The 115,343-nt window shown below is 47.8% G+C and carries 90 protein-coding genes (2 of these 90 only partly in view); 51 read left to right on the top strand and 39 right to left on the bottom strand.

The genetic code is table 11. The features are described from left to right. Positions 1-936, top strand: the 3' portion of a protein-coding gene (locus B5M13_RS01160; RefSeq protein ID WP_080053918.1) for a 4-hydroxy-3-methylbut-2-enyl diphosphate reductase. The gene continues 294 nt to the left of window position 1, outside the view; only the last 936 of its 1,230 coding nucleotides appear in the window; its start codon lies beyond the left edge, outside the window; it ends in the stop codon at positions 934-936. A gap of 22 nt (positions 937-958) precedes the next feature. Here the strand turns inward: B5M13_RS01160 and B5M13_RS01155 are convergent, their stop codons facing one another. Continuing rightward, positions 959-2,653, bottom strand: a complete 1,695-nt coding sequence (locus tag B5M13_RS01155) for a glycoside hydrolase family 10 protein (RefSeq protein WP_080053917.1) — start codon at positions 2,651-2,653, stop codon at positions 959-961. 346 nt (positions 2,654-2,999) lie between these two features. Here B5M13_RS01155 and B5M13_RS01150 point away from each other — a divergent pair, with 346 nt between their 5' ends. Then, positions 3,000-3,470, top strand: coding sequence for an Lrp/AsnC family transcriptional regulator (locus B5M13_RS01150; RefSeq protein WP_080053916.1), 471 nt, complete (start codon positions 3,000-3,002; stop codon positions 3,468-3,470). A 71-nt stretch (positions 3,471-3,541) separates the two neighbouring features. Here the strand turns inward: B5M13_RS01150 and B5M13_RS01145 are convergent, their stop codons facing one another. Next, on the bottom strand, positions 3,542-4,756 hold the full coding sequence (locus B5M13_RS01145) for a tetratricopeptide repeat protein (RefSeq protein WP_080053915.1): 1,215 nt from the start codon (positions 4,754-4,756) through the stop codon (positions 3,542-3,544). A gap of 232 nt (positions 4,757-4,988) precedes the next feature. On the opposite strand from B5M13_RS01145, the gene hpt reads away from it, so the two are divergent. Further along, the gene (gene hpt / locus B5M13_RS01140) at positions 4,989-5,513 is read left to right on the top strand and encodes a hypoxanthine phosphoribosyltransferase (RefSeq protein WP_080059749.1); all 525 of its coding nucleotides are present in this window, start codon (positions 4,989-4,991) and stop codon (positions 5,511-5,513) included. A 95-nt stretch (positions 5,514-5,608) separates the two neighbouring features. Here the strand turns inward: hpt and B5M13_RS01135 are convergent, their stop codons facing one another. Then, a complete protein-coding gene (locus B5M13_RS01135) occupies positions 5,609-6,829 on the bottom strand; it encodes an NADH-quinone oxidoreductase subunit D (protein WP_080053914.1) in 1,221 nt (406 codons plus the stop codon). Positions 6,830-7,076: 247 nt separating this feature from the next. Between B5M13_RS01135 and rpmG the strand changes: the two genes are divergently transcribed. From rpmG to B5M13_RS01075, 12 genes are all read left to right on the top strand, one after another. After that, positions 7,077-7,262 carry a 50S ribosomal protein L33 gene (rpmG, locus tag B5M13_RS01130; RefSeq protein WP_012929817.1) on the top strand — a complete coding sequence of 62 codons (186 nt, stop codon included), beginning with the start codon at positions 7,077-7,079 and terminating at the stop codon, positions 7,260-7,262. 102 nt (positions 7,263-7,364) lie between these two features. Beyond that, positions 7,365-7,520 carry a DUF4295 domain-containing protein gene (locus tag B5M13_RS01125; protein ID WP_080053913.1) on the top strand — a complete coding sequence of 52 codons (156 nt, stop codon included), beginning with the start codon at positions 7,365-7,367 and terminating at the stop codon, positions 7,518-7,520. Between the two features lie 214 nt (positions 7,521-7,734). Then, on the top strand, positions 7,735-8,691 hold the full coding sequence (gene ftsY, locus B5M13_RS01120; RefSeq protein WP_080053912.1) for a signal recognition particle-docking protein FtsY: 957 nt from the start codon (positions 7,735-7,737) through the stop codon (positions 8,689-8,691). Further along, positions 8,688-8,894: a prevent-host-death family protein gene (locus B5M13_RS01115; RefSeq protein ID WP_080053911.1), complete on the top strand. Its 207-nt coding sequence runs from the start codon at positions 8,688-8,690 to the stop codon at positions 8,892-8,894. The genes ftsY and B5M13_RS01115 overlap by 4 nt, the downstream gene beginning before the upstream one ends. Next, a complete protein-coding gene (locus B5M13_RS01110) occupies positions 8,891-9,382 on the top strand; it encodes a hypothetical protein (protein WP_245859660.1) in 492 nt (163 codons plus the stop codon). The genes B5M13_RS01115 and B5M13_RS01110 overlap by 4 nt, the downstream gene beginning before the upstream one ends. Positions 9,383-9,464: 82 nt before the next feature. Then, positions 9,465-10,628: a serine hydrolase domain-containing protein gene (locus B5M13_RS01105; protein ID WP_080053910.1), complete on the top strand. Its 1,164-nt coding sequence runs from the start codon at positions 9,465-9,467 to the stop codon at positions 10,626-10,628. A gap of 157 nt (positions 10,629-10,785) precedes the next feature. Continuing rightward, on the top strand, positions 10,786-12,093 hold the full coding sequence (gene rimO / locus B5M13_RS01100; RefSeq protein WP_080053909.1) for a 30S ribosomal protein S12 methylthiotransferase RimO: 1,308 nt from the start codon (positions 10,786-10,788) through the stop codon (positions 12,091-12,093). Positions 12,094-12,259: 166 nt separating this feature from the next. Then, on the top strand, positions 12,260-13,807 hold the full coding sequence (gene bshC, locus B5M13_RS01095; protein ID WP_080053908.1) for a bacillithiol biosynthesis cysteine-adding enzyme BshC: 1,548 nt from the start codon (positions 12,260-12,262) through the stop codon (positions 13,805-13,807). Positions 13,808-13,811: 4 nt separating this feature from the next. Further along, entirely contained in the window at positions 13,812-14,399 is a 588-nt protein-coding gene (locus B5M13_RS01090) for a 5-formyltetrahydrofolate cyclo-ligase (protein WP_080053907.1), read from the top strand. A gap of 114 nt (positions 14,400-14,513) precedes the next feature. Then, a complete protein-coding gene (locus tag B5M13_RS01085; protein WP_080053906.1) occupies positions 14,514-15,527 on the top strand; it encodes an aspartate-semialdehyde dehydrogenase in 1,014 nt (337 codons plus the stop codon). Between the two features lie 90 nt (positions 15,528-15,617). Continuing rightward, positions 15,618-16,394 carry an ABC transporter ATP-binding protein gene (locus B5M13_RS01080; RefSeq protein WP_080053905.1) on the top strand — a complete coding sequence of 259 codons (777 nt, stop codon included), beginning with the start codon at positions 15,618-15,620 and terminating at the stop codon, positions 16,392-16,394. 5 nt (positions 16,395-16,399) lie between these two features. Next, positions 16,400-18,064 (top strand): hypothetical protein, encoded by a 1,665-nt coding sequence (locus tag B5M13_RS01075; RefSeq protein ID WP_080053904.1) that lies wholly within the window; start codon positions 16,400-16,402, stop codon positions 18,062-18,064. 65 nt (positions 18,065-18,129) lie between these two features. Here the strand turns inward: B5M13_RS01075 and B5M13_RS01070 are convergent, their stop codons facing one another. The 11 genes from B5M13_RS01070 to B5M13_RS01025 all read right to left on the bottom strand — a co-directional run bounded on the left by B5M13_RS01070 (position 18,130) and on the right by B5M13_RS01025 (position 31,558). Continuing rightward, positions 18,130-18,648 carry a hypothetical protein gene (locus B5M13_RS01070; protein WP_080053903.1) on the bottom strand — a complete coding sequence of 173 codons (519 nt, stop codon included), beginning with the start codon at positions 18,646-18,648 and terminating at the stop codon, positions 18,130-18,132. 29 nt (positions 18,649-18,677) lie between these two features. Next, positions 18,678-20,141 carry a SusD/RagB family nutrient-binding outer membrane lipoprotein gene (locus B5M13_RS01065; RefSeq protein ID WP_080053902.1) on the bottom strand — a complete coding sequence of 488 codons (1,464 nt, stop codon included), beginning with the start codon at positions 20,139-20,141 and terminating at the stop codon, positions 18,678-18,680. 24 nt (positions 20,142-20,165) lie between these two features. Beyond that, a complete protein-coding gene (locus B5M13_RS01060; RefSeq protein ID WP_080053901.1) occupies positions 20,166-23,369 on the bottom strand; it encodes a SusC/RagA family TonB-linked outer membrane protein in 3,204 nt (1,067 codons plus the stop codon). 588 nt (positions 23,370-23,957) lie between these two features. Beyond that, on the bottom strand, positions 23,958-24,722 hold the full coding sequence (locus B5M13_RS01055) for a CRISPR-associated endonuclease Cas6 (protein ID WP_080053900.1): 765 nt from the start codon (positions 24,720-24,722) through the stop codon (positions 23,958-23,960). An 11-nt stretch (positions 24,723-24,733) separates the two neighbouring features. After that, positions 24,734-25,450: a CRISPR-associated protein Cas5 gene (cas5, locus tag B5M13_RS01050; protein ID WP_080053899.1), complete on the bottom strand. Its 717-nt coding sequence runs from the start codon at positions 25,448-25,450 to the stop codon at positions 24,734-24,736. Further along, on the bottom strand, positions 25,447-26,415 hold the full coding sequence (locus tag B5M13_RS01045; RefSeq protein WP_080053898.1) for a type I CRISPR-associated protein Cas7: 969 nt from the start codon (positions 26,413-26,415) through the stop codon (positions 25,447-25,449). Before B5M13_RS01045 ends, cas5 begins: the two co-directional genes overlap by 4 nt. A gap of 3 nt (positions 26,416-26,418) precedes the next feature. After that, entirely contained in the window at positions 26,419-28,281 is a 1,863-nt protein-coding gene (locus B5M13_RS01040; RefSeq protein WP_080053897.1) for a TM1802 family CRISPR-associated protein, read from the bottom strand. A gap of 158 nt (positions 28,282-28,439) precedes the next feature. Next, on the bottom strand, positions 28,440-29,606 hold the full coding sequence (locus B5M13_RS01035; protein WP_080053896.1) for a helix-turn-helix domain-containing protein: 1,167 nt from the start codon (positions 29,604-29,606) through the stop codon (positions 28,440-28,442). 153 nt (positions 29,607-29,759) lie between these two features. After that, a complete protein-coding gene (locus B5M13_RS01030; protein ID WP_080053895.1) occupies positions 29,760-30,158 on the bottom strand; it encodes a hypothetical protein in 399 nt (132 codons plus the stop codon). Between the two features lie 224 nt (positions 30,159-30,382). Beyond that, positions 30,383-30,538: a hypothetical protein gene (locus B5M13_RS33215; protein WP_179950476.1), complete on the bottom strand. Its 156-nt coding sequence runs from the start codon at positions 30,536-30,538 to the stop codon at positions 30,383-30,385. Between the two features lie 288 nt (positions 30,539-30,826). Beyond that, the gene (locus B5M13_RS01025) at positions 30,827-31,558 is read right to left on the bottom strand and encodes an NUDIX hydrolase (protein ID WP_080053894.1); all 732 of its coding nucleotides are present in this window, start codon (positions 31,556-31,558) and stop codon (positions 30,827-30,829) included. Between the two features lie 138 nt (positions 31,559-31,696). Here B5M13_RS01025 and B5M13_RS01020 point away from each other — a divergent pair, with 138 nt between their 5' ends. The 5 genes from B5M13_RS01020 to B5M13_RS01000 all read left to right on the top strand — a co-directional run bounded on the left by B5M13_RS01020 (position 31,697) and on the right by B5M13_RS01000 (position 37,738). Continuing rightward, positions 31,697-32,572 (top strand): alpha/beta hydrolase, encoded by an 876-nt coding sequence (locus B5M13_RS01020; RefSeq protein ID WP_245859651.1) that lies wholly within the window; start codon positions 31,697-31,699, stop codon positions 32,570-32,572. A gap of 15 nt (positions 32,573-32,587) precedes the next feature. Next, positions 32,588-33,457 carry an alpha/beta hydrolase gene (locus B5M13_RS01015; RefSeq protein ID WP_080053892.1) on the top strand — a complete coding sequence of 290 codons (870 nt, stop codon included), beginning with the start codon at positions 32,588-32,590 and terminating at the stop codon, positions 33,455-33,457. An 11-nt stretch (positions 33,458-33,468) separates the two neighbouring features. Continuing rightward, on the top strand, positions 33,469-34,353 hold the full coding sequence (locus B5M13_RS01010; RefSeq protein ID WP_080053891.1) for an alpha/beta hydrolase: 885 nt from the start codon (positions 33,469-33,471) through the stop codon (positions 34,351-34,353). A 19-nt stretch (positions 34,354-34,372) separates the two neighbouring features. Beyond that, complete coding sequence (locus tag B5M13_RS01005; protein WP_080053890.1) at positions 34,373-35,914, top strand: carboxylesterase/lipase family protein; 1,542 nt, start codon at positions 34,373-34,375, stop codon at positions 35,912-35,914. 198 nt (positions 35,915-36,112) lie between these two features. Then, positions 36,113-37,738 carry a carboxylesterase/lipase family protein gene (locus B5M13_RS01000; protein ID WP_080053889.1) on the top strand — a complete coding sequence of 542 codons (1,626 nt, stop codon included), beginning with the start codon at positions 36,113-36,115 and terminating at the stop codon, positions 37,736-37,738. A 139-nt stretch (positions 37,739-37,877) separates the two neighbouring features. Here the strand turns inward: B5M13_RS01000 and B5M13_RS00995 are convergent, their stop codons facing one another. Beyond that, entirely contained in the window at positions 37,878-38,762 is an 885-nt protein-coding gene (locus tag B5M13_RS00995; protein WP_080053888.1) for a DUF808 domain-containing protein, read from the bottom strand. A gap of 164 nt (positions 38,763-38,926) precedes the next feature. Between B5M13_RS00995 and B5M13_RS00990 the strand changes: the two genes are divergently transcribed. From B5M13_RS00990 to B5M13_RS00980, 3 genes are all read left to right on the top strand, one after another. Then, positions 38,927-39,691, top strand: coding sequence for a hypothetical protein (locus B5M13_RS00990; protein ID WP_080053887.1), 765 nt, complete (start codon positions 38,927-38,929; stop codon positions 39,689-39,691). A 96-nt stretch (positions 39,692-39,787) separates the two neighbouring features. Next, a complete protein-coding gene (locus B5M13_RS00985) occupies positions 39,788-40,075 on the top strand; it encodes a TIGR03643 family protein (RefSeq protein WP_080053886.1) in 288 nt (95 codons plus the stop codon). 249 nt (positions 40,076-40,324) lie between these two features. Continuing rightward, a complete protein-coding gene (locus tag B5M13_RS00980; RefSeq protein ID WP_080053885.1) occupies positions 40,325-43,747 on the top strand; it encodes a HEAT repeat domain-containing protein in 3,423 nt (1,140 codons plus the stop codon). Positions 43,748-43,837: 90 nt separating this feature from the next. Here B5M13_RS00980 and B5M13_RS00975 read toward each other — a convergent pair whose 3' ends face one another. Further along, positions 43,838-44,722: a DUF4249 domain-containing protein gene (locus B5M13_RS00975; protein WP_080053884.1), complete on the bottom strand. Its 885-nt coding sequence runs from the start codon at positions 44,720-44,722 to the stop codon at positions 43,838-43,840. Positions 44,723-44,758: 36 nt separating this feature from the next. After that, positions 44,759-47,176, bottom strand: coding sequence for a TonB-dependent receptor (locus B5M13_RS00970; protein WP_080053883.1), 2,418 nt, complete (start codon positions 47,174-47,176; stop codon positions 44,759-44,761). A 432-nt stretch (positions 47,177-47,608) separates the two neighbouring features. Here B5M13_RS00970 and B5M13_RS00965 point away from each other — a divergent pair, with 432 nt between their 5' ends. From B5M13_RS00965 to B5M13_RS00955, 3 genes are all read left to right on the top strand, one after another. After that, entirely contained in the window at positions 47,609-47,923 is a 315-nt protein-coding gene (locus B5M13_RS00965; protein WP_245859650.1) for a hypothetical protein, read from the top strand. Positions 47,924-48,122: 199 nt separating this feature from the next. Further along, a complete protein-coding gene (locus tag B5M13_RS00960) occupies positions 48,123-49,016 on the top strand; it encodes a porin family protein (protein ID WP_080053882.1) in 894 nt (297 codons plus the stop codon). Positions 49,017-49,334: 318 nt separating this feature from the next. Continuing rightward, entirely contained in the window at positions 49,335-49,724 is a 390-nt protein-coding gene (locus tag B5M13_RS00955; RefSeq protein WP_155297154.1) for a hypothetical protein, read from the top strand. Between the two features lie 334 nt (positions 49,725-50,058). Here B5M13_RS00955 and B5M13_RS34500 read toward each other — a convergent pair whose 3' ends face one another. The 4 genes from B5M13_RS34500 to kaiC are packed head-to-tail and all read right to left on the bottom strand — an operon-like array spanning position 50,059 to position 53,724. After that, positions 50,059-51,375, bottom strand: coding sequence for a sensor histidine kinase (locus B5M13_RS34500; RefSeq protein ID WP_080053880.1), 1,317 nt, complete (start codon positions 51,373-51,375; stop codon positions 50,059-50,061). Beyond that, positions 51,375-51,692 carry a circadian clock KaiB family protein gene (locus B5M13_RS00945; protein ID WP_080053879.1) on the bottom strand — a complete coding sequence of 106 codons (318 nt, stop codon included), beginning with the start codon at positions 51,690-51,692 and terminating at the stop codon, positions 51,375-51,377. The genes B5M13_RS34500 and B5M13_RS00945 overlap by 1 nt, the downstream gene beginning before the upstream one ends. Before the next feature lie 7 nt (positions 51,693-51,699). Further along, entirely contained in the window at positions 51,700-51,990 is a 291-nt protein-coding gene (locus B5M13_RS00940; protein ID WP_080053878.1) for a circadian clock KaiB family protein, read from the bottom strand. 27 nt (positions 51,991-52,017) lie between these two features. Then, complete coding sequence (gene kaiC / locus B5M13_RS00935) at positions 52,018-53,724, bottom strand: circadian clock protein KaiC (RefSeq protein WP_080053877.1); 1,707 nt, start codon at positions 53,722-53,724, stop codon at positions 52,018-52,020. 549 nt (positions 53,725-54,273) lie between these two features. Between kaiC and B5M13_RS34565 the strand changes: the two genes are divergently transcribed. From B5M13_RS34565 to B5M13_RS00920, 5 genes are all read left to right on the top strand, one after another. Then, positions 54,274-54,435 (top strand): IS3 family transposase, encoded by a 162-nt coding sequence (locus B5M13_RS34565; RefSeq protein WP_394334304.1) that lies wholly within the window; start codon positions 54,274-54,276, stop codon positions 54,433-54,435. Between the two features lie 255 nt (positions 54,436-54,690). Continuing rightward, positions 54,691-54,867, top strand: coding sequence for a hypothetical protein (locus B5M13_RS33210; RefSeq protein ID WP_155297153.1), 177 nt, complete (start codon positions 54,691-54,693; stop codon positions 54,865-54,867). A gap of 76 nt (positions 54,868-54,943) precedes the next feature. Beyond that, positions 54,944-55,537 (top strand): hypothetical protein, encoded by a 594-nt coding sequence (locus B5M13_RS00930; RefSeq protein WP_080053876.1) that lies wholly within the window; start codon positions 54,944-54,946, stop codon positions 55,535-55,537. A gap of 136 nt (positions 55,538-55,673) precedes the next feature. Continuing rightward, positions 55,674-56,021, top strand: coding sequence for a DoxX family protein (locus tag B5M13_RS00925; protein WP_080059746.1), 348 nt, complete (start codon positions 55,674-55,676; stop codon positions 56,019-56,021). Between the two features lie 447 nt (positions 56,022-56,468). Next, complete coding sequence (locus tag B5M13_RS00920; protein ID WP_080053875.1) at positions 56,469-57,161, top strand: TetR/AcrR family transcriptional regulator; 693 nt, start codon at positions 56,469-56,471, stop codon at positions 57,159-57,161. A gap of 95 nt (positions 57,162-57,256) precedes the next feature. Here B5M13_RS00920 and B5M13_RS00915 read toward each other — a convergent pair whose 3' ends face one another. The 7 genes from B5M13_RS00915 to B5M13_RS00885 all read right to left on the bottom strand — a co-directional run bounded on the left by B5M13_RS00915 (position 57,257) and on the right by B5M13_RS00885 (position 73,432). Further along, positions 57,257-59,302 carry a glycosyl hydrolase family 95 catalytic domain-containing protein gene (locus tag B5M13_RS00915; RefSeq protein WP_080053874.1) on the bottom strand — a complete coding sequence of 682 codons (2,046 nt, stop codon included), beginning with the start codon at positions 59,300-59,302 and terminating at the stop codon, positions 57,257-57,259. A gap of 71 nt (positions 59,303-59,373) precedes the next feature. Then, a complete protein-coding gene (locus B5M13_RS00910; RefSeq protein WP_080053873.1) occupies positions 59,374-60,030 on the bottom strand; it encodes a hypothetical protein in 657 nt (218 codons plus the stop codon). A 98-nt stretch (positions 60,031-60,128) separates the two neighbouring features. Then, a complete protein-coding gene (locus tag B5M13_RS00905; protein ID WP_080053872.1) occupies positions 60,129-61,484 on the bottom strand; it encodes a vanadium-dependent haloperoxidase in 1,356 nt (451 codons plus the stop codon). A gap of 103 nt (positions 61,485-61,587) precedes the next feature. Further along, on the bottom strand, positions 61,588-64,971 hold the full coding sequence (locus B5M13_RS00900) for a VCBS repeat-containing protein (protein WP_080053871.1): 3,384 nt from the start codon (positions 64,969-64,971) through the stop codon (positions 61,588-61,590). A gap of 94 nt (positions 64,972-65,065) precedes the next feature. Continuing rightward, positions 65,066-68,476, bottom strand: a complete 3,411-nt coding sequence (locus B5M13_RS00895; protein ID WP_080053870.1) for a VCBS repeat-containing protein — start codon at positions 68,474-68,476, stop codon at positions 65,066-65,068. A 230-nt stretch (positions 68,477-68,706) separates the two neighbouring features. Beyond that, positions 68,707-70,182 (bottom strand): RagB/SusD family nutrient uptake outer membrane protein, encoded by a 1,476-nt coding sequence (locus tag B5M13_RS00890; RefSeq protein WP_080053869.1) that lies wholly within the window; start codon positions 70,180-70,182, stop codon positions 68,707-68,709. A gap of 127 nt (positions 70,183-70,309) precedes the next feature. Then, complete coding sequence (locus tag B5M13_RS00885) at positions 70,310-73,432, bottom strand: SusC/RagA family TonB-linked outer membrane protein (protein ID WP_080053868.1); 3,123 nt, start codon at positions 73,430-73,432, stop codon at positions 70,310-70,312. Between the two features lie 480 nt (positions 73,433-73,912). On the opposite strand from B5M13_RS00885, the gene B5M13_RS00880 reads away from it, so the two are divergent. After that, complete coding sequence (locus B5M13_RS00880) at positions 73,913-76,918, top strand: FAD-binding and (Fe-S)-binding domain-containing protein (protein ID WP_080053867.1); 3,006 nt, start codon at positions 73,913-73,915, stop codon at positions 76,916-76,918. An 89-nt stretch (positions 76,919-77,007) separates the two neighbouring features. Here the strand turns inward: B5M13_RS00880 and B5M13_RS34385 are convergent, their stop codons facing one another. From B5M13_RS34385 to B5M13_RS00870, 3 genes are all read right to left on the bottom strand, one after another. Further along, positions 77,008-77,787 carry an APC family permease gene (locus tag B5M13_RS34385; protein WP_262508063.1) on the bottom strand — a complete coding sequence of 260 codons (780 nt, stop codon included), beginning with the start codon at positions 77,785-77,787 and terminating at the stop codon, positions 77,008-77,010. 38 nt (positions 77,788-77,825) lie between these two features. Then, the gene (locus B5M13_RS34380; protein WP_262508062.1) at positions 77,826-78,386 is read right to left on the bottom strand and encodes an APC family permease; all 561 of its coding nucleotides are present in this window, start codon (positions 78,384-78,386) and stop codon (positions 77,826-77,828) included. A 163-nt stretch (positions 78,387-78,549) separates the two neighbouring features. Next, positions 78,550-81,567 (bottom strand): TonB-dependent receptor, encoded by a 3,018-nt coding sequence (locus tag B5M13_RS00870; RefSeq protein WP_080053866.1) that lies wholly within the window; start codon positions 81,565-81,567, stop codon positions 78,550-78,552. Positions 81,568-81,777: 210 nt separating this feature from the next. On the opposite strand from B5M13_RS00870, the gene B5M13_RS00865 reads away from it, so the two are divergent. After that, the gene (locus B5M13_RS00865; RefSeq protein WP_080053865.1) at positions 81,778-83,145 is read left to right on the top strand and encodes a Gfo/Idh/MocA family protein; all 1,368 of its coding nucleotides are present in this window, start codon (positions 81,778-81,780) and stop codon (positions 83,143-83,145) included. Positions 83,146-83,149: 4 nt separating this feature from the next. On the opposite strand, the gene B5M13_RS00860 is transcribed toward B5M13_RS00865, so the two are convergent. From B5M13_RS00860 to B5M13_RS00850, 3 genes are read right to left on the bottom strand one after another with little or no spacing between them, the layout of a single operon-like run. Then, complete coding sequence (locus tag B5M13_RS00860; protein WP_245859648.1) at positions 83,150-84,211, bottom strand: FAD:protein FMN transferase; 1,062 nt, start codon at positions 84,209-84,211, stop codon at positions 83,150-83,152. Positions 84,212-84,264: 53 nt separating this feature from the next. After that, on the bottom strand, positions 84,265-85,344 hold the full coding sequence (gene aroC, locus B5M13_RS00855) for a chorismate synthase (RefSeq protein ID WP_080053864.1): 1,080 nt from the start codon (positions 85,342-85,344) through the stop codon (positions 84,265-84,267). 31 nt (positions 85,345-85,375) lie between these two features. After that, positions 85,376-86,845, bottom strand: coding sequence for a BatD family protein (locus B5M13_RS00850; protein WP_080053863.1), 1,470 nt, complete (start codon positions 86,843-86,845; stop codon positions 85,376-85,378). Between the two features lie 114 nt (positions 86,846-86,959). Here B5M13_RS00850 and B5M13_RS33895 point away from each other — a divergent pair, with 114 nt between their 5' ends. Then, the gene (locus B5M13_RS33895) at positions 86,960-87,172 is read left to right on the top strand and encodes a hypothetical protein (RefSeq protein WP_080053862.1); all 213 of its coding nucleotides are present in this window, start codon (positions 86,960-86,962) and stop codon (positions 87,170-87,172) included. Positions 87,173-87,244: 72 nt separating this feature from the next. Here the strand turns inward: B5M13_RS33895 and B5M13_RS00840 are convergent, their stop codons facing one another. Further along, positions 87,245-88,639 carry an MBL fold metallo-hydrolase RNA specificity domain-containing protein gene (locus B5M13_RS00840; protein ID WP_080053861.1) on the bottom strand — a complete coding sequence of 465 codons (1,395 nt, stop codon included), beginning with the start codon at positions 88,637-88,639 and terminating at the stop codon, positions 87,245-87,247. A 168-nt stretch (positions 88,640-88,807) separates the two neighbouring features. Between B5M13_RS00840 and pbpC the strand changes: the two genes are divergently transcribed. Next, positions 88,808-91,261 (top strand): penicillin-binding protein 1C, encoded by a 2,454-nt coding sequence (pbpC, locus tag B5M13_RS00835; RefSeq protein WP_080053860.1) that lies wholly within the window; start codon positions 88,808-88,810, stop codon positions 91,259-91,261. A gap of 36 nt (positions 91,262-91,297) precedes the next feature. Here the strand turns inward: pbpC and B5M13_RS00830 are convergent, their stop codons facing one another. Then, positions 91,298-91,921, bottom strand: a complete 624-nt coding sequence (locus tag B5M13_RS00830) for a hypothetical protein (protein ID WP_080053859.1) — start codon at positions 91,919-91,921, stop codon at positions 91,298-91,300. 93 nt (positions 91,922-92,014) lie between these two features. Further along, entirely contained in the window at positions 92,015-93,010 is a 996-nt protein-coding gene (locus tag B5M13_RS00825) for a YHYH protein (protein ID WP_080053858.1), read from the bottom strand. Positions 93,011-93,125: 115 nt separating this feature from the next. Between B5M13_RS00825 and B5M13_RS00820 the strand changes: the two genes are divergently transcribed. From B5M13_RS00820 to B5M13_RS00765, 12 genes are all read left to right on the top strand, one after another. Then, a complete protein-coding gene (locus B5M13_RS00820; RefSeq protein ID WP_080053857.1) occupies positions 93,126-93,563 on the top strand; it encodes a nuclear transport factor 2 family protein in 438 nt (145 codons plus the stop codon). Positions 93,564-93,662: 99 nt separating this feature from the next. Next, positions 93,663-99,152 (top strand): alpha-2-macroglobulin family protein, encoded by a 5,490-nt coding sequence (locus B5M13_RS00815; RefSeq protein ID WP_080059744.1) that lies wholly within the window; start codon positions 93,663-93,665, stop codon positions 99,150-99,152. Between the two features lie 325 nt (positions 99,153-99,477). Further along, positions 99,478-100,614 (top strand): NAD(P)/FAD-dependent oxidoreductase, encoded by a 1,137-nt coding sequence (locus B5M13_RS00810; protein WP_080053856.1) that lies wholly within the window; start codon positions 99,478-99,480, stop codon positions 100,612-100,614. A gap of 121 nt (positions 100,615-100,735) precedes the next feature. Continuing rightward, a complete protein-coding gene (locus B5M13_RS00805) occupies positions 100,736-101,455 on the top strand; it encodes a methyltransferase domain-containing protein (RefSeq protein WP_080053855.1) in 720 nt (239 codons plus the stop codon). After that, positions 101,446-102,498, top strand: a complete 1,053-nt coding sequence (locus B5M13_RS00800; protein WP_080053854.1) for a type III polyketide synthase — start codon at positions 101,446-101,448, stop codon at positions 102,496-102,498. Before B5M13_RS00805 ends, B5M13_RS00800 begins: the two co-directional genes overlap by 10 nt. Beyond that, positions 102,492-103,289, top strand: coding sequence for an SDR family oxidoreductase (locus B5M13_RS00795; protein WP_080053853.1), 798 nt, complete (start codon positions 102,492-102,494; stop codon positions 103,287-103,289). The genes B5M13_RS00800 and B5M13_RS00795 overlap by 7 nt, the downstream gene beginning before the upstream one ends. Positions 103,290-103,298: 9 nt before the next feature. Next, entirely contained in the window at positions 103,299-103,745 is a 447-nt protein-coding gene (locus tag B5M13_RS00790; RefSeq protein WP_080053852.1) for a 3-hydroxyacyl-ACP dehydratase FabZ family protein, read from the top strand. After that, complete coding sequence (locus B5M13_RS00785; protein ID WP_080053851.1) at positions 103,738-105,012, top strand: beta-ketoacyl-[acyl-carrier-protein] synthase family protein; 1,275 nt, start codon at positions 103,738-103,740, stop codon at positions 105,010-105,012. The genes B5M13_RS00790 and B5M13_RS00785 overlap by 8 nt, the downstream gene beginning before the upstream one ends. A gap of 93 nt (positions 105,013-105,105) precedes the next feature. Next, on the top strand, positions 105,106-105,363 hold the full coding sequence (locus B5M13_RS00780) for an acyl carrier protein (protein ID WP_080053850.1): 258 nt from the start codon (positions 105,106-105,108) through the stop codon (positions 105,361-105,363). Then, a complete protein-coding gene (locus B5M13_RS00775) occupies positions 105,360-105,977 on the top strand; it encodes a 4'-phosphopantetheinyl transferase family protein (RefSeq protein ID WP_080053849.1) in 618 nt (205 codons plus the stop codon). The genes B5M13_RS00780 and B5M13_RS00775 overlap by 4 nt, the downstream gene beginning before the upstream one ends. A 47-nt stretch (positions 105,978-106,024) precedes the next feature. Next, on the top strand, positions 106,025-106,537 hold the full coding sequence (locus B5M13_RS00770) for a gamma carbonic anhydrase family protein (protein WP_080053848.1): 513 nt from the start codon (positions 106,025-106,027) through the stop codon (positions 106,535-106,537). 2 nt (positions 106,538-106,539) lie between these two features. Beyond that, on the top strand, positions 106,540-107,163 hold the full coding sequence (locus B5M13_RS00765) for a HupE/UreJ family protein (RefSeq protein ID WP_080053847.1): 624 nt from the start codon (positions 106,540-106,542) through the stop codon (positions 107,161-107,163). A 6-nt stretch (positions 107,164-107,169) separates the two neighbouring features. Here the strand turns inward: B5M13_RS00765 and B5M13_RS00760 are convergent, their stop codons facing one another. Beyond that, a complete protein-coding gene (locus tag B5M13_RS00760) occupies positions 107,170-108,042 on the bottom strand; it encodes a hypothetical protein (protein WP_080053846.1) in 873 nt (290 codons plus the stop codon). After that, positions 108,042-109,451: an MBOAT family O-acyltransferase gene (locus B5M13_RS00755; protein ID WP_080053845.1), complete on the bottom strand. Its 1,410-nt coding sequence runs from the start codon at positions 109,449-109,451 to the stop codon at positions 108,042-108,044. The genes B5M13_RS00760 and B5M13_RS00755 overlap by 1 nt, the downstream gene beginning before the upstream one ends. A gap of 207 nt (positions 109,452-109,658) precedes the next feature. Between B5M13_RS00755 and B5M13_RS00750 the strand changes: the two genes are divergently transcribed. From B5M13_RS00750 to B5M13_RS00735, 4 genes are all read left to right on the top strand, one after another. Then, positions 109,659-110,861, top strand: a complete 1,203-nt coding sequence (locus B5M13_RS00750) for an FAD-dependent oxidoreductase (RefSeq protein WP_080053844.1) — start codon at positions 109,659-109,661, stop codon at positions 110,859-110,861. 10 nt (positions 110,862-110,871) lie between these two features. Continuing rightward, a complete protein-coding gene (locus B5M13_RS00745; protein WP_080053843.1) occupies positions 110,872-111,789 on the top strand; it encodes a glycosyltransferase family 2 protein in 918 nt (305 codons plus the stop codon). 114 nt (positions 111,790-111,903) lie between these two features. Continuing rightward, positions 111,904-114,291 carry a M1 family metallopeptidase gene (locus B5M13_RS00740; protein ID WP_080053842.1) on the top strand — a complete coding sequence of 796 codons (2,388 nt, stop codon included), beginning with the start codon at positions 111,904-111,906 and terminating at the stop codon, positions 114,289-114,291. Between the two features lie 25 nt (positions 114,292-114,316). Continuing rightward, positions 114,317-115,343, top strand: partial view of a M1 family metallopeptidase gene (locus tag B5M13_RS00735; RefSeq protein ID WP_080053841.1) — the 5' end (the start) only. The gene runs 1,376 nt beyond the window's last position; only the first 1,027 of its 2,403 coding nucleotides appear in the window; its start codon is at positions 114,317-114,319; its stop codon lies beyond the right edge, outside the window.

Raw genomic sequence — 115,343 nt, 5'->3', positions numbered from 1 at the left:
CTGATGGATACCAAAGGGCATCAGCTTATTCCTTTCTCGGAATTGCATCCAGACGATGTGGTCATTATCCCAGCTTTTGGCACTACTCTGGAAACCCAGCAGCAGTTGTCCTCACTTGGGCTGGACGTAGTTAAATACGACACCACCTGCCCTTTTGTCGAAAAGGTCTGGAACAAAGCCGGGCAAATTGGCCAGAAAAACTATTCGGTTATTGTTCATGGCAAACCCAGCCACGAAGAAACACGAGCCACCTTTTCGCACAGTAAAGAAATGGCCCCAACGGTTGTGGTAAAAGACATGGCTCAAACCCAGCGTCTGGCCCAGTATATTACCGGAGAACAACCTGCCGAACGCTTTTACGAAGAATTTGCCGGGCAGTATTCCCTAGGCTTCGACCCTACCCGCGATCTACAACGGATTGGCGTAGTCAACCAGACAACCATGCTGGCCTCCGATACGCAAAGTATAGCCGATTATCTGAAGCAGGTCATGATTCAGCATTACGGCTTGACGGACGACTCAGTGGACGCGCACTTCGCCAACACCCGCGACACACTCTGCTACGCCACCAATGATAATCAGGATGCTACGTATGCATTGCTGACTAATCCGGCTGATTTTGCCGTAGTAGCTGGTGGCTATAATTCGTCCAATACTTCCCACATTGTGGAGTTGTGCGAAGCCAAACTGCCAACCTACTTTATTGAATCGGAGCAAAAAATCTTATCCGACAAGCTGATTTACCATTTCGATCATCATACCAAGCAGGAGATAACCACCGAAAACTTTATCCCAGTGCATCGCCCCGTTACGGTTTTGCTAACCTGCGGAGCCTCGTGCCCGGACGCTGTTGTCGAAGGCATTTTACTGAAACTGGCTAGCTTTTTCCCAGACAGTAAATCGATTGATGAGGTACTGGAAACTATCATGCAGTAGTGAGCCATTTATCAGCCTCTGGCTACTGCACTTTTATGACCATTTCCCGGCTTTCATTCCGCAGTCGATCCAGCGCCGTAATAGCATACAAATATTTCTTCTTCGGATCGGCGGTTTTATCGACAAACCGGGTCGTGCCTTCACCAATACAATGAGCGACAATGTATCGAGGATCATCCAGCCGTAAGCGGGGTCGTCGTCCTTCAAAGCGATACACTAAGTAAGCTTCGGCTCCATCGCCATCACTGGCTTCGGGCGATTGCTCCCAAAAAAGTTCGACGCCCTCTGGCGTAATAGCTGCTTTCAGATCGCGGGGGGGCAACGGCGGAATACTATCGAGCCAAGGCATGGGCGGTACTAGAGCCAGATGCCGATAAAAGTTAGTTTGTAGTGAATCGCGAATGGCCAGCGGATTAAGCTTCAGGTTCTTGGCACTAAAGAGAACACTCCCCTGAACGGCCTTCTGCTGCCGATTGTACCGAAACTGATTCGGAAATTCGGTTGGCCGCCACCAGCCCGGATCGCGTTCTGAACCGCGCCCAACCCGATAGGCTCCGTGGCCAATATAGAGATGAACTTTGCCCGCATTCCGGCACCACCAGTCAACCAATGTTTTGTAAGGAACCCGCCCAAATTCTGAACTGAAATAGACCTGCGGCACGATGTAGTCGATCAGCCCTTCGCGCACCCATTTACGGGTGTCGGCATACTGATCATAATAGGCCTGCCCTCCGTTCGTAGCTGAACCTTCAGGATCGCTAGCCTGATTTTTCCAGATACCGAATGGACTCACGCCAAATTTTATCCAGGGCTTATTCTCCCGAATTGAATCCCGTAGCTCAACAATTAATTTGTTGACGTTATCGCGTCGCCAATCTGCTTTTGTCTGACCATTGTTATTGGCCTGATAAGTAGCATCATCGCGAATAACCTGCCCAGGTTCAGCATACGGATAAAAGTAATCGTCAAAATGAATCCCATCAACATCGTATTCACGCACCACATTGGCCACAATGCCAGCAATGTAGGTTCGAACGGCCGGTATACCCAGGTTAAACAGCTTCTTGCCGCCGTAGCTCAGGAGCCATTCGGGTTTCCGATGCATAATATTGGATGGGGCAATACTGGAGTATTTGCTGAATGACGCCCGATCAAGATTAAACCACGCATGAAATTCAAGTCCACGCTGATGCGCCTGTTCGATCATGAATTCCATGGGATCATAAAACGGGTTAGGCGCCAGGCCCTGCTGGCCCGTTAACCACTCCGACCACGGTTCTGAACTTTTAGCATAAAAGGCATCAGCCGCCGACCGTACCTGAACAATTACAGCATTTAGTCCCAGTTGCTGATACATGTCGAACATTTCCACGATCTCACGTTGCTGGTCAGCCACAGGCAGTCCTTTTTTACTGGGCCAGTCAATATTATCGACCGTTGCGATCCATACAGCTCGAAACTCCCGTTTGGGTGGGGCAGGTGTTTGGAACGTTACTTCATCATATCCGAGCGTATCGACTGGGGTCGTTATTACGGCCGTAGTTGGCTTGGGCGTCGTAGTTTTGGCAGGTACAGGTTGCTGAGCAGGTGGACGTGGCGTTGGCTGGGGCACCCGAACAGATGGCCTTCTGGTCGCCACTGGAACGGGTTTTGCCTGACGGCAACTTATCCAGACAAGAATCGCGAGGAATAGGGTTAATAAAGCAAGCGAACGCATTCGGAATAGTGGATTAACCAGCAAAAATAGCCATAGTCAACTATACTCAGACTTATAAAACAGCCTTTTTGATAAACATCTGACCTGTCATTACTACTAACGGTAAACTTTACGGAAGTCGATACATAAAGGCGTTCTTTTTTAAATACTTACCAGAAAATCACCACATAATAAAAAGGGCATTTGGCAACCAGGCCGATTCACTAAATTTTGTGCCGCTTATCAAGTCAATACACTATATTTGTTTCGCTTTTTGGAAAAATTCAGTATGTTTTAAGAATTTTCTATTGCAAAAGAGGTAGCTTTGCACCGTCTTGTCAACAAGTTTCAACAGACTACACTATTTATGTCGGCACAGAAATTAGATCAGATAGATCGTCACGTATTAGAAATACTACAAGCAAACGCTAAAATTACAAACGCACAACTCTCGAAGGAAATTGGCCTTTCGCCCGCTCCTACCCTTGAGCGCGTTAAAAAGCTGGAAACCTCAGGAATTATTCAGAGTTACCATGCCCAGTTGAATCGGGATAAGATCGGTCTTGGCGTTACCACATTCGTTATGGTTACGCTGGTTGGTCATAAAAAAGATACCACCATGTCGTTTGTTGAACGGGTCAATCAGATTCCCGAAATCATCGAATGCCATCACATCACCGGATCGGGCGACTTCCTGCTGAAAGTGATCGCCAAAGACATTTCATCGTATCAGGCTCTGATGCTCGATGTGATCAATGAAATTGACGAGGTAGCCAGCACGCAAACCATGGTTATCATGTCGACTTTCAAAGAAAGCAAGGTACTCCCTATCCCTTGATGGATGATATAGGATGTATGATGTATGAAAATCAACGATATACATCATACATCCTATATCATACCTACTACTCACCCGCGTTTTCTCCGCTCTTCTCGTCTGGCCTTTTTGGCGTCGTCCAGCGCTTTTTTCGCTTCTTTGTGTTGACTTGACTTTCGGTCGGCTTTGTCTAATACTTCTTTAAAATAAGTCTGGGCCAGGTCGTAATCTTTCTCGTCCGTGGCAATTTTGGCCAGCCCCAGTACTGACGACCAATAATAGCCCGCATTGGTTGCGTTTGTCTGCTTTGCAAAATCAATCGCCTGCTGGTAGTACTTCTTAGCCTCCGACGTATTTTTATAAAACAGGTGGTTGATATAGGCTAAAATATAGGCTGCCGTTCGTCCACCCACAGCCTCGTAACCCGACTGCGATCGGCTGATTTTCTCCAGCATATCCTTTGAAATACGTTCCGCTTCGTTCAACCGGCCCGTTACAAAAGCCGACCGCGCGTAGTAGCGTTCGAAAAAAGGATTGTCGGGATACTGCTCGTTCATGTACTTCGACAACTCGTATGCCTTATCGTACTGGTTCTCCATGCTGTAAATCTGAACCAGAAAATAGCGAGCCTCGACGCGCGTATAAAAAGCGGTATTGGCCGTTTTCTCCAACTCTTTGATCCCACTAGCCTTGTTACCCTTCGGGAAGAAGATCAGAATCGGTTTTAATAACGGATAGTTTTCAGGAATCCACTGGGCATAATAGTTATACATCCCATCGCCAAATAGGAGTTCAGGGCTAAAATCGGCATTTCCCTTACATTTTTCGAAGTATTTCAGCGCATTCTTCCCCGCAAAAGTCGCCTTTGCCCATTTCTTCCGCTCGGAATAAAGGCGACTTTTAAAGGCGTAGGATGCAGCCAGAAAAAACGCGGGTTCGAGCTTATTGTCACTCTCATCGTACAACTTCTCAGCCAGCGTAATGGTCGAATCCATATACATCAGGCAGCGATCGTCGTAGTCTGTTACATCCGTATTTGGCACAATTTTCCACCATTCGGCCAGCCCCATCAGGAAAGTTGGCATGGGGTGGTTCGGATAGCGGATACGCAACCACTTAAATTCTTTATCAGCCTCGTAGAACTTGTAGTTGTACATCTGATTGATAGCCTCTGCCGACTCAATCTGCACGCCAGGATGCTTCAACAGGCCATCATATTTTTTATCAAAAGCCGACGGATCGTAAAGCTGAGCCTGAACCAGAAGCGCCACGCTCGTCAGCCATACCGTCAACAGGAGTTTTTTCATTAGCCTTCTTTATTGTTTGGTATTGATTACCAGTCCTTAACGATCCTACCGGATTATTCTGTTGTAAGAAATCCTAAAAACGTTCATAGCATCGAAAAAGCCTGCGCATCTATTCTCCCTATATGAACGTAATCCAGGATGAGTCCGTTTGCAAACTGTTATTTTTACCTGCATTTTTTGTCTGCTACCAGCGTATGACCGTATCTTTGCGGCCCTTACAGACGCCAATGCAATGACCGTTAACGATAAAACGTTTGTCCCGTTTATCACTGCCGAATCGATTCAGAGCCGGATTCAGGAATTAGCCAGCCAGATCAATCAGGATTATGCCGACAAAAAGCCCCTTCTGGTGGTCATTCTGAACGGTGCCTTTCTGTTCGCTGCTGATCTGATGAAAAACCTGACAATACCTTGCGAAATAACGTTTCTGCGAGTATCGTCTTACAAAGGCACGTCATCGACCGGGCAACTAAAAGAAATTCTGGGCCTTACCGAGCCTATTGCCAACAGAGACCTTATTGTCATTGAAGATATTGTCGATACTGGCCGGACCCTCAATGATATTTGTGAGCAACTCCGCGCTTTGCAACCTTCGTCACTCGCCATTGCTACACTCCTCTTTAAACCAGAAGCATTACTGAAGCCAATGAAGCTGGACTATGTAGGTTTCGAAATCGAGAATCGCTTTGTATTGGGCTACGGCCTCGATTACGACGGCCTGGGCCGAAATAGCGCAGATATTTTAGTAATAGAGTAATAAGGAGCGAGGAGTTAGGACCGGGCCGCCGGTACGGTAAGAATAGCGGACGGATACTCTCTTTGGCTTTCGCCAGCATTCTCACTCCTAAATTCTTATCTATCCACTTCGCCCATCACCACATCAATCGACCCAATAATAGCGACTAAATCGGCCAGCATGGCTCCCCGACTGATTTCGCTGATAACAGAGAGGTTGTGGTAACAACACGACCTGGCCTTACAGCGAACGGGTATGTCTGATTTACCGTCCGTTCGGAAGAAAAATCCCAGTTCCCCTTTGGCACTCTCACCTCGAACGTAAAAGTCCATCGCTTTGGGGCGGATCTTCTTCGGAACCACTGCCTGTGGGTCATAATCACGAGTGCGCCGGAGATCGGAGGTTAGTTTATCAAGGCATTGCTCAATGATTCGGATGGATTCATAGCACTCCTGTACGCGAACGTAGTTGCGGTCCCAGCAGTCGCCCACCGTTCCCATTTTGCCTTCACCAGTTGGAATAGCAAAGTCTAGTTCGGGGTAGATCGAATAACCATCGACCCGACGTAGATCATAGCGAAGGCCTGAGCCACGTAGCATAGGCCCTGTACAGCCGTAATTAATAGCGACTGGCAAGGGCAAAACACCTACGTTAGCTGTCCGCTTTATAAAAATTTCATTTTCGATAACCAGTTGTTGCAGTTCTAGCAGTTTCGGTTTCAGGTAGGTCACAAATTCCCGGCAACGCTCCTCAAATCCGACGGGCAAATCGTAAAATAAGCCGCCTACCCAAATGTAGTTGTAGAGCATACGCGCCCCGCTTACCCACTCCAGCATCCGCAGAATATGCTCCCGATCGCGCATGAGCCAGAGAAAAGGCGTATAGGCCCCAATATCCAGCGCATAAGTCCCAATACCAACCATATGAGCGGCAATCCGATTCAGTTCCGCCACCAGCACCCGTATGTATTCTGTACGCTTCGGAATATCATTCTGAATACCCAGCATCCGCTCAACACCCATTACAAAAGCATGTTCGCAGTTCATAGCGGCCAGATAATCGAGTCGGTCAACGAACGGGATAGCCTGATTAAAGGGCAACGATTGGGCATGTTTCTCAAAACAACGGTGCAGATAACCCAGATGCGGTACAACATCCCTGATGATTTCGCCATCGGTTACTACTTCGAGCCGCAAAACGCCATGCGTTGATGGGTGCTGCGGTCCCATATTAAGCACCATCTCACCTTCGCCGAGCATATCTGACCGATATACATTTGGCTCAGAAGCCCGAAAATGGCCCGGTGCATACTCGTATTGAATTGTTGTTGTTATCATGTCTGGCTCAAAACACCCAAGGCGAAGCATGTAAGAACAGCTTCCTAACTAAATCTGCCATTGCCCGATTCTACATTTAGGAGGCCCGTATTTCCTCAAAGGTCGCCAGCCAACGACCGAAAGTCAAACCGGAACAAAAATTCCGACTTAATTCATTACAAATCATCTGTTTTTCTGAAAAACCTATTGGCAAAGTAAAAGTAATTCCGTACCTTTGCGCTCCTTATCGAGAAAACGAACGTTAGCAATGGCAAAGAAAGGCGCCAATAGAATCCAGGTTATTCTGGAATGCACCGAGCAGAAAGACAGCGGTGTACCCGGCATGTCCCGGTACATCACCACGAAAAACCGGAAAAATACGCCGGCTCGTATTGAGCGGAAGAAATACAATCCGTTCCTGAAAAAAGTAACGCTGCATAAAGAAATTAAATAAGTTTGACGTTTACAGTTTCAGATTATTATAGCTGACGTATGCTTCTTATCATATGTCAGCCATAGTAATCCCAAAATGGTAAACCGTAAACCATAAAAAGACATGGCAAAAAAGGTAGTTGCAACCCTGAAGACGAAGGATAACGGTAAGGCATTTGCCAAAATCATCAAAGCCGTCAAATCGCCAAAAACCGGCGCTTACACCTTCAAAGAAGAAATGGTCCCTATCGATGATGTACAGGCTGCGCTGAAAAGCTAGTTTGATACCTTCAACCGATACGGCGGAACGTTTCCAGAAAAGATGCTCGTCCCACAGCCTCTACCAGGCTCTGTGGGACTTTTTTTGTTAGAGTTTTGTTGAAAAGAGTCGTCAGTTAGTAGTCGCTAACCTTTACGTTACTTTTGTACCTATTATTACCGACTAAATGTGACGACCGCACCGGCGACCCGGCATCGACTAACGATTATTTTTTATGGCTCTATTCGGCTTATTCTCGAAAGAAAAGAAAGAAACCCTCGACAAAGGCTTAGAGAAAACGAAAGACAGCTTCTTCTCGAAACTAGGGCGGGCTGTTGTCGGGAAATCAACCGTTGACGAAGAAGTACTGGACGAATTGGAAAGTGTTTTGATCTCATCGGATGTAGGGGTTGAAACCACTGTGAAAATCATCCGCCGGATTGAAGAGCGGGTCGCTCGTGACAAATACCTGGGTACCGACGAACTCGACCGAATACTTCGCGAAGAAATTGCATCCCTGCTTTCTGACAATAGCACAGGCGAGGTTTCGGATGACTTTGAATTACCTGCCAACAAAAAACCGTATGTTATTATGGTGGTGGGCGTCAATGGTGTTGGTAAAACGACAACCATTGGCAAACTGGCCGCCCAATTTCATAAACGAGGCAAACAGGTTGTACTAGGCGCTGGCGACACGTTCCGGGCAGCTGCTGTCGACCAGCTCAAACTCTGGGGCGACCGGGTAGGTGTGCCAGTTATTTCGCATGGTATGAACACCGACCCATCGGCAGTAGCCTACGATGCCGTGAAAAAAGCAACGGATATGAACGCTGATGTCGTCATTATCGACACGGCTGGTCGGTTGCACACCAAAGTCAACCTGATGAACGAACTGACCAAAATTAAACGGGTTATGCAGAAAGTTACGCCCGATGCCCCGCATGAGGTACTGCTGGTTCTCGACGGTTCAACCGGTCAGAATGCATTTATCCAGGCTACCGAGTTTACAAAAGCCACTGAAGTTACGGCACTCGCTATTACAAAGCTGGATGGAACCGCGAAAGGTGGCGTAGTTATTGGCATCTCCGATCAATTCAAAATTCCGGTCAAATACATTGGCGTTGGCGAAAAGATAGAGGACCTGCAAACCTTCAACAAGATGGAGTTTGTCGATTCGTTTTTCAAGAAATGACTCTGAACGCTCTAATAATTCAATCAGGTGGCAAACCTGCTTTTGCAGTTCTTCCTTATGAGGAATATGAGACAATTCGGCAAAGCCTGGCTTCTTTTGATAGCCTTGAAGACTTTGTACATTATGTCCATGCTCTAAATGTAAAGAATGAAACAACTATCTGGCATTCGCTGGACACTGTTAAAAAAGAACTGCGCTTATGACATCTCTTTATTCTTTCTTGACAAACTCAGCGCTGATTCTTTTTATAGGTTTAACATTACTGGCTGCAAATCCAACTGTCGCCCAGAAAAAATGGTCGAAACATTCCGCCTTTCAGGGAATCTGTGGAATCGTTCTGATTAAAAAAGGCAATCAGATGCCAGGCCCAGGCAAGTCTACTTCTCCGGGAACACCTGTTGAACGCGAAGTCCTTATTTTTCCCTTGATCAATATGAATCAGGTTAAAATGGGCGATAATGGGTTTATTGATTCCGTGGGGAATATAAAACCAGTAAAAACGGTTCGATCAGATAAGTTAGGCAAGTTTTGTGTTAGCCTGCCTGTCGGTCACTATTCGGTAGTGATACGTGAGCCTAAGGGGCTCTACGCCAATCTGTCCGATGCTCACAATAATATTTTTCCGGTTAATGTTCGGAAGCAGAAACGTACGGATGTGAAGGTTGATATTACACATCAAGCTGTGTTTTAATGTAACATGGGCAGGATAGTAGCCAACATGTAGTGAAGCGAAATAAGTAAAGGCCAATTCCCTTTTCTTTATACTTAGACCCATGAAATACATTAAACTTATTTCAATAGCACTGATATTAACAATACTAACTGCCTATCTTTGCAACAATCAACTATTCAAAATATTAATATATAAAAAACCTACTACACAAACTTTCAAAGACTTTCCCATTAGAAAAACAGCAGCAAGTAAGCAACCTATTCATTTTCCCCAAAGTCCGAAAAACCTAAAGAATCTTGATACACTAAAAGTTGATTATAAAGATCAAGGTTCTATACCTTTTTCAGAGTATTTTGACAAAGGAAAACTACTAGCCTTTATCGTGATTCGGGATGACTCAATAGTTTATCAAAAATATAAGGGAGGGTTTCAAGAATCTACTATTAGTAATACCTTTTCGGTAGGTAAAACAATAATATCAATTTTATTAGGGAAAGCACTGGAAGATGGGTATATAAAAACTATAAATCAAAAAATTACGGATTTCATACCAGAGCTAAAAGAAAAAGAAAATTTTAAAAACATATCCATTAAAAACTTATTAGAAATGAAATCTGGCTTTCGGTTCAAACGAACTGGAGACGGGATATTATCTGACTTATTCAGTGATGAAGCAAAATTTTATTATTCTGATGATTTGAAACGGGATTTAGCAAACGTTATACCAGATACTGTTAATGGCACGAAATGGCATTACAGCAATGTTGATGTGCTGCTTCTAACTTGGGTAATTGAAAGGGCTTCAAAAAAATATGTCTCCGACTATTTTGGAGAAGAAATCTGGGAAAAAATTGGCGCGCAATACCCATGTAGTTGGGGTGTTGACAAGATTGGAGGCTTAGAAAATTCACCTAGTAGTTTTCAATGTACAGCAATTGATTTGGCAAAAGTCGGAAGGCTCTATCTAATGAAAGGAAAAAGAGATACCGTTTCAATAGTGCCTGAGAAGTGGATAAATGAAAGCCTACTTGTTTCACCGTCAAATAAAAACAATACAGCTAAAGGTTGGCAAAAAGCTACTCATCAAAACTACTGGTGGATCCCACAAGATAGCGCTAAAGAAGGCGATTATTATGCCGATGGTCTAAGAGGGCAACGGCTTTATATAAACCCTAAAACAAATACGATTATTGTTCAGTTGGCAGAAGCTGGATATGGCGGATTCCCATACAGAAAAATAAGTCATTATTTTTCTGGTTTTTAATAGAATTGTCAATTTACCAACCAAAAGGATTCTTAAAAAGAATTTAGCAACGATAAAGAAACGAGTTAAATATCTACTAAATTTTTCACTAGGGTTGATTAGATGTATTTCAAACTACTCTATTGTTGCAAAATCTTTATTGATTTCCGCGTTACAAATGAAAACCAAAGGATCACGTACCAATAAAATCAATATCGTCACGCTGGGTTGCTCGAAGAATCTTGTGGATTCGGAAGTGCTGTTTACGCAACTGAAGGGCAACGGCATGGACGTAACCCACGAATCGAAAAAAGACGACGCCAACATCGTCGTCATCAACACCTGTGGGTTTATCGATAATGCAAAAGAAGAATCTGTTAATACTATTCTTCGCTACGTCGATGCGAAAGATGCAGGCATGGTCGATAAAGTGTATGTAACGGGCTGCCTGTCGCATCGATATAAAGACGAGCTTGAAGTCGAAATTCCCGATGTCGATGCCTGGTTTGGTACCAACGAGATGCCCCGGTTGCTGAAAACCCTCCGCGCCGATTATAAACATGAACTCGTTGGTGAACGACTGCTGACCACACCAGCTCATTTTGCCTATCTGAAAATTGCCGAAGGCTGCGACCGCCCCTGCTCGTTCTGCGCTATCCCGCTCATGCGTGGCGGACACGTATCCCGCTCGATAGATGAACTGGTGACCGAAGCCCGTTCATTGGCTCGACGGGGCACAAAAGAACTGGTTCTGATTGCTCAGGACTTAACCTATTATGGGCTGGACCTATACAAAAAGCGCAATCTGGCTGACCTGATCAACCGACTGGCAGATGTAGAAGGCATAGACTGGTTACGACTGCAATATGCCTATCCATCGGGTTTTCCACTCGAAGTGCTTGATGTGATGCGTGACCGGCCGAACGTCTGCAATTACCTCGATATGCCATTGCAAACCGGCTCAACCGAGTTGCTGAAATTGATGCGTCGGGGTATTACCCGTGAAAAAACCGAAGCTCTGATTGAAACCATCCGGGCCAAAGTTCCCGACATTACCCTTCGGACTACGCTGATTGTGGGGCATCCGGGCGAAACGGAGGCTATGTTTGCCGAGACCTATGATTTCGTAGAACGGATGCGCTTCGACCGAATGGGCGTGTTTACCTATTCACATGAAGAAAATACGCATTCCTACTCTATGCCCGACGATGTTCCGGCCGAGATAAAGCAAGAGCGTGCCGACGAGCTGATGGAACTTCAGCAGGGCATTTCGCAGGAGTTGAACCAGCAAAAAGTAGGAAAAACATATAAAGTATTATTCGACCGGAAAGAGGGTGGCTATTTCATTGGCCGTACCGAAGCCGACTCCCCAGAGGTGGATAACGAAGTATTAGTTCCGGCGAGCCAATATGTCCGTATCGGCGACTTTGCCAGCGTCCGTATCGACCGGGCCGAAGATTTTGATTTATACGGTACGGTAATATAAGATACTACAAAATGGCTCCGTTTTTGTCATTCCGACAAAGGAGGAATCTCGAACTTTCGCAGTAATCAAATCTGCGATTCCTCTTTTGTCGGAATGCCACAAGCATTCAGTCGAACCTTGCGGGGCCTTCTGTTGTTGAGCCGATAAAATCCCAACCCTGCTCCGAATGGACTGTCAGTACCTGCCGCTTAGCTCTACCGGCCAGTTTTCGTCACTATTTCTCGATTACATTACTAAAACTGCTACTCTAGCCCCTTTTTATAATCGCTTTCCGGAACTGGATGCCTTTAGCGATCAGCTTAACGAGAAATCGTTCGATGAAGAAAAACGACGGGTTCTGGTCGATGCACTGGAACGGCAGTACAGCTCACTTGCTCACAAGCCTGACTTTTCGGTACTGCTTCAGCCGAATACCTACACAGTAACGACTGGCCACCAGCTAAACATTTTTACGGGTCCACTGTACATTATCTATAAGCTAATCACGACCATTAATCTGGCCCGAAAGCTTAAGGAGACCTATCCTGATTACAACTTCGTGCCGGTGTACTGGATGGCTACCGAAGACCACGACTTTGCCGAAATCAACCATTTTTCGATGTTTGGGCGAAGTTATACCTGGCAAACCGAACAGCGTGGTGCCGTTGGGCGGATGAATCCCCAGGAATTAGCGACCCTTTTCAAACAAATCCCCGAAAAACTAGCGCTGTTTGAAGAAGCCTATCTGAAGCACGATACGCTTGCCAATGCTGCTCGCTATTATGTCAACGAACTGTTTGGGGCCGAAGGGTTAATTTGCTTGGATGCCGACGACGCTGCACTCAAACGCATTTTTGCTCCTATCATGCGGGACGAACTGCTGCATCAGCACTCCGGCGAACTGGTACAGCAACGCACTGAGCAACTGGAAGAATTAGGCTATAAAACGGTTATTGCCCCCCGCGACATTAATCTGTTCTATCTGGACGATCAACTTCGCGAACGCATCGAGCGCAAAGAAGATGGCAGCTATCGGGTTGTCCATACCAAACTAAGTTTTTCGGAAACCGAACTTCTTAGCCTATTGGACGAGCACCCGGAGCAGTTCAGTCCAAATGTGGTGTTGCGACCACTGTATCAGGAAACCATTCTACCTAACCTGGCTTATATCGGCGGCCCGTCCGAAGTACCTTACTGGTTGCAGCTTAAAGGAGTTTTCGATCACTTCCAGACGACTTTCCCGATTCTGATGCCCCGGAATTTTGCGCTGTATGTTCCATCCGTGGCAAACAAACGCATTTGTAAACTGGGCCTGACTCCTGAAGAATTATTTCAGGACACGCTGAAACTCAAGCACGAGTATATCGAACACCACGCCCGGCATACCCTTAAGTTCGACAACGAAAACAAAGTCGTCAATAAAGCGCTGGATGCTATTCTGCACAAAGCACAGATGGTTGATCCTACGCTTGAAAAAGCCGTTCTGGCCGAAACCAAGCGGTTCGCCAACGCCATTGCCCGGCTGGAAAAGAAAATGCGACGGGCCGAAGAACGAAATCAGGAAACGGGCGTTCGGCAGCTATTGGCTGTCAAAGCAGAATTATTTCCTAATGATGGGCTACAGGAAAGGAGTGAAAACTTCCTGACATTCTACCTGAACGACAAATCGTTTTTACGGAAAATGCTCTCCGTTTTCGATCCATTCGATTATCGGATGCAGCTTTGTATGGAATAGCCGAATGACCAAAGCCGAGCTACGTCGCCAGTATCTGGCCGAACGAAAGAGCCTGACTGCGGATGAAGTTAATCATCGGAGTCAGGCCATAGCCCGGCTATTTCTCGACTTTCTATCGCAACTCGAAGAAACACCTTCCTCCATTCATTGCTTTCTTCCAATTCAGCGCCAGAATGAAGTGGATACCTGGCTGATTCTTCAACGGATTTGGGCGTTGTATCCAGCTATTGAATTGGCTGCTTCTGTGACAGACGTAGCCACTCATCAACTTCGGCATTATCCCTTATGGCCAACGACACCGTTGCAGCAAAATCGCTGGGGGATTCCAGAACCCATTGGTTCCGATCAGTCAGCCATCGAGAGCAACCGATTCGACCTGGTGTTGGTGCCATTACTGGCCTTTGATCGGAATGGCAACCGAATAGGCTACGGAAAAGGATTTTATGATCGTTTTCTGGCCAACTGTCGACCCGATTGTCAGAAAGTTGGCCTGTCCTTGTTCGAAAGCCTGGAACAGATTGATGATGTAGAACGAACCGACGTTCCACTGAACGCTTGCATCACCCCGTCGGGTATCTGTTTTTTTTCGTAATAATTCTCCTGTGCGTCAAAGTTTTGGCGTAATTTTGCACTCCAAATTTGTAATGCGGGTGGAAGCCCGCTTTTGTTAACTAATCAACTGCGGGTTTCCACCCGCATTACTACAATGAAAATCGCAGTCGTTGGAGCTACTGGCTTAGTCGGTAGCGAAATCCTGAAAGTGCTGGAAGAACGTAACTTCCCTGTGTCTGAACTTATTCCCGTTGCCTCCGAGCGCTCGGTTGGTAAACAGGTTGAGTTTAAGGGTAAACCCTACACGGTGGTTAGTTTCGAAGATGCCATCGCTGCCAAACCTGCCATTGCGATTTTCTCGGCGGGTGGCGGTACGTCGCTGGCCCTAGCTCCCAAATTTGCTGAAGCGGGTATTGTTGTTGTCGACAACTCGTCAGCCTGGCGGATGGACCCTACCAAAAAACTGGTTGTTCCAGAAGTCAACGCCGATGTACTGACCCCAGAAGATAAAATCATTGCCAATCCAAACTGTTCGACCATCCAGATGGTCGTAGCATTGAAACCCCTGCATGATCGTTATAAAATCAAACGGGTGGTCGTTTCAACCTATCAATCGGTAACGGGAACGGGCAAAGCGGCTGTCGATCAGTTGTTTGCCGAGCGTAAAGGTGACCACGAATCACCCAAAGTATACCCGCATCCGATTGACCTGAACGTACTCCCGCACATCGATGTGTTCCTCGACAATGGCTATACCAAAGAGGAAATGAAGATGGTGAACGAAACCAAGAAAATCATGGGTGACGATTCTATCAAGGTGACGGCTACCACCGTTCGAATCCCAACGATTGGCGGCCACTCCGAAGCGGTCAACATCGAATTTGAAAACGAATTCGAGGTAAGCGATGTAGTTGATATTCTGAGCAATACCGAAGGGGTTATCGTTCAGGACGATCCACAAAACAAAGTGTACCCAATGCCGCTGACGGCACATGGTAAAGATGAAGTGTTCGTAGGTCGGATTCGTCGCGACGAAAGCCAGCCTAAAACGCTGAATATGTGGATTGTAGCCGATAACCTCCGTAAAGGGGCGGCTACCAACGCTGTACAGATTGCCGAGTATCTGGTAAAACACAACCTGGTTGAAGCCGAAGCAACTGTGGCGTAACCGTTTTTTAGTGATTAATGTAATAAATCCCGTTCGGCTTGTAGCTGGGCGGGATTTTCTGTACTTTCGGATACACCGAATCCTTTTTTCGTGAATCCAACGCCAGTTATCCAGCTACAGAACCTGCAAAAGTCGTATGGTTCGTCCCTCGTTCTCAAAGGCATCAACCTCAGCGTATCGGCTGGTCAGGTAGTCGGCTATATTGGCCCCAACGGAGCCGGGAAGTCAACCACCATTAAAATTCTGATGGGTATGCTACCCGATTATTCGGGTGAAGCGACTGTATTGGATATGGATGTCAAAACCAATTCGCTCGCTATCAAACGGCGGGTTGGCTACGTGCCTGAAAACGCGGCACTGTATGATACGCTGACACCCATGGAATATTTGCAGTTCATCGGCCAGCTTTATGAACTAGAACCTACCCATATTGAACGTAAAGCCCTCGATCTGCTCCGACTCTTTCAACTGAGTGACCACACCAACGCCCGCATGACGACTTTTTCTAAGGGAATGCGTCAGAAAGTACTACTCATTTCGGGGCTGCTGCATAACCCGGATGTTATTTTTCTGGATGAACCGCTGTCGGGTCTGGATGCGAATGCCGTGGTACTGGTGAAGGAAATTATTCGGCAATTGGCCAACGATGGCAAAACGATTTTCTACAGTTCGCACCTGATGGATGTGGTTGAAAAGATTTCGGATCGCATCATTATCATTAATCAGGGACAGGTGATTGCCGACGGTACGTTTGCCGAGCTTCAGCACCAACGCCCTGAATCGCTGGAGCAGCTCTTTTCTCAGTTGACAGGCAATGAAGGACAAACGAGCGTGGCTGAGGAGTTTATTCATACCCTGAAAAACTAATCGGCATGGTTACCATTATAGTGTGGATTCTCGACCGGCTGAAACCGCTTTTCAAAGCATTGGATGCCGACTACGGCCAATTACGAGCCATTGTACAGGTCAAACTTACAATGGACAGCCGACGAAGCTTCGTCAGTTTGGGGCGTTACGGAAAGCAATCGGGTGAAAGCAATAGTAATTTCATCCGGATTCTAGCCATTTATGCCTTGATCGGCGGGCTAATTAGCTTCGCTATGCTGGGTATTGCGCCCAAAGAAAATCTGTTTCTTCCGTTAACCTTACAGTTTAGCTACATCATGGCCCTTTGCGCCATGACGCTCATCTCCGATTTTTCATCGGTTATTCTCGACTCATCCGACAATCAGATTATTCTGCCCCGGCCTGTCAGTAGCCGAACTCTATGGCTGGCTCGTGTGGTGCATATCACCAGCTATTTGTTTGCCATTACGCTATCGCTAACGGTGGTCAGCATTTTCATTCTGGCAAGTCGATTTGGCGCGGCTTCGGGCCTGTTGTTTCTAGTACTGAGTCTGCTTTCGGCCATCCTGATGGTGTTTCTGACGAACATTTTCTATCTGGTGCTGATGAAATTTACCAGTGAGGAAAAGCTTCGGGAAGTGATCAATTACTTTCAGATCGTGATGGCGATTCTGTTTTACGGAAGCTACCAGGTTTTGCCCCGGCTCATCGGTTCCGAACGAATGTTACAGGAGCCACTGGCCCATCAAAGCTGGCATTACCTGGTACCACCGATGTGGATGGCGGGAGCGACTGAAAGTTTTATTCAACCTGTATTCGACCAAACGCATCTGATTTTTCTGGCGCTGGCACTGCTTACCCCATTTACCGGTTTGTGGTTTATGAATCGGTTTTTAACTACCGATTTTACCCAGAAAATCAGTAGTATCGATCAGGACGGGCGAACAACACCCGTTCCAGTTGCAACTACATCGACCCATCGGCAAAGCTGGATGGAGCAAGTAGCTGATTGGTTTACCAGCAACTCACTTGAACGGGCGGCTTTTGCTTTCACCTGGCGAATAACCAGCCGGGATCGAAAATTCAAGCTCAAAACCTATCCTCAGTTGGGCTTTGGGTTAGCCTATGTCATCGCCATATCGTTTCAGAGCGGGAGCTTTAGTTCGGGAAGTTTCTTTTATCTGTTCGCGCTTTATTTCGGCGGTATATATGTGATGGTTGCCCAATACCAGCTCCGCGTTTCAGACAATTATCGGGCGTCATGGGTATATGGCAGTGCGCCTATTCAGGAGCCAGGTAGGATCTTGTCGGGGTCACTGAAAGCCATTATTATAAAACTGCTGGTACCTTTTTACACGTTGCTATCGTCCTATGTCCTGTTCCGATACGGACTTGACAAAATCAGCGATGTCCTGCTGGCATTCAGTAATTCGCTGGTCATGCTCTTGAGTGCGGCCCTGCTTTCGACACGCTCTATGCCCTTTTCAATTGAGCAGGATGCCATGAAGCAAAACAATACGGCTCGTGGACTACTCATCAGCCTGGTGCTGGCACTGGTTGGTTTTTCACATTACGGTCTGACACGCATTCCGTTCGGCGTCTGGATAGCCCTACCGTTTTCGATAATCCTTTGCTGGTACCTGCTCCAACAATATAAAAAGACCGGTTGGGAGTCGGTTGACATGAGCTAGAAAAGCGAAAGCCTACTCACAACAGCAAGCAGGCTTTCTTTACGTTAGTTGTCAGGCATTATTAATCAATTTACGATCCGAACGCGAACAGGTTCGGGAATAATCTGTGTGCCATCGTCCAGCGTTATCAGAAACAGAAATTGTATCTCGGTGTAGTTAGGCAACGCAACCGGAGCGGTAGCTACACTCGGATATTTCTTCTTAAAATCGGCGATTGTCGTCGTAAATACGGCTGTAGTCCCACTGCCTGCAATTGGGGCCGAGTTCAGCAGGGTAGTCGCGTACGTTCCTGAATTCAGGTTGCCGATAGTGATGCCCGTACCACCACCCAGTACCTTGGTGATCTCCTTGATGGTACGACCACTGCTGGCCGGAATCGACAAGGTAAATTGAATGGGCCCACCCGCTGCCAGCGAACTGATGATGAAGGGATTAAAACCATAGGTGGTCGTTCCTGGAAACGTTACGGGAATGGCCGGACGATTGTCCCGCACCAGATCGCTGTAGACCAGATCGTCTTTGCAGGAGAAGCTGCCACCAGCCACTACGGCCAGCAACAACAGGTTTAAAAGTATCTTTTTCATGAAAATGCGTATGTCAGTTCAGTTAACCATTAATCCACATCCCACCACACCCGTACGTTCGACTGGGGAGCGGGGTTCGGGAAATTAGGATTCCGTTGAATTTCGGTATTGATATACACGGCCCGAACGGGTCGGGTACCATCGATACCGGCCGCATTCTGGGAAGGTTGCAGAACGGGGTATCCAGTCCGACGGTAATCATTCCAGGCTTCGAGTCCATTTCCGGTCCAGGCGATGTACTTCTGGGTGATGATCTGGGCGATTTTCTGTTCGTTGGTACCCGAAAGAGTCGCTACAGTTGGGTTGGCAGCCAAATAGGTAGTGATCTGATCGGCAGACAGGCCAGCCAACGACAAGGATGCGGTGATGCCTTCAGTATAGAGAGCCTGTGGATCGCCGGGTGTGCCTAAACGCAGGGCCGCTTCAGCCAGGATGAACGCCCGTTCAAAATTGGTGGTCATCCGTACGGGGCCTTCACCCGAATTGCCCGTAATGAACTTATTATATCGCGACCAGTTGGTTACGGGCGCGGGCAATGTCCCCCGAAACCCATTGTCGATGGTTACGTAGTCGGCACCGGGCTTGGTGAAGAAGATCGGCAACCGAGGGTCGTTCAGGCTTTTCAGCAGGTTCAGGTACCGCGTACTGAGAATAATATCGTCTTTAAACGTGCTGACATTGGTGTAGCTGTAACGCGGGTCCTGGCTACCGACTGTCGATCCAAACGTAAAGTTCATGTCGTTGGCGTTGGTCGTAATGTAGTTATTACCCGCCAGTACCTCGTTAATGACGCTGGTGGCTAGTGCCGGTTCTTTACGGCTGATTACGGTCGCAAACTTGAGGAGTAGGTTATTGCCAGCCCGCTTCCACTTTGCCAGATCACCTCCATAAATCAAATCTTCACCACCGGGTTTTAACGCCGAAGGCGCATCCAGGTCTTTGATGCCTTCGCGTACCAAATCGAACAGGCTCTGAATACCCTGCGATGAGTTCCCTTTATAGATATCCTCCTGCTTATCGATACGGGGAGCCGTGAACGCTTCGCCCTGTAGTGCCTGCGAATATGGGACATCACCCCACATATTTGTCGCAATCGAGAAGGTATACGCCTTCATGATTTTGGCAATACCCGTATAAGCCTTTGAGTTAGTCGCATCGCCCAGTTCGATCAGCTTCTGGAAATTGATAAGGCCACCGTTATAAATTTCAAAACGCCACTGGTTTTCCATATCGGCTCCATTTGTCTGAAACACATCATAATTGGCAGGGCTATTGTTCGCTCCGGCCAGATGCTGAACCAGTGTTTCGGCAAACCGATTGATCTCGTTGGATTCCGCGAAGGCCGTACCCGCCTGCGCTCCCGGCAACAATACAGCGGGTGTTACGGCTGTTGGGTTGTTGGGCGTAACATTTATATCCAGAAAATTGCTACAGGCACCCATTCCCAGAAATAGGGGCAGCAACAGGTAGCGTCTATAATTCAGTGAGTTCATGAGCTTCTTTGTTGAATAGAATAATTAGAACGTTAGTCGGATATTGCCACCGAAATTGCGGGTGTTTGGTGGACCGTTCAGATCAAGGCCTTGAATGTTACCGGCTCCCTGCGTGTTGATTTCAGGATCGGCCGGGAAATTCGGCGCATAGAAATACAGGTTCCGACCACTGACACCCACCGAGATCGAGCCGAAGGGTGTTTTCCCTAACAAGCCTTTTGGTAAGGTGTAATTCAAGGCCACTTCACGCAGACGATATACTGTAGCATCGAAGACGGCTGCTTCGGAAGCCAGTCCACCCAATCCAGTAAAGCCCGTTCCGCCCCAGTACGCCTGTGAACTCAGCTGAATGTTGTTGGGTCGGAAAGTCCCGTCGGCATTCTGAATCACACCGGGTAAAATGCGGGGTTGATCCCGATCCTGCCCAGTCACGTACAGCGAACCATTACCCCGTAGATCGACCATCGGGAATGAGTACAGTTGGCCCCCCTGACGCGTATCGATCAGCACCGACAGTGCTATTCCCTTATACGAAAACGTGTTGGTCAGACCGGCGATGTAGTTTGGTTGCGGATTGGAAATGACCGAATTGGCAATACCGGGGGCAAACTGACCCGAGGTGCCATTGACCACATATTGACCTACGTATTGCCCGGTTGGGTCATAATACAAGCCGTTCGGATCGGTATTCTGTACACGGGCATTGGCTGTACCGACAACGACACCATACGGATAGCCTTCGTAGATAGAAGGGGTAATACCTGTAAACGCATTGGCCCCCGACCCAACCAGGTTGGTGGCTGAGCTACCCACCGACGAAGATTTAACACCCGGCGCAATCGAGATGACTTTATTGCGGATTAAGGTGTAGTTGAGCGAAAGATCCCATTTAAAACCACTGAACCGCACGGGTGTAGCATTCAGAACAACCTCAACTCCTTGATTCCGTAGCTCACCGACGTTGGTAGTACGCGTATCGAAGCCCGTTGTATTCGCAATCGCTACGTTAAAAATCTGGTTAGTACTCCGGGTATCGAAGTAGGATGCATCAATGCTAAACCGATTCTTGAATAAACCCAGATTCAGACCCACTTCATACGACGTGACAAACTCGGGCGTCAGGTTATTGTTCCCGATTCGGCCGCTTACCACAAAACCCGGAATACTCCCGTTACTGACCTGAAGCGGGAAAGTAATATTCGCTGTGTTGTTTCCATAGGCAGCTCCGGTATATACTGATGTAAGCAAATACGGATCGGCATCGCGACCTACGCGAGCGATACTAGCCCGAACTTTCGCGTAGGAGAGAATATCCGAATTGAGCTTAAACGCATCCGTTGGCACAAAGCTGAGGGCTACCGATGGATAGAAGTACGTGTTATTGGCCTGTGGTAATGTCGACGATTTATCAGCCCGGCCCGATAGTTCGAGGAAGAGGTAATTGTTATAATTCAGCGATAACTGCCCATAGTACCCTATGAGCCGACGGGCGGTACTAAACTCACCCGTGCCAGTCCCAGCCGTAAATACAGTACCGTTGCCCACATTGTAGAAACCGGGAATGGTCAGCGACGAGGCATCGACCAGTACTTCCTGCGTTTTGCGCTGGTTAACATTGTTCCCTAACAACAGATTCGCATTCAGTCCTTCCACAAACAGATTGTCTTTACGGGCCGATATCAATAGATCGCCGTTGAGTTCATTGCGGAAGAAGTTGTCCTGCTGAATTTCTCCGGCTGGCGAACGTCCGGCCCCAATGGGCAGGGTGAGTTTACGTCGGTCGGTATACGTGTCGCCCGTTACGCGGTAGGCTACATTCAGCCAGCTTGTGATGTCATAACCAATCTGAAAATTGCCAAAGAAACGGTCTACCTGACTATCCAGCTTTTCATTATTTACGCTCCATTGCGGGTTATTGTTGGTCGTAGAATAATAAATACTCCGGCCATTAGCATCCTGATAGGGCTCATTCGCCAGATCGTAACTACGTGGTATCCGGGTTATTTGCCCAAAAGCGCTGGCTCCATTCCCACCTGGAATCCCGGTCGATACCGTCTGTACATAGGTTCCGGTCCCGCTAATGCGTAGCCCGTTTTGCAGCTTTGATTCCCCACCTAGCTGCACATTGGTTCGATTAAACTTTGAATTCTGGATGATACCGTTCTGTAAAGTATTACCAATGGCAATAATGTAATTTCGGTTAGCGTCGCCCGAGGCAATGTTGACCGAATTCTGAAGGATGCTTCCCTGCCGATAAAAATCCTTTACGTTGTTGGGATATGCCTGATACGGCACTGTATTGCCCTGCGTATTGGTTACCGACGTAGGCCCACCCGCAAACGGTAGTCCCCAGGAGTTGGTCGAATTCGACACAAACAGGTTATTGGCCCCCTGACCGTACTCGTTCTGGAAACGAGGCAGGCCATATACATTCTGCACATTGAACGATGAGTTGACGGTCACCTCCGTCTTGTTATTCTGGTTTCGGCCCGATTTGGTCGTAATCACAATTGCTCCGGCCGATGCACGCGAACCGTATAGAACCGCAGCCGCCGGACCTTTCAGCACGTTGACCGACTCAATACTTTCGGGGTTAATATCGGCCAGCCGATTGGCAGGCTGCGTACCGAACAGCGTGTTCTGGGTCAGGTTAACATCGTTGCTGAAGATAATTCCATCCACAACAATGAGTGGCTGGTTGCTTCCCGTAAATGAGGTAATACCCCGAATGTTGATGTTGGTCGAGGCTCCGGGTGCGCCACTGGCTGCGGTTATGTTAACCCCCGCCAGCTTGCCCTGTAAGGCATTGAGCAGGTTTGGCTCCGATCGCTGCGCCAGAATATTACCACTAACCTCCTGAGTTGCGTATCCCAGCGAACGCTTGTCGCGCTCAATCCCCTGAGCTGTTACGACAATTTCGTCCAGGCTTTGCGCGCCAGTGACTAAAGCGATATTAATGGTCGATTGATTGCCAACGGCAACTTCCTGACTAGCATAGCCGATAAAGCTAAAAATCAGCCGACCATTGGCTGGCGCACTGATCTGATACTGACCATTGGCATCTGTGGTAGTACCTTTTGTGGTTCCTTTTACCTGAATGCTTACACCGGGCAGCGTTTGGCCATCGTCGGATGACGTAACACGACCACTGACGTTAACATCCTGCGCTGATACTGTACAACAAACGAACAGGACCAGCAACCAGCTTGTGATGAACGTGAACTTCATGTTTTGAGTAAAGATTGAAACATAGAAAAATCAATAAAATGGCGGCTATCCGAACGGGAAGCTCACGAATCCGTAGGTAAATCTCTGAACCCATGCGTCGGACAGCAGCCCTACAATCCATCCAAAGGACGCGCGTAAGCAGGTGGCCCAGGGTAATCCCGATAAAGGTTATCGCTTTTATGATTGACTGACCGTTTGTGCAAAAAACCAAGGAGGGCTATTTCCAAACCAGCCACTGCTGTTTCGAAAATAACCCTCCACCTAATTCCATTTTTCAACCCTACTTCAACGGGGATACCTCTAAAAAATCACTCTTTTTAAGAGATTAAATGGATATGCTTCAATCCTGCTTTTGAATGGATGCTGCTTTGTGGTGTCGGATGTGAGCATCTGACAACGTTAGGTTTGTCAAGTTTTAGACGTTGTTTGAGTTAGTTCAATGACAGCGTTTTGTCCAGTTAGAGTGAGGTGTGGCTAGATGCTCAAATCTGGCCTTGGTAAGGTTTCTCAAAACCGAACGGTTTGTCTGGTTCGGTTATTAGTAACCGACACCACATTCCCCTCTACCGTTCTATATCCATGTATAGTTTATGAGCGTGGTTGCCAGGATGTGTCATGCATGCGGGTGACAAGCCGATTTGGCTGATCACTATGTACATACCGTTCTACACTACCGAAGCCACGAGACACGCCTTTGCCTAAGCCAAGTCCATTGGGTAGGACAACATTGGCTAGAAAACGGCCGGAAAAGGCTACCATACGCTGGTTTTTAAATTGAGTGGCCCGCTCGTCCAGCGACAAATGCACCCTCAATCGCTCGTGGAGGGATAGCCATAACCCAAATGTCCGAAAGGTGGCCAGTATCTGACTGGTAAAGACGCGCTTTAGCTGTGCCGCCCGGCCAGCATCCGAATATCGTCGATAATCGCGGTAATTCGCCTGGTTGAGTGCCATCCACAACGTTACAAAGTTGTATTCAAGCAACTCATCGGCCATACCGATGGGAACCTGTTCGCAACGGATATGCCTGGTATGAACCGGGATAAGTTTGCCATTGATCGACAATGTAGAAACCTGAAGAAAAAGCTGGGCAAGTAACTTAGCCCCCTCCCCAAATCCAACCAGTGTCGGTATATGTCTCAACACCTTGTACTGAACCAATGGATACGCATAGCGAAACCGAATGGCATCTGTTGCTGACTCATCATCGGTCTGAAGATGATTATGCAGCAGGGGCGAATAGTCTCGAAACAGTTCCCCGAAATACCCACGCAGTTTATGGGCATCATGTGTATGGAGCGTAATTTCCGGGAAGGTGATTGTCGTTTGCGGAATCAATGTCTGGGTGGCCATAATCAGCGAAGTCAGAAAAGAATAACATTAGCTTCCTTAACCGGATAATACTCGGTAACCCGCGCCCAAATCGGCCTTCCTTTACGATCCAGCAGTATATCGTCGCGTTCGGTAACCTCCCGATCGGTATTCATTTCGATGGCAAACAAGCTCTGTTCAATGAGTTCATTCCTGCCTTCCAGCAAAGCGGTTTCCTCCAGACCCAGCAGATATTTCCGTGGAATGACTGAATGAATCGCAACGGTGTCTGCCGATCGGTGCGCCTTTACCGTGACCTCTCCTATCCATTCGAAATTGGACGGCAAATCCGCCAGACCAAGCGAAGGCGTATAGACACAAGTATGGGATTTGATTGCCTTTTTCAATGTCTGCAGAACGGTTTCGTCCTGATGCCATACGAACAACCGATAACGGGGCTTATACACATATTCGACCAGCGAAGGCTTGGCACTATCGTCGACGCGTTTGAGCGTCGATCTCAAGTTGACGCCTAACCGCTTCATCACGATTGGATTACGTACTGAAATGCCCAGCAGGCATTGCTTATTGGCAAATGTATTCAGGTAGGCGCTGTCAATTTTTGATAATCCGAGCACAGCCCCCAGATAGCCATACAGAGACGTTTTTGGCGGAATGGCATAGGAAACAGCGGAGGTAGTCGCGTAAATTTTCTTAAAATGAGCGTAATCACCCCAAATGTCAAAAATCAGGATTTGCCGACTCATCATGGTTTGGTCAGAATTGGGTCGGAGAGTTGAATACGGTCGTCCTGCAACACGGATATGCGTTCGATCCGGTCGGCATATTTTGTCAGAACGGCCACTAGCTGTGAGCTATCGACTGTAAAATCGGTAATATCACCATAGGAATCCTCCCGTTTACCGGCTTTAGGAATCAGTTGGAGTCGTTCAATAAGGTCCCCGATAAAGAAGCCGCCTTTATAATCGATCTTGACCAGCAAGCGGGGCATATGTCCTTTTTTAGAACGTGTAAGCAGACTTTTAGTGCCGTACCAGATGGCCTCGGTTAATTGAGCAACATCCTCATCTGTAGTTCCGACATATTTGGCAGCCTGTTCATTGATCACCCCATGAAAGGCAATCAGGCCATAGGTGATGATGTATTCCTCCCGAAACGTTTTCTGGATCGACTCTTCCTTGGTAGCAAACGCTCCGGTCCCTTTCATAAACGTTTCCTGAACGCGATTCAGCGACCGCCCCATACCAAACTGCACCGGGCCGGTAAAATGAAACAGTTTGTGTGCGTCGACAGGTTCTTCGGGCTCCCCGCCTTCCGGGTCGATGCCTGCTTCAGCCAGAAACACTTCCCTGACCTGCTTCCCAACTTTCGGGCTGGCCTTCGGTGCCGATACTCCGCCAAACAACCGGACATCAATGAACTTTTGCAGATATTCTTCCCGGTTACTATACGACTTTGCCCGCTCGGTCCCTGTTACCGCCTTCCCCCCCACCGACCGCACAAAAATATCACCTTTGCTGCCTGCTTCGCCATCAAAACCATGATCGAGCAGGTAATCACGAATGGTGCGTTTTAGCCGTACATCGGTCACCAGACAACAGCCCGACTCTTCGTCGATACGAGGGCGGTTAGCATCCAGCGGATCGCCGTTCGGGTTACAGCGTTTGGCATCATATAAAAACAGAATCTCACTGCGATTTTGAATTGTACTCATACCTTATGCCGTTGGCCCAGACACTGTCTTTTTCAGTCGATTACTCCGAATCTGCTCTATTGTAAATGCTTTTTGCATTGCCATACCCACCGCAAACGAATACGATATTTCGGTTTTCGACAGGCTGTTATCGGCTAGCAGAAGCGCAGGGCCAATATGTGTATCCAACTCGGCCAGCCGGGCTAGTTCGGCTGGATAGAAATGTCGCTTATCGTTTATTCCTGTATTCATATACTCCCCAATTTTAGCCGTCAGTTTGAGGTGAATTTTTCGAAGTTGGTCAACGTCCAGATTCAGTCCATTCAGATACTGGCGAAACGGCTGATTTCGGTAAAAGCTTTTTTGCTTGGCCAGCAGTAGCTCAACCTCACAACCCAGGTAAAAAGCTGCTCGCCGAAGGGGATGAGCCAGCAGATCGGGGTGTTGACGTTCGAACGTTTCGGGAATCAGCCCAACGGATTGTGGCATAGCAGGTTTCATGTTAGAAAAAGAAAAAAGATTGAGTTGATAGAAAAATTGAAGCAATACAAACGAATGCCGGATCTGTCGATTAACCAGATAAGCACTGGCATCATTGCCCTTGAAAGCTGCCCGAATCGGAGTCATAAAAGCGCGAAGAAGCTGCTCCCGGTTTAGCGGTTGGTTGTAGAAAATAGCGTCAACGACGTGAAAAAAGCCCGAGTGAAAGAGCCATTTGTCTTTTCCTTTTACCTTAACCTGTTCGGCAAAATAATCCTTGATCGAAGCCAGGGAAATCCTGAGCGGTTCAGGGTTTGCCTGCATCAGACTAACTGGCCCTGTTAAGCCTTGATAACTTAGTTCAACAGAATTTTTGACGGCAATGATCTGTCTGAAACGGGCGGGCAGAATATTCGCCACCTGCAATTTGATTGCGAACTGAGCCTGTTTCTCCTCGTAAAAGAAAATGTCATAATATACCGGCTCATTATCGACGAAACGAGTGACTGTGTGAGTATCGGCTAACTCTACCTGGTCGATAAAGGCATACATCGACTGAACGCTGGCTGTTACGGTACCTGACGACCGCAGGAAACTGGCTAAAAACTGCGATGCCTGTTCATCGGGAACGGAATCGAAAAAGCGGGGCATGATCAGATACTTCATGCCGAAAAAGGGGCGGGCCAGTCGTTCAAGTATCAGTCGTTTAGCCCCTTCCAGCCGTTTCACCGCATCGGGCGATACCGGAAACATCTTATACGAATATTCGCCATCGAATCCGTTCCGTGAAAATGCAGGTTTTTCGACCGTAAACCCCAACGTATTTACCCGCCCCCACACTTCGGAAACCGGTTCGTAGCTAACGGCACATACCTTGTTGTTAGCCCTCGACTTCCGCCAGTAGGTAGCATAGGGCATCCGGTCGTTCAAAAAAAGAGCCCGGTATTTTTCATCATCTCCAAAGTAGCGCCCGTTGAGCCGGATCGTAAATAGATATTTAACTGTATCATCGAATGGAAGCAACCGTAGCCTCTGTTCAATGTCGTCAATCTGACTTTCACGGATAAAATCGTGCTGATAGTTTTTAACAGATTGCCGGATTTTTTTTACCATCGTACGGATGCTTTCCAATTGCTTCTCCGTAGTTGGTTGCGTATGCAGGTACAAGGTCGGAACCAGGTTTGTCGCATTGGCTTTTGCTTCCCGGAACAGATACCGATCAACCCAGTCAGGATTAAACGCTTCTACCGACAATTCGGGCAGTAACTGACCATCGTGAATATCAGCAACAATCACCTGCGCGACGCCTTGCCAGGTCGGAAATGGATTGGCCCAGGGTCGAAAATAGTCTTTATAATCGTCCAACTGAGCAAGCAATTTTCCGGCTATGTACAATGATTTAATCATACTGTCTCAAGCGATAGAACGCGGATTGTTATGATCCGTATGATTGGTTAAGATCGGTGTAAACCCTATGAATCATAACAACCTATAGGCTATAAAACCTTGCTAAATCAACCGAATTATGGAGTAGTAAACGGTAACTCTGATAAACATTACCACATTTAGGCATCCTCAAGCTGGTCGTGCGGATCGCATCTAGGCTTCGCCTGCATCGTTTGTCGAAATTCGCTGGGTGTTCGGCCAGTAGCCCGTTTGAAGGCTTTGTTAAACGATACTTTATTGTTAAAACCAACCTGATAGGCCACTTCAATCACGTTCAATTCCCGTCGTGATACCTGAGCCAGCAACGTTTTTGCCTCTTCGACCCGCAACGAATTGACGTACTCAAAAAAACTCATACCCAGTTGCTCGTTGATTACCTGCGATAAATGATGGCGACTGATGGATAGTCGATCGGCCAGCGTATCCAGACGTAACTCATTCTGTTGATATAGCTTTTCGGTATGCATCAGCAATTGAAGCTGATTGGCAAAATGACGGGCCAGATGGGGCGGCAATCCAGAATGACGGTATCGGGCGTCGGGTTCTTCTTTAGGCTCTGCTTCAAAAACCGGGAATTCATTGGTCTGAAAGATATGCGGCTGCACATAGGCCAGCACAACAACCAGGGCAATAAACCCCGACATACTGAACGAGATCCCATAATCCCAGGCCCGGTTAAAGAATGGAAGTCTGACTAGTAAGAAATAAGACCAGTTCGCCAATACAAACCCCAGATAACACAAGCTTACCCACAACGCCCATCGACCCACTTTTTGTAAACTACTGAACGATTGCTGTAGTCGTAGGATAGCCATAGCATACAAACCCAGTTGAACTAAATACAACCAGGGCAGTACTTTAAAATAAGCTCCCCAGACAGGTATTCGGGCAGGGCGACCCCACAATTCCGGATACTGCATACGAGCCACCAGCACGGTCAGGTCGGCGGCTAGCCCAATGAAAAACGGCAAAAAATGAAGCATCCGCTTTCGACCTGTTATGGGCTGGTTCACCAAGTCTTTAAGATATAGGTAGAATAAAGGCCCAAACAGGAAAAAGAATAGATCAACCGTGCCGATCAGGTAGGGGAATAGACGGATATACTCACTCCAGAACAGAACGTAGTAAATCAGCATGATCGAAAACAGGACAACAATACCCACAATATACTGAACCTGACTCTTACGCTGTCCAGCCTGAATCAGTAGCAAAGGCGCTACAAACAAGCCCAGAAAAGCAATAACAGCAAACGCAGTTGTCCAATGATCAAGATTTGGTTCTTTCATTAGAAATAGTAACTGATTAACCGATGATAGACTAAACCGGAAATACGGATGAGAAGAAGACTGGCAACCATGCTGATTGCGGTATACAGGTTACATGCCTAGTATACCGCAATCAGCATGGGCTGCTTCCTGACGTTGGTTAAGCAGAGAATTTTATAAGACGGTTAACTTGCGGGCCTGAACCACAGGCTCTTTTGCGCTGATTTTAATATCCCGGACTTCCATTTCCAGCCCATTCGATATTTTTAGCTGGTACTCTCCTTCGTTCAGATCGCTCAGATCCAGGCTCAGCCGGGCTATGGTATCAACAGCTGTGAGTGTATGAGCGTAATACAGGGTTCCTTTGGCGTCGGTCAGTTTGATGGATACTTCGCCCCCCAACTGCTTATCGATGTTGACGCGAAGCTTCTGCATAACCGTAATGTACGTCCCAACCTGATAGCGAGCCAGTTTGGTAGGGTGATCTTTTTTACCGGACGTTTTGCCAGGATCGGCCAATGCAGTAGAGCTGACAAGAAACGTCAGAAGCAGGGTCTTGAGTAACGTGTTCATAGTAGTATTTGGCGTTGTAAACTGACTGGTTGAGAACCGTTTTTTAGCCAAAAGACAAGACCCTAAAGCCAAATAGTCGTCTATTCAGACGAAAGGTTATTTTTATCCATAAGCGGATAAGGGAAAATAGTATGTAACTATCAGCTACGTTAAGAAAATTATCAATTACTCACCAAATAAAAAGACAACCGTCTAACTATCAAACAGTTAAATTATCATTTAACCTAAGACTTAATCCATATGAGATTTCCGTTTGAGTCGATAAATTCCATACGCCAGCGAGACGGCATCGCCTTACGGTCGGTAAACTGCCACAGTCGTCCTGTTTTAGCCAGAATGAGCAAACCATAATCATTACCAATAGCAGAGAAATCAGGCATTGATTTACTTTTAGAAAACTGAGTCAGCCCGTACCCCCAATTGCTGGGAATAGAATTGATCTTTAGCACCTAATTGATTCGTTTCCAGTTCGAGTCGAGCAATTCTCATCGCTAACGCTATCTATATACGTTTATTGATAACTAGCTGATTCTATGTATTAAACTAAACCCTAGTCGATGACACAAAAATTACCTCAAAAAGTGGGTGAGCCATACAGGAATTGGCTGAATTGGAAAACCCGTCAATGAACCGTATAGATGAGCGCTCAGGCGTAGGAATGAATGTGGTTATACACCAGAAGGTGACAGCTTAAACCGATATAGATATGGTGCCTTATGCGGGGTTCCGGCTCGTCGTTCGGCAAGGCGTTCCAGATTGTCCTGCGCCATAATTTTCTTGTAAAAATTTCGGGCGTCCAATGAATGTCCCAGAATAGTTTCGTACAACCGTTGGAGTTCGGGAATAGTAAATGTTTCGGGCAATAGATGACCAATGGGTTGATCGCTTACATTTTTTCGTAACGACTGCAAGGCCACGTCAACAATATGGTTGTGGTCAAAAAGTAAATTCGGAATGGCCTCCAAACTCCACCAGCGGCATTCTTCGGTCAGAAAGTCGGGAGTAGGAACAACCTCAGCGTATTCAACCAGGGCATAATAGCCGATAGAGATAGTCCGTTCTGACCAGTTGATGCCCTGAACGGGTAAATTTATTTTCCGCCAGGTTTCCTCCTGATCATACCGAATCGTTTCGCCAAACACATGAAACTGTTGCAGATAAAGTGTCTGCAGACCCGTCCGTTCGCGAATGATTCGCTGAGCAGCCAGATCGACCGATTCCGCTTTCAGAATGAAGCCTCCCGGCAGGCTCCACTCATCCGTACCTTTCCAACGTAACAGCAAAACCTTGAGCTGGTTCTGGTGAAACCCAAAGATGACCCCATCGATCGACAGGTAATGAATGCATTGTTCCGATACATTCTGATAATACTGAAACGCCGGATGGTTATAATCGATCATAAAATTTTACAACAAAAATACAGTTACTCTGCTGATGTAATCCATCTTTGCGTACTTTTGACATAAAGATACTATTATTTGCGAGCCTACCTCAAAGCCTGTTCAAATTGAACCCATGTGTCCTATCAAATGATGTCCATGCGCGTAATTCATTTCTTCATTTATCTTAGTCTACTCGCCTTACCAGGGCTGGCTTTCAGCGCTAAAGTCGATACGCTGGAGGTACCAAGCACAGCTATGAATCGGGCCATGCGGGCAGCCGTTGTGCTTCCCGAATCATATGCGAAGAGTAAAACTCCGTATCCAGTTCTGTACCTATTGCATGGCGGAGGTGGGCAGTTTAGCGACTGGCTCAAGCAAACGCCCGACAAAATGCTGATCCACAAACTGGCCGATCAGTATAACCTCATTATTGTAATGCCGGAAGGTGATCGACTCAGTGGTTATCTGGACAGTCCGACCCAGAAAGACAACCTGTTTGAAACCTACCTGACCAAAGAAGTAATCGGCAAAATTGACAATACCTACCGAACCATCCGCGATAGCAAAGGACGGGTCATTTCGGGTCTGAGTATGGGCGGACATGGGGCATTGTATTTAGCTACGCGCCACCCTGAATTATATTGTGCGGCTGGTAGCATGAGTGGTGCTGTCGATCTGAATTACAAAACATGGCGCATCGATCCAACTTTCGAGAAACGGGTAGAAGAAGGATTCACCCGGATTTTAGGCCCGCTGGGGGCAACACCCGACCAGTACGCAGCCAATTCAGTCGTTTACATGACCGATAAAATCAAAGCCAATGGTCAGAAGATTATTATTGACTGTGGTGTCGATGATTTTTTGATCGAGCCAAACCGTGAACTGCACCGTCGATTGGTCTACAGCAAAGTAGAGCACGATTATACCGAGCATCCGGGCGGCCATACCTGGGAGTACTGGCAAAACTCGCTCCCTTATCATCTGCTGTTTTTTCAGAAGGTTTTGAAAGCGAATGGCACAATAGCTCAGTAAATTTCACGGAAACATATGATCAAAACGCTTCTTTTCGGCCTTAGCCTTTTTGCAACATTGTCTGCCTGGGCGGCTAAAGTCGATTCGCTGGATGTGCCGAGTGCTGTTATGCAAAAGTCCATGCGGGCGGTAGTCGTATTGCCCGAAAGCTACGCGAAAAGCAAGGCGAATTATCCAGTGCTTTACCTGCTTCATGGCGGATATGGTCATTTCAATGATTGGCTCACCAAAACGCCCGATAAGAATCTGATTCAGCGATTAGCCGATCAATATAACCTCATCATTGCGATGCCGGAAGGGGAAGTTTTCAGTTACTATCTGGATAGCCCGGTTCGAAAAGACAGCCAGTTCGAAACCTATCTGACTAAAGAGGTAATTGGCAAGATCGATAATACCTATCGAACCATCCGCGACCGCAAAGGCCGGGTCATTACGGGCCTGAGTATGGGGGGCTACGGGTCGCTTTTGCTGGCTGCCCGTCATCCAGACCTTTACTGTGCAGCCGGTAGCATGAGTGGCGCCCTCAACCCCGATATGCAAAGCTGGAAACTTCCCCCAGATATGATGAATGGTATTAAACTGGAATTCGAGAAAATACTAGGGCCTATTGAGCAGGTGCCGCAAACCTACGCGGCTTTCTCGGTCATTAACCTGGCCGACAAACTAAAAGCCAATAATCAGAAATTAATTGTTGATTGTGGTGTTGATGATTTCCTGATTGAGCCAAATCGGGAACTTCACCGAAGGCTGGTTTTCAATCAGACACCCCACGATTATAGCGAACGCCCAGGTGGCCATAGTTGGGACTACTGGCAAAATTCATTACCCAATCACGTCTTGTTTTTCAGCAATGCATTGAAAGCAAACGGATCGATAGCTCCATAAGCCAACCTATCATGTACAATAAAATTCTTATCAGCGCATTGGGTTGCCTTCTGGCTATGCAGGTTCGAGCCGCCAGGGTCGATACCTTGGATGTTCCCAGCGCCAGCATGAACCGAACTCTTCGGGCAGCCGTCGTACTACCAGAACGGTACATACACGCAAAGAAACGCGATACAACACCTTTTCCAGTACTTTACCTGCTTCATGGGGGTAAAGGCAGTTTTCGCGACTGGCTAACCAAACCGGCAGATAAAGAACTATTACAAAGGCTAGCTGACCAGTACAACCTAATCATTGTTACACCCGATGGCGACCCTGGCAGCTACTATTTCGATAGCCCACTCGTCAAAACCAGCCAGTTCGAGACCTTCATTTCCAAAGAGCTGATCGACCGGATCGACAATACCTACCGCACCATCCGCGACCGCAAAGGTCGGGTTATTGCGGGCCTAAGCATGGGTGGCCACGGAGCCATGTTCATATCCAGCCGCCACCCTGATCTGTATTCGGCTGCGGGTAGCATGAGCGGGGTCATGAACATTAATACGGCTACCTGGAAAGTTGAAGCTGATTTTGCTAAGTCTCGCTCCGAAAACTTTGCCAAGTTACTGGGCCCACCGAAGGAAGGCGACACACCTTATCCGGGCTACACGATGGTTACACTGGCTGATCAGCTCAAGAAAAATGGGTTACCACTCATTTTCGATATTGGTGTGGATGATTTTCTGATTGTGGGCAACCGGGATTTACACCGTCAACTTATGGAAAACAAAACACCACACGATTATACCGAACGGCCCGGTGCCCATACCTGGGAGTACTGGGAGAATGCCCTACCCTATCAGGTATTGTTTTTCAGTAAAGTCCTCAAAGCGAATCAGGTTGCTATTCCATGATAGAACGCAGATTTATTATATGAAAACGACTCTCTTTTTACTCTGTCTGGCTTTACCAGTCGCCTTTACTATTGCTACAAAGGATTTCGATACGGTGAAGGTAGAAGGCGGTATGATTTCCGGGACACTCAATCAGGATGGCGATATCCATATTTTTCGGGGCATTCCGTTTGCCGCACCACCCGTTGGTGACCTACGCTGGAAAGCACCCCAGCCCGTAAAACCCTGGTCGGGCGTTCGTAAGTGCGATGCCTTTGGCCCAAGTCCAATGCAGGGTACGCCCAATCCGTTTGGGCCGTGGAGTGCTGAATTCCTGATTCCGAAAGAGCCGATCAGTGAAGATTGCCTATATCTAAATGTATGGTCGGGGGCTAAATCGTCTAGCGAAAAACGGCCTGTGCTGGTCTGGATCTATGGCGGAGGATTTAACAGCGGTGGTGCTGGCTGTGCTATTTACGACGGTGAGGCCACGGCTAAAAAAGGCATCATTTTCGTCAGTGCCAACTACCGCGTTGGGCCATTTGGTTTCTTTGCCCACCCTGAACTGACGAAAGAATCTCCGCATCAGGCATCGGGCAATTATGGGCTGATGGACCAGGTAGCGGCTTTGCAGTGGGTCCGGAAAAACATCGCTCAATTTGGGGGCGATCCGAATAATGTAACCCTTGCCGGACAGTCGGCCGGGTCCATGAGTGTCAACTGCATGGTAGCCACGCCACTCGCAAAAGGGTTGTTCACAAAAGCCATTGCCGAAAGTGGAGCCAGCTTTGCAAACCCTCACCCAACGCTTCAACAGGGCGAAGAAGCTGGTCTGAAAATGGCTCAGGCATTGGGGGCATCCTCATTGGCAGAGTTGCGCGCCAAACCAGCTGAAGAAATCCTGAAAAAAGCCCAGGGTCGCGGCCCAATCATCGACGGTTATGTATTGCCAGCGTCCATTCCGGCCATTTTTGCGGCTGGTAAAGAAAACAATGTGGCCTTGCTAACAGGCTGGAACGAAGACGAAGGCATGTCGTTTGGACCGCCGAAAAATGCAGAAGCCTATCGAAAGCAGATTGAGCAACAATATGGTGATAAAGCAGAGCAGTTTCTGAAATACTATCCGGGCGGAACCGATGCGGAAGCGGCCAGTTCACAGATGAAAATCTCCAGAGACATGATTTTTGGGGCGCAGAACTACACCTGGGCCAACATTGCCAGCAAACAGGGGAAGCCCGTTTACGTTTACCGATTTATGCGAAAGATTCCGGCAACGGGCGAATATGCCCGCTATGGTGCCTTCCATACCGGAGAAGTTGCCTACATCTACGACAACTTAAAATTCATCGACCGTAAGCTCCGTCCACTAGAACCGACCGATAGTGAACTGGCCCGAAATATGTCAGGCTTTATTGCCAATTTCATCAAAACGGGCAACCCAAATGGCAAAGGGCTTCCGCAGTGGCCTTCCTATTCAATAAAAGAAAAACAGGTTATGGTCTTTGGCGATAAAACTGTGGCTGCACAACTACCCGACGGACCAGCCCTCGACTTTCTGTTTTCGACCATTAGCAAGCGATAATTCATCAATAAACAAGCTCCCGAAAGCACGAACCTCGCTGTAGATTGAGTTGTGGCATTGTCATTCCGACGATAGGAGGAATCTCAAGCCTGAGTAATAGTCACGTTTGAGATTCCTCCTATCGTCGGAATGACAATGTCAGGCCAACTCTCTATTGAAAATCAAACAATTAACCAACCTACAAGTACCCAAACTCCAATGAAAACCAACACAATTCTATTCGCGTTAGCAGCGCTGAGCCTTCCGTTGCTAACCGTAGCGCAAGCCCCAAAAGCAGCGCCCACGCCAATCATGGCTGGTAAAGACATCGCCGTGGCGCCTACGGCATCCGGTAAAGTACGTGGCTATATTCACAACGGCACATTTACGTTTAAGGGCATTCCGTATGCCAAAGCCGAGCGATTCATGGGCCCCTCTAAACCCGATTCGTGGACAGGTGTGCGCTCGTCGATGACCTACGGCCCGGTTTGCCCAATGGACCCAACCACATCTACCTACGACGAAATCGAGTTTCCATTTCACCACGACTGGGGCTACACCAACGAAAATTGCCTGAGTCTGAACGTCTGGACACCCCAACTGACCGAAGCGAAGAAACGTCCGGTAATGGTATGGTTTCACGGGGGCGGATTCACGGCGGGCTCGTCGGTTGAGCTGCCCTCCTACGATGGGGAAAATCTGTCGAAAAAGGGCGACGTGGTGGTAGTAACGATCAATCACCGGCTGAACATTCTGGGTTTCCTCGATTTGTCGGCCTATGGTGAGAAATACAAAAATTCGCCCAACGCTGGCCTGATGGATCTGGTCGCGTCGCTGCAATGGGTGAAAGAAAACATTGCCCAGTTTGGTGGCGATCCGAACAACGTAACCATTTTCGGTCAGTCGGGAGGTGGCGGCAAAGTCACAAGCCTGATGAATGCGCCTTCGGCAAAAGGGTTGTTCCACAAAGCCATTGTACAGAGTGGTAGCTACCTAACCAGCTTCACCGAAAGCGATCTGGCCCGAAAAGTCAGTGCTGCGTTGCTGGAAGAATTGCATTTTCAACCTAACCAGGTCGATTCGCTGCAAAAAATCTCCTACGAGCGCCTGAACGCTGCCGGAAAACGCGCCCTACGCAAAGTAAATGAAAGTTTGAAAGGGCAAAATCAAGGCGGTTTTGGCCTGGGCTGGGGACCGATCCACGACGGCAATTTCCTCCCCTATCAGATTTCGGAACCCGCAGCGATGGAGTTGGCTAAAAACGTCCCATTGCTGGTTGGTTCCACCAAAACCGAGTTTGGCCCTTTCAATCCGGGCAACCGCGTAACCGATATGGAAGCGGCCAAAGCAGCCATGCAGAAACGAATTGGCGACAAAACTGATGCCTACATGGCAGCCGTAAAAAAAGCCTATCCTGAAACCTCCAGCCCCGCCGATTACATCAACATCGACATCAATTTCCGGGCGGGTGTTATCCGGCAGGCAAACCAGAAAGCCGTTGCAGGTGCCGCTCCGGTATATATGTACCTCTTCACCTGGAATTCGCCCGTAAACGATGGACTATATAAATCAATGCACTGCATGGAAATTCCGTTTGCGTTCAACAACATTGCCCGTTGCGAAGAGATGACCGGCGGTGGCAAAGATGCCTACGCGCTGGCCGATAAAATGAGCAACGCCTGGATCGCCTTCGCCCGCACTGGAAATCCAAACAATAAAAGCTTACCCAACTGGCCGCAGTATAATGCCCAAAACGGCGCTACAATGCTGTTTGATAATACCTGCCAGGTGAAAAATCACCCCGACAAAGAACTGCTGGAAATTGCAAGCGGCAAGTCGATGTAGGTCTATAATTGATAACGGTGGAGCAAATTCGCGATTAAACAGCCGAGTTTGCTCCACCGCTGTATTTTATGAATAGTTCTTGCTCTGGTATGCTTAACGCAAATGCACCATACATAGTAGCCGTGTGATTTTGATCGCCCTAATGAGCTGTTTGCGTTTTAGAAGGCCGGGTAATCAACTTAAACAGGGTAAGAAGACCGACAATCAACAACCCAACAATTAGCCCAATACCAAATTCCTTTACGAACGCAGGAAGACTAGGCAACAACGTATGCAGGAAGTGTAGGTTATGCACAAATATTCCACCGGATACCAGCAAAAGGGCAATGGTACCTACCACACTTAAGAGCCTGATGACAATAGGCAGTGCTCCGACCAGCCCATGACCAAGCTTACTCAAGATTCCTTTATCATCCGACCAACTGATCAACTGGCGTCCGGCATCATCCATTCGGACGAGGAGGGCTACCAGACCATACACCCCAACCGTAGCGAGCAAGGCCACTGCCGATACCGTCATAATCTGAATTAGTGATGGCTGATCGGTTACTGATCCCAAGGCAATAATGACAATTTCAACCGACAGAATGAAGTCGGTGGTAATAGCGGCTTTTACTTTGGTTTTTTCATTATCGGCGGCCGACTGTTGCTGAGCGCCTTCCGTTGTTGCAGGATGGACACTCTTTTTCGATTTACTAATGGATTCTAGTATTTTCTCGGCTCCCTCGTAGGCCAGATAACAGCCGCCCAGCAATAGAACGATAGGAATGGCAACCGGAAAGAAGGCGTTCAGGAGTAGCGCAATCGGAACAATAATGAGCTTATTGAGTAGAGAACCTTTAGTAATGGCCCAGAGTATAGGTAACTCTCTGTCTGCCACGAATCCTGTAGCCTTTTCCGCATTGACAGCCAGATCGTCTCCCAGTATGCCCGCCGTCTTTCGCGTTGCTACTTTTGTAGCTAAAGCCATGTCGTCCATTAAAGCGGCTATATCATCTAAAACTGCAAAAATGCCAGATGCCATTGTTCTTAATTACGTTAACTGAATCGGTCTGAATGGTGATGCTGGAGAAATCGCCCAGTCGCTGACGTTTATTTACAGTAAGCCAGCTTTTTTTCGGATAGGCCGGGCACAATCTACTAAGCGTTTAGAGGAAAACCATTTGTTGGCAAGATCGTTTAGGAATAATGCAAAGAAAAATACATTTTCCTGAGGTCATTTTAATTGGGCTCTGCACCAGTCTACTATTTCTTGCAGGACACTCAACTCAGGCCCAACTACGGATCGATCTGGAATCAGGATTGGTTTTGGGAACTCCTTACAATGAAATCAGAATTCCTAATCAGGGTGGAACTTACGTCAATCTGCCTGACAACCTAACAGCAAAACCAACGGTATTCTATAGGGCCCGACTGAGTTATACAATAGCGAATCGGCATACCTTGTCGCTGTTATACGCTCCCCTGACCGTGCACTATAACGGGGAATTAAGCCAGGATGTAAATTTCAACAACCAGCTTTTTTCCGCCAACCGACCGCTACATGTTGATTATACGTTCAACTCCTACCGCCTGACGTATCGCTATGAATTTATCAATCGCGAGAAATGGCAGGCAGGCGTGGGCCTAACCGCCAAAATTCGTGATGCGAACGTCCAGTTTGCCAACGAGTCGGTCCGTACAAATTTTCCTAATCTGGGATTTGTACCCCTTATTAATGTCAACGTTGTATACAAGCCAGATGAGCATTGGCGCCTGTGGTTGGAAGGCGATGCACTAGGCTCGCGCTTTGGCCGGGCAGAAGATATTTTTTTGGGTAGCGCTTATGCCATTAATCGAACAGTTGGCATAAAGGCAGGTTATCGCGTGGTCGAAGGCGGAGCAGACGTTGATGAAGTGTATAATTTTACCTGGATCAACTATGCGTCGGTGGGCTTATTACTAACGCTTTAGGCAATTTGAGACTTCTTATCTGGCAACTGCGTTGCCAGATATACAATTGACCTGCCGGTAGAGTACTCTATCGTTTGTTAACTGAATTACACGCACATGAAACCGCAATCGCATGAACTGAGTGAAAACGACCTGGATCGATTGATTGAAATGGCCTGGGAAGATCGCACTCCTTTTGACGCAATAGAGGCCCAGTTTGGTTTACCAGAGTCAGCAGTCATCAAATTATTGCGCGAACATTTGACACCCGCTTCCTGGCGTCGGTGGCGGGCTCGCGTGCAGGGGCGGTCCACCAAACACGCGGCTTTGTCGGCAGGCGTTGGTGAACGCTTCAAGTCTGATCAACAGCGCTCTATAACGCACAATCGAATCAGTAAACGATAAGTAACCAGGCAGAATTAAACTTGAAAAACCCTGTAGCCTTCGACTTACCTCCTCAATTGGGGTACATACATCATAGGGTTGATAAATAAACCGTGACGTAAGTTTAGATATCGATAACAGCTTTCCAAAAGTTTTGCCCTTACGGAAAGTTAAAAACAAACCCAAATTCACTTTTTCAATTGGTCGTCAGGAATGCGTAAACAACCTGACTCTGGCTCATTTAATCTGCCTGACGCACCGATCCTTTGCATGAAAAATATAACCCGTTTTTCGCTCCGGCAATCGCTGCTTCCAGTGGCCGCCGTTGGGCTAACGACCTGGCTAGGTCTTACCGGATTCATGGACGATCCGATTACCCAACGCATTAAAAAGCTGGCTCCGGCCAAAGCGGCTGAAATGGCCCACGCCGTTGAAGCCCTGGTTAAGCCGCAACTGGCCGACGGGCTTACACTAAAGCTTTGGGGCGTCGACTCACTGGTATCCGATCCCATTGGTATCGACATCGACGATTTTGGGCGGCTGTATTACACCCGAACTAATCGGCAGAAAAATTCGGAATTCGATATCCGGGGGCATCAGGATTGGGAAATTGAATCGAACCGGCTCCAGACAGTTGAGGACAAACGAGCATTTCTGCATCAGGTTCTATCCCCAGCCAATAGTAAGAAAAACGAATGGCTTAAGGACGTAAACGGCGATGGTTCGCACGACTGGCGCGATATGACCGTAGAACGTGAGCAGGTGTTCCGGCTCGAAGATACCAACGGCGACGGCGTGGCCGACCTGTCGAAAATGGTTGTGAACGATTTCCACGACGAAACAACGGATGTGATGGGTGGCGTTTTGTCGGATGGCAACGATCTGTACGTAACCGTAGCCCCCGACCTCTGGCGGCTTCGTGATAAGAACGGCGATGGAATTGCCGATGAGAAAAAATCGATCTCACACGGCTATGGCGTTCATATCGGATTCAGCGGCCACGGCCTGTCGGGCGTAGAAATGGGTCCCGATGGGCGTATCTACTGGCAGATTGGCGATATTGGGTTCAATGGGGTTGGTCCCGATGGTAAAAAATGGTCGCATCCTAACAGTGGTGTCGTTGTACGATCGAACCCGGATGGCAGCGATTTTGAAGTCTTTGCTTATGGCGTTCGGAACACCCATGAGTTTGTATTCGACGAATACGGCAACCTAATTAGTGAAGACAACGATGGCGACCATCCCGGTGAAAAGGAACGGTTAGTCTACATCGTCAACGGCTCAGATACGGGCTGGCGCAGCAACTGGCAATACGGCAAATACCGCGATCCGTTGAACAATACCTACAAGGTATGGATGGACGAGCAGATGTTTAAACCCCGTTTCAACGGGCAGGCGGCTTACATCCTTCCTCCACTGGCCAACTTTGTGAGCGGTCCGGCGGGTATGCTTTATAATCCCGGCACGGCGTTGAGCCCAAAGTATAAAAACACGTTTTTCATTGCTGAATTTGTGGGCAACCCAGCGGCATCGGGTGTTCACTCGTTTACGCTCAAACCCAAAGGGGCTTCGTTCGAACTGGATAAGTCGAAGAAAATTCTGGGGAATGTACTGGCTACCGGGCTCGATTTTGGCCCGGATGGTGCCATGTACGTTGCCGACTGGATCAACGGCTGGGATACCAAAGATTACGGGCGTATCTGGAAACTCGACGATAAAGATGGTGCCAACTGGGCTGAGCGAGCGTTGACCAAACGATTACTGGCGCAGAATTTCAGCAAAACCCCGGTAAATGAATTGAGTGGCTACCTCAAAAATGCCGATATGCGTGTTCGGCAGAAAGCTCAGTTTGAACTTGTAAAGCGGGGCGAAGCCGGGGCTACAGCCTTCGGGCAAATGCTTCAGCAAAAAGACCATCAACTGGCGCGGGTACATAGCATTTGGGGCATAAGCCAACTGGCGCGTAAAGATGCCAAATATGCCCAACGACTGATGCCGTACCTGAAAGATGAGGATGCCGAAATTCGGGCGCAGGCTGCTCGCTGGCTGGGTGACATTCGCTACGCAGCCGCAGGTTCGGCACTGGTTCCAATGCTGAACGATGAGAATGCACGTACACGTTTCTTTGCCGCCGAAGCTCTAGGACGAATTGCTTATGCACCAGCCATCCAACCGTTGATTTCACTGCTCGAAGCCAACAAAGACGAAGACACCTACATCCGCCATGCGGGTAGTCTGGCGCTGGCCCGTATCGGTAAGGCCGAACCAATCATTGCTTTGTCGAGTCATCCGTCGAAAGCGGTTCGTATTGCGGCCGTCGTAGCCCTACGCCGAATGCAGAATCCGGGCATCGCCAACTTCCTGAACGACAGCGATGAATTTGTCGTAACTGAAGCCGCGCGTGGTATCAATGACGATCTATCGATTCCGCAGGCACTACCGGCATTGGGTAACGTACTGACCAAAACGAAGTTCTCCAACGAACCACTTATTCGCCGGGCTATTAACGCTAATCTGCGAGTCGGAACGGCCGATGCCATGCAGAACCTGATTGGTTATGCCAATGGCGAAGGAAACCCTGTTGCCTTACGTGCCGAAGCTATGGATGCTTTGAGCACCTGGGCAAAACCATCGCTGCTCGACCGAGTCGATGGTCGCTATAGAGGCCCAATAACCCGTGATCTGTCTGTTTTGAAGACCCAATCAGCGAGTTTATACACCGCAATGGCCACGAATTCAGCCGCTCCTATTCGTAAAAGCGCTATTCGGGCTATCAGCAAATTATCGTTAAACACGGCAAGTCCGGTGCTATTGGATCGTTTGAAAAACGACGGTGATGCTGAGATTCGCGAGGAGGCTCTTCGGGCACTGGCAGCTCTGAACGATAAACAAATCGGCACCGCTATCGAAACGGCTCTGGCCGATAAGGACAAACGGGTACGCGTTGCGGCCCTGGATCTCATTGGTAAAACGAGCATGCCTAAAGAGCAAATGGTAGCCCAATTGAAGGATGTTCTGCAAACGCACTCGACCGAAGAGAAACAGGCTGCGCTGGTAACGCTGGGCAAATTACCCGTTGCCAATACAAAACCAATTTTCGATCAACTGTTAGCGGACTTATCATCTGGCAAGCTTCCGGTCGATCTGAGTCTGGAACTGGAAGAAGCCATTGCCGAAACCAAATCGCCCCAACTCATTGCACAGCATAAAGCAATTATGGCAAAGCTATCGCCTGATGCTATTTTAGCCTCGTACCAAGGTAGTTTATACGGTGGTGAACCCGATAAAGGACGGCGGATATTCTTCCGACATCAAACGGCTCAGTGTATCCGCTGCCATTCGTACGATGATCTGGGTGGGAATGCCGGCCCCCGGCTCAATGGGGTAGCTAGTCGCCTGACGCGGGAGCAGTTACTCGAAGCGGTTGTCAATCCAAGTGCGCGGCTGGCTCCAGGCTTCGGCACGGCTACCATTGAACTGAAGGACGGCAAAACGCTCAGTGGCATTGTACAGAAAGAAACCGATTCGGAACTGGTACTGAAGAGTGGGGATGAACCTGATCTGACAATCAAGAAAGACAGGATCGCTAAAACTACCTATGCACCATCGAGCATGCCCGATATGAAATACCTGCTCACCAAGCGGGAAATCCGGGATGTCGTGAGCTTTCTGGCAACGCTAAAGACGAATTAACCTGAATACATGGAACGCTGATTTTTATGATACTTATGATTAATACAGATCATAAGTATCATAAAAATCAGCGTTCTGTTTTCTAGCTTTCTATTTAATCATGATAGATAACGCCGTCTGGCTGTAGCTACCGAAACACCCAAGTCCTCCCTGAATATTGGTTGGAATCGTAACTGGTTCAGCAAATGGATTACTATTCGCCTGTAACTGCTGATCCAGCCTTACATGATAGGCATAATAAGCCGCATCGACATGGAGTAAATTCATAGTAATCTGGGTAGAACGATACAGCTTTTTAAATGATCCATCTCCCAATGATGCAGAAGCCAGTAAGCTTGCTGCTTTAGCCGGGCATTCGACCAAACCTAAGGAATTGGTCGCCATCAGAAAGGGGATTATTTGAGGACTCTCGTACGATGCATTGACAGGAGCCCCATAGCGAATGCCCCGGAATGAACCTTTCACCCGGAAATAGGTGTCGGCCCCAGCCTGCCAGTTCCCAATTAGCCGGAAATCTTTCTGTACAGCGCCAGCCTGAAGCGATGAGTCAATCTGTATCGATTTAAGAGCTACCGCTTTGGGAACCGTTGTTGTGGCCAGTACCTGTTTGCCATCGGGTGTCGAAACCGTTAATGTATATGTTCCCCCCTCCCGGATAACCAGTTTTTGGGCTTTTATACTATAAATCCCCTGTTGTGCATTATAAACCAGTTTTACGGAGTTGCTTCCGTCCGACAGGAGAACGGTCGCATTAGAGATATCGACTGTTTTTGCCGACTGATCGTCCAGAATTGGGCGTGAGCGACTCACTTTTGCCGTTAGCAAAGAATCCTGCGGAGAAATAAAACAGTCAACAACCAATTTGGTCGACTGCGAGGATAGCTCTTGGGGCACAACCTCTTCACGCATCGAATTACAGGAAAATAAGGCAATTGACAGAAACAGCCATAGCCATTTCCTGATAAAAGAAATCATGAGTACAATGAGGTTAACTGGTTGCTGACGTGTTTATCAAAACCGGATCGTGTAGCTTAACGAGGGGATTGCCGGAAAGAGCGAATATTTATATAAAACAGTTTTTGAGGGGAGGCCTTTTTCCTGAGCTTTGCCTTCCAGCGAATACAAAAACGGATTGTGCCGATTATAGGCATTATAGACACTTATCTCCCACACCCGCTCGGTACGAGCACGTTTTTTTGTGAAACGCGCACTTAGATCAAGACGATGGTAAGCTTCGGACTGAAAACTATTCCGTTCCCCATATTCCTTTACATTCGAACCAGATCCGTACAGGGCATTTGAAGTAATCGGACTCCCAACCGCTTTCTGATCATAGTATCCTGAAAAACGGGACAAGGGCAATGTCAGCGAATTGCCGGTACCATATACCCAGCTAGCCGACAGAGTGATAGCAGGCGTTAGTTCATACATTCCTACTATAGAGGCATCGTGCCGTCGGTCATAACGCGGATGAAATGTCTTACCTCCGTTCAGTTCAGCAAATTGCCAGTCAGTCCATGAAAGTGTATAGCCAATCCAGCCTGATAGCCGGCCTGCCTGCTTCTGAAGCAGAATTTCGGCTCCATAGGATCGCCCCTGACCACTGGTTACATTATCGACCCACTTCGCAGAATTGACATTACCCTGTGCATCAGCCGACAGAAAGCTGGCCCCCTCCCGATAGCTGAGCAGGTTGCTCATTTTCTTGTAGTAGCCCTCAATCGTCAACGACAGACCCGACTGCGAAAAATCTTTCGCCATACCCAACGCGACCTGCTGCGACTGCTGCGGCTTGATCGACTTAACCGTTGGTACCCATAGATCGGTAGAAAGACCTACACCCGTACTGGATAGCAGATGCAGGTACTGATTCATCAGGGCATACGATCCTTTGATCGAGAACGAAGGCGTAACCCGGTAGGCAATCGACAACCGAGGCTCAGGGCGTATGTACACCGCAGTTGCTGACGAGTCGGGACGCGTTTTGGTTTCTGCGGTCGTACTTGAACCGCCCAAAACGGAATAAGCGCTAAGTCGAAGGCCGCTGGTAAAGCGCCACTTATTGGCCGGACTCCAGCTATGTTCAATATAGGCTCCGGCTTCCGCTGCGGTAACCATCTGGTCAGAAGTCTGATTAGGCAGCTCGTTTACATTCAGGCTCACATAAGCTTGTGGATTGAATGTATGGTGGGTAAGCTGTCCTCCAAAACGAATCTGGTGAGTCGCATTCAGATAATGCGTACGGTCATACTTAAGGCCGACATCCTGAATGGACGACTGATAATTAAGCGTATAAAAGGTGTTCTGGCTACTTTGCTCCAGCGCTTTCTGGTCCTGCACACCCATCTGGTAGCGACTGTAGATCAGCGACAGATCGGATACCGTTCCTTTGCGGCCCTGATGATTCCAGCGGATACTTCCGGCTCCATTCGTCCAGCGTAGGTTCGATTGTAAGGCCGAGCCATTTGTAAACTTATCCTGACTGGTGTAGCCACTAATATATACCTTATCGGCCGGTCCAGCATGGATGGTCAACTTGGCATTGAGATCAAAGAAAGCCGTTTTAAGCACAGGTTGATCCGCCGTATTTTGGCCTAAAAGGCCCGTAAGCAGATCTAAGTACGTACGTCGTCCAGCCACCATAAATGATGCATACTTACCGATTGGCGCACTTAGGGTCAATCTTGAGGCTACTAACCCTGCAGAAGCCTCCCCACGAAAGCGATCCGTCTGCCCGTCTTTTGTGGTTAATTCAATTACCGATGACAACCGTCCACCAAATCGTGCCGGAAACCCACCTTTGGTCATATCAACACATTTTAAAGCATCGCCATTAAAGGCCGAAAAGAAGCCGAGCAAGTGGTTTGGATTATAAATAGGTGCATTGTCTAGCAAAATCAGGTTTTGGTCAGGAGCCCCACCACGAACATAAAGTCCGGCATTCCCTTCAGAGCCTTTTTGTACACCAGGCATTAATTGCAGTAATTTCATGACGTCTTTCTCGCCAAGCAATGCTGGTACTTTTCCAAGTTGCTCCATCGAAAGACTGATGGCGCTCATCTGTGGATTATTGCTGATCGATGAACCAGAAGTAGCTTTAACAACCTGCTCAGCTAACTGCTGCCCATAGGTCAAAAATACAGTAATCTCTGCCTGTTGTTTAGGTAGGATGGTCTGGATTTTCGGCACAAAGCCAACCGACGAGAAAGTAAGGGATACAATCGACTCGGCTGCAACCGACATAGCGAAGTGGCCTTCAGAATTAGTTACAGTACCTGCCTTATTATCAGCTACATATACATTTACACCCGCCAGTGGAGTTCCCGTTTGCTGATCAAAAACGTAGCCTGATATACGTCGGTAAGCTGGCTCGGCAGTTACAGAGAGGCTGTATAGGTATACAAATAGAATTGAGATTAAACGAAACATTTAAGTACAAGTCGTCAAAAAGCAGATAAACCATATAAGTAGTTTTACTATTCTCTACTATATACCTTTGACCATGCTTTTTGCAAATTGTCACATAATTAACAGTATCTACATGAAAAATAATTGACTATTTTAATTTATACGTATTTTGAACTTTTACAATATTCGTAACTTACAATATACTTTATCAAGTAAAGGTCAACAAAAAAGTTACCTATATTGATAATTATGAACATTGCCTATTTTTCGCTTCTTTTTCAGCGCTTTGGCCAAATCACCGAAAACTCGTAAACTCAAAGCTTGGTCATACCAGCTAATTTATTCCATATGCCAGCACGTATGCGTATACTTTATTTATTACTCTTTCTAGGGGTTGTGTTCGTTCTATATTTAAGCTGGCAGCCCAATTATGACTTTAGGCATCTTTGGTTCATGCCCGCCTGGTTGACTCGCTGGACCGATGACCATGCCAATGGCAACCTGCGAACAGCCGTGCCCTTCGTTTTTATGGGCTTCACCGGCGGCATATTACCAACGTCTCATCCCCGACCTATCTACCGCTGGTTTATGATCTGGCTTATTTTGGTCGCTGTAGTAGTAATAGCCGAGGCCGGTCAGCTATTAATTCCAACACGATTCTTTAGCTTTGAAGATATTGGCTGGGGGGCCGTAGGTGCGTTTGCTGGCCTTTGTACTGGCGTTTTGACCCGACTTATCCTAGAGAAAACCCGCCTTCTGAATAAATGAGACCTTATTAACAGACTCTGCTCTTTCTTCTTCAGCTACTTAAGTGGATACTTCAACCTATTGGCTGCAAACCTCTTGCTGGTCCAATCACCTTTTTAATCAGTTGAACCAGTCAAAATACCACTTCACCTGAGACGTAAGTACGCGATCTGGGAGCATCATCTAATTTCGAATCGAAAACAACGAAAACGAATGAACGATGAAGAATCATTTCTGGATAATCGCTCTGGCTATCCTGCCCCTCAGTCTGTCAGCACAACCGAAACCAGCCGTGCGTAAGCCGGTTGCCTCCGCTTCCCGGACTACAGCTACCCGACCAAACGGTATGCATACAGTCGCACCGACGGAGAAGAAACCTATTACCGCTTCAAAAGCAACGCCTGCTCCGGCAACTACCGAAACGACAGCCCCGGTTGTTGTTCAGTCAACGTATTCAGAGCCAGTTAGACCGGCTTCTGCCCAACCTGTAACCAGTCATCAGGAAACGGCTGCGGCTGCGCCTGCACGTCCAGCTTACACTCGCCAGAGTAATTTTCATGTAGGCTTACGGTTTGGCGGCAATTCGAGCACAATAGGCGGAGCCGACCCTACAGCTGTAGGCCAGGGCGTACAGTTAGCGCGTGTTATGGGATTCCACGGCGGAGTTGTGTTCAATATTGGAGGCCCAACCTTTTCAGTGCAGCCAGAAGTGCTGTTCAGCCAGTATGGCGTCCGTTTTGCTTTAGGCTCTGATTATCTGCAATTGAAATATAATCTGGTAGAAGTACCTGTGTTATTGAAAGTAGCCTTTGGCCAACCTAACCTGCGGTTTTTTGTCAATGCAGGGCCAGTTGGTACGTATGTACTAAGCGGAGCTATATCGGTTCGGGAGGGTGGTCAGAGCGAATCGCAGGCCATTGATATGAGCGACCAGGGACGGTTCTCTTACGGCGTAGCTGGTGGTGTTGGCGTTGCAATACAGGCAGGTACTGGCAAAGTACTCCTTGAGGGACGTTATAATTATCTGATGGCCGACCATGAAGATGGTAGCACGACAAAGCCACAAAACGCGATGCTATCTGTAGGTTATTTATTCCCACTGGGTGGCCGCTAATCAATCAACCGTGTTGCTAATACCATAACAGCCAGATAGTCAATACGATAATGTTACTGATTGGTATGATTATTGTCCTTAATATTAACAATTACAAAGTTTTAACAATAGTGTAGTAAAGTAGACATATAGTTCAAAACGCTGATTCTGCTAGGGTCAGCGTTTTTTTATTCGTTCAACAAGCTAAAATTCTAATAAACAATGCATTACCTAACCATATTTAATCTTATATCTGAATAACCTTCCAAATAGATTAAGCCAATAAATATATATATATAGTATTTACATAAGATCGTTTTATACGGTTTGGCATGATTCGTGAAGTATACGTATTACAATCATGCCCATATGCTTCTGAGCCAGAATTCCATCCGAATTTACGCCTGTATCAGCCAGCCACTTATCTGCTTCTGGAATGCCAGTGCAGACCAATTAGATGAAGTTTGTAATGCTTACACCAGCCTTTGGTCGTCGGTATCGTGCGAGGCTCAGGCCCGGGATATTTATGATTCGCTGGTAGCGATTGCTCTAGCCGACGATAAACCATCTCCAACAAGTTGGCTTGCCACCGAACTCCGATTCGAAGCCTTTGCAGCAGCAACAAGCGATCGACAATGGGCCGCGTTAATGGAATTAGAGCACAACTCAACCGCCATCACCGATACCGAACTCGATTTATACAACGAACGAATCAGTCGGGAGTTGTAGGCCAGCCGGACCTTTTCAGACTTAGTGAACCGCATGCTTGTATACCTACCAACAAGCAGAGCTATTCATGCCTTATGGTGCTAACCTACTTCAGGTAGTATCAATTTTCACTGTAATTTATAATCGACGCAACTCTTTGAACTTCAATCACGTACTGTTGATTGAAAGTTACTCAAAGGTGCTTTCCGAAATGCCAACCTAACTTAGTAAGCCTCATCAACATCGGTGGGGCTTATTTGTTGATAAACCAGTCTTCGGTACAGGCTTAAAGATAGCATCATCAAACGGCAAAAGGAGTACTCAAACCATATATAGCCCTTTCTAATTTTATGGTTCAGGCTGGTAAGTACACACTAAATACCGATCCCTGCCCTACCTGGCTACTTGCCGTAATGGCTCCTCCATGATTGGTCACTACCTTTTCACAAATCGCCAATCCGATTCCAGTTCCAGAAAATTCATTTCGGCCATGCAATCGCTGGAATACCTGAAAGATGCGGTCCAGGTATTTTTCGTCAAAACCGATACCATTGTCTAAAACATCAATGCGGTAATATGCCTGAGCCACACCAGTAGGGGTTATGGAAGCGGGCAAATCGGTAGTCGCTATTCGGCTGGCCTCCAAACGGATTAAGGGCGGAACAGCCGCATCATCGGGCTGACGAAATTTTAAGGCGTTGCTCAACAAATTCATAAATAACTGCCCCAGTTGAGAAGCATCGCCCACAACCATCGGCAGCGAACCTACCTCAATCCGGGCATTGGTTTCCTGGATGCGTAACTCCAGATCAGTCAACGCCAGATTAACTACTTCGTTAAGCGAAACGGGCTGGAGGGCTTCTGGTTTGGTGGAAATACGCGAATAACTGAGCAGATCCTTAATCAGCGTCGACATTCGACTTGCCGCCAACTGCATCCGATCCAGATAATTTACCCCATCGCCTAGCTGGCTGCTATAATGCTCTTTCAACAGATCGCCAAATTGCTGCACTTTACGCAAAGGTTCCTGCAAGTCGTGGCTGGCGATGTAAGTAAACTGTTTAAGGTTCAGATTCAATCGATTCAGCGACTGGTTGGCCAACACCAGCGTTGCATTCAGATTGACCAGTTGCTGATTACTGATTTTTAGCTGAGCCTGCATTTGTTTCTGGAGCGTCAGGTCGGTCAGAATCAGGCTCAGGCAAGGACCCTCATCCAGCACCAGGGGCGTGGCAGATACGAAGCAAATAAGTTCGCTGTCACTGTCGCCCTGCTTCAAACTCATTTCCTGCTTCGTGGAATTTTGCCAGCTCTGCTCAAAAAAATCGTTGTACATGGACAGATAATCGGGAGCAATGCAGTTGATAAACGGAATCCCGATCACGCTGGAGAGCGGCTGGCCGACCATAGCCGCAAAGGTAGAATTACTATAGAGAATGAGTCCCTGCCTGTCGAGCGTTACAGCACCTTCGTGCATGGTTTCGATGAACACCCGGTATGTCTGATCAGCGGTTTTCAGCGTGTAGAGTTCATGTCCCTGACTGCCTTCCACCACCAATGCATCGATCTGCCCCGTACGAATTGCCAGAATCGTTTCCATCGCTTCTTCTAGCTGGATACGCAACAGATCATTTTCCGCAACTAATTGCTCGTATGTTTTGGGTGGATTCATCAACTGATAATACCTAATCCTTTGATTACCTTAGCTGCATCAGACAAATCACCGACGAACCGGCGTTCTGGCAAGGGAGCCTGTTTGATCAATAAAGGCAACGCAATCAATTGTACCGATTCGGCCAACTGTTTTTGCTGATAAACATCAATTATTTCCAGCGAGTATCGGCCTGTCAGGTGCGTATCGCAAATGCGTTTGATATTGGCAATGGCCCGAACGGAATGGCTCGATGCGCCAGCGACAAACAAACGTAGTTGATACGTATCATTGCGATCCTCCAACTCAAGATCAGCAGCCTCTGATGGTTCACTCATAGCCTTCTTACTTCGCCGAGCGAATATCTAAACCCACCAGCACTTTCTCTTCATTGGATAAGTCTCCAATAATCTTTCGGATAGGCTCAGGCACTTTTTTTACCAGTGTAGGTACGGCCAGAATCTGATCGCCAGCAGCTAGCTGTGGTTGCACTAACAGATCGATTACTTCAATAACATACTTCCCCGGCAAATGTTCTTCGCAGTATTTCTTCAAATTGTTCAGGGCTGTTACTGATTTAGCCGTTTTGCCGGCTACATAGAGCCGTAATTCCCAAACATCTTCTGGCTGATCCATTCATTAAGTAAGACTAAAGGATACGCTTTACTGGCCACTATGCCGATTACGGGTGAGCTGCTCCCGGTTCTGCTCCATGATTTCCTTGCGCAGTTCCTCCTCCGTAAACGATTTATTGAGTTCCTCCTGAAGCGACTCAAACTCTTCTTTCAGGCCGGCAATTTTCGATTCCAGCACCAGCCGTTTTCGTTCAATTTCCCGATCTTTTCGCGAAACCGCATGATCGCGCAGGGCAACCCCCGTAACTTCCTGCAACTGCTGCGCTTCCCGCGCCGATCCCACCAATACCCCTTCGGCACCCAGATACACATCGATCAGAGTCAGTCCCTCGTCGGTAATGACAAACTCGCGCACCTGATTTGAATGCTTCATACCCCTGGATTTCATGACATACAGCCCTCGGTTCCGCTCGCCGTTCGACTCTATATCCCGTACCAGTAACCAGGCATCTACCAGCGATGAAACTCCCTCGTCGGTCTGTTCGTTGATAACTGTGTTCAGCGAAAGCGCCGTAAAGACAACGGTAATCTGTTCGGCCTGTAAGAAATCAATCAACCGAATCAGCATAGCCCTCACTTCACGCATGGAGCCAACCGTAACCAGATTTGTGATCGGATCCAGTACAACGATCTGCGGCTTAAACCTGGTTACGAGTTTATGAATCGTTACCAGATGCATTTCCAATCCATTCAGCGTGGGACGCGATGCCTGAAAAGTCAATAGACCCGTATCAATATATCCCTGAAGATCCATTCCAATAGACCGCATATTACGGCAAATCTGCTGGGGCGACTCTTCAAAGGCCAGATAAAGCGCCCGTTCTCCACGCTGACAGGCCGCATGAACGAAGGAGGCTGCCAGGCTGGTTTTACCCGTTCCGGCCGTTCCCGAAATCAGAATGCTGCTTCCTCTGAAAAACCCTTTGCCTTCCAGCATTTGATCCAACGCTGGTATACCCGACGAAAGCCGTTCGCTGGATACCGGATGATCCAGCGTGAGGGAGGTAATGGGCAGTACCGAAATTCCATCACTATCAATCAAAAAGGGATATTCGTTGGTACCATGTACTGATCCTCGGTATTTGACGATTCGTAGTAACCGAGTCGAAATCTGATTGTCGATCCGGTGATCCAACAGAATAACGCAGTCAGAAACGTACTCCTCCAGACCATGCCGAGTTAATTTACCGTTGCCTTTTTCGGCCGTAATAATAGTAGTTACCCCCTTATCTTTCAGCCAGGTGAAGAGCCGTCGAAGTTCACTCCGCAGCACCCCTTCATTGGTCAGGTTTGAAAACAGGTTTTCGATGGTGTCCAGCACTACCCGTTTAGCCCCAATAGTATCGATGGCGTAACCTAAGCGAATGAATAAGCCGTTGAGGTCATATTCGCCGGTTTCCTCAATTTCGCTCCGGTCGATGTGTACGTGATCAATTTTAAGGAGTTGATCTGCCTGAAGCTGGCGAAGGTCGAAGCCCAGGGAAGCCACGTTAGCAGCCAGTTCCTCGGCTTTTTCTTCAAACGCCATGAATACCCCCGGCTCGTTGAATTCCAGCGCTCCCCGAGCAATAAACTCCAGTGAGAAGAGGGTTTTGCCGCAGCCTGCCTCCCCACAGATCAGGGTTGGCCTTCCTTTGGGCAGGCCACCATGGGTGATTTGATCCAGGCCAATTATACCTGTAGGTGCTTTAGGCAGAAGGGGGAGCTGATGTGTATTGAGGTTGTAGGAACTCATTCGTACGGTTGAGATACAACAAACATATCAAAAATTGACGCAAAAGTACACTAGCATATGTAGAGGTAATGATTTAATCTAACGGGCTCACAGCCAACCAAACTTCCTGGAAGTGATAGCCTTATCGGTATTAATTGCGGCTAGGCCATTTTTAGTCTACCAAGCGCAAACGCCTGCTCTGGTAGAGCCTATAAGTCAATAATATCAGCCTGCCCCCCGCTAACGCCAGAAATTATCCCTAAATAACCAAATAAATGGCTGGATGTTTTCGAGTGAGAGATCAACCTTGTGAAAAAAGATAGTGTGAGTAAACTAAGCAATGGACTTGCTACATTTGACTGGAGACGGATTTTAGGCACATTTGGGAACAACCCCAAAAGTACTCATGAAGAAAAGAACGCAACGGCGGACCGTGTGTATTTGACCAGGCATTCAAACAAATGGCCGTTGAGTTATCTCGCGCAAAAGGCTCGATCTTACTAGCCATCAAACCTAAAGGCCGAAGCGGCCGCTTGAAAGCGGAACTATTAGAAGGGGGAACGTTCTTGAATGTGGATAATGCGCGAACCGAAATCTTCGACAGAGCCGCCTGAGCGGTATATTGAAATGCACTACAATCGAGTGCGCAGGCATTCATCGCTGGGCTACCAAAGCCCTGAACAGTTTGAGCAGGAATATTACACAAAACTTGCCAGTTCAGTGTGCCGCTAAACTGGACCACCCCAAACCATCAAATCCTTGGTCTGTTTGTTTGCCAATAACCTTTGCTACATAATATGCAGAAAAAAAGGTGACAATTCCAGAAAATATGTCACCTAAATCAATGGTTTGACCAATTGAAAAGAATGGAAAATTAATATACTTAACTCAAGTGCATGAGGCAACCTTAATGTAACGAAACAAAAAAGACATAGTCGCGAGCAAATGTACTTTTGAAGTGCGAAAACAAAATAACCTGCTCTTGCTATGTCCGAAAAAGTACTGGTAATTTACTACTTTCTCGATGAGTTCTTTCTGGAAACTAACCATCCTGGCTCCTGTAAACCTCAGACCAGCCCAAAAGTACCCGATAGTATTGTGCTGACGACCGCTATCATATCGACCCGCTTCTTCGGCGGCAATCAAGCTTCAGCTATGCTCTAAATATCTGATAGTCATGATTTTATAATACTAAAAAAAGCCTGCTTTCAATCGACGGCTACATCGACTGGCTCATACCTTGAGTATACTGTTCTACTATCTGGCCGACTTGTTCAAAGCCCTGAATGTGTCGGACCAGTATGTGATTGATTCGTTGCCGGTGGCTGTTTGTGACAACATCCAGATTGGGCGTTGCCGTCTGGTAAAGGGAGAAGAGTACCGGGGCAAAATTGCCTCCAAACGGCGATTCTTTTTTGGTTTTCAGCCGGGCCACCGGGCGGTTCAGCTCATTATTACCTTCTATAAAGAACCGGTGCAATTTTTCCTGCTGCCGGGTTCGGTGGCCGATGTAACAGCTTTGCAAATGATGCATTTGGAGTTGCCCACGGGTAGCGAGGTGTTTGGTGATGCCGGCCACACGGATTATGAACAGGAAGCCTTGTATGCGGAGTGTGAGCATATCTATGTTCAAATTCAACGCAGGAGCAATAACAAGCGGGCTGATCAGCCTTGGCAAGCAGGCTACAAAAAGAGGGTTCGCCAGCGGATTGAGCAGGCGTTTAGTCAGATCACGCTGCGCATTCCTAAGAAGATTCATGCCATTACGGAAGCCGGTTTTCTAATCAAGATCGTATTGTTCCTCTTAGCGTATGCCCTCGAAACGAGCTTATGACATACAACTTAAGTTAATTAGGCCGTAGAATCAATTAAAGATAAATTTGAAATCCACTTCCAGCATTCATACGTATGTACGTATGAATGCTGGAAGTCCAGTAATACCTGATTCACTATTGCCTGCTCAAAAGCGGATGAATCACATCAGTCTTTACGCTCAGTCCCTAGTGTACATTGTTGCCGGGCTCAATCATTTTCTGAACCCCAGAACGTATCTGGCGATTATGCCTCCTTATATTCCAGCGCATCAGTTTATGGTTACTATAAGTGGTATAGCGGAGATCATTTTGGGGATCGGTTTACTCTTTAGAGCCACGCAATCGGTATCGGCATGGGGCCTTATTTTCCTATTGATTGCTATTTTTCCAGCGAATGTCTATATGGCAACATCAGCTAAGTTTATCAAATTTCCAGCTTGGCTCCGCTGGCTACGGCTCCCTTTACAGGCTGTGTTGATCTGGTGGGCATATCGATACACCTGACGTGAGGAGTGTATACGAGGGTTGTTAATTCACTGATGAACCCGTACTGGTAAATAATTTCAAACTAGTACTAATCTTATAGCCATTTTGTGCTAATTTGTTACCATATAATACAATTTATTAATCAATAATTAGTTATATTTGAAAATAGCTTCGCTTGAATAAATTTTTCAACAAGTAAGATCCTATAATAATCAGCCAAATTATATGGAAAAGGAAAAAGAAAACAAGGACTATTCCTGACTGAAAAAACCTTAAATAATTAGCTCTATATTTTTAAAGCCATACACCAAGTTATTACATAATTATAGGCTTTTAACAGTCTTAGTTTACCATTTTAGTCAGCAAAATTGAATATTTTACTAATTAATCGGCAGATATTGGTTTACTAAAGTGACTTTCGCAGTTGATTTTAGTCAAAGGGGGTGACATGTATGTGAATTACAGATGAATACTGATACTATGGAGAAAGATGAAAAAATTAGACGGAACCGCGCCAAAACAACTCAGCGCATCGTTGAAGCGTTAGAGGATGTTATCGCGGAGTACGGTTTAGAAGGCGTTGGCGTCAATCGGGTAGCCGAAAAAGCTAATGTCAGTAAGGTATTAATTTACCGGTATTTTGGTGGTATGGAAGGGCTACTTGAATATTATGTAAAGATGGGAAAACTATTTCCGGTCTTTACCCCTGCTGTATTAGACCAAATCCGTCCATTACATGAATCAGATGTTGCTCGAATCTGGTATCGTCAAGTAATTCAAACCTACCGTTACTTTCGTACCTTCAAAGCTGCTCGTGAAATTCTGAAAGCCAGCGTGATTGAGAATGACTCAATTGCCTCGACTACTACACGGGCCCAGGATGAAGAAATGACCCGACTGGTTAGTCAACTGTCTTTTGTCAAAGGCGCAGATACTCAGGCCGTTTCGGCTGTTATTCTTGGTGCTATGAACTATCTGACCATTATGGCGCAGAATGACAATACCATGATTAGTATCGATTTACGGAGCGAAGAAGGATGGCAGCGTATAGAAAATGCCGTTAAAACCATCTATATCGCTTTAAATAAAATGGCAATTGGTTCAAAAGATGTTCAGCTCGAACTGCAGTCGTCCCACCTGCCTATGGCACAGTGGTAAGCAACATGAACAATGAATAATGCAAATTGAATAATGCTATCGCTCTGACCGAGAAAATACCATTATTTAATTTGCATTATTCATTGTTCATTTTCTTACCGAACCTGTACTGTTTTTAGTTGCGGGCCAACTCCTTTAATGGTCAACGACTTCCATTTCTTCGGAAGCTTTGTCTTGAGCTGTACAATACCTGCATCCGTTATATCCAGCCCCCCAAAACCGTTTAGCACGGCCTGTAACATCCCTCCTGCCCCGGTTGCAAAATAAGGGTTCGTTCCGCCTGCCGTTTCGGACAGGACACCGAACGGAGGCACTTCGTTGGGTTTATAACTTTTCACGAACCAGTCATAGGCTTTGTCGGGTTGGCCCAGGCGAGCGTACAACGTCGACAAGACCGACCAACCCATAGCCGGCCCTTCGGGCGAGTACCGAGGTTCATAGTACGCTAAATCTTTTCGAATAGCGGCTTCGTCTTTGACAATCGTAAGCGGATAGGCCAGCAGGTTCACGTCAGCCTGTTTGATCGGCACCCCATCGTAGGTCCGATTTTCCTTTGTCGTACCATCCGGAAATTTCAGAATCGGGATATTGTCAGCTACCTGCTTCCAGTCAGGATTAGGCGTTATCCCCAAATCCTGAGCCGCTTGTATGGCAAACTGTAGCGAAGTACGGGCCATGCCGTTGGTAAAGGCGTTATCATCGATATTTTCCTGCCATTCATTAGCCCCGATCACATTGTTGATATGGTATTTACCCGGTCCTTCCCGCTCTACCCGGCTGGCCCAGAAATCTGCTACTTCTTTGAGCATAGGATACCCCCGTGTCCGAAGCCATTCCTTATCCTTCGTAACCTGATAGTATTTCCAGAACGCCCAGCCGACGCAACCCGTAATGTGATGCTGGAACGGGCCTGTTAATGCCCAGACAGGTGTAGCTTCCTGCCCATCGGCATCCGATTCCCATGGAAACATAACCCCGGCATAGCCATGACTAAAGGCATTCTGTTTGGCCATCGGTATCCGTTCGAACCGATACTCAAGGATCGACCGGGCGATTTCGGGTTTTAACTCCAGAATAGCCGGGTACATCCAGAGTTCAGTATCCCAGAACACGTGACCGTTATAACCCAGCCCGGAAAGACCCATTGGTGACAGACTATAGCCTGTTCCTTCGCGTACAAACGAATACAAATGATAAAGTGCTGACCGAACGGCTCGTTGGGCATCAGGATCGCCTTCAATAACAATATCACTTTGCCAGAGTTTTACCCACTCGGCATTATGACGCATAAGTAGCCGTTCGGTGCGTTCGAGGGCAGCAAAGAGCGTCAATCGCTCGGCTTCATTGTGCGGATCGGCGGTATGGGCTGTTGACGACACAGAGCCCACTACGCTAAATTTATAGGTTTCGCCCGCTTTCAACCGTTTCTTAAACTTGGCCAGATGCATGTTGTAATCCCAATCTTCATGAATTACGTCGGGCTCCTGACCATGAGGCTCTTCAAAGATAAAGCTGGTAGAAGCAGCTACCGTATGACGTCCGGTCGGGCTTTTGGCTACAGAAGTCAGTAATCGAATGGTAACGTGCGAGCGATCAATCTCTGAATAGAAATTTTTGACTTCTTTCAGATTTTCAGGCGTTTCGATCACACTCATCGGAATAATCTCACAATCCTTTTTAGCGGTTATCTCAACCATTGTCAATTCTGAAAACGGCAGGTGTCGTAGGGCCATCATGGTTTGCCGTACACTGACTTTATCCTTGTAATCGAAGGTGGTGGTGAGAGTGGCTTTCTGCATGTCGAGCGTCTGCCGATAATTGGCAATCTCTTTGGGTGTCAGGCGCTGCCCATCCACATCCAGATTCATGTTGGCGAAGTTGAACACTTTCAGGATGTTTGACACCCGTCCACGCCCATACGTATCAAAAGCTCCGTTCAGCACCACATCTTTCACCTTCATGGGTTCGGGCGATGACACCAGGCCGATCATACCATTACCTACTGTGATTCCGTAATAATTGGCAGGATTAATGTTCTGACCAACAAGTTGCCAGGCAGCCTGATCGGATTGAGCCTTCACAACGGGCAACAATCCGCTTGACGCCAGCAGAGCGCTAAATAGTAGTTGTTTGTTAATCATAAGTCTATCATAGGTGAAATAAGGGCTAAAAATAATACTATTTACAGAGTCAAAATAGCCCTTATCCGTTTTTATCGTCCGTGTCGGTGCGGACGCCCAACGCGCACTGGACGGCTACGGCCTCGCATAATCCCGCCTAACAAACTACCTGAGTCGGTGCGCAGTAAGCCAAATCGTAGATAAATCCCATAGAATGTTTTCGAACTGTCGGTCTGTTCGTTACTGAAGTCATAATAGCCTGTTGTAAGGCCAATGCCTACTTTAGGGGCGATCTGAGCAATAATGCTGTAGGTCAGCTCAAGCATCAGGCTACCTTGTTTGTCAAAAACCCATCCTGCCCCAATGGTCATTTCGTTGGCGAAAATGCCGTAGTTCGCTACATCCATCGTCACACGTCCTTCCAGAAACAGTGTAGTGTCGGGGCGTAACGAGTTTCTCCCGAAGGCAATACCTAAATCAATCACGTTGAACGACTTTCCAATTTCAATATTCTGTGCGATTCGATCTTTGGGGCTGCCAGCTCCCGTATAAATTGAAAAAGGAGTGGTACGGACGTAGATCGGTGCCGCCTTAAAATTGAAAATCGATCGGGTCGAATCTTCCGACGACCGACTTAGCGAATGGTAAGTTTGCAGGGGCGTAGATAGCTTTCGTGTCGTGTCAGCTTGAGCTAATGTATTTGACCTTAAGCCCAATGTGGTAACGATCAACAATAAAAATCGCAGCATGTGAATCGAAAAGATTAGGAATACGGTTACATATCACCAATTTCCAAAAAAAATCCCCACTTTTCAGAAGCGGGGATTTTTTAATAGACTTTTAACTGTCATCGGCTGGCTATGGCAGACTTACGGGTATGAATTTTTTGCATGACCCACTTCCCTACATTTTCGCCTTCGACCTGTCCATTTACTAACGCAGCGCGGTAATGGATACCTCCATACATACGACTGATTGAGGCTTCATCGGCTGCTTGCCGGATGGAAGAAAACGAACGAACACCATGGCCGTATTGAAATTCTGTTGAATCGGTAAAAGCAATGTGATCGCCCATCAGACTAGTCAAAACGGTAGCAGCTGCTGTCGAAATAACGCTGTGTCCACTCGGATATTCAGGAAATGGTGGAGTCTGAAGAAAGGGCGTCCATTTAGGGTCGATGTATTTGTTGATGACCGTCTCGGGACGAACGGTTTTGCTCCGGTACTTCTCGTCCCAGCATGAAATAAAACCGTCGCTGACGGCAAAAGAGGTCAGTGTATACGCTTCAACGGTTTGCATCATGTTCAGCTTTTTCTGCTTAGCGACCGTTTGGGCAATGGCCAGCCAGTGACCACCCGGCGTCATTTTTTTACTGGCAAACATGACATGGCCCGCTACGTTCATCACAAAGGCATTATCGTCCCAGAAGTAAGCAATATCCTGCTTCTCTTTATCCAGATTTTGACCAGTTTTATAAACCTCTTCAAGCTCTTTTTGGTAGGGGCTTCCCTTGGTCAGGTTGTATGGCAATGGACGGGGAGGCATAAATTGACTACAGGTATCCATAGCCCAACAGCGAAGTTTGTTCCACTGAGGCTCAGCCGCATCCATATAAGCCGGTGGGGTTGGGACCCAACTCCCTTCTTCATTTGTAACGGTATGCTTGAAACCCCGCGTTTGCTTGTAACTATCTTTAGCGGCATAATCCAGAACGTGCTTGGCTACGGCTTCACCATAGGCCATCGACCGTTCGTACACATCATCTGGTACACCGTCTTTTTTGTACTGCTCGTAAAAGTCCTTTTCGAATTGATCGTAGAAATCGACCGAAAACGTTAAGGCTCTCGCTACGGTCAGAAAAGCCCGCGTGCTGGCCAGTGGAAAGCAATACTCTTTTCCTGCCTCTGGCTTTGGCGGGGCCTGAAATCGCTTCAACTGACCACCCAGCGACTCATAATGCGGATCGAAGGGAACCAGCGCTTCATAACCAGCCAGATTGGCGTAGGAGTAAATTCGGCTGGCAACCGGGGGCGAAAAAATATCGTGAATAACGACTTCGGTCAACTTGTTCAACGCCGAGTTGTAATACACGACATTTGAGGCTTTGGCATTGTATTCGGCTGGCGAAGCAGGTTTTTGACAACCGGCAAATCCAACTAGTAAACATACCAGTAGGCAGCCAACGTTCAACAGAGATTTCATAGGATAAATAACAAGTTAAAAAAGCACCAGCCGCTCTTGACAGCGAATGCTTATCTACAAAATTAACAGAAAATAAGGCGAAAAATACAATACCTGATTCGTCTCATTTTAACAACAGCGATTTAAAAAGCTGTATTCCGTTACCATTTCGGGCAACGGCGATGAGTGATCCCTGCGACGTTCGGATCAAGCGAATATCCCGGATCTCGCCGTTCAACAGGAAACCGCTATCTATCGGCGACAAAGCGGCAAAATTACCTTTGCCGTCATTGCGTAATACAAGTCCATAACTGCCGTCGTAACGCCCCTGATACGTACTGACGCTATAGAAATTACCCCCTCCCAATACGTCGAGATCACCGTCCTGATCAAAATCAATTACCTGAAAAGCAAACAGCTTGGATACCTGTGCCATCATGGGCAGTTGATGAACAACAAATTTACCATTCTGATTTTCCAGATAAACTGATGCGAACTGATTTACCGTAAACTCATCGGCATCCTTCAACTCATTATCGGTAATCACTTCATGCAGCGGCTTTCCGGCAAATGATACGTAATCGGTAAATCGTTTGTTGATAATGCTGGGCATCTGCTTACCAAGCTCGTCTTTAAAGGCCAGCGGATACCAGTCTTTGCCCCGGTTGTAAGCGATGATTTGTTCAGTACTTTGGTTATTATCCACATCCTTTACCCACATACGTAGCTGTGATTCGGGCGCTTTCTGCAGTTTCGTATTGGTCCCCAGATTGCCAGCGATAAGGTCCATATCCCCATCTTTGTCGAAATCAGCCGCTACAATACGTTGATAAAAACCACTTAGCGGGGTTTCGTCGGCTGTAATTGATTTGATCTCCTCAAACTTGCCATCGGTATTGGCAAAAATACGGACAGGCATCCAGTCGCCTGCTACAATCAGGTCGGCATCTTTATCGCCATCGTAATCGGTCCAAACTGCATCGGTTATCATGCCGGCTTTACGGAGCCCGACCGATAATCGTTCGGTTTGATCGGAGAAATGGCCTTTGCCATCGTTAATGAGCAGATAGGAGTTCGGCAATTTTCCATAGCCAAATCCAACGACGCGCCCACCGACAAACAAATCCAGATCACCATCCTTGTCGATATCATAGGGCCGAACGCAGCTCTTATTATCGTACATGGGAGGTAGGGCATTTACCGAGCGACTGAAATGGCCCTGACCATCATTCAGATACAAGCGATCGAACTGTTCCGGCATTTTGTCGTAAAACTCGTTCCCACCCGACACGACGTACAGGTCCAGGTCTTTATCGCCATCGGCATCAAAGAAGGCCGCGTCTACATCTTCGTACGTTGAGTCTTTAACGAAATCAGGTTGTGCCATTGGGACGAATCGGCCGTTAGGCTGCTGAATCAATAAGCTTCCCGGCTGCCATTTGGCCCCTCCGGCATAAATATCGTCCAGCCCATCGCCATTGACATCCCCAACGGCCAGATGAGGGCCTTCGGTAGACACCTGGAACGGAATCAATGGTTCCCGGACGTAATCGAAATATTCTTTGTTTTCTTTATGCTGGTAGGGAATGGAATCGGCCGTCGTTATATCGGCAAAAAGAGGCTGTGTAGCCGACATTGTGTAGCGATAGCGAGTACCATCGAGCCGGGCATCCGACTGGTTTAGGGTTAGTAACTGATTGGTTTTTACGTTCGTTCGCACTTCCATCTGCTGGTTCGGCCAGATCACAATGAGCGAGTCGATCAAATCATGGCTGCCTACACCAAAGAGCAGTTCTGGAGCTACGGACGATTCGAAGCCACGCGTTGGCATCAGTTGCTGTACCTGGATCGTATCGCCGTGCGCTTGGCCGCCATATTTCAGAATTACCTTGCCACCAACCCCGAATGTATTTGGAGCAGTCCCCTTTAATCGAACTGTCAGATGCTTATTGTCCGGGAAAATGGTGCTCGCATCGTTGCGATAGATTCCGGCAGGATCATCAATATTATTGGTAATCAGATCCAGATCACCATCGTTATCCAGGTCGGCATAGGCGGCTCCATTCGAGTAGGTTGGTGCTTCGAACCCCCAATCTTTCGATTTATCATCGAACCGCAGCGACGACGTTCCCCGATACAGGTAGTTATGCACCTTACCGTCCGGCATCAGTTTGATAGCCCGTTCGTCCAGCGACCGCGAGGTTTCCATCGCATACCGCAGCGAATCGTCGGCGGCAAATTTTACATAATCAAGGTTATTGGGTCGGTGAACAATCCCATTACTGATGAATAGGTCTTTGATGCCATCATTATCGTAATCGGCCAGCAATGGCGACCAGCTCCAATCAGTAGCAGCAATACCAGCCATAGCCCCCACTTCCATAAACTTCCTGCCCGACAGATTGAGCTGCAAACAGTTCCGGCTGTACTGGTTCATGTAGCCATAAGCCAGTTTATAGAGGTAAATATCAATAGGGTCTTCGCCCAGAGATGATTTTTCGACGGTTTCGTCTTCGGGATACATATCGAGCGTTACCACATCGGCAAACCCATCATTGTTGACATCGCCAATGTCGTTACCCATCGAAAACCGACTGACGTGCTGAAACGACTTTTTAACGCTTTCAGTAAATGTACCGTTCTGATTGTTGATGTAGTAATAATCGTCTTCGTGAAAATCGTTGGAAACATACAGATCTTCCCATCCATCGTTGTTCATGTCGGCTACCGAAATCCCCAGCCCATAGCCCATGGCAGCGCCATAAATACCCGCCTGCTCACTTACGTTTATGAAGCGGGGTGCACCGCCAGTTTTTTGCTCCTTGCGCCGTGCGCCCTGCTCCACGCTCAAGTTTCTATACAGGTAATCACCCGACTCGTTGTGTCGGAGATTTCGAGCTGATACACGGTCGTAGCTACGGGAAGTATGTACGGCATGGTTAAGCAGGTAACAGTCCAGGTCGCCGTCGTGGTCGTAGTCAAAGAAAGCTGCCTGAGTCGAAAAACCCGTAAAATCGAGACCATAATCGGCTGCTTTCTCGGTAAACGTACCATCGCCATTGTTGATGTACAGTTCGTTTGAACCCTCCAGCCCACGGAAATTACCAACAGCACAAACGTAAATATCCAGAAACCCATCGCCGTTCACATCGGCCATCGTCGAGCCCGTCTGCCAGTCGGAAAACCCTTCTACACCTGCTTTTTCGGTAATATCCTCGAACTTCAAATTGCCCTTGTTCAGATACAGCTTATTCTTTCCCTGATTGGATACAAAATACAGATCGGTCAGACCATCGTTGTTGATATCACCTGCCGATACGCCCCCGCCATTGTAGAAGTACAGATAATCCAGAATGTTGAGCTTCTCCGTAGGAACGAGGTGATTGACAAAGTCGACGCCCGTTTGCGTAGAATCGAGGGATTGAAATAACGTCTTCTCGGATTGAAAGGAATGACAACCGGCCAGCGCTAATGCACCTGCCGTCAGAAATAAAGCTATACATTTCATCTTGTTAGGAGCGAGGAGCGAGGAGCGAGGAGTGAGCATGCGGACGCGAAAAAAGCTTGCGTCCGCATGCTCACTCCTCGCTCCTCACTTCTAATTACTTCATTAAAAATATTTGTGCCCGGTCGTTATTTTTAGCCAGGATGAGTTGGCCTTGCGTCAGTCGGGCCATATGCCGGACCTGCCCACGCACAAAAAATCCTGATTGGGCCGGATTAATAAAATCGTAGCTGATTGTCCCGTTGGCGGCTTTACCTTTATTTTTTAATACCACACCAAAGTTGGCATCATAGCGGCCGATTTCAGGGAGTACGTCCAGAAAATTGCCCGTTAGCACTAAATCGGTTCGGCCATCATGGTCATAGTCTGCAAAGACCACACCACACACAGGCGAAAACTGCGCTTCGTTTGGTAAAACCTGGGCCATAAGTTTACCTTTTCCATCATTGATCAACAACATCGTTTGGGCCGTAAATGCCTGCTTGACGAGAGCCTGTTTTAACTGGTCTTCATCCAGAATCTCAGTTATCTTTTTGCCTGCGTAATCGCCAAACTTCACAAATTTCTTTTTGATGGTAGGCATTTCTTTCTGCAAATCGCCCTTAAGCACCATTGGGTATAGCTCGCCGGTTTCGTCGGCGCAGTTGATGATTTGCTCCAGCGTTCCGTTGTGGTCGAAATCACCGACGTAAATTTCTGCCGGGGTCGTTTGTGTCGCTTTAATGCGGGAGTTTAAACCCAAATTGCCCACAACCAGATCCAGGTCGCCATCGCCATCGGCATCGCCAGCGGTGACGCAATTCCACCATCCATTCGTTTTTATCGGCTCTCCCTGCTCATTTTTGATTGCCATCTCCTGATTTTGAGCAAGTTTCCCCCGTTTGTTTTCAAAAACCCGAACCGGTTCCCAATCGCCCACAACGATCAGCTCGGGATATTTATCGCCATTTAGATCGGCCCAGGTAGCCGAGGTTACCATACCTAACCGCTCGGCATCGGGCAAAAACCGTTTTGTATAATTTTTGAAATTTCCGGTCCCATCGTTTGTGAGTAGATAGCTGGCCGGATCACGTCCATACTGGCCCGGAATTAGCCGGGAGCCGACAAACAAATCGATATCACCATCCTGATCAAAATCGGCTGCGGCTACGCAGGAACCACTGGCTTTCAGATTTGGCAATCCTGATTCGGAGCGTGTAAACCCACCTTTTCCATCATTTAGATACAAGCGATCTACTAACTCTTCGGCTTCGTTGTCAAATTCATTACTGCCCGACACTACGTATAAATCCAGATCCTTATCTCCATCGGCATCGAACAAAACAGCATCGACAGCCTCATACGTTGTATCCTGACGCATCACCGCCGGAGTTTTATCAACGAACTTACCAATAGGCTGTTGCAGAAACAATTGTGCTGAGTGTCCACTAGCCCCGCCCAAAAAAACATCATCGAGGCCATCACCGTTCACATCGCCAGTGGCTAAAGCTGGCCCCTGAGTCGACTGCTGTTGCTTTAAAAGCGCATCGCGGTTATAATCAACAAAATTGCTTTCAGTATGCACGAAATTCAGGCCTGAAGCGGCTGTATTATCTCGGAAAACAGGATTTGGCGTAATCGGTGAGGGTTTCCAGGTTTGAGAAGCCTCCTGCTGACGAAGGGTAAGTAACTGATTAACCTTTGGCTGGCGAATAACCTGCATTCGGTCATCTGGCCAAATCACTTTCACTGAGTCAATCTTGTCCTTATTCCCGAATCCAAATAGCATATTCAAATCGACCGACGACTCAAAGCCCCGGTTGGGCATCTGTTGCAGCAATTGCTCCTGTCCACCCTGATACGCATAAACTCTTGTCCCAATGGCATTTCGATTAAATCCTATACCTTCCAGTTTTACCTTCAGGTAGTTGGTTTTATGTTTTTCAATGGACAGGTTCTGGTAGATGGCAACGGGCGCATTCACATTATTGACAATCAGATCCAGATCTCCGTCATTATCCAAATCACCATAGGCAGCCCCGTTCGAAAAATCAGGCTCCGAAAGTCCCCAATCGAAGGCTTTATTAGTGAAGTGCAGATTACCGTCGTTATGGAACGCATAGTTTGGAACAGCTTCGGAGGGTGCCTTGTCCAGAAAATCTTTGAAATTGAAGGCACGTTGCCGGGCAATCTGCGCCATATTTTCGCGGTCGGCCAGGAAGTTGACGAAATCCTGATCGGTTACGTCTTTGGCTATTCCATTAGCGACAAACACATCTTTCAGGCCATCATTGTCCATGTCGAAAATCAGAGCGCCCCAGCTCCAGTCGGTGGCATGAACGCCCGCAAACCGGGCCACTTCACTGAACGTAGGCAGACCGTTGTTGGCAGATTGGTTTCCCTGATTCAGATGTAGCATGTTTTGCATGAACTGATAATGGAAATCACGGCCTACTTTTATCTGTTCCAGATCATGCCCTTCGAACGTCGATGTTTTCTTAAGCCGACGATCATTACCCGGCAGCATATCCGTAATGAAAATATCCAGCCTGCCATCGTTATTTACATCGGCAATATCGGCTCCCATTGAGGACAGGCTCGTATGGGGCATGGTTTCCTTAATCGACTCCCGAAATGTGCCGTCGTGGTTATTGATATAGAGGTAATCGCGCTCGTAAAAGTCGTTGGATATATAAATGTCCAGCCAGTTATCATCGTTTACGTCACCAATGGTAATTCCCAGCCCAAAACCAATCAAGCTACCATAAATACCCGCCTTCTCGGAAACATCGATAAAGTTGGGGGCAGTATGCAAGGTGTTAACATCATGTTCCGTGCTCCGCGCTCCCTGCTCCACCATCATATTCCTGAATAGCTTGTGCCCGCCCAACGAATCGCGCTGTGCCCGCAGGTTTGCATACGCCAGCTTCCCTACGGGCATAAAGCTGTTGTTGAGCAGGTACATATCCAGATCGCCATCGCGATCGTAGTCGAAAAAGGCCGCGTGTGTCGAAAAACCTTTATCAGCTAACCCGTACTGAACGGCTTGCTCCGTAAACGTAGGAACGCCATTCGCATCATTCCCATTGTTGATAAAGAGTTCGTTGGCCCGGTCGTCACCATCGCGGATACCCGCATTGCATACGTATAGATCCAGGCGGCCGTCGCCATTGACATCGGCAAAGGTAGCTCCTGTACTCCAGGCTCTTTTTCCGGCTACACCCGCCTTGGCCGTTACATCCTCAAATTGAATTCCCCCTGTGCTCTTGTTACCTTTATTGAGGTACAGTTTATTATCACCCATGTTCGCAATCAGGAACACGTCTGAAAAGCCATCGTTATTTATATCGCCAATCGCCACGCCCCCGCCATTGTAGAAATTGCGGTAATTGAAGATGTTAAAATCCTTGTCGTCCGTAACTGTATTGGCAAAGTTGACCTGCGTTTGGTCGGCGGTCAACTTTTGAAAGAGCGGATCTGAGGGTGTTTGCTGACCTGAACGGCAACTGGCAAACAGACCAGCTACCATGATGAATAGACTAATGCGACTTAGCACAAGCACGGAATTTAAAGAACGTATTTTTACCAAAAACAAGAAGTATGAACAACGGTAAACCTTCTCTAAAAATGGACTGCAAATGTAACGAATTATGTGCGTAGATTAAGCATAGAAGCCCAATTAAAAGGCTTTTAATCAGTCAATAAAAACAAAAAAGCAAGCCCAGAAAGCTTGCTTTTTTGTTTCAATCAAACTAGTGATTAATACCCTGGATTTTGCTTCAGATTCGGGTTCAGCGACAACTGATCTTTTGGAATCGGGAACAATTGACGGTAATCCTGCGACGCAGGTTTAAAGCGCCATGCCTTCGTAAACTGACCGAAACGAATCAGGTCCTGGCGACGGTGTTGCTCCCACGCCAATTCACGGCCACGTTCAGCCAGAATTTCGTCGAGGGTCAACGTCGTGTAGTTAGGCATGCCGGCCCGAGCACGGATGATGTTGAAATCGGCAAGCGCGTCGGCCGTTTGACCTAACCGGAATTTCGCTTCACCACGCATCATATACACGTCAGCCAGACGGTAGATAACAAAGTCATTATCCTGATCGGTGAACGTATTATTTGCCTGAATCTGGTATTTCTGGCTACGAGCACCTGCCAGACGACCATTTGCGCCTGCATCGAACACAAATGATTCAACTTCCGGACGGAATACCATGGGTAGTGCATCATCCATTAGTGGCTTACCAGCGGCATCATACTGCTGACCAACAATCCATTGCTTTTTCCGGATGTCTTTATCATCAAATGAATTATAAAACTCCGTTACCGTTGCCCAACCATTCCAGGGAGCTGTTCCCAGGTTATAGGTCAACTGATTCAGGTAGTGAAGGGTCTTCATTTGCACGTTAAATCCAGTCCGCTTCGATTTGTCAAAGGGAGTTGCCAGAATGGTTTCCGTAGAGTTTTGATTCTGGGTCACGAAGTTGCTGAAGTAATCACCAGCAATCTGGAATTTACCTGATTTGATGATGTTATCGCAACGGGTAATCGCGTCGGCCCAGCGAGCTGTACCTGTATACACTTGCGCGTTCAGATACAGTTTAGCCAGAATCATATCGGCTACCCATTTGTTCATACGGCCATAATACGAACCACGAGGCTCATCGCTCAGGGTTGGATATACAGCCAGTAACTCTTTCTCAACCCAGGCGAACACTTCAGCCCGTGTACTTTGCTTCGGTGAAGCCGATGTAACAGCATCAGAGATAATTACATTCCCAAACAAATCCATCGCCTGATAGTGGAAGAACGCCCGCAAAGCCCGTAACTCAGCCTTGGTATTAGCATCCGTAATTGTCCCCAACTGTTGGTTGATAGACGTGATGTTGTTATAACACCAGGACCAGGGTCCATTGAACTGGCCGTTATCTGTAACAGGATCCCAGGTGTGTTGATATAACCGTTTCCAGTTGTCACCGTCTTTCCAGTCGCCACCCCGGGTTGGAACAATCTGCTCGTCTGTGGTCGTGTTCAGGTTCGACATGTTCCCATAATAGTCACCCAGACCATTATAGAGTGGCCCAATAAGCGCGGCCTGTTGAGCGGCCGTGCTTCCAAAGCTTCCACTGGTTGGGATAACATCATAGGTAGTCTCACTAAGGTCTGTGCAGGATTGTCCTACCAGCATCAATGCCGAGCAGCCCAAAAGCACTTTTATAGTTATTTGTTTCATCGAAGTTTTTGATAATTAACTAGTTACAGTGTTAGTCACAGGATGTGATTCTAACGATTTGTCAACTAAAAAATTTACCAAATCGACTATTCTTTGACGAATAGTCGATTTGTGAACCAAAAGCAATTTAGAAGGTCAGATTAAGGCCCAACTGGAACGAACGGGTTTTAGGATAAACGGTATTACCATATCCACCTCCATCTACACCAATCGTATTAGGTGCTTGTGATCCCGCTTGTAAATCAGCCTTTACCTGTAGTTCAGGGTCGACACCTTTGTATTTGGTAATAACAAACAGGTTATTACCACCAACATAAATGCGGGCGTTTGAAATGTACTTGCTGGTAGGCAACGGAATGTTGTAGCCAACCTGCCAGTTATCGAACCGAACAAATGAACCGCTTTCCAGCCAGTTGGTCGACAGTACGTTTACACCGTAGTTTTTAGGCAGATCCGTTACACCTTTCAGCATATTGGTTTCCAGAATTGACCCTGGAATTAACAGGTTCGACCGGATAGCATTCAGGATGGTGTTACCAAACGTTCCGCGCAATTGGAAATACACATCGAACCCTTTGTAGCGGAATGTGTTAATATACGACGCATTCAGGAAGGGCTGTGGATTACCCTGCATTAATGGACTTCCAGCATTGACAGCTGCAGCCGCATCTGAATTTTTATAATCCACCACTGGTGTATCGCCAGTTGCCGGTTTCAATAATGGCTGACCATCTGCTGAGTAGCTCCCTGTAAACGTAGGTACGTTATTGAACTCACCCAATGGCTGACCAGGTGCCAAATAAGAAGCAAACACATCGGACAGGCCCCGACCATTAAAGGGGTTAAACCGCACCAGCCCAGTACTAAACTGATCATTTGACAGCGAAACAACTGTGTTTTTGTTATAGGCACCTACAACCCGTGCATTCCAGGAGAAATCACCTTTCTGGATTATATCGCCCCCAAACGATAATTCAAACCCACTGTTCCGCATCGAGCCTACATTGGCCAGAATTTGGTTGGTAAAATACGTAATACCATCAGCAGGTACAGAATAGAGGTACAACATGTCTTTGGTTAACTTATTGTAATATTCTACTGTACCCGAAAAACGGCCACCGATTAGTTGAAAATCCAAACCAACATTTGCTGTCGTCAGTACTTCCCATTTCAGGTTTGGGTTAGCGTTCTGTGTGATACCATAGCCTGGCAGAAAATCACCCAATTTCCCATCATAGTAAGTACCTTTCTGACCATACAACTGGATCGAATTATAGGCAGCAACCCCTTCTGAGTTACCTGTTTGTCCCCAACCAGCACGAAGTTTCAGGAAGTTAAGTGTGTTGCTCTTTGGGAAGAACGACTCGTTGGTAATGGTCCAGCCTAAACCCACCGAAGGAAACATACCCCATTTGTTGTTCGCACCGAATTTAGAACTGCCGTCCCGACGAAGAGTTGCCGTAAGGTTGTACCGGTCATTCATATTCAGCGTGGCCCGACCAAAGAAGGAAATCAATTTCGAGTTATTATGGTATGAGGTAGCATAGTTGTTAGCAGGACTAACCAGCGTACCAGAGCCTAAGCCCAGGTTATTATACGTGATATCGCTCGTTACGAAACCCGAGTTGGCTGCCTGAAAGCCATCGTTATCAAAATTCTGGTATGAATAACCTGCCAATAACGAGTAGTTGCTATTCTGACTGCCAAATCCTTTGGTGTAGTTAGCCGTGAGTTCCAACAATTTCGTGTTTGACTCGGTGTAAGACCGGCCTGCACGACCATTGTTAGCGGCAAATGCTTTGATGGCTGGATTTGTGTAGAAGTTACCGACGGTGTTATCCCGCTGGATCTGGCCACTAACGCCCAATGTTAATCCATCCAGTACCTCGTAGCGCAAATTCATACCGCCCTGCAAATACCGCTGAACGCCGTTGTTGACAACGTTCTCCATCATGGCAACCGGGTTGAAGAGGTCAAAACTACCCCCTACTTCATAATAAGATCCATCTGGGTTGCGAACCGGCAATGTTGGCAGGAAAGTTAGGGCACGGCCAAAGAAGCCATTATCATAATTCTTGTTCGTTTCAGTATAGGACAGATTGTACTGGACGTTCAGTCGGTTGTCAAACGATTTCTGATCGAGATTGATACGGCCGGTTAGGCGATCCAGCCCCGTTTTTCTGATGATCCCGTTCTGATTGATATAGCTGAGCGAACCCCGATAGCTGAAGGCTGGCGAACCACCCGCAATAGCGAGATCGTGGTTGTTAATGAATGCATTCTGTGTAACTTCCTTCGTCCAGTTCGTATTGTAATTTCCATCTGGAAAACGCTGCTTATCATTTAATGAGGCCGCGCCTTTGATCTGCGTAACGGCATCCCGATAGCCTTGAGCATCCAGCATGTCATACGTTTTCGAAATCGTAGATACACCTACATAGTTATTGAACGTAACCGTTGTTTTACCCGACTTCCCACGCTTGGTGGTGATGAGGATGACGCCGTTAGCCGCCCGCGAACCATAAATAGCAGCAGCAGAGGCATCTTTTAATACATCCATCGACTCGATATCGGCAGGAGAAATGGTAGTGATGGGAACCCCAATCATACCATCCACTACATACAGTGGGTCGGAACCACCAGCCAATGAAGTATAACCACGCAAACGAACCGTTGGTGACTGGGTCGGATCGCCAGAGGGCGATGTAATAACCAAACCCGCTACTTTACCCTGAATAGCCTGTAGTGGGTTGGGGTTTACACCGGCATTGAAATCTTTGGAAGTGACCTGCGTAACAGAACCCGTCAAATCTTTCCGCTTGGCGGTACCATACCCTACAACCACAACTTCTTCAAGTGCTTTTGTGTCGTCCGACAATTTGATGTCTACCGTCGAGCGGGCACCAACAGCTACTTCCTGGCTAGTATAGCCAATAAAGCTCATCACGAGCGTAGCATTATCAGGCACGTTCGCCAGCGAATACTTCCCATCGGCGTCCGTATTCGTACCACGTTGTGTGCCTTTAATTTGCACACTTACTCCAGGCAAGCCACTGCCTGAAGGATCTGTAACTCTTCCCGTTACGGTGCGCCCTTGCGCCCAGGCTGCTGAGTTACCCAACAGCAGCAGCATTACCAGCACCGACAAAAACCCCAACAGGGAATTCTGTCTGACTAACTGGGGTTGGGGTTTCCCAACCTGACCTACGTACTCACCGAAGCGGTTAATTTTGTAGGATTTGTCCATCATAGGTTTACAGTAAAATTTAGAGATAGGTAATTTATTAGGTTTTAGTTAAGATTCTACAATGTCGCCTACCTTAAGGTAACGAATTTACAAGATAAATATACTTATTCTGCAAAATTTAGAAACCTGGCAGGATTTTTTAGAATTAAACCTGAACCATTTGGCGAATTACATAAGGTTAAGCATAAAATACAAATTGTAGCCGGTTAAAATTTAGGAGATTGCCGTCAATATTGTATCATAAAATTCCTTAAACACAGGATTACATGTTATACTTTCCCTGCATCAAAGCGCTTGTCGACTTAAAGTTACTTTCTATAAATCAGCACGTTAGCAAAGGAATATTCGAAGTTATATTTTACTTTTTCCGGCAAATACCTGGTCGATATTTTTTAAAAGCGATGGCCCGATTATGCATTATTTACAGTTAATTTTGCCTAAGTTTTTTAGTGCCTGATTCCTCTAAGTAGTTTTTACGCGTTTATGAGTGCCGAACCTCTCAAAAATCTAGCCAGCCAGCTAACCGGCGACCTTTTCGATGACTTTACGCATAGAACTTTATATGCTACGGATGCTTCGGCCTATCGGGAGATGCCTACAGCCGTTGCTGTCCCTAAAACCATTGAGGACTTAAAGGCACTTATTGCGTATGCCCGGCAGAACAAAATACCCTTAATTCCCCGCACGGCGGGTACATCATTAGCAGGTCAGGTAGTCGGTAACGGGATTGTTGTTGACGTCTCCAAACATTTTACCAAAATATTGGAAGTCAACCCAGAAGAGCGTTGGGTACGGGTTCAGCCGGGCGTGGTCAGGGATGAGTTGAACCTGTTTTTAAAACCATACGGGCTTTATTTTGGCCCCGAAACCTCAACGGCCAACCGGGCTATGATTGGGGGTATGGTCGGCAATAATTCCTGTGGTTCTAACTCGGTCGTTTATCGGGCCACCCGCGAACACACACTAGCTGTAAAGGCATTGCTGGCCGATGGGTCTGAGGTTGAGTTTGGTCCAGTGAGTGGTTGGGAACTTACCAAGCAAGTTAGTGAAGCAAGTCGTAAAAATGGGTCGGCAACACTGCTTGATAAAATTCTGCTCAAAACGAACACGATTCTATCAAACCCTGAAAATAAGGAGGAAATCAGGCGTAACTTCCCCAAAAAAACCATCGAACGGCGAAATACGGGCTATGCATTGGATGCGCTGTTGGACATGGAACCATACACAGAAGGTGGGGAGCCGTTTAATCTGGCCAAGTTTATTGCTGGCTCCGAAGGAACGCTGTGCTTTCTGACCGAAATCAAGCTTAATCTGGTTCCGCTACCTCCGAAAGAAAGCGGTTTGGTATGCGTCCATTGTCACTCCATCGACGAATCGCTACGAGCTACGCTGATTGCGCTGAAGTATAAACCCTACGCTGTTGAACTGATCGACGACATCATTCTCGAACGGGCAGACTCCAACCCTGAACAGCGGAAAAACAGCTTCTTTGTTCAGAAAACACCAACCGATCACTTCCCGATTATCCTGGTTGTTGACCTGTCGCGCGATACCAAAGCCGAAGTTGAAGCAATAGCAGCTGCCATGATTGCAGAAATGCAGGAGGCAGGCATGGGCTACCATTACCCGCTACTGTTTGGCGAAGACACCAAGAAGATCTGGGCGTTGCGCAAGGCGGGCCTTGGCTTGCTGGGCAACCTTCCCGGCGACGAAAAAGCCGTAGCGGTAATTGAGGATACCGCCGTCGATGTACGCGACTTACCCGATTACATCCGCGACTTCAACGAAATCATGCACAAGCATAATATGCATTCGGTGTACTATGCCCATGCGGGTTCGGGGGAGTTGCATCTGCGGCCAATCATCAATCTGAAAACAGCTGAGGGACATCGTCAGTATCGGCAAATTGCCGAAGACATCGCCACGTTGGTTAAAAAATACGACGGTTCACTTTCGGGTGAACATGGCGACGGGCGGCTTCGGGGCGAGTTCATCCCGCAAATGGTGGGAGCGCACAACTATGAGCTGATGCGCCAGCTAAAACACACCTGGGATCCGGAAGGCATTTTCAACCCAGGCAAAATTGTTGAAACGCCACCGATGGATACATTTCTTCGGTACGAAGCCGGTCAGCAAACGCCTACTTTCCAAACGTATTTCCGGTACAAAGACCAAACGGTTTTGCAACATGCCGAGCAATGTAACGGTTCGGGCGATTGCCGGAAAACGCAGGCATCGGGCGGAACGATGTGCCCCAGTTACATGGCCACCCGCAACGAAAAAGATACAACGCGGGCACGGGCCAACATTCTGCGTGAAATGCTAACGCATTCAACGAAAGAAAATCGGTTCGACCACAAAGAAATTAAAGACGTTTACGATCTGTGCCTATCCTGCAAAGGCTGTAAAAATGAGTGCCCATCGAACGTAGACGTGGCTAAGCTGAAAGCTGAGTTTTTGCAGCATTACTACGATTCCAACGGGGTTCCGGTCCGTTCGTGGCTCATTGCCAATTTTGCGAAACTGTCAGGCATTGCGTCACTTGTCCCCTGGGCCTGGAATGGCGTGCTGGGCACCCCGGCTCTCCGGCGTGTTGCTAACCGACTCGTTGGTTTCCACCCCGATCGTACGATGCCGTTAATGGCCAATACAACGGTAAAAAAATGGTTTAGCAATAGGCCTGAGGAACGAGGTGCGAGGAGTGAAAATAGCTTGCGTCAGCCTTCCTCACGCCCTGCTCCTCACGCCGACCCGTCGAACCGCTCGCTCCTTCTTTTTTGCGACGAGTTTACCAATTTCAATGATGTCGAAGTTGGGCAGAAGGCGATTCAATTATTCGAGCGGTTAGGCTATCAGGTTATTATTCCTGAGCATGGTGAAAGTGGTCGGGCTGCGCTGTCGAAAGGGATGCTGAAATACGCAAAAACGCTGGCGGAGAAGAACATTCGGCTGTTAAAAGATGTCGTTACGTCAGAAACCCCATTGGTTGGTCTGGAACCATCGGCAATTCTGACGTTCCGCGATGAATACCCCGAACTGGTTGACGAGTCGTTGGTAGAAGATGCCAAAAAACTGGCCGCAAACACCCTGACTTTTGAAGAATTTATTGCCCGCGAAGTTGATGCCGGACGTATCCGGGCCGATCAGTTTACGGACGAAACCCGAGTGATTAAACTGCACGGTCACTGTCAGCAAAAAGCGGTCTCGTCGCTGGTACCTGGTAAAAAAGCGCTTTCCTTGCCCAAAAACTATTCGGTTCAACTGATACCCTCTGGGTGCTGTGGTATGGCTGGTTCGTTTGGCTACGAAGCAGAACATTACGACGTATCGATGAAAGTGGGTGAGTTAGTCCTTTTCCCGACCGTTCGGCAGCAGCCTGAGGAAGTTATCATAGCCGCACCGGGTACGTCATGCCGTCACCAGATTAAAGATGGCACTTCCCGCAAAGCCAAACATCCTGCCGAAATTTTACTGGAAGCGTTGCGCTAGATTTACTTTATTACATAAACCGCAAGGACGCTAAGGCGCGAAGAGTATATAAATTCTTTGCGCCTTAGCGTCCTTGCGGTTACGTTACATTAGCTAAGTTTCTCAAATGGCCATTGCTTTCGATAACCTGCTGATACCAGAAATCCAATAATACCTAGGCCAATTACGGTTAGCCCGGAAAGCATAAACGTCAGACCCGTTGAGAAGAAAATAAATAGCCAGACAGCTATAGCCAGGAATACTGGTAACGGGTATAAAGGCATTCGGAATGGAAAGAACTCGGGTTTCCGACGACGATGCAGCAAAATCAGCCCAATTGCCTGGCCAACAAATTGAATCACAATCCGCATAGCCAGAATAGCCGTAATCACATCCCCTAGCCGGAATAGCAGACTGAAAAGAAAACCTAGCCCGCCCAAAAACAGCAGCGAAACATAGGGGAATTGGCGCGTTGGGTGCAATCGGGCGAAAATTCGAAAAAACTGCCCATCAGCAGCAGCCGCGTAAGGCACCCGTGAGTAACCCAATAAAACGGCAAACAACGATGAAAACGCTACCATCAGGACTAAGACCGTAGCCAACTGAGCTGCGCGATTTCCGTACAATGTTTCGATAAACGTGCTTACAATAAAGGTGCTTTCCTGAGCCGTTCGCCAGGGTACTACGCTAACGACGCTGACGTTCATCAGTAGGTACAGCACAGCGATGCCAACAATCGAAATAAACATGCTGGCGGGAATATTCCGGGTGGGGTGCTTAATTTCACCCCCCAGATGGCACACATTGTAATAACCTAAATAACAGTAAATTGTCTTGACGGATGCATGACCTAAACCAGCAGCCAGCAGCCTGCTACTTCCCGAACCCATAGCCTGCAAGGTGTCGCCTATGGGAATCCGAATATTACTCAGCCCCCAATAATAATTACCCCAAGCGTGAGTAGAACAGCGCCCCACATGACCAGGCCAATTTTGCCAATCGAATCGATTTTCCGATATAAAAGTGCAATGATCACCAGCACCACCCCACCCGAAACAGCTTTTTGCTGCCATACTTCCAGCGGCATTAAATAAGTGGTATACTGAGCGAAACCAATGGCGCCCGAAGCCACAACAAGGGGAGCCTGAATCAGCGTTTGCCAAACATACAGAAACGAAAGGAGACGCCCCCAACGCTGTTCGCCATACGCAATTTTCAGGAAATTGTAGCTACCGCCAGCCTGCGGAAAGGCGGCCCCCAATTCGCTCCAGACAAAGGCATCAATTAAGGAAACCACCGCACCCAATACCCAGGCCCAAAGAAATAGGCCACCACCCATCGTTTTGATAATCAGAGGCAATACGACAAATGGCCCAATGCCAACCATGTCGATCATATTCAACGCAGTACCCTGCAACAGCGTCAGGCGACGCGGTAAAGCGGTTGGGACTGAATCAGAAGCGTGCGGAGTAGATGTATCGTTGCTCAATCGTGTAGTGGGTAGCCAGATTAAGTTAAGACGAGGTGCTATTCCAGAAAGGCAGGAAATGCCCTAAAAGTTCGCCAACACAGCTTTGTCAGACATAACAATAAAAAGCCCTGCACTCATTACGACGAGTACAGGGCTTTAAAAACACGAGCTGCTACGCTTCTTAGTTCATCAACTGGTCGAACGTAAGACTGATGTAGTACATCGAACCGACACTTGGGTTACCCCACGATTGCGTATAGAGCTTGCCTGTCAGGTTGGTACCACCTACTTTCAGGATGGACTTGATGCTGGGGATTTTCTTGCTGATCTGTGCGTCGAGCGTGCTATAAGCCGGAATGATCGTTTGTTGACGGCCCGTAGCTTCTGTATTGGCAAAGCTCGACTCCCACAGGAATGATTCCTGAGCGCGGAAAACAACGTTGAAACCAATACCTGTACCCGCCAGATTCCGATTCCCGAACGAGAAGTTGTAGCGGTATTTGGGCGTATTGAATTGCGTTACGAAACCGGTCGGAATCTGATCTTTGTCGACCAGATAATTCGAAGAGACGTTACCGCCAATCATGTAACTACCTGGCAATAAATAATCCACACCGATAGCCCATCCTGCATTTTTGACCGTAGTGGCCGAATTGACTGGGTATGTATAAACATTACGTGTCGAACTACTAACCAGTTGAAGGGTAGATACAGGATCAGCTAGGGTGACTGGTGTTTTACCCTGTACTACGATCTGGTTACCCAGGAAATTCAGGAAACGGTTGTAGTAGTAATAGGCATCGATGAAAAGCTTATTGCCGATCAGGCCTTTGTAGCCCACTTCGTAGGTTTCCACCCGTTCAGGATCATAGCCTGGATCGGTAGCTGTTTTCAGCAAGCCCAGCGCCTGTGGCAATGCTGAAGCTCCATTTTGCTGCAAAAGTGCCCCGAATGCCTGAACCGATTGAAGTGTATAGACCGGACTACCGCTAAAGTTGTAGCGCTGTTTGAAAAGCGGCAAACCACCAATCAGTCGGGCGCTCGGCGTATTCAGATCGATATACTGATCCTGCGTGGTTGGAATACGGAAACCGCGCTGGAATGACGCCCGGAAATTATGCACCTTGCTTACCGTCAATACCGCCGACAGACGAGGGCTTACCTGCGCTTTAAAATTCTGGTTTTTGTCGTACCGCAGCGAGCCGGTTAGTTTCAACACATCGGCAATCGTTTTCGAAGCCTGCGCATAGGCACCGTATTCGTCGATATTATATTCCTTACCGTTTTCATCACGGGCAAAGAGCGTACCTTCAGAATTCAGCGCATACCGACGGAAGTTGGCCCCTACAATCAACTCGACAAGTTTAGGATCAATTGCCTTGCTGAAATTATACATAAATTCGGCATGGTAAAGGTTCGTTTTATCCAGGAACCGAGCCCCTACTCCGTTTGCATCACCGGGAATCGGTTTTGCTGCTACCTTATCCAGCGCATTCTGAAACTCAGCCGAACCTGGCAAATAGCGCCCTTTATCCGCAGCATCTCTTGAATTGGTTAACAGTGTCCCCTGCTGACTGGAAGCATAGGCCTGAGCGGCAGCCAATGCCGCCGACTGCGTTTGACCAGATCCCAAGGCTGTTAAGTAAGCACCAGCATAGCCAAGCAGCGCATTTTGGGCATACGCTCCAAAGAAAGTTGGAAACCAGGTTGATGCACTACCACTCCAGGCTTCGTTAATACCCTGACCCAATATGGAAGTTGCATAGGCATCGCCCGAACGTTCTTGCGTGGTGTAAGCCCGTACGAAGAAATTTGAGCCACGCAGTTCGAGTTTATACTGCCCTAACTTGAACCCTTTGATGTAATAGCGGTCGGCTCCTGTGTAGACCGTAGTTCCTGTACCCCAGTTGGCCTGTAAAATAGCCTCCACATTATCATTCAATCGATAATGCAATGCACCATTCAACTTCAGGTTCGTAGCATTGTAATTAACCAGGTCACTTTCCAGATACCCCGTCCGTGAAATATTCAGATTAGGAATCAGGATATTAAAAATCTGCTGGGGAGAAAGACCGGTTAGCTGGGGTAGCGTCCTGTTACCAGCCTGCGCAAGCTGAGTCGTTGCAATTAACCCCAACACTTGCGACGTGCCATTGGCACCCGTTCCGGGCTGTCCATTCCCAAATAGGCTGGCGTACATGTTGGCACTAGCATCGCCATAAATATTTACCCCATCATAACCGGGATTATTGGCTCGCGTACCATTGTCGAGTGTATAGCCGTTTGAATAGCTCTGATCGCGATAATCCGTTGCCTGCCAGTCTTTTGCCGACAGATACGACACACCTACTTTAAAAGCAAATTTGTTATTGAAGGCTTTGGCATAGCGGAAAGCCGCATCGTAGAAAGGCGTCGTAGCCGTGGTACGGTTGCTGGCATTCATCACGCCACCTTTCACGTACGCACTCAAACCCTGATACTGAAACGGGCTTTTTGAGGTCATCAGCAACAATCCGTTGATGGCATTGGGGCCATACAAAGCCGAAGCCGCACCGGGCAACAATTCAACACTCTCCAGGTCCAGTTCAGAAACACCGGCAATATTGCCTACCGAGAAGTTAAGCCCCGGCGCCTGGTTGTCCATTCCATCAAGCAATTGTACCACCCGAGTGTTCCCGTTTGCGCCGAACCCGCGCACGTTTACCGATTTAAACGTCAAACTCTGCGTACTCATATCGACGCCTTTGATATTCTGCAAGGCATCATAAAACGTAGCACTGGGGGTCGACTGAAACGTTCGGATATCCAGCCGTTCAACCGACACAGGTGATTTCAATACACTCTCTTCAACCCGCGAGGCCGACACAACTACTTCCTGACCGAGCATTACCTGCTCTTTTAGTTGTACATTCAGATCCGTTCGATCTCCATTAATCGTAAATTCCTGCGTTTGGAATCCAACCCCTGTCACAGCGATGACGAAAGGCGTTGGCGTGTTTGTTGTGAGTGAAAAAGTGCCATTCTGGTCGGTAATCGTCCCAATTACTTTACCCTTTATAGCAATGCTAATACCCGCCAGGGCGCCCTTCTGGGCTTCATCGGTCACTTTTCCGGAAATCCGTGTCTGAGCCAGCGCTGTAAAACTTACCAGGCTGAACAGAACCAAAAAGAGAACCGAATAAGTAAGTATTCTTCTCATATGTGTACAATAAAAGATGGATGACATTAACCTCTATTCCTTTGACGCTAAACTAGCGATAAGTCTGCTTTTAGTACAAAATTTTCCCCAAATTGATAAATATTTTTTGTCATGTGTCTACTAGCGTAGGCTGTTTTACTCATTCAATAGTAAATCTTTCGTATTGCTGCCTTTTCTAACGCGACTTTCTCAAACGAATTTTCTGTACACATGGCAAACGAATCCAATCAGGACCGCCGGGAGTTTTTAAAAGCTTCGGGCCTGCTTACCGGAGGAGCTATTCTGGGTAGCCTTCCTTTCAGTGCAAAAGCAAGTGGGCATCCAGGATATCACTTCTCGGTCAACGACACCATCAAAGTAGCGCTTATCGGTTGCGGTGGACGCGGCACCGGAGCAGCCCAGCAGGCACTGAGCACCAAACAAAATGTGCAGATCGTAGCCATGGCTGATGCGTTCCGCGATCGTCTGGACGAATCGTATCAGAACATCAGCAATTTCCTGACGGCCAAAAATATTAAGTCGCCCGATGGGTCACCCAAACTCAACGTCCCTGAAGATCATAAATTTGTCGGTTTCGACGCTTACAAGCAGGCAATAGCGCTGGCCGATGTGGTTATTCTGGCTACCCCGCCGGGTTTCCGGCCCAGCCATTTCGAAGAAGCCGTTCGCCAGAGCAAGCAAATCTTCATGGAAAAACCAGTGGCTACCGATGCGCCGGGTGTTCGTCGGGTGCTGGCAGCCGCCGAAGAAGCGAAGAAGAAAAAACTGAACGTTGTGGTGGGTTTACAGCGTCACTATCAGCCCAGCTACCGTGAAATGATTAAGCGCATCCACGATGGAGCCATTGGCGATATCATCGGCGGACAGGTATATTGGGTAAGTGGAGGAGTGTGGCACAAACCCCGCAAACCGAATCAGACCGAAATGGATTACCAGATGCGCAACTGGTATTATTTCAACTGGCTGTGTGGCGACCATATCAACGAGCAACACATCCACAACATCGATGTAGCCAACTGGGTGAAAAAAGGCTATCCGGTTTCCTGCCAGGGTACGGGCGGCCGTCAGGTACGAAATGGAAAAGATGACGGTGAGATTTTCGACCACCACATCATCGATTTTACTTACGCCGACGGAAGCACCATCAACAGCCAGTGTCGCCACTACGAAGGTACCTACAGCCGAGTCGATGAGTTGTTCCTTGGCACAAAAGGTAAAATTGAAGGGATGGAAAAGAAAACCAGTAGCTTAGTCGGTTACAATGGTCAGCCGATTTACACCTACAACGCCAAAACAGACATAAGCCCGTACCAGATTGAGCACGACGAACTTTTTGATGCTATTGCCAAAGGTCAGTACAAATTTGCTGATGCCGAGCATGGTGCCAAAAGTACAATGACCGCCATTATGGGCCGTATGGCATCATACTCGGGCAAAACCGTAAAATGGGATGAAGCCCTGAACTCGCAAATCGACCTGTTCCCAACCACCCTGGCTTGGGATGCAATGCCTAAGAGCCTACCTGATAAAGACGGCTACTACCAGATTGCAGTACCCGGCAAAACCATTGCTGTATAATTCATTAGCGTTTTCTTAACCTGGAAATCTCCAGTTGCTGGAACCCGGCCGATTGCCATACGTGCAGTCGGCCGTTTTTATTTTCCACCATCAATACGTCTACGCCTGGAAATCGCTTCAGTAATTTCTTAGATTTTCGTAAGCCAGCTACACTAAATACTTTAGTAAGTGCATCGGCCTGATAGCCCGTAGGTGCCAGTACCGTTGCCCGGACGAAATGCCGCAAGCCAAGTCCTGATCGGGGATTCATAATGTGGGAATACCGTCGGCCCTTATGTTCCAGGAATCGATACGTATCACCCGATGTTGTAATGGCGGCATCATGAAGCAGTATGGTTATCGTATCCTGATCGTTTACTTTTCCTGAGCTAATTTCCACCCGCCACCCGTTCGATTTGGGGGGCGCTGCCCCAACGAGAATATCCCCGCCAATGTCGAGTAAAGTGGCTTGAACACCTAAAGCGTGTACTGTTTTTAAGGCTTCATCGACGGCAAAACCTTGGCCTATCCCACCAACATCCAGCCGCATACCTGGCTTTAGCAATCGAACCGAACGATGAAGGCTATCGAGTTCTATGAATCGATAGCCAACCGCCTGCCTGGCCCGTCGACGTTCTTTGGCCGATGGAAACTCCTTCCGCCGTACGGCCCTCCGCCATAGTAGCGATAAAGGCCCGATGGTCGGATCGAATCGGCCGTTCGACAACCGGGCTATGGTCTGCGCTTTTTGTAACACATGAAACAGGTCTGTCGATACAGGCACCCATTTTCCCGACCCGGCCGTTGCCGACAGTCGATTGATTTCGGAGCCATCGAGGTAATCGCTCATAATTTGATTCAGCGAATCCATCCGAGCCGAAACCGCAGCGTTTACCTGTTGAGCAACAACACTGTCGGGGGCGTAAACAATGAGATTGAACTGCGTGCCCATGAGTCCCCGATGGAAACTGAAGCGCATTTGCGCCGATACACCGCTAGTTAGAAGCAAGCCCATTAACCCGTAAAAAAGCCGTTTGTGAATCCACAAACGGCCTAAAAATTGGTATACTGCAAGCAACTTATGCATGAATTAAACCATAAATAACAAACTGAACGTCAGCCACTACCAGTCCCGCTATTCTAAACCTGAGCAGCCTTGTTGCGCAGGTACATATCCGCCAGCACCAACGCAGCCATTGCTTCAACAATCGGAACCGCACGGGGTACCACGCAGGGGTCATGTCGGCCTTTGCCCGAAACAGTTACCGATTGCCCGTGTACATCCACACTCTCCTGGTCCTGCATAATGGTAGCCACGGGCTTGAATGCCGTTCGGAAATAGATATCCTCTCCATTACTGATTCCTCCCTGAATACCTCCGGAATGATTGGTCCGTGTACGAACGTTCCCGTTGGCATCCATGTAAAATTCATCGTTGTGCTCCGACCCGTACCGTTCTGCACCAGCGAAACCACTACCGTATTCAAACCCTTTTACTGCATTAATACTAAGCATGGCTTTCCCCAGTTCGGCATGAAGCTTATCGAAAACGGGCTCACCCCAGCCAGCCGGAACCCCTGCCACCACACAATCGACAATACCACCAATGGAATCACCCCGTTTGCGGGTTTCATCAATATACTGAAACATTTGCTCGGCCGTTTCCGGGTCGGGGCAGCGAACCGCATTGTCTTCGGCCAGATCCAGATTTAGCTCCTGATAGGATTTTTGAAGTTTCAATGTACCTACCTGCGATACATACGCCTTGATCTGAACGCCCTTCTGAGCCAGCAACAGTTTGGCAACGGCTCCGGCCGCTACACGAGCGGCTGTCTCACGAGCCGATGAACGCCCTCCACCCCGATAATCACGGGAGCCATATTTGGTTTGATACGTATAATCGGCATGAGAGGGGCGGAATTGTTCCGAAATATGCCCATAGTCTTTACTGCGCTGATCGGTATTGCGAATGAGCAAGGCAATGGGCGTGCCCTGGGTTTTTCCCTCAAAAACGCCCGATAACACCTCAAATTCATCGGCTTCGCGCCGTTGCGTGGTAATACGGGATTGGCCCGGTTTTCGCCGATCCAGTTCATGCTGAATAAACTCCGTATCAAAGGCTAAACCGGCCGGACAACCATCAATCACAACCCCAATACCAGGCCCATGTGATTCACCAAATGTAGAAATTCGAAATAAGCTTCCGTATGTGCTGCTCATGCGTGTTGTGTAATCGATACTGAACCAGATGCTATCGGCCCGTATGCTGTTTTTTAAAAAAGACGAAAACCATTCCCAATAGCATAATGATAATCAGGACGTTGGCAATCGCCCGAATCAATACCGAAATACTGATTGGCTGACGGGTGCTATCCATAGCCGTAATACCGGCGTAGAATGAGCGATCAGTTGAGGCTACCTGACCCGTTTCACTACGTACGTTTGCATTGTCTGCTAAGATTGCAGGCTGGCTCCCATCCTGGGTATTATGGCTGCCTACCTGTAGTCGTACTTTTGAACGAAGGGTATCGTAACGAGCGGTTTTGGGGTCGAAATAAATCCATTGAAAGTGATTTGCCAACAAAATCTGTCCATTTTGGCGCGGAACAATAAAATAAGAGAACGTTTTATGCCCCGTTATCTGATTACCAAAATGACTGATGGCATGCTTTTCTTCCGGTGGAAATATGTCTAATTCGGGGCCTTCGTTAACGAGCACAGGAGCCGGAATCGTGGCAATATTACCTTCTCCAGTGATCGCAAATGTGTATCGAACACTCTGACCTATATGAATACCTTGCCGCTCCAGGGCTTCTTCTAACCGAAATGTCCCCACCGATACTCGGCCGCGCAATGGATGGGCTGGCAAGGCTTTGACCTTTATCGTCAGTGGCTTACTAGTAAATAAAACCCGCTCAAGCTGGGCCGTCGGGGGGCCGATAAAGGGCCGTGTACGAGTCAGTTGAATGGCCACCGAAGGTATTTGCACCGACTGATTCGACAAGGGGAAAAAGATAGACTGATAAAGTTGAATTTCCCGATATTTTTTCCCTTTGATGAGCACCGGAACGGGTTTCAGTTCAGTAATAGGCTCGCTTTCTTCCCAAGAATTGGCTGGGCGAATTTTCTTCGAAATTGCCTGTATCTGCTTGTCAAGACCTTTAAAATCAAGCACATAAGGGTAATTATCTGCTACAAAAAACGATACTGTCAGCGCTAGTCCTTCGCCCATATAAACACTGGACTTAGAGGTTCGAATGTCCAGAAAAGCCGCATCACTTGAGGTTGTAGCGACCGTAGCCAGGGTTGTGCTGAGTGGAACTGATGATTTTGCTGAGGGCTGTACTACCAAAATAGTACCTACTGATTGAACCGTTTCTCCATTAATCTCAATGCTAAACGGAGGTATCCGAAATCGGCCAGGTGCTAACGCCTGATAAGTTTGCGTAATAACTTGATTTGTAATCGTTTTCCCATTAACTTCACTGGGCGACATACTTGTTGTGACACCTGTTTTAATAAATCCTGGTATGTCGGGAAAAGGGACAGTTACCCGGTTTTCGCTGTTCGGAATGATAACGGATATCGTAAAAGGCCGTTCAATAGGAAAGGTAGAAGCACTTAATTCAACAGAAGCAACATTATCAGGCACTTGGCCATAAATGGCCACAATGTTAAGAAAAAATAATACAAAAATAATACGGAATATTGCAAGTAACATCGTTATTTTGAAGCAACAATTTTCATGGAAAGCCGTTACGAGAATAAGAACGAACCGGATAGCCTATTTCGTTCTTATATTCGACAAGCTTCCTAACCAAAAAACTGATACCCTATGCTCTCTATGCTCGAATATATCAAAACCATCCTTCAGAAGGTGAGTTTTGATAAAGCTCTCTTTGAAAAAGAATTGGCCAAAGCTATAAAATTGCTCATTCCAAAGGAAGTTAAGCAACTCAGACGCTGGTGTTACGTTCAATTCGGCAAAGTGTATCGAGCGGTACTAAATCGTTGTTTTGCGCGGGCAGCACGCGTACGATTTACCTGACGAAAGCAGATAAATACCAGAAACTCCCCCGGCCTCAACAATCGGGGGAGTTTTTTTATGGGTTTATGTACACTATAAAACCACTTTCTGCTTCATCTCAGGAATTTCGATATGGCTGAAACCAGCCTCCTCCAAATGTTTTTTCCAGATGAGCTGTTTATCGTACTCACCATGTACCAAAAATACGGCTTTAACTTTGGCAGGGTTCTGACAGCTTAAAAAATGGAGCATCTCTTTGTAATCGCCATGTGCCGAAAATGAATCCATTATGGCTACTCGGGCCACAACTGGATAACGTTCCCCAAAAATAGTCACCTCTTTATCACCCCGTTTCAGCGCTCCTCCCAAACTAGTCGGCGATGCATAACCCACCAGCAAAATAGTTGTATTGGGCTTAGTAATATTGTTTTTGATGTGATGCTTGATTCGGCCAGCTTCGGCCATACCCGATGGCGAGATAATGATGCACGGTTCTTTGCTATCGTTAATCGCTTTCGAATCCATAACATCGGTGATGTAGTGCAGATTGGGAAAATCGAAAGCATCGCCATCCTTTTTGATATACGCCAGAATGTCGGGGTTAAAATCCGCTTCATGGTCCTGCATGACCCGCGTAGCCTGTACCGCCATGGGGCTATCAATATAAACGGGCAGTTTTGGCAGCCGGCCCTCACTGGCTAGCTGATCGAGTGCATAAATCAACTCCTGCGTACGGTCGACGGCAAAGGCCGGAATAATAAGCTTGCCTCGATTCTGAACACACGTTTGCTGGACAATAGTCAGTAAATGTGCTTTCATATCGGGCTCCGTTTCGTGCAATCGGTCCCCATAGGTCGATTCACAGATGATGTAGTCAGCCTGTGGGAAAGGCTCAGGCGACCGCAGAATTTTATCATCGGGACGGCCAATGTCGCCACTAAAAAACAGATGTTTTTCGGTACCATTTTCCCGGATGGTCAAACTGATCGATGCGCTCCCCAGCAAGTGCCCGGCATCGGTTAGCAGCCCTGTTACTTCATCGCAAATCACGAACGGGCTATTGTAGTGAACCGGCTTCATCAATTCGAGTGCCTGTTGTACATCGTCCTCGTCGTAAAGGGCTTCCAGTTCAGGATCACCGCGCCGTTTCCGACGCTCGTTTACCCGCTCCAGATCCCGCACCTGAATCCGGGCGCTATCCATCAGCATAATCTTACAGAGGTCAATGGTCGACGAGGTCGTGTAAATAGGTCCGCTGAATCCCTGGCGTACCAATCGGGGAATGAGCCCGGTATGATCGATATGCGCATGCGAGAGTACCATATAATCGACCTGTTTCGGATCAAACCCAAATTCCTGGTTCAGTTCGTCGGTATTGATGCCCTGAAACAGACCGCAGTCGAGTAAGATTTGTTTGCCATTAACTGTAGTGAGTAAGTGTTTACTGCCGGTTACGGTCCGGGCCGCACCGAAAAATTGAATGGTCATGATTTAGGTAAATTTTTGTGTAGTTTTCGGTTTACAGTGTACAGCTTTCGGTGGCAGACAGAGGAGACGGCTTTCGCGCCAGCTCATCAGTACACCTTACCCTAAAAACCGAATACTGCAAACTCGTCCTAAGACGTACAAATAAACAGAGAGTTTCAGGCAATTGTCATGTCATTAAGGCAAAAAGGGATACAGATAGCCCAGCGGTTCTGGAAATCGGGTGTAGCTAAAACCGTTCTGGCGATGCTATTGATTTTTTTTGCCCTTGATTTTTTCTTCCCACTCCGAACACACGTTTCGTACTCAACCCTTGTTACAGCTCGTGATGGCACTATTTTACATGCCTTCCTGAGCCGCGACGATAAGTGGCGTATGTATGTGGAACTGGATGAAATTACCCCTGCCCTACGCGAAGCGATCCTGTTTAAAGAAGACAAATATTTTCGATACCATCCGGGTTTTAACCCTATTGCGCTGCTACGGGCAGCCTTCCGAAATATACTAACAGGCCGGCGGACATCGGGAGCATCGACCATCACAATGCAGACCGTCCGGTTACTCGAACCCCGCCAGCGAACCTATGGGGCCAAATTGATCGAGTTGTTTCGAGCATTACAATTAGAACTTCACTATTCAAAAGACGAAATCCTGCAACTCTATCTGAATCTGATTCCTTACGGCAGCAATATCGAGGGACTGAAATCGGCATCACTGCTTTACTTCGGCAAACCACCTGCCTTGCTTAGTCTGGCCGAAATTACGACCTTAACCATCATTCCAAACCGACCATCCAGCCTTCGTCTGGGGGTTCGAAATTCGCTCGTCAGGCAGGAGCGGGATCGATGGCTCAGACGATTTCGGGAGGCTGGTCTTTTTGATGAATCAACCATTCGGGATGCACAGACTGAGCCTTTGCAGGTTTATCGCCATGAAGCGCCCCAGCAAGCTCCGCACCTATCGCGACGGCTTCGGGCTGAGTATCCAAATATCCCGATTATTCAATCGACGCTTAGTCCAAGTACTCAAACCACCGTTGAGCGACTGGTTCAGCAATATGCCAACCGCATTCGAAGCTATAATATCCACAATTCGGCGGTGTTGGTTGTGGATAACCATACCCGAGAAGTTGTCGCCTATGTTGGTTCGTCCGATTTTAGGAACACGTTCGATGGTGGGCAGGTCGATGGCGTGCGTGCTGTGCGATCACCGGGAAGTGCCCTGAAACCATTATTGTATGGACTCGCATTCGATGCCGGTATGATTACGCCTAAAACTAAACTGGCCGACGTACCCACCAATTTCAGCGGTTACCAACCCGATAATTTCGACCGTCGGTTCAACGGCTCTGTCACGGCAGAGTTCGCGCTGGCCAATTCGCTGAATATTCCGGCGGTGGCCCTTCTGAAAGAAGTGGGCACTCCAGCCCTCGTGTCAACGCTCCAGAAAGCGGGTTTTTCGGCCATCAAAAAGCAGAAAAACGAACTAGGACTTTCCATGATCTTGGGCGGTTGTGGGGTTACACTGGAAGAGATGACCCGCCTATATACCGGACTGGCGAATGGCGGAAGTTGGGGAGAATTGAAGCTGACCTCGTTTACCTCACCGATACGTCGGCCCGCCCCAGCCCCTCTTCTGAAATCAGGAGAGGGGAGACAGGTACGCGATCTCACCTCCCCCTCTCCTCTTTTTAAGGAGAGGGGGCCGGGGGGTGAGGTAAAAGAGGTCAGCCTCCTCTCGCCCGAAGCCACGTACCTTGTCACGCATACACTCACGCAGATTACCCGACCCGATTTGCCCAATAATTTCGACAATAGCTATCACCTGCCCCGCATTGCCTGGAAAACCGGAACGTCGTATGGTCGGCGCGATGCCTGGAGCATTGGCTATAATCAACGCTACACGATTGGCGTTTGGGTCGGCAACTTTTCGGGGGTAGGCGTAGCTGAATTGAGTGGAGCCAATACGGCTACACCTTTGTTGTTTCAGCTTTTCAACGTACTGGATTACAACTCACCCACGGGTTGGTTTCAGCCCCCCAAAGGCGAAACCCGATTAGCGATGCGGCTCATCTGTCCCGAAACAGGCGACGTTCCGGGTGAGTTTTGCCAGAACCCCGTAACTGACTACTGCATTATGGGTGTTTCGCGGTATCGGCGTTGTCAGCACCGGAAAGCTGTTTTTACCAATGCTGCGAGTACTATCTCCTACTGTGTGCATTGCCTGCCCGACTCAGGCTTTGTTCGGAAATCGTATCCCAATCTAACGCCGGAGGTTGTGGCCTTTTACCAGAGTCGGCATATTCCGTTTGAAGTGGCGCCCCCGCACAATCCAGCCTGCGAACGTGTATTTGGCAATACGGATCAGGCCGTTCCTCAAATTACCAGCCTTAATGGGGGTAGCGAGTACTTCATCAACCCCAAACAACCGGCCGAAATGGAATTAAGTTGTCAGGCAGCCAACGACGTACAAACGGTCTTCTGGTATCTGAACGATAAGCTCTACCGCCGGGCCAAACCAACCGAAGCCATCTTTTTCAAACCCCAACCAGGCTCCCTCAAAATTTCCTGCGCCGATGACAAAGGCCGAAGCAGCGATATTCGCATACTGATAAAACCACTTTGATTGTTTGGTCGGATTTTCTAACAATTTGCTTCCTAGCTAAGCGACAAGTACTTTATTTCTTCGATGTAAAAAGAGGTAAGCTCCGAGTAGCGTCAAGAACCCAATACCGCCTAACCACGGGTCCCAGTTCGTATAATTCTTAGGAAAGACCTCAACTAAATCATTATTGCTGAGTTTCAACGAAATCATAAAATCGTTGCTTTCCTGCAAAATAAAACTTCTAACACGACCACCGTCAGGAAAAATTTTGAGTATGCAATAATGATTTCGGAGACTGGCAAAGCTTCCCTGTCGGATTGTAATCGTTTGTAATTGTTGAGGCATTCCAGTTAAATCAAACCGAACATCTGTCTGATGATTCAGTATGACCATTCCATGTGTAAGCTCTATCGGACCATTGCCGTTTGCCCTTATCTGGATGTTTTCTCGCAGATGTTCCAGGATCATCTTTTGAAACGCTGCCGCCTGTAGCGTATCCGACTCTTTCAATAAACCCTTCGTTTGTAAAGAATATTGAAAAGCCGATAAGCTTGACCCGATAAGCACATTCCATTGCCCGGCCTTAGTTTGAGCCAGCACAATCGTCGAGATCTGCGGACTATGTGCGTATAAAAAAGTAGGAATGTATAGAAACAGAGAAATTAAAAAAGCCTTCTTCATAAATCACTATTGGCTAGTAGTTGCTGAGCATTCTGAAAATGCGTGACCGACTCATCGTCTGAAGGAAGACCCGATTAGCTGGTAACGGCCGTCTTAGAGACTCACCGAAAATGAGCCTTGTGCCCCTCTGAAGCCACTAATAAAACTGTTATTTCCAGCGTAAGCTACATGGTAGTGGTATCCCCGCACACTGTCATAATGGCCCCGATTGGCATCAAGGTCAGTAGGTTCTTTTCCGCTTGCATCCAGTCGCTCATACATGCCATAGCCATCCATAGCATAACCGATCATGGCGGCATGACCGTCGCTTTGAGCAACTTTTTTAGTTAGGCCGGTAGCTGCATGGTAATGATAGCCAGTGGCCGTATTGACGTGGCCACCCGCATCGTCCAAAGGGGCCAGCGTATGTGCGCCAAGAATAGCTGAAGTGGGGGCAGGTGGGTCAAAATTGACACCATTAAATGCTATACCCACAACGGTGCCCATGCCCATAATCGAAGCCGATTGACTTAGTTTTACCGGCTTTACAGGAATATAAAACGTTTTTTTCAAGCCCGATACATAGGATGGCTGGCATTCGACACAATAGTTGTTGTAGGCAGGGTCTACATTGGGCCGGGCTGCGGCTTCACAAGCCACTTTCGTGTTAGTCACTTTAATACTGCCATCGGCATTGTATAGTTTCCAGACCGCATCGTTATAAAAGCTGGCCAGGTTTTTAATAAAGGCACCATCAACATCGTATACTTTTCCGCCTTCAAACCAGATGCCTCCTTTGCTGGCATTATCCGTGATGTTGGTTGGGCACCAGGGGCCAACCGCATGTTCCGTGGGTGTATTATTGGTGACAATTTTATAACAGGTTGCGGAGGTGCCATCAGAAAGAGTCCTTGCTACTTTCGTAATCGGCTCAGCCAGCCCTGCCTGAATAAAAAGCGATGGGTCAACGTCAATAACAACTTCATCAGACGAGGTTGCTGTCGGTTCATTTTCTTTACTACAGCTTATCGTAATCAGAAACAACGACATACTTAACAACAGGTAAGCAAAGCCGAATGTAGTGTAGTTAATTTTTTTGTCGAAAAACATAGCGAATTGGAAGTTAACACCAACCGCTTAGACGACTTACTACGATTAGTTCCTACGCATTCTGGTAGTTTTTTAGTAAACTGTTCTAAATTTATCGGTGTAAACTAAACCGACCATGAAATTAATCCTTACCGTATTCGCCAGCTTTTGTCTGCTTACCTACTCCTTTGCTCAGCAAGCCACCGATCCAACGCAGGACCCAGCCACTGCCAGTAACGCTTTTTTCAAAGCTATGCTGGATGAAGACGGCAACACCCTTGGCAAATTGCTCACCAACGATTGCGTACTGATCTCATTCGACGGCAGCAGCGTAGATGGTAGCCAGCTTATACAGGCCGTTGGTGGTGGCTATGTAGTCGTCGAAACGGGCGCTGTTTCGAACGCAGCAACACGACAGTATAACAACGATGCAGCCGTGGTTACCGGAAGCTGGAAAACCAAAGGGGCTGTTCAGGGAAATGGCTTCGATGCGACCGTAATCTTTTCTGTGATGTGCGTAAAACAGGGCAGCAGCTGGAAAATATCCAACATTCAGTTTACCCCCACTCGCTGATACCGCTTACTAAGTCGCCTGCTGAAAATCAACCCACTCCGCAATTTTGGAGTGGGTTTTTTCGTCTATATTCGGCCATTCATTCCTACCCTCATGCCAATGCGACTCTTTCTCCGTCCGCTATTCATTGCTATCGGTTTATCGCTATTCCTTTTTCAATGTTCTCGTCTGTCGTTCAACGAAGTAGCGGTTGTCGGACGTAATTTCGATGATGAAATTCAACAGACCCAGAACCTGACCTTTACATTCAATAAAAACGTTGGCCCAACCAATCAGTTCGATGAGTGGGACTCAACCCAGTATGTTCGGTTTATTCCGGCCGTTCGGGGAAAGTTTAAATGGGTAGCACCCAATGAACTGGTCTTTTCGCCAGCCGTCGCTTTCGATCCGGCCACAGACTACCGCGCCGAACTAACCGACGATCTGCTCAAACGCTCCGAAGCAAAAGACCTGAAGGTATCGGGTGAAGACATTAATTTTCATACGCCCTATCTGCAACTGACCAGCATCGAAAACTGGTGGACCAAATCACGGGAGACCGGGCAGCCTCTCGCCAAAACCCGGCTGAATTTTAACTACCCTGTATCGGCAGCCGACGTCACGAGCAAAGTATCGGCAACGTCGGAAGACAAAGCCCTGACCATTCAGAGTACCCCTAGCGAAGGCCAAAACTCGGTTGCGCTAAACCTGACCAATGCGCCAGCTGAGAAGAATGAACAGCCGCTGACGCTGAAAATTGACAAGGGCCTGAAAGTACCCAATACGGCTTATGTCAGTAAAGAGCCTATTGAAGAAACCAGCACCTTACCCTCGCGTTTTAAAGTCGATGTGGCCGATGTGCAGACCAGTTTCGAGAACAACCGGGGCGTAGTGCGGGTCATTACGACCCAGGAACTGCAACCCGGTAATCTGACTCAATACTACACCATTCAACCGCAGGTCGAAACCACCGCCGAACTGACCGAAAATGGCTTTATTATACGGGGCAATTTCAACGAAACCGATACGTACGTCCTCACGCTTACCGACGAGATTCGCGGGGTGCTGGGCACCAAACTGGCTGAACCTGTAACCAAGGATTTGTTTTTCGGAAAAATGCCAGCCAGCATTCAGTTCGCCAATAAAAAGGCGCTTTATCTATCCTCAAAAGGCGCGCGGAATGTGGGGCTGAATATTGTGAACGTACCCAAAGTGCAGGTTAAGATTTCGAAAGTGTATGAAAACAACCTGCTGAATTACTTCCGCAACAACCGCTACGAAGAATACAAGGAAAATGCCAATGGTGAGTGGGGGCCGTCAGGTTCCTTTAATTACAGCGATGATGAACAGGGCGATTTAAGTGATGTGCTCGTCAACAAAACGGTCGAGACCACCGACCTGCCAAAAGTCCGGGGCGTTTCAGCTTTAAATCTCTCCTTACCGCAACAAAACAACACGTTTCGGGGAGTGTATCTGGTATCGGTCAATTCAAAAGACGAAGCCTATTTGCAGGCCAGTCAGTTGGTTTCTGTTTCCGACATTGGTTTGGTAGCCCATCAGACCAAAAACGAGATTCTGATCTGGGCCAATTCCATCCGTTCCGCCGAACCGATTCAGGGCGTTGAAGTCACGCTGGTCAGTAGCAACAATCAGTCGGTATACACGCTGAAAACTGATGGCAGCGGCTTTATCCGATTTGACAAAATCACCGAAAAAGCCCCTGGTTTTAACATTTCACTCATTACCGCCCGAACAGACGACGACTTTAATTTCCTGTTTTTACCCGATACCGAAGTCGAAACTTCCCGTTTTGAGGTCGAAGGTAAATACGACAACGAATCAGGTTTCGATGCATTCGTATATGGCGACCGTGATATTTATCGACCTGGCGAAACCCTCCATTTCAATACGGTGATCCGGTCGCAGACTTGGCAAAGCGTGGGTGAAATTCCTGTTCTGATTCGTTTATTAGCCCCTAACGGCCGCGAAATGAGCGCGTTCCGTAAAACCACCAATGCCCAGGGAGCCGTTACAACGGATGTTCCGCTTAATCCAGCCGCTGTTACGGGCACCTATACCATCGAAGTACTCAATGCCAACAACGTATTGCTTACCTCGCAGCCTGTTAGCGTAGAAGAGTTTATTCCCGACCGGATCAAGATCGATGTGCTGACCGATAAATCAAGCTATAAATCAGGGCAAACGATTACGCTTTCGGCCACAGCCATGAACCTGTTTGGCCCACCTGCTTCCGACCGGGCGTATGAAATGGAGTTGCAGCTCAAACGGAAAGCTTTCGCACCTAAAGGGTACGGCGATTATGACTTCAGCATTCCCTCAGGCGAAATATCAACCGGGACTAACGCTACCAAAGCCGATCCGTTTCCGAAGGAACTTCGCCAGGGGCGCACCAATGCCAATGGACAGGCCACCGAAAAATTCCCTCTTTCAGCCGCCTATCAGGACATTGGTCTACTCGAAGCCAAATTGTTCGTCACAGTCTTTGATGAAAATGGGCGCCCCGTAAACCGACTCCGCCGGCTGGACGTTCTGACGCAGGATACCTTCTACGGCGTTCGCTTGCCGGATACCTATGTGGCCACCAATGCGCCCGTAGCGGCTGAACTCGTAGCTCTCGACCCAACAGGAACGCTTCGACCATCGGCTTCGGCCAATGTGGAAGTGGTTCGCTACGATTATCAAACCGTCATCGAAAAAGAAGGCGAAGGTGACCAGGCTCGTATTAAATACAGCACCAAACGACGCGAGAAATCGGTTTATACCAACACGCTTCTGTTTAAAGCAGGGAAAGCCAGTTTCCGGTATGTACCAACCGTTTCGGGCGAGTATGAAATCCGGGTGCGTCGGCCGGGTGGTGTTAATTATGCGGCTACGGGCTTCTATGCATACGGCTACGGCAGCACGTCGGCTTCCTCGTTTGAAGTTAGCCAGGAAGGGCAGGTGCTCATGACGCTCGACAAGCCAACTTACCAAACCGGCGATAAAGCCAAAGTACTCTTCAAAGCACCGTTCGACGGAAAGCTTCTGGTAACGATAGAACGAAACAACGTGCTGGAGCAACAATGGCTGACTACCAAGAATAAATCAGCGGAATGGAGCTTTTCGGTAGGCAGTCAGCATTTGCCGAACGTATATATCACGGCTACGCTGATCCGGGCGATGGACAATACGAATCTGCCCCTGACGGTTGCTCATGGATTTGCTCCGGTAACGGTTCAGGATAATGATACCCAACTCCCGGTGACAATTACAGCAGCCACGCAGTCGCGTTCAAAAACGAAGCAAACCATTAAGATTAAAACCGCCCGAAATGCCCAGGTAACTGTAGCCGTTGTGGACGAAGGGATTCTGCAACTGAAGAATTTCAAAACACCCGACCCGCATGGATTTTTCTACCAGAAACGCGCCCTCGAAGTCAGCAGCCACGATTTATACGCCCTACTCTACCCCGAACTTTCGCTAAAATCATCGTCCAGCGTTGGGGGGGATGGCTACGATCTGGAAAAACGGGTGAATCCATTGAGCAACGGCCGGGTTAGACTGGTAGCCTTGTGGAGTGGCATTCTGGAAACGGGTTTCGATGGCGAAGCCGAATTCTCGGTTGATATTCCACAGTTTTCGGGCGATTTGCGGGTTATGGCGGTTGCCTACAAAGACAACGCGTTTGGCTCGGCCAACACCAACATGAAAGTAGCCGACCCCATTGTGATCAGTACGGGTGTTCCCCGGTTCCTGACTCCTGGCGACAACCTCGAACTACCCGTCAATCTGAGCAATACGACCCAAAAACCCGCTACGATTACTGCCCGGCTAAGCTTAACCGGCCCTTTATCCGCTGATAGCCTCAGTACACAGAAATTGACCATCCCAGCCGGACGTGAAGGGCGGACTACTTTCCGCATCTCAGCCAAACAGGTCATCGGGACGGGCAGCATTACAATTACGGCTAACGGCCTGGGGGAAACCTTCACCGAAAAAACTGACATTACCGTTCGCCCGGCCGCATCCTTGCAAAAAACAACCCTGTCGGGAGCCGTAGCCGGGGGTAAGTCGCAGTCGTTACAATTGGCGAGTAATTTCCTGCCGGGTACGGCAAAAGCCAGTGTCACGTTGAGTCGGTCGCCGGTAGCACAGTATGGGCGCGAATTGTCGTATCTGCTTGGTTATCCGCATGGTTGTATCGAACAGACCATTTCAAAAGCATTCCCGCAGTTGTACTTTGCCGATCTGGCGAAACAGCTTTCGGCAAACGTGTATTTCGTGCGGACGGGCGAGAGCGACCTAAATCCGGCAACCAACGTTCGGCAAGCGATCCAGAAAGTCGAAAGCCAGCAGGTACCGGGGGGAGGGTTTACGATGTGGCCCGGAATGCCGTCGTTGCAGGGACGCTCGACCGTCGATAGCTGGGCGTCTGCCTATGCCGTTCATTTTCTGGCCGAAGCGCAGGAAGCGGGTTACGAAGTTCGATCGTCGGTACTGAGTTCGGCAATGGATTACCTAACCACCCTGACAAACGCGCCCGCTATCGAGGATGTCGTTGTGTATGACGAAGCGGGTGGGCGAACAACCCGTAAATTGGCTAGCCGCACCAGTATTTACGCGCTCTATACCTTAGCGGTGGCCGGTAAGCCGAATCGGTCAGCTATGAACTATTACAAACAGAATGCAGGCTTATTGACGACCGATAGCCGCTATTTGTTAGCCTCAACCTTCTTCCTCGTTGGTGATACCCGTAGTTTTTCGACACTGTTACCAAAACGATTTACCGACAGCACCATAGGTCGACAAACCGGCGATAGTTACGCATCGCCCATCCGGAACCTGGCCCTAACGCTGGATGCGCTGGTTGAATCCGACCGGGATAACCTACAGATTCCGACGTTGGCCCGTCAACTCGCGGGTGCTCTAAAACAAACCCCATACATAAACACGCAGGAAGCGGCTTTTGCCTTTTTATCGCTTGGCAAGCTGGCTCGCCAAACGGCCAATAGTAGCGCTACGGCGACAGTAACAGCCGCAGGTAAATCATTGGGAACCCTAAACGACGCGCTGCTAAACATCAAACGAGTGCCTACTAACGCGCCTTTGCAGATCAATGCCAGTGGCTCGGGTAATGTGTATTATTTTGCGCAGAGTGAAGGAATTCCAGCTAGCAGCAAAGTCCCGGAAGAGGATAATGGGTTACGCGTTCGCCGGGAATATCTCAGCCGCGATGGGCAACCCATAGGCGACATTCGACAAAATGATCTGGTGGTTATCAAAATCACCCTGACCAGCACCAACGGCCTATCGGTCGATAACGTAGTGGTTACCGATCTATTACCCGCCGGTCTGGAAGTCGAAAACCCGCGCTTAACCGAACCCCGCGATATGGGCTGGATTCAGAAACCTTCCGTTCCCGACTATTTCGACCTTCGCGACGACCGTATCAATTTTTATACTTCGGCTACGGGTACGGAGCAAACGTTCTATTACTTAGCCCGTGCCGTCTCGAAAGGCCGTTTCGTAGTAGGCCCGGTTTCTGCTGATGCCATGTACAACAGCGAATACCGCAGCTACAATGGTGCAGGTACACTGATGGTGAAGTGATGTACACTAACCCAAGCGTCAGCTCGGCCCTCCGCTGGTTTTCAGAAGGGGCTTTTGATAGAGTGTGACCATGTTTCTTAGAAATTGTTAAAACTTTTGGGACTATTTTCAATAGGAGACTTTTGTCATGCTGAGGAACGAAGCATCTTGAAGAATGCTTACCTGAGAGTTGAGAACATTAAGATGCTTCGTTCCTCAGCATGACAAAAACAACCTACCAAAAGCTTTAGGGAAAACTTAAACAGCTATTTACGAACAACCACCCCAAACATCTCCCGTCAACCACTCGTTAACCAATCAATCCGTCACCCAATCACTTCACCCCATGCTACCCGATGCCGACATAGTGATTATTGGTGGTGGTCTGGCGGGATTGACAGCGGGCATTCATCTGGCCCGGCATAACCTGCGTGTGATCTTGTTTGAGAAACAGGCATACCCGCATCATAAGGTTTGTGGCGAATACGTATCCAACGAAGTACTACCTTATCTACACCAGTTGGGCATCTCGGTGGATGAATTAAATCCGGCACGAATCAGTCATTTTTCAATCAGTACCGTATCGGGCAGTACGATTGAGAGCGATTTACCTTTAGGCGGCTTTTCGGTAAGTCGGTATGCATTGGATAGTCACCTGGCCCAAAAAGCTATTCAGTCGGGTGTAACGATCATTCAGGACGAAGTAAAACGCGTTTCTCTTCAGAAGACTACGGATGCATTTACCATCGAAACAGCTTCGGGCAACGTTTTCCAGGCCAAAATCGCTATTGGGGCCTATGGGAAGCGGTCATTGCTGGACAAACAATTAAACCGGGCCTTTATCCAAAAAGAGTCGCCCTGGCTGGGTGTAAAAGCCCACTACAAAGCTGATTTCCCGGAAGGACTGGTATCGTTGCATAACTTTCATGGTGGATACTGTGGGCTATGTCAGGTCGAAAACGGCCTTGTCAATGCCTGTTATCTGGCTACCTACGAGAGTTTTAAATCCCATAAAAACATCGACACGTTTCAACGTCAGGTCCTGTCGCAGAATCCGCACTTAGCCCATTTCTTTTCAAACGCCGAACTCGCCTTCGACAAACCATTGGTTATCAGCCAGATTTCATTTGCACCCAAACAACCTGTCGACACTCATCTATTAATGTGCGGTGATACCGCCGGGCTTATTCATCCTTTGTGCGGCAACGGTATGGCTATGGCAATTCATAGTGCTAAATTGGTATCGGAACGGATTATTGCTTATTTTGATAGGCAACTAAAAGACCGAGCAGCTCTGGAAAAAAGTTATGCTCTTGCCTGGCGAAACGAGTTTACCAATCGATTAACCGCCGGGCGGCTTTTGCAATCCGTTTTGCAACATCCCCTGGCTACATCAGTTATGCTAAAAAGCCTGCAACTGACACCCAGCCTTTTGCCATTGATCATTAAACAAACCCATGGGAAATTAATGGATAATGGGTAATGTAAAATGGATAATGCTACTATGGTGGCGCTATGGTGTCGGTTTTGAGAAACCTCACTGTGTCAGATGAAAGCATCTGACAGCACGAAATTCATTTTACATTTTACATTATTCATAACAGATGCCCTTAGATACCTCACACCGTACGAGTCAGGAAGAAGCGCTGGACGATTTTGACCTGGCGGGCACTGATTTGCGCGACGCACTAGATAAAATTGCAGTCATCAATCGGTGGTTGGGCGGTAATAAAATTACGCTTGATGGTATTCACTATTTACGTCAATACTGCCCCTCAACTACACCACTGACCATTATCGACATTGGTTGTGGCAACGGGGATATGTGCCGGGCCATTGCTGATTACGCCAACCATGAAAGGCTGAAAATCAATATCTTGGGCATCGATGCGAACCCCGACACCATTGCTCATGCGCAGCTCTGCTCCAAAAATTACCCGACCATTTCGTATGCCGTTCAGAATGTGTTCGACAAGAGGTTCGCCAGCCTCCAATACGATATTGCCGTATGTACCCTGACGTTACATCATTTTTCGGATGCCGACATTCTCTCACTAATGGCCTTGCTGGCAAACAAAGCCCGGTTGGGTATCGTTATAAATGATTTGCACCGGAGTGCGCTGGCCTATCGATTGTTCCAACTGATTTGCTTCGTTTTCCAGCTCAACGATCTTTCAAGAGAAGATGGACTCATTTCCATTTTACGAGGTTTTAAAAAAAACGAGTTGGAAAATTATTCCCGGCAACTTCAGCTAGCCAATTACCGTATTCGCTGGAAATGGGCTTTTCGCTATCAATGGATTATTAAAAACCTATGTCAGTAAAAATTACGTCAGTAGCAAAAGCCTTACCATCCAATTGGCGGGACACCTCCGATATTTTACCCTTTCTGGACCAGTGGCTGGCGGGCCAGGATTCGCGGTTTCAGCGCAAGGTCAAAAAGATCTTTGAAAACGCGGCTGTCGACCGACGGTACTCCATTATGGGACCCACAGAGGTATTTTCAAAAACTTCCTTTGAAGAAAAAAATGCCCTCTATGCCCGCGAATCCATCAAATTGGCCGAAACCGCACTGACCAATGCATTAGCCAAAACCGACTGGGTCATTACCGACATCGATTTCCTGATAACGGTCAGTTGTACAGGCATTATGATTCCCTCGCTCGACGCGTATCTGATCAACAGTATGCAGATGCGGCAGGATATTGTGCGATTGCCCGTTACCGAAATGGGTTGTGTGGCTGGTATTTCGGGCATTATTTACGCGAAGAATTTTTTGAAAGCCAATCCGGGAAAGCGAGCCGCTTTGCTGGCTGTCGAATCCCCAACGGCGACCTTTCAGCTTGACGATTATTCGATGGCAAACATCGTTAGCGCAGCTATTTTTGGCGATGGCGCAGCCTGTGTACTACTCTCTTCGCATGACAACGATCCCGGCCCGGAAATTCTGGCCGAGGAAATGTATCATTTTTACGATGCTACCCACCTAATGGGGTTCGATCTGACCAATACGGGCTTGCAAATGGTTCTCGACAAGTCCGTTACCGAAACCATAGCCGCCCATTTTTCGGATATTATTTTCCCATTTCTAGAAAAAAACAAACTGGCTATCGAACAAATCTCTCACCTGATTTTCCATCCGGGCGGGCGTAAAATTGTGGAAGTCGTACAGGAGCTTTTTGGGAAACTGGATAAGAATATTGATGATACGAAAGAAGTGCTGCGCCTGTACGGCAACATGTCGAGCGCAACGGTACTTTACGTGCTGGAGCGGTTTATGGAACGCCAGCCGGAAAAAGATTCGTATGGGCTGATGCTTAGTTTTGGACCAGGCTTTTCAGCGCAACGGGTTCTACTACGATGGTAAAGGAATTTGATGGACTGAATTATTGGGGCGTTATTCTGGGCGGCAGTTCGGGATTAGGGCTTGCTACGGCGCACAAACTGGCACGGCACGGCATGAACCTCTGCATCATACATCGTACCCGAAAGGCAGACCAGCCCGCCGTTGAAGCCGAGTTTAATCAAATGCAGGCCAATGACATATTAATTAGGTCGTATAATCTGGACGCAACAAATGCCGAAAAACGGGCCATCGTTATTGGTGAATTAACCGAGCAACTTGGCAAACAGGGAAAGATACGTGCTCTGATCCACAGCCTTGCCAAAGGCAATCTGAAACCAATGCTGGCCGAAAACCAGCCGGTACTTCAGCACGACGATTTTCAGTTAACTATTGACGCGATGGCCATTAGCCTGTACGACTGGACCAAAGCCTTGCTCTCAGCCAACCTTTTTACAACCGACGCCCGCGTGATTAGTTTTACGAGCGAAGGCAGCCAACGGGCCTGGAAAAACTACGCGGCTGTTTCGGCGGCCAAAGCCGCCCTGGAAGCCATTTCCCGAAGTATTGCCCTGGAACTGGCACCATTAGGTATCCGGTCCAACTGCATTCTGGCAGGCGTTACCGATACAGCTTCCTTGCGTATGATTCCGGGGGCCGACGCTTTGCTTGCGTATAGCCAGCAACGAAATCCATTTGCCCGAACGACTCAGGCAACCGACATCGCCAATGTTGCGTATCTATTGTGTAAAGATGAAGCCGCCTGGATCAATGGAGCCCTTATTCCAGTGACGGGTGGTGAACACCTTCAATAAACCAACCCCTTGCAGCACTTCGACCAGATCATCGCCCGATTACCCTACAGCAAACCGTTTCTGTTTGTCGACAAACTGCATTCTGTTGATGAAAATGGGGTAGAAGGCAGTTACACCTTTCCCGAAGATTCGACGTTTTATAAGGGCCATTTTGCAGATAGGCCCGTAACGCCCGGTGTTATCCTGACCGAGGTGATGGCCCAGATTGGTGTGGTTTGTCTGGGAATCTTTTTAGTAACCGATGCGCTGAGCAACGAGGTAGAAATTGCGCTTACCTCAACGCAAATCGATTTTTTCCGGCCGGTTTTCCCCACCGAAACCGTTACCGTTCGATCCACAAAAGACTATTTCCGGTTTCATAAGTTAAAGTGTAAGGTTGAAATGCTAAATAGTAACGGCGAATTGGTTTGCCGGGGCACTATTGCCGGAATGATGAAACCCAAAAGTTATGCGTAGCCGAGTTGTTATCACAGGTTTGGGTATTGTCGCTCCGAATGGCGTTGGTGTTCCCAACTTTTTGGAGGCAATCAAAGCAGGCCGCAGTGGGATTACCTTTCATCAGGAGTTGGCCGATCTGAAATTTTCCTGCCAGATTGGGGGGATCCCACCCATAACCGAAACGCATAAGCATCAATACTTTAGCGAGTTACAACTTCATCAGCTCAATAGCAGCGGTATTATTTACGGGGTTATTGCCGGAATGGAAGCCTGGCAAAACGCAGGCTTGCCTATTGCCAACGACGAGCCTGATTGGGAGAGCGGCATCATGTTCGGTACGGGCATTTTAGGCATCGATAAAATCCGGGAAGCCATTTATAAAGTCGATCAGGGACAGGTCAGGCGGTTGGGTAGTACCGCTGTTGTACAAACCATGACTAGCGGGGTTAGTGCGTATCTGGCCGGTATGCTGGGTTGCGGCAATCAGATCAGCGCCAATTCATCGGCTTGTGCCACAGGTACCGAAGCGCTTCTGATAGCCTACGACCGCATTGCATTGGGTCAGGCGAAACGGATGCTGGCAGGCAGTTGCAACGATCATGGTCCGTATATCTGGGGTGGGTTCGATGCCATGCGCGTACTCCCCTATCAATACAACCAAACGCCCGAGCAGGGGTCACGACCAATGAGTGCCACCGCCAGTGGATTCGTACCAGCCAGTGGTGCAGGTGCGCTGGTGCTGGAATCACTGGAAAGTGCATTGGCCCGAAACGCTACTATCTACGCTGAAGTACTGGGTGGGCATGTCAACTCAGGTGGGCAACGAAGCGGGGGCACGATGACGGCGCCAAACCCCATTGCTGTCAGTCGATGTATTCAGAAAGCGCTGGAACAAGCCGAAATTCCGCCATCAGCTGTCGATGTCATCGACGGGCATTTAACAGCAACGAGTAAAGACCCAGCCGAAGTAAGTGCCTGGAGCGACGCGCTGGGTCGACGCGGAAAGGATTTTCCCTATATTAACTCACTGAAATCAATGGTGGGACATTGCCTGAGCGCGGCTGGTAGTGTTGAATGTGTGGCATCGGTGTTAGAGCTACGTTATGGATTTATTTATCCCTCCATCAATTCCGAAACTATTCATCCTGAAATCGAGTCATTGATCGATTCCGACAAAATACCCCAACAGCTAATTCATAAGGATGTTCAGGTCATTGCGAAGGCAAACTTTGGTTTTGGGGATGTGAATGCCTGTGCGATTTTGAAAAAATTTAACCTTGAATAGAACACGGATTTTTATGCTTCTTATGATTTAATATACTCTGTGTAAATCATAAGAAGCATAAAAATCCGTGTTCTATCAGTTCCCGATAAGATCATGGAAAACAAAGAAGAACTCATTGCAACGCTCAAAAAAATTGTAAAGCCCTACGTTCAGGACGAACAGGCGTTTCAGAATCTGACCGAAGACACTGACTTCATTAAAGACCTGAAAATCAACTCGGCAAATCTAGTAGATATTGCGCTGGATGTTGAAGAAGCCTACGATATTGAAATCGATAATGAGTCGATGGAGCGAATGCTGACCGTTGGGTCGGCTATTGAGATTATCAGGCAGAAGCTGGAAGCCAAATGATCGGCAACGACATCGTTGACCTGACTCAGGCCCGAAAGGAAAGCAACTGGCAACGAAAAGGCTTTTTCCAAAAACTTTTCACTGCCCATGAGCAATACCTGATCAACACGGCAGACGATCCCGAACGGATGGTCTGGTTGTTGTGGAGCATGAAGGAAAGTGCCTATAAAGCAAATTTCCGCCAAACCAGTCTTCGTCGTTTTGCACCCCAGAAAATTAGCTGCCAACTTACTGCTATAACCGAAACCGAAGCAACGGGCAGCGTTTTTTATGAACTTACTTACCAGGCAAAAACCATACTCACGTCAACCTATATAGCCAGTTTAGCCTTTTCAGTAGCCAACTCTTCTAATGTTCAACAGCAAACCATTCATCTCGATCGTACAGCTCGTTTGTATCAATCAGTTCAGGTTCGACAAAAGCTCCTTCAGTATTGTTCCTGGAAATTGTCCGTTCCGGCATCCGATATTCTCCTCAGCCAACAGGCTAATGGGATTCCTGATTTGATCGTTGCACAATCAGACAGCCAATCAATGATTATTCCGGTCAGTATAAGTCATCATGGCGGCTACGGCTCCTTTGCCATTGGCTGGCCTACACACGAATGCAACTGACGTGATCGTATTCGTCGAACAGAACCGATAGCCATTATCTTTGCAATATGGCACTGATTAAATCTGTTCGGGGAAATACGCCCCAAATTGGCGAAAACTGCTGGTTTGCCGATAATGCAACCATCGTGGGTGATGTGACCATGGGTCGCGACTGTACGGTTTGGTTCAACGCCGTGATTCGGGGCGATGTCAACGCCATTACCATTGGCGACCGGACCAACATTCAGGATGGGGCCGTCATTCATTGCACGTACCAACGATTCAAAACGACGATTGGCCATTACGTTTCCATTGCGCATAATGCCATTGTACACGGCTGTACGCTGGAAGATAACGTCCTGATTGGTATGGGGGCTATCGTGATGGACGGCGCCGTCGTGGGCGAAGGCAGTATTGTAGCGGCTGGTGCTATTGTTACCCAGAACACCATTATCCCTCCCGGATCCATTTATGCAGGCAATCCGGCCCGCTTCCTGAAAGCCGTTTCGCCCGAGCAGGCCGAAATCTTCAAACGGACCGCCAACAACTACGTCATGTACGCTGAATGGTTTAAAGAATAAGTATGGAAGACTTTCTAATCTACCTCCGTTTAGGATTCGATCATATTACCGACCCAGGCGGATATGACCACATTCTTTTCGTTATAGCCTTGTGTGCCGTTTATACGGTTCAGCAGTGGCGACAGGTTCTAATTCTGGTTACGGCCTTTACTATTGGGCATTCCATTACGCTCGCCCTGGCTACTTTACAACTCATTAAGTACAAGACTGAACTGATTGAATTGCTGATCCCGATCACAATTCTAATCACGGCCATTACAAACTTCTTTTTTCGGGAATCAAAGCCCCGAGGCCCGGTTATCAGTCAATCATCCACCCCTATTGGCCGATATATACTGGCTCTATCGTTCGGACTTATTCATGGGATGGGCTTTTCCAACTACCTGCGCAGTTTACTCGGCCGGGAAGCGGCTATCGTCCAGCCCTTACTGGCCTTTAATATCGGCCTCGAACTTGGGCAACTGGTTATCGTCAGTCTTGTTTTGGCAGTCGCCTACTTCCTGCTCGATATTGTCAAAAGTCGTCGATTGCGGTGGGTGTTGATCGTTTCAGGAGTTGTAGCCGGAATGGCCTTATCACTCATTATCAACAATGAGTATTTGCATGAGTTTATGCAGGGGAAGTAGGCATCGCTACCGAACTTCTGTCAACTGAACCGTCGCCCGGCTCAACTGCGTATACAGATAGCGCGTGTATCGAGCGCATTCGGTCAATGGCAAGTGTACCCCGTCTGTTGTCTGGTAAAAATCTGAGGGAAATTGAATGTAACGATAAGCAGACTCAGGAAACGTCGATCCCACCAGTTTTCGAACCCGCCCCGACAGGATGGTGTTCCGCACCCTTGGATCGGTAGGCATTTCAAAGAAAATCACCTGTGTTCCAGACTCCTGCAAGCTTCTAATAGAGGCCGCCGATACATCGATCTTTGCCTGCATTTCATTCTCAGGCGGAATCCGGTTCATATCCACCAAACGGGCCTGAATCAATTTGGATACGAAGGCAGTATCGATGGCTTCGGTTGCCCCTGCTGGTATCTTTTCTGCCCTCCAATCACGAAACAACGCTTTTACAACACCGACGGGCTGATACTTCAATCGGGTTAATGGCAGGTACTTCCGAATAACACGCAAGGCGGGTTTCGTCAGAGCAGCAAAGAAAGCCGTATCAGGCAAACGATCCATGCTATTCGTTTCAATCAACAGCAGTCGTGGTCGATGCTTTGCCTGCACAATCAGGCCGAGTCCATCGGCTGACGACAATCCTTCAAGTGCCAGATTGTAATAATGACCCGGCAGACTATCAAACAGCAATCGATTACTCATCGACGAGCCCACCACAATCGTGTCGGCCTTCTGTCCGTTTTCGTAAAGGAACTCCTCGGCTTTGACAATGTTATTCTGTTGAACAGTCAGGCCCGTACGATGAATATGCTCCTGAAAAGCATAAATAAACAGACTGTATAGCAGCAGGAGTAGTAGCGTTGTAAGTACTGCCTTCCGAACCATTAGAATTGAAAATAAATAAACACCCCCTCCGACCCCGCGTTCGTAATCACTAAAAAAAGCATGAGTCCATACCCCACAAACTCCCAACGAACCGACTGATAATGGGCTACTTGCTCCTGAACCAAATAATGAACATGGTAAGCAATTACGGGTAGCGAATACAAAGCGATCAGCCCCAACGCACGCATATCATGAGGCTTATGAACATTACTAGCCAATGCCTGGCAATAAGCGATTACGTGATTGAAATCGGGCAATTTAAAGAGCAGCCATAATAAGGTTACGTAACCAAATACGAGTATACCCCTACCAATCTGTGACATAGCGCCTGGCTTCGAAACAAACCGATGATCGACAAACCGCTCAACGGCCAGCGCCAGCCCATGTGCAAATCCCCAGACCGCATAACTCCAGGCTGCACCATGCCAAAGCCCACCCAATACCATCGTCAACATCAAATTCAGGTAGGTACGGAAGTCCCCATGCCGATTTCCGCCCAAAGGGATATACAGGTATTCGCGTAGGAAACTCGACAGGGAAATGTGCCAGCGTCGCCAGAAATCAGAGAACGAGACCGCTACATAAGGAAAGTTGAAGTTTATCGGAAAATCGTACCCAAACAATCCGGCAAGGCCCAGGGCAATTAATGAGTAGCCTGCAAAATCAGCAAAAATTTGCATTGAGTAACCAAAAAGTAAACCTACTAGGGTAAGCGACGAATAGCCTTCAAAATAGGGATAAGCAATGAGGGCTGTGTAATCTTTCAGGTTATCGGCAACTACTGTCTTTAAGAAATAGCCGACTACCAAGGCCCGAAAGCAAGCATCCCATTTGATGTTGGAAAGGAATTTAGGGCTGATCTGGGGTAGAAAAAAGTGCGCCTTCACAATCGGCCCAGAAACTAGCTGGGGGAAAAAGGCTTTGAAGAAGAAGACGTTTTGTGCATGCTGCGCCCAGTTTTTAACGATCAATGACCGAAACTGGGGAACATCGCGGTAGCGATAGGTATCGACAACCAGGCTTATACCCTGAAAGGTAAAAAATGAAATCCCAACCGGCAAGGGTAAGGCAACCAGTGTTTCGGCCAGTGAGCTATCGGGCGATAAGAATGTACGGCTTAGCAAGGGTCCGTATTTAAAGAAACACAGAATACTTAGATTAGCCACTACGCCCCAGATGGCATGAAATTGGCGCAGATCGGTACGCCCATAAATGACGCAATAACTCGATACAATATTGATACTTACAGAAAGCAATAATAGCCAGAGCAAATTTGCCTGATTAACTGAATAGAATACTAAACTGGCAACAATGAGTATCAGTACCTGCCACCGATTCAGAAGAGGTAAATAATAGAGGACAAAGGTGATAACTACCAGTATAAAAAATTCAAAGCTGGTAAAAAGCATTTTAAGCAGACATGGGCAAATTAGTTACCTGCAATTTAACAAAGATTACAAATCAAAAACAAGGAGTATAATTACGACATTCAACATCAACCATAACGTAAACTGGCAGCATCCGTACAGCCTGGCTTTTTGATTCCTTTATTTGCAGATATATTTTAGCAGACCGACTGTTCATGATTGACTGGTCAGGCGGCCCCCTCCTCTTCTATGAAAGATAAAGCACTAGTCCTTGGCGCTGGCATACAAGGCATTTGCTGTGCATTGGCACTGCGTAAAAAAGGATATGAGGTAACCCTGATCGATCAGTCTCAGGAACCGTTTAGCCAGACAAGTATGAAGGGCGAAGCCAAAATTCATCTTGGCTATGTGTATGCTAATGATACGTCTTTTCGCACAGCATCATTACTTCTTAAGTCTGCTATGCATTTTGGCCCTTTATTAGATGCATGGACTAACCACCGAATCAATTGGCGGTCGATTTGCTCAACTCCATTTACGTATATTGTTCATCGCGATTCTATGGTCGCTGTTGATACACTTCAACGTCATTACGACCGAATTGCTGTTGACTACAAGGCCTACCAGCAACAAGGTTTACATTATGTTGGGCATAGCCCTTCACAATTGCTAACCCAATGCCAGCCTTTGCCCTCCTACCTGAATCCATTATTGGCTAAAGCAGCCATTGCAACTCCCGAGCTAGCTATTCAAACCCAACTGCTAAGGCCTGTTCTGATCGATACCTTGCAACAACAGCTTGTTCGTTTCTTACCAAACCGACGTGTTCGGACTGTTGAACGTGCACCCGTCGGTTTTCGGATAAACGGAGACACAATTACAGGTCAGTCTTGGTCCGATGAAGGGAGTATTGTTGTTAACTGCTTATGGGATGGTCGGTTACAGCTCGACTCGTCATTAGGCCTTCATCCCAAACAACCTTGGGTATATCGGCTCAAGCATAGTTTATTAGGTCATCTTCCTCAGAAATTAACCCATGTAGCATCCCATACGATTGTTTTAGGGCCTTTTGGGGATTTAGTCACCTATCCCAGCGGTCTTACCTATCTGTCGTGGTATCCAACCTGTTTGCGTGGCTGGTCGGATCAACTACAGCCCCCCGATCACTGGTCGAACCAAACACAGGCTACACGACTCACCGAAAATTGGCAACAGGAAACACTACAGGCTCTGGATGCCCTAGTGCCGGGCGTTCGCCATTTTGACATAAAGCAAGCTCATGCAGGTGTTATTTTCTCGTGGGGCGAAACAGATATAGACGATCCCGATAGCCTACTTCATTATCGGTACAATATTGGCGTCAACGGGTTCGATGGCTATTTTTCTGTCGACACCGGAAAGTTCACCTCGGCGCCTTATTTTGCTCAATCTTTAATCGACCAATTAGGCTAGACTCTATCCGATGACGGCACCCAAGGTTTCGATTGCGATCCCCCTGTATCGGTCTTATCGCTTCTTAGATATAATCACTCAGAACATTACGAATCTGCCTACTGAAGGTACTGAAATTCTGATTTCAGACCGTCATTGCGAGGATGACACACTGACCATTTTAGAAAAGCGATTCGATGGAGATAAGCGTATTCGATTTTTACGGGCTACAGATCGAATAGACTGGGTCGATCATTATAATTTTCTACTTCGGGAAGCCAAGGCAAAATACTTCATGTGGATGCCGCACGACGACACATTTCCGGCTGGATACGTTACAGGCTTGGTTCAGGATCTGGACGATAACCCCGATGCCTGGCTTAGCTTTGGCGACATCATTACCATTGATTTAACCACACAACGCCATCAACGAATGTACATGCCAAGACGATTCAGCATCCGTCTGAATCCACACCGGCCCGTACTTGCCGTTTACCTTATGTGTTTTTGGAACATCGGCATTCCGTTTCGAGGAATTTTTAATCGCCAGCGTATACTTGAACGGGAGCTTTTCCTGAAAAAAATAAATAGCCGCCCCGATTTTGCTGATATTTACTGGACCTTCGGTTTATGTTTACAAGGCCGGCTTCTGTACAACAATGCACAATACTGCATAAAACGATACTACCCAAAAAGTACCCATACGTACTGGTCACTACAGGACTTCTTTATTTTCTCAAAAAAAGCACGTTCCGTACTAGCTTCCTACGTCGATGATGCGCACTTAACTACGTTCACAAGTTGGAAAATCAACCGGATGATCGAGTTTATTGCCTTTGCCAAACGGGTATATTCCTTTTTCCTGGGAGAATCGGTACGCGGATTCATTCGTCAATACACAACAGGCCATCAGTATAGGATCACCAAACCACCCCGGTTACCTTCCTGAACCAATTAGGCACCCTTGATTCGTATAGTCTACATAAACCTTATCTATCCAGTCACAGCGTTTACTAGTTTTTTCTTAATTTTACCACTGCTATCAACAACTAAAATTAAACGCATGCAAAAGATAATTTTGCTGATTGCGGGTTTTGCGATTTCAGCTGGATCTGCCTGGGCACAACCGACAGCTCCGAGCAACCAGCACGCTAACACTCGCTTTGAGCAACTCGGCCCATTGCTTCCCACTCCCAACACGTTTCGTACGGCTTCGGGCGCTCCGGGAAAGGACTATTTCCAGAACCGCGCCGATTACGACATCAAAGCCACGCTCGACGATGCCATCCAGAAAATAACGGGCTCCGAAACAATTACTTACCACAACAATTCCAGCGATGCCCTGCCCTATCTGTGGCTACAACTCGATCAGAACCTGTTTCGGCCCGACGCCATTGGCAATACCTCACGCACAAATAGCATTAATGCCGATCGGGGTATGTCGTTCCAGCAACTTAATCAGGGTGGAGACTTAGCTACGAAAGATTACGGCCATAAGATCACGTCGGTACGGGATGCCGCAGGAAAGCCTCTACGGTACACTATTAACCAGACAATGATGCGAATCGACCTGCCGCAGCCCGTTTCCCCCGGCAAATCGGTCAGTTTTTCCATTGACTGGAATTTTAAGATTGTCGATGTCAAAGCCGTTGGCGCCCGTTCGGGTTATGAATTTTTTCCAGCCGATGGCAACTATATTTACGAAATAGCCCAGTGGTTTCCCCGTCTTTGCGCCTACAATGACGTGACCGGCTGGCAGAACAAGCAATTTTTGGGAACAGGCGAATTCACGCTGATCTTCGGAAATTACAAAGTAGCCCTGACCGTACCCAACGACCACATTGTAGGAGCAACCGGCGAACTTCAGAACCCAACGCAGGTACTGAGCGCTACTCAGTTAAAACGCTGGAACGACGCTAAAGGCAAGGGTGATAAACCGGGCGAAAATCCCGTATTGATCGTTACGCAGGCCGAAGCACAGGCAGCAGAAAAAAGCAAGCCCACCGGCACGAAAACCTGGATTTACAAAGCCGACAACGTTCGTGACTTCTCGTTTGCCAGCAGCCGTAAGTTTATCTGGGATGCCTTACAACCCAATGTGGAAGGCAAACGGGTGTGGGCTATGTCACTTTATCCGAAAGAAGCGAATCCGCTCTGGGGACAATATTCGACCCGACTTGTGGCTCATACACTGCGTTCGTATTCGCGCCGGACCATTGGGTATCCTTATCCGGTTGCTTATTCCGTTCATGGCCCGGTGGGCGGCATGGAGTATCCGATGATCAGCTTCAATGGAGCCCGGCCGCTCGAAGATGGTACGTATTCAGAAGGCACCAAAAATTTCCTGATTTCGGTGGTTATCCACGAAGTAGGCCATAACTTCTTTCCGATGATTGTTAACTCTGATGAACGGCAATGGTCGTGGATGGACGAAGGATTGAACAGCTTTCTGGAAGGGCTGGCCTGCCTCGAATGGGATGCCAACTTCCCAGCTCATGGTATCGACCCGCAGTACATCGTACCCTATATGCAGCTCGACTCGACTCAGCAGGTACCCATTATGAGCAGTTCGGATAATATTTCCCGGAATACGTTCGGCCCCAATGCCTATACCAAACCCGCTACCGGCCTGAACATCCTGCGCGAAACGGTGATGGGACGTGAACTTTTCGACTACGCGTTCAAGGAGTACGCACGTCGCTGGGCGTTTAAAAGCCCCGAACCGGCCGACTTTTTCCGTACAATGGAAGATGCTTCAGGAGTAGACTTGGACTGGTTCTGGAAAGGTTGGTTCTACGGCGTACAGCCTGTCGATCAATCGCTGGTAAAAGTTGACTGGTTCCAGGCCGACTCGCAAAATCCGGAAATTTCTAAAGCCGAAGCTCGTAAGGAAGCCCAGCGAAAACTGAATACCATCAGCAAACAGCGGGATGCACTCAGTAAAGACCAAACGGTTGTCTCGCAGGATAGCGCCATGCGCGACTTCTACAACCGATATGACCCCTATGCTGTAACCGATCAGGACCGAAAAAAATACCAGGACTACCTCGCCACGCTGACTGCCGAAGAGCGGCTGTTAGCCGAAGCAGGCACAAACTTTTATACACTGTCGCTGCAAAACAAAGGCGGACTTCCAATGCCCGTGATTGTACGCATGGAGTTCGAAGACGGAACCGATTCGGTAGCCCGTTTCCCAGCCGAAATCTGGCGTTTCAACGATGTATCAGTCAAAAAGGTGATTGCCACCAATAAAAAAGTGAAGCAATGGACCCTCGATCCATTCTACGAAATTGCCGATATCAATACCGAGGACAACTCATTTCCACGCGTAGCCCGGCCAACCCGCTTCCAATTATTCAAACAACGGCAAGGGCCAGGTGCAGCAGTTACTAATCCTATGCAGCAGCAACGTCAGTCATCTCCTGCCCGGCAAGGCAGTGGTCGAAATTAATCATCTCTATTAACCTAAGCATACTATGAAAAAAGTAATGGTAGCAGTCGGGCTTGTCCTTGGGTCGGCCACGCTGTTTGCCCAGGCTCCGGCTCCATCAACCCAAAACGCTAACAATCGTTTTGAACAACTCGGGCCTATGCTGCCTACGCCCAATACGTTCCGTACGGCCGCAGGTGCTCCGGGAAAAGATTATTTCCAGAACCGTGCTGATTATGACATCAAGGTCGAACTTGACGATGCCAACCAGAAAATCATTGGTTCGGAAACCGTTACGTATCACAACAATTCGACCGATGAACTACCTTTTATCTGGTTGCAACTCGATCAAAACCTATTTGCCAAAGGCTCAACGGGGAGTATTACCCGGACAGGTGGTGTGAACGAAAGCGGTATGAGTTTCGCCCAGTTGCAGAACCTGACTTCTGTACGTGAACGTAGCCAGCAGCAGGCCACCGACAAGTATGGCTACAAAATCACGGCCGTGAAGGATGCTAAAACGGGCACGAACCTGAAATATACGATCAACCAGACGATGATGCGGATCGATCTGCCCACAGCCCTGAAACCCGGTGGCAGCTATTCGTTCAACGTCGATTGGAACTACTACGTTACCGAATATTATGGTCGGAGCGGTATGGAGTTTTTTCCAAAAGATGGTAACTATAACTACTTTATTGCGCACTGGTTCCCTCGTCTTTGCTCCTATAGCGATGTGACAGGCTGGCAAAACAAGCAGTTTCTAGGCCAGGGTGAGTTTACGCTCATCTTCGGAAACTATAAAGTCGCCATCACGGCTCCCAGCGATCACGTCATTGGTGCTACGGGCGAGTGTCAGAATTACAAGCAGGTGCTAAGCGCAACCCAGCAAAAGCGTCTGGCGCAGGCGGCTACCTCAAAAACGCCGGTTGTGATCGTTACGCAGGCCGAAGCTGAAGCTGCCGAGAAAGCCAAGCCAGGTGATACAAAAGCGAAAAAGACCTGGGTGTTTGCAGCTCAAAATGTCCGCGACTTTGCTTTTGCCAGCAGCCGGAAATTCATCTGGGATGCCA

Source organism: Spirosoma aerolatum, assembly GCF_002056795.1.
GTDB classification, from domain to species: Bacteria; Bacteroidota; Bacteroidia; order Cytophagales; family Spirosomataceae; genus Spirosoma; species Spirosoma aerolatum.
This window is presented reverse-complemented; position numbering and strand designations above follow the sequence as displayed.

Excerpts from the sequence above, each read along its gene's own strand:
- B5M13_RS33210 (WP_155297153.1), top strand. The coding sequence starts at position 54,691 with ATGTCCGAAAAAGTACTGGTAATTTACTACTTTCTCGATGAGTTCTTT.
- B5M13_RS00840 (WP_080053861.1), bottom strand. The coding sequence starts at position 88,639 with ATGACCATTCAATTTTTCGGTGCGGCCCGGACCGTAACCGGCAGTAAA.
- B5M13_RS00785 (WP_080053851.1), top strand. The coding sequence starts at position 103,738 with ATGCGTAGCCGAGTTGTTATCACAGGTTTGGGTATTGTCGCTCCGAAT.
- B5M13_RS00965 (WP_245859650.1), top strand. The coding sequence starts at position 47,609 with ATGCCCGCCTGGTTGACTCGCTGGACCGATGACCATGCCAATGGCAAC.
- B5M13_RS34565 (WP_394334304.1), top strand. The coding sequence starts at position 54,274 with ATGTGGATAATGCGCGAACCGAAATCTTCGACAGAGCCGCCTGAGCGG.
- B5M13_RS00800 (WP_080053854.1), top strand. The coding sequence starts at position 101,446 with ATGTCAGTAAAAATTACGTCAGTAGCAAAAGCCTTACCATCCAATTGG.
- B5M13_RS00795 (WP_080053853.1), top strand. The coding sequence starts at position 102,492 with ATGGTAAAGGAATTTGATGGACTGAATTATTGGGGCGTTATTCTGGGC.
- B5M13_RS00985 (WP_080053886.1), top strand. The coding sequence starts at position 39,788 with ATGAAACCGCAATCGCATGAACTGAGTGAAAACGACCTGGATCGATTG.
- B5M13_RS00940 (WP_080053878.1), bottom strand. The coding sequence starts at position 51,990 with ATGGATCAGCCAGAAGATGTTTGGGAATTACGGCTCTATGTAGCCGGC.
- B5M13_RS01035 (WP_080053896.1), bottom strand. The coding sequence starts at position 29,606 with ATGAAAGAACCAAATCTTGATCATTGGACAACTGCGTTTGCTGTTATT.
- B5M13_RS01020 (WP_245859651.1), top strand. The coding sequence starts at position 31,697 with ATGCGCGTAATTCATTTCTTCATTTATCTTAGTCTACTCGCCTTACCA.
- B5M13_RS01075 (WP_080053904.1), top strand. The coding sequence starts at position 16,400 with ATGGTTACCATTATAGTGTGGATTCTCGACCGGCTGAAACCGCTTTTC.
- B5M13_RS00760 (WP_080053846.1), bottom strand. The coding sequence starts at position 108,042 with ATGGTTCGGAAGGCAGTACTTACAACGCTACTACTCCTGCTGCTATAC.
- B5M13_RS01010 (WP_080053891.1), top strand. The coding sequence starts at position 33,469 with ATGTACAATAAAATTCTTATCAGCGCATTGGGTTGCCTTCTGGCTATG.
- B5M13_RS01090 (WP_080053907.1), top strand. The coding sequence starts at position 13,812 with ATGACCAAAGCCGAGCTACGTCGCCAGTATCTGGCCGAACGAAAGAGC.
- B5M13_RS00850 (WP_080053863.1), bottom strand. The coding sequence starts at position 86,845 with ATGTTACTTGCAATATTCCGTATTATTTTTGTATTATTTTTTCTTAAC.
- hpt (WP_080059749.1), top strand. The coding sequence starts at position 4,989 with ATGACCGTTAACGATAAAACGTTTGTCCCGTTTATCACTGCCGAATCG.
- B5M13_RS00880 (WP_080053867.1), top strand. The coding sequence starts at position 73,913 with ATGAGTGCCGAACCTCTCAAAAATCTAGCCAGCCAGCTAACCGGCGAC.
- B5M13_RS01005 (WP_080053890.1), top strand. The coding sequence starts at position 34,373 with ATGAAAACGACTCTCTTTTTACTCTGTCTGGCTTTACCAGTCGCCTTT.
- B5M13_RS00895 (WP_080053870.1), bottom strand. The coding sequence starts at position 68,476 with ATGGTAGCTGGTCTGTTTGCCAGTTGCCGTTCAGGTCAGCAAACACCC.
- B5M13_RS01040 (WP_080053897.1), bottom strand. The coding sequence starts at position 28,281 with ATGATTAAATCATTGTACATAGCCGGAAAATTGCTTGCTCAGTTGGAC.
- bshC (WP_080053908.1), top strand. The coding sequence starts at position 12,260 with ATGGACTGTCAGTACCTGCCGCTTAGCTCTACCGGCCAGTTTTCGTCA.
- B5M13_RS33895 (WP_080053862.1), top strand. The coding sequence starts at position 86,960 with ATGCTCTCTATGCTCGAATATATCAAAACCATCCTTCAGAAGGTGAGT.
- B5M13_RS00740 (WP_080053842.1), top strand. The coding sequence starts at position 111,904 with ATGCAAAAGATAATTTTGCTGATTGCGGGTTTTGCGATTTCAGCTGGA.
- B5M13_RS01135 (WP_080053914.1), bottom strand. The coding sequence starts at position 6,829 with ATGATAACAACAACAATTCAATACGAGTATGCACCGGGCCATTTTCGG.
- B5M13_RS01070 (WP_080053903.1), bottom strand. The coding sequence starts at position 18,648 with ATGAAAAAGATACTTTTAAACCTGTTGTTGCTGGCCGTAGTGGCTGGT.
- B5M13_RS00815 (WP_080059744.1), top strand. The coding sequence starts at position 93,663 with ATGCGACTCTTTCTCCGTCCGCTATTCATTGCTATCGGTTTATCGCTA.
- kaiC (WP_080053877.1), bottom strand. The coding sequence starts at position 53,724 with ATGAGTTCCTACAACCTCAATACACATCAGCTCCCCCTTCTGCCTAAA.
- B5M13_RS33215 (WP_179950476.1), bottom strand. The coding sequence starts at position 30,538 with ATGCCTGATTTCTCTGCTATTGGTAATGATTATGGTTTGCTCATTCTG.
- B5M13_RS00755 (WP_080053845.1), bottom strand. The coding sequence starts at position 109,451 with ATGCTTTTTACCAGCTTTGAATTTTTTATACTGGTAGTTATCACCTTT.
- B5M13_RS00970 (WP_080053883.1), bottom strand. The coding sequence starts at position 47,176 with ATGTTTCGTTTAATCTCAATTCTATTTGTATACCTATACAGCCTCTCT.
- B5M13_RS01055 (WP_080053900.1), bottom strand. The coding sequence starts at position 24,722 with ATGGCCACCCAGACATTGATTCCGCAAACGACAATCACCTTCCCGGAA.
- B5M13_RS00925 (WP_080059746.1), top strand. The coding sequence starts at position 55,674 with ATGAATCACATCAGTCTTTACGCTCAGTCCCTAGTGTACATTGTTGCC.
- B5M13_RS01065 (WP_080053902.1), bottom strand. The coding sequence starts at position 20,141 with ATGAACTCACTGAATTATAGACGCTACCTGTTGCTGCCCCTATTTCTG.
- B5M13_RS01015 (WP_080053892.1), top strand. The coding sequence starts at position 32,588 with ATGATCAAAACGCTTCTTTTCGGCCTTAGCCTTTTTGCAACATTGTCT.
- B5M13_RS01110 (WP_245859660.1), top strand. The coding sequence starts at position 8,891 with ATGACATCTCTTTATTCTTTCTTGACAAACTCAGCGCTGATTCTTTTT.
- B5M13_RS01115 (WP_080053911.1), top strand. The coding sequence starts at position 8,688 with ATGACTCTGAACGCTCTAATAATTCAATCAGGTGGCAAACCTGCTTTT.
- B5M13_RS00885 (WP_080053868.1), bottom strand. The coding sequence starts at position 73,432 with ATGATGGACAAATCCTACAAAATTAACCGCTTCGGTGAGTACGTAGGT.
- B5M13_RS00905 (WP_080053872.1), bottom strand. The coding sequence starts at position 61,484 with ATGAAATCTCTGTTGAACGTTGGCTGCCTACTGGTATGTTTACTAGTT.
- B5M13_RS00765 (WP_080053847.1), top strand. The coding sequence starts at position 106,540 with ATGGAAGACTTTCTAATCTACCTCCGTTTAGGATTCGATCATATTACC.
- B5M13_RS01125 (WP_080053913.1), top strand. The coding sequence starts at position 7,365 with ATGGCAAAAAAGGTAGTTGCAACCCTGAAGACGAAGGATAACGGTAAG.
- B5M13_RS00865 (WP_080053865.1), top strand. The coding sequence starts at position 81,778 with ATGGCAAACGAATCCAATCAGGACCGCCGGGAGTTTTTAAAAGCTTCG.
- B5M13_RS01155 (WP_080053917.1), bottom strand. The coding sequence starts at position 2,653 with ATGCGTTCGCTTGCTTTATTAACCCTATTCCTCGCGATTCTTGTCTGG.
- B5M13_RS00960 (WP_080053882.1), top strand. The coding sequence starts at position 48,123 with ATGAAGAATCATTTCTGGATAATCGCTCTGGCTATCCTGCCCCTCAGT.
- B5M13_RS00820 (WP_080053857.1), top strand. The coding sequence starts at position 93,126 with ATGAAATTAATCCTTACCGTATTCGCCAGCTTTTGTCTGCTTACCTAC.
- pbpC (WP_080053860.1), top strand. The coding sequence starts at position 88,808 with ATGTCATTAAGGCAAAAAGGGATACAGATAGCCCAGCGGTTCTGGAAA.
- rpmG (WP_012929817.1), top strand. The coding sequence starts at position 7,077 with ATGGCAAAGAAAGGCGCCAATAGAATCCAGGTTATTCTGGAATGCACC.
- B5M13_RS00890 (WP_080053869.1), bottom strand. The coding sequence starts at position 70,182 with ATGAAACAAATAACTATAAAAGTGCTTTTGGGCTGCTCGGCATTGATG.
- B5M13_RS00990 (WP_080053887.1), top strand. The coding sequence starts at position 38,927 with ATGCAAAGAAAAATACATTTTCCTGAGGTCATTTTAATTGGGCTCTGC.
- rimO (WP_080053909.1), top strand. The coding sequence starts at position 10,786 with ATGAAAACCAAAGGATCACGTACCAATAAAATCAATATCGTCACGCTG.
- B5M13_RS00900 (WP_080053871.1), bottom strand. The coding sequence starts at position 64,971 with ATGAAATGTATAGCTTTATTTCTGACGGCAGGTGCATTAGCGCTGGCC.
- B5M13_RS01085 (WP_080053906.1), top strand. The coding sequence starts at position 14,514 with ATGAAAATCGCAGTCGTTGGAGCTACTGGCTTAGTCGGTAGCGAAATC.
- B5M13_RS01105 (WP_080053910.1), top strand. The coding sequence starts at position 9,465 with ATGAAATACATTAAACTTATTTCAATAGCACTGATATTAACAATACTA.
- B5M13_RS01150 (WP_080053916.1), top strand. The coding sequence starts at position 3,000 with ATGTCGGCACAGAAATTAGATCAGATAGATCGTCACGTATTAGAAATA.
- B5M13_RS01145 (WP_080053915.1), bottom strand. The coding sequence starts at position 4,756 with ATGAAAAAACTCCTGTTGACGGTATGGCTGACGAGCGTGGCGCTTCTG.
- B5M13_RS00915 (WP_080053874.1), bottom strand. The coding sequence starts at position 59,302 with ATGATTAACAAACAACTACTATTTAGCGCTCTGCTGGCGTCAAGCGGA.
- B5M13_RS00945 (WP_080053879.1), bottom strand. The coding sequence starts at position 51,692 with ATGAGTGAACCATCAGAGGCTGCTGATCTTGAGTTGGAGGATCGCAAT.
- B5M13_RS00995 (WP_080053888.1), bottom strand. The coding sequence starts at position 38,762 with ATGGCATCTGGCATTTTTGCAGTTTTAGATGATATAGCCGCTTTAATG.
- B5M13_RS00780 (WP_080053850.1), top strand. The coding sequence starts at position 105,106 with ATGGAAAACAAAGAAGAACTCATTGCAACGCTCAAAAAAATTGTAAAG.
- B5M13_RS00830 (WP_080053859.1), bottom strand. The coding sequence starts at position 91,921 with ATGAAGAAGGCTTTTTTAATTTCTCTGTTTCTATACATTCCTACTTTT.
- B5M13_RS00870 (WP_080053866.1), bottom strand. The coding sequence starts at position 81,567 with ATGAGAAGAATACTTACTTATTCGGTTCTCTTTTTGGTTCTGTTCAGC.
- B5M13_RS00980 (WP_080053885.1), top strand. The coding sequence starts at position 40,325 with ATGAAAAATATAACCCGTTTTTCGCTCCGGCAATCGCTGCTTCCAGTG.
- B5M13_RS01060 (WP_080053901.1), bottom strand. The coding sequence starts at position 23,369 with ATGAAGTTCACGTTCATCACAAGCTGGTTGCTGGTCCTGTTCGTTTGT.
- B5M13_RS34385 (WP_262508063.1), bottom strand. The coding sequence starts at position 77,787 with ATGGGTTCGGGAAGTAGCAGGCTGCTGGCTGCTGGTTTAGGTCATGCA.
- B5M13_RS00775 (WP_080053849.1), top strand. The coding sequence starts at position 105,360 with ATGATCGGCAACGACATCGTTGACCTGACTCAGGCCCGAAAGGAAAGC.
- B5M13_RS01030 (WP_080053895.1), bottom strand. The coding sequence starts at position 30,158 with ATGAACACGTTACTCAAGACCCTGCTTCTGACGTTTCTTGTCAGCTCT.
- B5M13_RS00745 (WP_080053843.1), top strand. The coding sequence starts at position 110,872 with ATGACGGCACCCAAGGTTTCGATTGCGATCCCCCTGTATCGGTCTTAT.
- B5M13_RS00750 (WP_080053844.1), top strand. The coding sequence starts at position 109,659 with ATGAAAGATAAAGCACTAGTCCTTGGCGCTGGCATACAAGGCATTTGC.
- B5M13_RS34500 (WP_080053880.1), bottom strand. The coding sequence starts at position 51,375 with ATGAATCCACCCAAAACATACGAGCAATTAGTTGCGGAAAATGATCTG.
- cas5 (WP_080053899.1), bottom strand. The coding sequence starts at position 25,450 with ATGATGAGTCGGCAAATCCTGATTTTTGACATTTGGGGTGATTACGCT.
- B5M13_RS00920 (WP_080053875.1), top strand. The coding sequence starts at position 56,469 with ATGAATACTGATACTATGGAGAAAGATGAAAAAATTAGACGGAACCGC.
- ftsY (WP_080053912.1), top strand. The coding sequence starts at position 7,735 with ATGGCTCTATTCGGCTTATTCTCGAAAGAAAAGAAAGAAACCCTCGAC.
- B5M13_RS00810 (WP_080053856.1), top strand. The coding sequence starts at position 99,478 with ATGCTACCCGATGCCGACATAGTGATTATTGGTGGTGGTCTGGCGGGA.
- B5M13_RS01045 (WP_080053898.1), bottom strand. The coding sequence starts at position 26,415 with ATGAGTACAATTCAAAATCGCAGTGAGATTCTGTTTTTATATGATGCC.
- B5M13_RS00975 (WP_080053884.1), bottom strand. The coding sequence starts at position 44,722 with ATGATTTCTTTTATCAGGAAATGGCTATGGCTGTTTCTGTCAATTGCC.
- B5M13_RS00860 (WP_245859648.1), bottom strand. The coding sequence starts at position 84,211 with ATGCATAAGTTGCTTGCAGTATACCAATTTTTAGGCCGTTTGTGGATT.
- B5M13_RS00910 (WP_080053873.1), bottom strand. The coding sequence starts at position 60,030 with ATGCTGCGATTTTTATTGTTGATCGTTACCACATTGGGCTTAAGGTCA.
- B5M13_RS01000 (WP_080053889.1), top strand. The coding sequence starts at position 36,113 with ATGAAAACCAACACAATTCTATTCGCGTTAGCAGCGCTGAGCCTTCCG.
- B5M13_RS00770 (WP_080053848.1), top strand. The coding sequence starts at position 106,025 with ATGGCACTGATTAAATCTGTTCGGGGAAATACGCCCCAAATTGGCGAA.
- B5M13_RS00825 (WP_080053858.1), bottom strand. The coding sequence starts at position 93,010 with ATGTTTTTCGACAAAAAAATTAACTACACTACATTCGGCTTTGCTTAC.
- B5M13_RS00805 (WP_080053855.1), top strand. The coding sequence starts at position 100,736 with ATGCCCTTAGATACCTCACACCGTACGAGTCAGGAAGAAGCGCTGGAC.
- aroC (WP_080053864.1), bottom strand. The coding sequence starts at position 85,344 with ATGAGCAGCACATACGGAAGCTTATTTCGAATTTCTACATTTGGTGAA.
- B5M13_RS01025 (WP_080053894.1), bottom strand. The coding sequence starts at position 31,558 with ATGATCGATTATAACCATCCGGCGTTTCAGTATTATCAGAATGTATCG.